At 40.9% G+C, this 115,343-nt stretch carries 107 protein-coding genes, 3 tRNA genes, 3 rRNA genes, 1 other RNA gene, 2 pseudogenes and 2 other annotated features (1 of these 118 running past the window's edge); of the genes and pseudogenes, 70 read left to right on the forward strand and 46 right to left on the reverse strand.

What is annotated here, in order from left to right; genetic code table 11:
* Positions 1–328: 328 nt before the first annotated feature.
* Entirely contained in the window at positions 329–688 is a 360-nt protein-coding gene (locus ACZ5OK_RS17330; RefSeq protein WP_343843228.1) for a hypothetical protein, read from the forward strand.
* 135 nt (positions 689–823) lie between these two features.
* Here ACZ5OK_RS17330 and ACZ5OK_RS17335 read toward each other — a convergent pair whose 3' ends face one another.
* The 18 genes from ACZ5OK_RS17335 to ACZ5OK_RS17420 form a co-directional block, all read right to left on the reverse strand.
* Entirely contained in the window at positions 824–1,840 is a 1,017-nt protein-coding gene (locus ACZ5OK_RS17335) for an oxidoreductase (RefSeq protein WP_343843230.1), read from the reverse strand.
* 151 nt (positions 1,841–1,991) lie between these two features.
* The gene (locus ACZ5OK_RS17340) at positions 1,992–2,903 is read right to left on the reverse strand and encodes a PTS system mannose/fructose/sorbose family transporter subunit IID (RefSeq protein WP_343843233.1); all 912 of its coding nucleotides are present in this window, start codon (positions 2,901–2,903) and stop codon (positions 1,992–1,994) included.
* Between the two features lie 18 nt (positions 2,904–2,921).
* Positions 2,922–3,728, reverse strand: a complete 807-nt coding sequence (locus tag ACZ5OK_RS17345; RefSeq protein ID WP_343843236.1) for a PTS mannose/fructose/sorbose transporter subunit IIC — start codon at positions 3,726–3,728, stop codon at positions 2,922–2,924.
* Between the two features lie 35 nt (positions 3,729–3,763).
* Positions 3,764–4,735, reverse strand: coding sequence for a mannose/fructose/sorbose PTS transporter subunit IIA (locus ACZ5OK_RS17350; protein ID WP_343843238.1), 972 nt, complete (start codon positions 4,733–4,735; stop codon positions 3,764–3,766).
* Positions 4,736–5,212: 477 nt separating this feature from the next.
* A complete protein-coding gene (locus tag ACZ5OK_RS17355) occupies positions 5,213–5,587 on the reverse strand; it encodes a DUF956 family protein (RefSeq protein WP_343843240.1) in 375 nt (124 codons plus the stop codon).
* A gap of 76 nt (positions 5,588–5,663) precedes the next feature.
* On the reverse strand, positions 5,664–6,143 hold the full coding sequence (gene rlmH / locus ACZ5OK_RS17360; RefSeq protein ID WP_343843242.1) for a 23S rRNA (pseudouridine(1915)-N(3))-methyltransferase RlmH: 480 nt from the start codon (positions 6,141–6,143) through the stop codon (positions 5,664–5,666).
* Positions 6,144–6,592: 449 nt separating this feature from the next.
* A complete protein-coding gene (locus ACZ5OK_RS17365; RefSeq protein ID WP_343843244.1) occupies positions 6,593–7,807 on the reverse strand; it encodes a S1C family serine protease in 1,215 nt (404 codons plus the stop codon).
* 114 nt (positions 7,808–7,921) lie between these two features.
* The gene (locus ACZ5OK_RS17370; RefSeq protein WP_343843247.1) at positions 7,922–8,719 is read right to left on the reverse strand and encodes an MBL fold metallo-hydrolase; all 798 of its coding nucleotides are present in this window, start codon (positions 8,717–8,719) and stop codon (positions 7,922–7,924) included.
* On the reverse strand, positions 8,716–9,564 hold the full coding sequence (locus tag ACZ5OK_RS17375) for a two-component system regulatory protein YycI (RefSeq protein ID WP_343843250.1): 849 nt from the start codon (positions 9,562–9,564) through the stop codon (positions 8,716–8,718). The genes ACZ5OK_RS17370 and ACZ5OK_RS17375 overlap by 4 nt, the downstream gene beginning before the upstream one ends.
* Positions 9,561–10,892, reverse strand: coding sequence for a YycH family regulatory protein (locus tag ACZ5OK_RS17380; RefSeq protein WP_343843252.1), 1,332 nt, complete (start codon positions 10,890–10,892; stop codon positions 9,561–9,563). The genes ACZ5OK_RS17375 and ACZ5OK_RS17380 overlap by 4 nt, the downstream gene beginning before the upstream one ends.
* Positions 10,892–12,727, reverse strand: a complete 1,836-nt coding sequence (gene walK, locus ACZ5OK_RS17385) for a cell wall metabolism sensor histidine kinase WalK (protein WP_343843255.1) — start codon at positions 12,725–12,727, stop codon at positions 10,892–10,894. Before walK ends, ACZ5OK_RS17380 begins: the two co-directional genes overlap by 1 nt.
* A gap of 6 nt (positions 12,728–12,733) precedes the next feature.
* Positions 12,734–13,441, reverse strand: a complete 708-nt coding sequence (yycF, locus tag ACZ5OK_RS17390; RefSeq protein ID WP_343843258.1) for a response regulator YycF — start codon at positions 13,439–13,441, stop codon at positions 12,734–12,736.
* A 341-nt stretch (positions 13,442–13,782) separates the two neighbouring features.
* On the reverse strand, positions 13,783–15,306 hold the full coding sequence (locus ACZ5OK_RS17395) for a peptidoglycan DD-metalloendopeptidase family protein (RefSeq protein WP_343843261.1): 1,524 nt from the start codon (positions 15,304–15,306) through the stop codon (positions 13,783–13,785).
* A 305-nt stretch (positions 15,307–15,611) separates the two neighbouring features.
* Positions 15,612–15,684 (reverse strand) — tRNA-Phe (locus ACZ5OK_RS17400).
* Positions 15,685–15,749: 65 nt separating this feature from the next.
* Positions 15,750–16,409 (reverse strand): hypothetical protein, encoded by a 660-nt coding sequence (locus ACZ5OK_RS17405; RefSeq protein ID WP_343843265.1) that lies wholly within the window; start codon positions 16,407–16,409, stop codon positions 15,750–15,752.
* A gap of 90 nt (positions 16,410–16,499) precedes the next feature.
* Positions 16,500–16,769: a hypothetical protein gene (locus ACZ5OK_RS17410; RefSeq protein WP_464758238.1), complete on the reverse strand. Its 270-nt coding sequence runs from the start codon at positions 16,767–16,769 to the stop codon at positions 16,500–16,502.
* Positions 16,770–16,887: 118 nt separating this feature from the next.
* Positions 16,888–18,177: an adenylosuccinate synthase gene (locus tag ACZ5OK_RS17415; RefSeq protein ID WP_343843271.1), complete on the reverse strand. Its 1,290-nt coding sequence runs from the start codon at positions 18,175–18,177 to the stop codon at positions 16,888–16,890.
* Between the two features lie 138 nt (positions 18,178–18,315).
* Complete coding sequence (locus ACZ5OK_RS17420) at positions 18,316–18,792, reverse strand: DUF2975 domain-containing protein (RefSeq protein WP_343843274.1); 477 nt, start codon at positions 18,790–18,792, stop codon at positions 18,316–18,318.
* A gap of 182 nt (positions 18,793–18,974) precedes the next feature.
* Here ACZ5OK_RS17420 and ACZ5OK_RS17425 point away from each other — a divergent pair, with 182 nt between their 5' ends.
* Entirely contained in the window at positions 18,975–19,325 is a 351-nt protein-coding gene (locus tag ACZ5OK_RS17425) for a hypothetical protein (protein ID WP_343843277.1), read from the forward strand.
* A 107-nt stretch (positions 19,326–19,432) separates the two neighbouring features.
* The gene (locus tag ACZ5OK_RS17430) at positions 19,433–19,888 is read left to right on the forward strand and encodes a hypothetical protein (RefSeq protein ID WP_343843280.1); all 456 of its coding nucleotides are present in this window, start codon (positions 19,433–19,435) and stop codon (positions 19,886–19,888) included.
* 239 nt (positions 19,889–20,127) lie between these two features.
* Here ACZ5OK_RS17430 and dnaB read toward each other — a convergent pair whose 3' ends face one another.
* The 10 genes and pseudogenes from dnaB to ACZ5OK_RS17480 all read right to left on the reverse strand — a co-directional run bounded on the left by dnaB (position 20,128) and on the right by ACZ5OK_RS17480 (position 29,243).
* Entirely contained in the window at positions 20,128–21,495 is a 1,368-nt protein-coding gene (gene dnaB, locus ACZ5OK_RS17435; RefSeq protein ID WP_044164563.1) for a replicative DNA helicase, read from the reverse strand.
* A gap of 30 nt (positions 21,496–21,525) precedes the next feature.
* Positions 21,526–21,972: a 50S ribosomal protein L9 gene (gene rplI / locus ACZ5OK_RS17440; protein ID WP_044164560.1), complete on the reverse strand. Its 447-nt coding sequence runs from the start codon at positions 21,970–21,972 to the stop codon at positions 21,526–21,528.
* Positions 21,969–23,949 (reverse strand): annotated as a pseudogene (locus ACZ5OK_RS17445) (DHH family phosphoesterase). The gene rplI and the pseudogene ACZ5OK_RS17445 overlap by 4 nt, the downstream one beginning before the upstream one ends.
* A 25-nt stretch (positions 23,950–23,974) precedes the next feature.
* Positions 23,975–24,919, reverse strand: coding sequence for a YybS family protein (locus ACZ5OK_RS17450; RefSeq protein ID WP_343843289.1), 945 nt, complete (start codon positions 24,917–24,919; stop codon positions 23,975–23,977).
* Positions 24,920–25,252: 333 nt separating this feature from the next.
* Entirely contained in the window at positions 25,253–25,477 is a 225-nt protein-coding gene (gene rpsR, locus ACZ5OK_RS17455) for a 30S ribosomal protein S18 (protein ID WP_093132635.1), read from the reverse strand.
* 24 nt (positions 25,478–25,501) lie between these two features.
* Positions 25,502–25,963 (reverse strand): single-stranded DNA-binding protein, encoded by a 462-nt coding sequence (gene ssb, locus ACZ5OK_RS17460; protein ID WP_343843295.1) that lies wholly within the window; start codon positions 25,961–25,963, stop codon positions 25,502–25,504.
* 12 nt (positions 25,964–25,975) lie between these two features.
* Positions 25,976–26,266 carry a 30S ribosomal protein S6 gene (rpsF, locus tag ACZ5OK_RS17465; RefSeq protein WP_343843298.1) on the reverse strand — a complete coding sequence of 97 codons (291 nt, stop codon included), beginning with the start codon at positions 26,264–26,266 and terminating at the stop codon, positions 25,976–25,978.
* Positions 26,267–26,596: 330 nt separating this feature from the next.
* Complete coding sequence (gene ychF, locus ACZ5OK_RS17470; protein WP_343843300.1) at positions 26,597–27,697, reverse strand: redox-regulated ATPase YchF; 1,101 nt, start codon at positions 27,695–27,697, stop codon at positions 26,597–26,599.
* Positions 27,698–27,905: 208 nt separating this feature from the next.
* Positions 27,906–28,106, reverse strand: a complete 201-nt coding sequence (locus tag ACZ5OK_RS17475; RefSeq protein WP_343843303.1) for a DUF951 domain-containing protein — start codon at positions 28,104–28,106, stop codon at positions 27,906–27,908.
* A gap of 108 nt (positions 28,107–28,214) precedes the next feature.
* Positions 28,215–29,243 (reverse strand): YkvI family membrane protein, encoded by a 1,029-nt coding sequence (locus ACZ5OK_RS17480; RefSeq protein WP_343843305.1) that lies wholly within the window; start codon positions 29,241–29,243, stop codon positions 28,215–28,217.
* 111 nt (positions 29,244–29,354) lie between these two features.
* On the opposite strand from ACZ5OK_RS17480, the gene yyaC reads away from it, so the two are divergent.
* A complete protein-coding gene (yyaC, locus tag ACZ5OK_RS17485; protein WP_343843307.1) occupies positions 29,355–29,945 on the forward strand; it encodes a spore protease YyaC in 591 nt (196 codons plus the stop codon).
* 152 nt (positions 29,946–30,097) lie between these two features.
* On the opposite strand, the gene ACZ5OK_RS17490 is transcribed toward yyaC, so the two are convergent.
* From ACZ5OK_RS17490 to rpmH, 11 genes are all read right to left on the reverse strand, one after another.
* The gene (locus ACZ5OK_RS17490) at positions 30,098–30,805 is read right to left on the reverse strand and encodes a DUF554 domain-containing protein (RefSeq protein ID WP_343843309.1); all 708 of its coding nucleotides are present in this window, start codon (positions 30,803–30,805) and stop codon (positions 30,098–30,100) included.
* Between the two features lie 151 nt (positions 30,806–30,956).
* Positions 30,957–31,811: a ParB/RepB/Spo0J family partition protein gene (locus ACZ5OK_RS17495; protein WP_343843312.1), complete on the reverse strand. Its 855-nt coding sequence runs from the start codon at positions 31,809–31,811 to the stop codon at positions 30,957–30,959.
* Positions 31,792–32,565: a ParA family protein gene (locus tag ACZ5OK_RS17500; RefSeq protein ID WP_044164538.1), complete on the reverse strand. Its 774-nt coding sequence runs from the start codon at positions 32,563–32,565 to the stop codon at positions 31,792–31,794. The genes ACZ5OK_RS17495 and ACZ5OK_RS17500 overlap by 20 nt, the downstream gene beginning before the upstream one ends.
* 154 nt (positions 32,566–32,719) lie before the next feature.
* The gene (noc, locus tag ACZ5OK_RS17505; RefSeq protein WP_343843316.1) at positions 32,720–33,574 is read right to left on the reverse strand and encodes a nucleoid occlusion protein; all 855 of its coding nucleotides are present in this window, start codon (positions 33,572–33,574) and stop codon (positions 32,720–32,722) included.
* Positions 33,575–33,900: 326 nt separating this feature from the next.
* Complete coding sequence (gene rsmG, locus ACZ5OK_RS17510; RefSeq protein WP_343843321.1) at positions 33,901–34,617, reverse strand: 16S rRNA (guanine(527)-N(7))-methyltransferase RsmG; 717 nt, start codon at positions 34,615–34,617, stop codon at positions 33,901–33,903.
* A gap of 14 nt (positions 34,618–34,631) precedes the next feature.
* Complete coding sequence (mnmG, locus tag ACZ5OK_RS17515) at positions 34,632–36,518, reverse strand: tRNA uridine-5-carboxymethylaminomethyl(34) synthesis enzyme MnmG (protein WP_343843323.1); 1,887 nt, start codon at positions 36,516–36,518, stop codon at positions 34,632–34,634.
* Between the two features lie 23 nt (positions 36,519–36,541).
* Positions 36,542–37,918 carry a tRNA uridine-5-carboxymethylaminomethyl(34) synthesis GTPase MnmE gene (mnmE, locus tag ACZ5OK_RS17520; RefSeq protein WP_343843325.1) on the reverse strand — a complete coding sequence of 459 codons (1,377 nt, stop codon included), beginning with the start codon at positions 37,916–37,918 and terminating at the stop codon, positions 36,542–36,544.
* A 287-nt stretch (positions 37,919–38,205) separates the two neighbouring features.
* A complete protein-coding gene (gene jag / locus ACZ5OK_RS17525; RefSeq protein WP_343843327.1) occupies positions 38,206–38,823 on the reverse strand; it encodes an RNA-binding cell elongation regulator Jag/EloR in 618 nt (205 codons plus the stop codon).
* On the reverse strand, positions 38,820–39,593 hold the full coding sequence (spoIIIJ, locus tag ACZ5OK_RS17530) for a YidC family membrane integrase SpoIIIJ (RefSeq protein WP_343843330.1): 774 nt from the start codon (positions 39,591–39,593) through the stop codon (positions 38,820–38,822). Before spoIIIJ ends, jag begins: the two co-directional genes overlap by 4 nt.
* Before the next feature lie 103 nt (positions 39,594–39,696).
* A complete protein-coding gene (rnpA, locus tag ACZ5OK_RS17535) occupies positions 39,697–40,038 on the reverse strand; it encodes a ribonuclease P protein component (RefSeq protein WP_343843333.1) in 342 nt (113 codons plus the stop codon).
* 201 nt (positions 40,039–40,239) lie between these two features.
* A complete protein-coding gene (gene rpmH, locus ACZ5OK_RS17540; protein WP_044164521.1) occupies positions 40,240–40,374 on the reverse strand; it encodes a 50S ribosomal protein L34 in 135 nt (44 codons plus the stop codon).
* 825 nt (positions 40,375–41,199) lie between these two features.
* Here rpmH and dnaA point away from each other — a divergent pair.
* The 8 genes from dnaA to ACZ5OK_RS17580 all read left to right on the forward strand — a co-directional run bounded on the left by dnaA (position 41,200) and on the right by ACZ5OK_RS17580 (position 51,601).
* A complete protein-coding gene (gene dnaA, locus ACZ5OK_RS17545) occupies positions 41,200–42,549 on the forward strand; it encodes a chromosomal replication initiator protein DnaA (protein WP_343843337.1) in 1,350 nt (449 codons plus the stop codon).
* Positions 42,550–42,725: 176 nt separating this feature from the next.
* Positions 42,726–43,871, forward strand: coding sequence for a DNA polymerase III subunit beta (dnaN, locus tag ACZ5OK_RS17550; RefSeq protein WP_343843340.1), 1,146 nt, complete (start codon positions 42,726–42,728; stop codon positions 43,869–43,871).
* A 125-nt stretch (positions 43,872–43,996) separates the two neighbouring features.
* Positions 43,997–44,215, forward strand: a complete 219-nt coding sequence (yaaA, locus tag ACZ5OK_RS17555; RefSeq protein WP_343843343.1) for a S4 domain-containing protein YaaA — start codon at positions 43,997–43,999, stop codon at positions 44,213–44,215.
* Between the two features lie 28 nt (positions 44,216–44,243).
* Complete coding sequence (gene recF / locus ACZ5OK_RS17560; protein WP_343843346.1) at positions 44,244–45,362, forward strand: DNA replication/repair protein RecF; 1,119 nt, start codon at positions 44,244–44,246, stop codon at positions 45,360–45,362.
* Positions 45,363–45,370: 8 nt separating this feature from the next.
* Positions 45,371–45,655, forward strand: a complete 285-nt coding sequence (gene remB / locus ACZ5OK_RS17565; RefSeq protein WP_343843420.1) for an extracellular matrix regulator RemB — start codon at positions 45,371–45,373, stop codon at positions 45,653–45,655.
* A 66-nt stretch (positions 45,656–45,721) separates the two neighbouring features.
* Positions 45,722–47,638 carry a DNA topoisomerase (ATP-hydrolyzing) subunit B gene (gene gyrB, locus ACZ5OK_RS17570; RefSeq protein ID WP_343843422.1) on the forward strand — a complete coding sequence of 639 codons (1,917 nt, stop codon included), beginning with the start codon at positions 45,722–45,724 and terminating at the stop codon, positions 47,636–47,638.
* Between the two features lie 327 nt (positions 47,639–47,965).
* Complete coding sequence (gene gyrA / locus ACZ5OK_RS17575) at positions 47,966–50,491, forward strand: DNA gyrase subunit A (protein ID WP_343843349.1); 2,526 nt, start codon at positions 47,966–47,968, stop codon at positions 50,489–50,491.
* Between the two features lie 33 nt (positions 50,492–50,524).
* Positions 50,525–51,601, forward strand: a complete 1,077-nt coding sequence (locus ACZ5OK_RS17580) for an HD-GYP domain-containing protein (protein WP_343843351.1) — start codon at positions 50,525–50,527, stop codon at positions 51,599–51,601.
* A gap of 17 nt (positions 51,602–51,618) precedes the next feature.
* On the opposite strand, the gene ACZ5OK_RS17585 is transcribed toward ACZ5OK_RS17580, so the two are convergent.
* Complete coding sequence (locus ACZ5OK_RS17585; RefSeq protein ID WP_343843353.1) at positions 51,619–52,575, reverse strand: YaaC family protein; 957 nt, start codon at positions 52,573–52,575, stop codon at positions 51,619–51,621.
* Between the two features lie 112 nt (positions 52,576–52,687).
* Here ACZ5OK_RS17585 and guaB point away from each other — a divergent pair, with 112 nt between their 5' ends.
* The 6 genes from guaB (at position 52,688) to ACZ5OK_RS17615 (ending at position 59,183) form a co-directional block, all read left to right on the forward strand.
* Positions 52,688–54,154, forward strand: coding sequence for an IMP dehydrogenase (gene guaB / locus ACZ5OK_RS17590; protein WP_343843355.1), 1,467 nt, complete (start codon positions 52,688–52,690; stop codon positions 54,152–54,154).
* Between the two features lie 115 nt (positions 54,155–54,269).
* Positions 54,270–55,607 (forward strand): D-alanyl-D-alanine carboxypeptidase family protein, encoded by a 1,338-nt coding sequence (locus ACZ5OK_RS17595; RefSeq protein ID WP_343843357.1) that lies wholly within the window; start codon positions 54,270–54,272, stop codon positions 55,605–55,607.
* Between the two features lie 80 nt (positions 55,608–55,687).
* Positions 55,688–56,572: a pyridoxal 5'-phosphate synthase lyase subunit PdxS gene (gene pdxS, locus ACZ5OK_RS17600; RefSeq protein WP_343843359.1), complete on the forward strand. Its 885-nt coding sequence runs from the start codon at positions 55,688–55,690 to the stop codon at positions 56,570–56,572.
* Positions 56,573–56,593: 21 nt separating this feature from the next.
* Positions 56,594–57,190 carry a pyridoxal 5'-phosphate synthase glutaminase subunit PdxT gene (gene pdxT, locus ACZ5OK_RS17605; protein WP_343843361.1) on the forward strand — a complete coding sequence of 199 codons (597 nt, stop codon included), beginning with the start codon at positions 56,594–56,596 and terminating at the stop codon, positions 57,188–57,190.
* A gap of 40 nt (positions 57,191–57,230) precedes the next feature.
* Positions 57,231–57,454: a binding site (T-box leader), on the forward strand.
* A 135-nt stretch (positions 57,455–57,589) separates the two neighbouring features.
* On the forward strand, positions 57,590–58,873 hold the full coding sequence (gene serS / locus ACZ5OK_RS17610) for a serine--tRNA ligase (protein WP_343843364.1): 1,284 nt from the start codon (positions 57,590–57,592) through the stop codon (positions 58,871–58,873).
* Between the two features lie 217 nt (positions 58,874–59,090).
* Positions 59,091–59,183: transfer RNA gene (locus ACZ5OK_RS17615), tRNA-Ser, on the forward strand.
* A gap of 146 nt (positions 59,184–59,329) precedes the next feature.
* Here the strand turns inward: ACZ5OK_RS17615 and ACZ5OK_RS17620 are convergent.
* Positions 59,330–60,034, reverse strand: a complete 705-nt coding sequence (locus ACZ5OK_RS17620) for a deoxynucleoside kinase (protein WP_343843367.1) — start codon at positions 60,032–60,034, stop codon at positions 59,330–59,332.
* Entirely contained in the window at positions 60,031–60,672 is a 642-nt protein-coding gene (locus ACZ5OK_RS17625; RefSeq protein ID WP_343843370.1) for a deoxynucleoside kinase, read from the reverse strand. Before ACZ5OK_RS17625 ends, ACZ5OK_RS17620 begins: the two co-directional genes overlap by 4 nt.
* Positions 60,673–60,903: 231 nt before the next feature.
* Positions 60,904–61,158: a binding site (T-box leader), on the forward strand.
* Positions 61,159–61,240: 82 nt separating this feature from the next.
* On the opposite strand from ACZ5OK_RS17625, the gene proC reads away from it, so the two are divergent.
* From proC to ACZ5OK_RS17675, 10 genes are all read left to right on the forward strand, one after another.
* Complete coding sequence (gene proC, locus ACZ5OK_RS17630; RefSeq protein ID WP_343843372.1) at positions 61,241–62,065, forward strand: pyrroline-5-carboxylate reductase; 825 nt, start codon at positions 61,241–61,243, stop codon at positions 62,063–62,065.
* Between the two features lie 206 nt (positions 62,066–62,271).
* Positions 62,272–62,344: transfer RNA gene (locus ACZ5OK_RS17635), tRNA-Arg, on the forward strand.
* A 133-nt stretch (positions 62,345–62,477) separates the two neighbouring features.
* Complete coding sequence (locus tag ACZ5OK_RS17640) at positions 62,478–63,260, forward strand: HAD family hydrolase (RefSeq protein WP_343843374.1); 783 nt, start codon at positions 62,478–62,480, stop codon at positions 63,258–63,260.
* 177 nt (positions 63,261–63,437) lie between these two features.
* Positions 63,438–64,790, forward strand: a complete 1,353-nt coding sequence (locus ACZ5OK_RS17645; protein WP_343843377.1) for a spore germination protein — start codon at positions 63,438–63,440, stop codon at positions 64,788–64,790.
* A 15-nt stretch (positions 64,791–64,805) separates the two neighbouring features.
* Positions 64,806–65,900, forward strand: a complete 1,095-nt coding sequence (locus ACZ5OK_RS17650) for a GerAB/ArcD/ProY family transporter (protein ID WP_343843380.1) — start codon at positions 64,806–64,808, stop codon at positions 65,898–65,900.
* Positions 65,897–66,997: a Ger(x)C family spore germination protein gene (locus ACZ5OK_RS17655; protein WP_343843383.1), complete on the forward strand. Its 1,101-nt coding sequence runs from the start codon at positions 65,897–65,899 to the stop codon at positions 66,995–66,997. Before ACZ5OK_RS17650 ends, ACZ5OK_RS17655 begins: the two co-directional genes overlap by 4 nt.
* A 110-nt stretch (positions 66,998–67,107) precedes the next feature.
* A complete protein-coding gene (locus ACZ5OK_RS17660; protein WP_343843386.1) occupies positions 67,108–67,569 on the forward strand; it encodes a hypothetical protein in 462 nt (153 codons plus the stop codon).
* 299 nt (positions 67,570–67,868) lie between these two features.
* The gene (gene acsA, locus ACZ5OK_RS17665) at positions 67,869–69,581 is read left to right on the forward strand and encodes an acetate--CoA ligase (RefSeq protein WP_343843389.1); all 1,713 of its coding nucleotides are present in this window, start codon (positions 67,869–67,871) and stop codon (positions 69,579–69,581) included.
* A 304-nt stretch (positions 69,582–69,885) separates the two neighbouring features.
* Positions 69,886–71,175 (forward strand): purine/pyrimidine permease, encoded by a 1,290-nt coding sequence (locus ACZ5OK_RS17670; RefSeq protein ID WP_343843391.1) that lies wholly within the window; start codon positions 69,886–69,888, stop codon positions 71,173–71,175.
* A 43-nt stretch (positions 71,176–71,218) separates the two neighbouring features.
* Positions 71,219–71,989 (forward strand): DUF3891 family protein, encoded by a 771-nt coding sequence (locus ACZ5OK_RS17675; RefSeq protein WP_343843394.1) that lies wholly within the window; start codon positions 71,219–71,221, stop codon positions 71,987–71,989.
* Positions 71,990–72,032: 43 nt separating this feature from the next.
* Here ACZ5OK_RS17675 and ACZ5OK_RS17680 read toward each other — a convergent pair whose 3' ends face one another.
* Positions 72,033–73,316 carry a glycoside hydrolase family 18 protein gene (locus ACZ5OK_RS17680; RefSeq protein WP_343843397.1) on the reverse strand — a complete coding sequence of 428 codons (1,284 nt, stop codon included), beginning with the start codon at positions 73,314–73,316 and terminating at the stop codon, positions 72,033–72,035.
* Between the two features lie 145 nt (positions 73,317–73,461).
* On the opposite strand from ACZ5OK_RS17680, the gene tadA reads away from it, so the two are divergent.
* From tadA to rrf, 10 genes are all read left to right on the forward strand, one after another.
* The gene (gene tadA, locus ACZ5OK_RS17685; protein WP_343843400.1) at positions 73,462–73,926 is read left to right on the forward strand and encodes a tRNA adenosine(34) deaminase TadA; all 465 of its coding nucleotides are present in this window, start codon (positions 73,462–73,464) and stop codon (positions 73,924–73,926) included.
* Positions 73,927–74,092: 166 nt separating this feature from the next.
* Positions 74,093–74,358: signal recognition particle sRNA large type (ffs, locus tag ACZ5OK_RS17690), an RNA gene on the forward strand.
* Between the two features lie 196 nt (positions 74,359–74,554).
* Positions 74,555–76,258 carry a DNA polymerase III subunit gamma/tau gene (dnaX, locus tag ACZ5OK_RS17695; RefSeq protein WP_343843403.1) on the forward strand — a complete coding sequence of 568 codons (1,704 nt, stop codon included), beginning with the start codon at positions 74,555–74,557 and terminating at the stop codon, positions 76,256–76,258.
* A gap of 12 nt (positions 76,259–76,270) precedes the next feature.
* Complete coding sequence (locus ACZ5OK_RS17700; protein WP_343843405.1) at positions 76,271–76,591, forward strand: YbaB/EbfC family nucleoid-associated protein; 321 nt, start codon at positions 76,271–76,273, stop codon at positions 76,589–76,591.
* An 11-nt stretch (positions 76,592–76,602) separates the two neighbouring features.
* Positions 76,603–77,199, forward strand: a complete 597-nt coding sequence (gene recR, locus ACZ5OK_RS17705) for a recombination mediator RecR (RefSeq protein ID WP_343843408.1) — start codon at positions 76,603–76,605, stop codon at positions 77,197–77,199.
* Positions 77,200–77,210: 11 nt separating this feature from the next.
* Complete coding sequence (locus ACZ5OK_RS17710) at positions 77,211–77,426, forward strand: YaaL family protein (RefSeq protein WP_343843411.1); 216 nt, start codon at positions 77,211–77,213, stop codon at positions 77,424–77,426.
* A gap of 60 nt (positions 77,427–77,486) precedes the next feature.
* Complete coding sequence (locus tag ACZ5OK_RS17715; protein ID WP_464758239.1) at positions 77,487–77,756, forward strand: pro-sigmaK processing inhibitor BofA family protein; 270 nt, start codon at positions 77,487–77,489, stop codon at positions 77,754–77,756.
* Between the two features lie 340 nt (positions 77,757–78,096).
* Positions 78,097–79,660 (forward strand): 16S ribosomal RNA (locus ACZ5OK_RS17720).
* A 157-nt stretch (positions 79,661–79,817) separates the two neighbouring features.
* Positions 79,818–82,747, forward strand: a 23S ribosomal RNA gene (locus tag ACZ5OK_RS17725).
* Positions 82,748–82,943: 196 nt separating this feature from the next.
* Positions 82,944–83,059 (forward strand): 5S ribosomal RNA (gene rrf / locus ACZ5OK_RS17730).
* Together the 16S, 23S and 5S rRNA genes form the textbook arrangement of a ribosomal RNA operon.
* A gap of 340 nt (positions 83,060–83,399) precedes the next feature.
* Here the strand turns inward: rrf and ACZ5OK_RS17735 are convergent.
* Positions 83,400–83,594 (reverse strand): sigma factor G inhibitor Gin, encoded by a 195-nt coding sequence (locus ACZ5OK_RS17735; RefSeq protein WP_343843875.1) that lies wholly within the window; start codon positions 83,592–83,594, stop codon positions 83,400–83,402.
* A gap of 257 nt (positions 83,595–83,851) precedes the next feature.
* On the opposite strand from ACZ5OK_RS17735, the gene ACZ5OK_RS17740 reads away from it, so the two are divergent.
* The 9 genes from ACZ5OK_RS17740 (at position 83,852) to rsmI (ending at position 91,105) form a co-directional block, all read left to right on the forward strand.
* Entirely contained in the window at positions 83,852–85,294 is a 1,443-nt protein-coding gene (locus ACZ5OK_RS17740) for an aminotransferase class I/II-fold pyridoxal phosphate-dependent enzyme (RefSeq protein WP_343843878.1), read from the forward strand.
* 20 nt (positions 85,295–85,314) lie between these two features.
* Positions 85,315–85,941 (forward strand): dTMP kinase, encoded by a 627-nt coding sequence (gene tmk / locus ACZ5OK_RS17745; protein WP_343843881.1) that lies wholly within the window; start codon positions 85,315–85,317, stop codon positions 85,939–85,941.
* A gap of 265 nt (positions 85,942–86,206) precedes the next feature.
* Positions 86,207–86,536, forward strand: coding sequence for a cyclic-di-AMP receptor (locus ACZ5OK_RS17750; RefSeq protein WP_044153537.1), 330 nt, complete (start codon positions 86,207–86,209; stop codon positions 86,534–86,536).
* An 18-nt stretch (positions 86,537–86,554) separates the two neighbouring features.
* The gene (locus tag ACZ5OK_RS17755) at positions 86,555–87,001 is read left to right on the forward strand and encodes a YaaR family protein (RefSeq protein ID WP_343843885.1); all 447 of its coding nucleotides are present in this window, start codon (positions 86,555–86,557) and stop codon (positions 86,999–87,001) included.
* A gap of 16 nt (positions 87,002–87,017) precedes the next feature.
* Positions 87,018–88,004: a DNA polymerase III subunit delta' gene (holB, locus tag ACZ5OK_RS17760; RefSeq protein WP_343843887.1), complete on the forward strand. Its 987-nt coding sequence runs from the start codon at positions 87,018–87,020 to the stop codon at positions 88,002–88,004.
* Positions 88,005–88,008: 4 nt separating this feature from the next.
* Positions 88,009–88,824: a PSP1 domain-containing protein gene (locus tag ACZ5OK_RS17765; RefSeq protein WP_343843889.1), complete on the forward strand. Its 816-nt coding sequence runs from the start codon at positions 88,009–88,011 to the stop codon at positions 88,822–88,824.
* A 29-nt stretch (positions 88,825–88,853) separates the two neighbouring features.
* Complete coding sequence (gene yabA / locus ACZ5OK_RS17770; protein WP_343843892.1) at positions 88,854–89,222, forward strand: DNA replication initiation control protein YabA; 369 nt, start codon at positions 88,854–88,856, stop codon at positions 89,220–89,222.
* 246 nt (positions 89,223–89,468) lie between these two features.
* Positions 89,469–90,209 (forward strand): tRNA1(Val) (adenine(37)-N6)-methyltransferase, encoded by a 741-nt coding sequence (locus ACZ5OK_RS17775; RefSeq protein WP_343843895.1) that lies wholly within the window; start codon positions 89,469–89,471, stop codon positions 90,207–90,209.
* A 20-nt stretch (positions 90,210–90,229) separates the two neighbouring features.
* A complete protein-coding gene (gene rsmI, locus ACZ5OK_RS17780; RefSeq protein WP_343843898.1) occupies positions 90,230–91,105 on the forward strand; it encodes a 16S rRNA (cytidine(1402)-2'-O)-methyltransferase in 876 nt (291 codons plus the stop codon).
* 53 nt (positions 91,106–91,158) lie between these two features.
* Here the strand turns inward: rsmI and ACZ5OK_RS17785 are convergent, their stop codons facing one another.
* On the reverse strand, positions 91,159–91,437 hold the full coding sequence (locus ACZ5OK_RS17785; RefSeq protein WP_044153545.1) for an AbrB/MazE/SpoVT family DNA-binding domain-containing protein: 279 nt from the start codon (positions 91,435–91,437) through the stop codon (positions 91,159–91,161).
* A 620-nt stretch (positions 91,438–92,057) separates the two neighbouring features.
* Between ACZ5OK_RS17785 and metG the strand changes: the two genes are divergently transcribed.
* The 7 genes from metG to veg all read left to right on the forward strand — a co-directional run bounded on the left by metG (position 92,058) and on the right by veg (position 99,383).
* Positions 92,058–94,019, forward strand: coding sequence for a methionine--tRNA ligase (metG, locus tag ACZ5OK_RS17790; RefSeq protein WP_343843900.1), 1,962 nt, complete (start codon positions 92,058–92,060; stop codon positions 94,017–94,019).
* A gap of 77 nt (positions 94,020–94,096) precedes the next feature.
* Positions 94,097–94,867, forward strand: coding sequence for a TatD family hydrolase (locus ACZ5OK_RS17795; protein WP_343843902.1), 771 nt, complete (start codon positions 94,097–94,099; stop codon positions 94,865–94,867).
* A 203-nt stretch (positions 94,868–95,070) separates the two neighbouring features.
* Complete coding sequence (locus tag ACZ5OK_RS17800) at positions 95,071–96,273, forward strand: ubiquitin-like domain-containing protein (protein WP_343843905.1); 1,203 nt, start codon at positions 95,071–95,073, stop codon at positions 96,271–96,273.
* 89 nt (positions 96,274–96,362) lie between these two features.
* Positions 96,363–96,911 carry a ribonuclease M5 gene (gene rnmV, locus ACZ5OK_RS17805; protein WP_343843908.1) on the forward strand — a complete coding sequence of 183 codons (549 nt, stop codon included), beginning with the start codon at positions 96,363–96,365 and terminating at the stop codon, positions 96,909–96,911.
* Positions 96,912–97,790, forward strand: coding sequence for a 16S rRNA (adenine(1518)-N(6)/adenine(1519)-N(6))-dimethyltransferase RsmA (rsmA, locus tag ACZ5OK_RS17810; protein ID WP_343843910.1), 879 nt, complete (start codon positions 96,912–96,914; stop codon positions 97,788–97,790).
* Between the two features lie 240 nt (positions 97,791–98,030).
* A complete protein-coding gene (gene yabG, locus ACZ5OK_RS17815) occupies positions 98,031–98,915 on the forward strand; it encodes a sporulation peptidase YabG (RefSeq protein ID WP_343843913.1) in 885 nt (294 codons plus the stop codon).
* Between the two features lie 213 nt (positions 98,916–99,128).
* On the forward strand, positions 99,129–99,383 hold the full coding sequence (gene veg / locus ACZ5OK_RS17820) for a biofilm formation stimulator Veg (RefSeq protein WP_044153556.1): 255 nt from the start codon (positions 99,129–99,131) through the stop codon (positions 99,381–99,383).
* 92 nt (positions 99,384–99,475) lie between these two features.
* On the opposite strand, the gene ACZ5OK_RS17825 is transcribed toward veg, so the two are convergent.
* Positions 99,476–99,664: a small, acid-soluble spore protein, alpha/beta type gene (locus ACZ5OK_RS17825; RefSeq protein ID WP_343843916.1), complete on the reverse strand. Its 189-nt coding sequence runs from the start codon at positions 99,662–99,664 to the stop codon at positions 99,476–99,478.
* 281 nt (positions 99,665–99,945) lie between these two features.
* Here ACZ5OK_RS17825 and ispE point away from each other — a divergent pair, with 281 nt between their 5' ends.
* From ispE to ACZ5OK_RS17905, 16 genes and pseudogenes are all read left to right on the forward strand, one after another.
* Positions 99,946–100,794 carry a 4-(cytidine 5'-diphospho)-2-C-methyl-D-erythritol kinase gene (gene ispE / locus ACZ5OK_RS17830; RefSeq protein WP_343843918.1) on the forward strand — a complete coding sequence of 283 codons (849 nt, stop codon included), beginning with the start codon at positions 99,946–99,948 and terminating at the stop codon, positions 100,792–100,794.
* 68 nt (positions 100,795–100,862) lie between these two features.
* Positions 100,863–101,678, forward strand: a complete 816-nt coding sequence (gene purR / locus ACZ5OK_RS17835; protein ID WP_343843920.1) for a pur operon repressor — start codon at positions 100,863–100,865, stop codon at positions 101,676–101,678.
* Positions 101,679–101,818: 140 nt separating this feature from the next.
* The gene (gene spoVG, locus ACZ5OK_RS17840; protein ID WP_044153562.1) at positions 101,819–102,106 is read left to right on the forward strand and encodes a septation regulator SpoVG; all 288 of its coding nucleotides are present in this window, start codon (positions 101,819–101,821) and stop codon (positions 102,104–102,106) included.
* A 202-nt stretch (positions 102,107–102,308) separates the two neighbouring features.
* Entirely contained in the window at positions 102,309–103,688 is a 1,380-nt protein-coding gene (glmU, locus tag ACZ5OK_RS17845; protein ID WP_343843924.1) for a bifunctional UDP-N-acetylglucosamine diphosphorylase/glucosamine-1-phosphate N-acetyltransferase GlmU, read from the forward strand.
* Between the two features lie 18 nt (positions 103,689–103,706).
* Positions 103,707–104,660 carry a ribose-phosphate diphosphokinase gene (locus ACZ5OK_RS17850; protein ID WP_343843927.1) on the forward strand — a complete coding sequence of 318 codons (954 nt, stop codon included), beginning with the start codon at positions 103,707–103,709 and terminating at the stop codon, positions 104,658–104,660.
* Positions 104,661–104,909: 249 nt separating this feature from the next.
* Positions 104,910–105,551, forward strand: a complete 642-nt coding sequence (locus tag ACZ5OK_RS17855) for a 50S ribosomal protein L25/general stress protein Ctc (protein WP_343843929.1) — start codon at positions 104,910–104,912, stop codon at positions 105,549–105,551.
* A 100-nt stretch (positions 105,552–105,651) separates the two neighbouring features.
* Entirely contained in the window at positions 105,652–106,212 is a 561-nt protein-coding gene (pth, locus tag ACZ5OK_RS17860) for an aminoacyl-tRNA hydrolase (RefSeq protein ID WP_343843931.1), read from the forward strand.
* Positions 106,213–106,284: 72 nt separating this feature from the next.
* A complete protein-coding gene (locus ACZ5OK_RS17865; RefSeq protein WP_343843934.1) occupies positions 106,285–106,515 on the forward strand; it encodes an anti-sigma-F factor Fin family protein in 231 nt (76 codons plus the stop codon).
* A gap of 78 nt (positions 106,516–106,593) precedes the next feature.
* On the forward strand, positions 106,594–110,142 hold the full coding sequence (mfd, locus tag ACZ5OK_RS17870; RefSeq protein WP_343843937.1) for a transcription-repair coupling factor: 3,549 nt from the start codon (positions 106,594–106,596) through the stop codon (positions 110,140–110,142).
* A gap of 363 nt (positions 110,143–110,505) precedes the next feature.
* A complete protein-coding gene (gene spoVT / locus ACZ5OK_RS17875; protein WP_343843940.1) occupies positions 110,506–111,036 on the forward strand; it encodes a stage V sporulation protein T in 531 nt (176 codons plus the stop codon).
* Positions 111,037–111,162: 126 nt separating this feature from the next.
* The gene (locus tag ACZ5OK_RS17880) at positions 111,163–112,749 is read left to right on the forward strand and encodes a putative polysaccharide biosynthesis protein (RefSeq protein ID WP_343843943.1); all 1,587 of its coding nucleotides are present in this window, start codon (positions 111,163–111,165) and stop codon (positions 112,747–112,749) included.
* Entirely contained in the window at positions 112,746–114,218 is a 1,473-nt protein-coding gene (gene yabN, locus ACZ5OK_RS17885) for a bifunctional methyltransferase/pyrophosphohydrolase YabN (RefSeq protein ID WP_343843946.1), read from the forward strand. The genes ACZ5OK_RS17880 and yabN overlap by 4 nt, the downstream gene beginning before the upstream one ends.
* Before the next feature lie 5 nt (positions 114,219–114,223).
* Positions 114,224–114,487 carry an RNA-binding S4 domain-containing protein gene (locus ACZ5OK_RS17890; RefSeq protein ID WP_343843949.1) on the forward strand — a complete coding sequence of 88 codons (264 nt, stop codon included), beginning with the start codon at positions 114,224–114,226 and terminating at the stop codon, positions 114,485–114,487.
* A 177-nt stretch (positions 114,488–114,664) separates the two neighbouring features.
* Positions 114,665–114,967: a sporulation protein YabP gene (gene yabP / locus ACZ5OK_RS17895; RefSeq protein ID WP_044153579.1), complete on the forward strand. Its 303-nt coding sequence runs from the start codon at positions 114,665–114,667 to the stop codon at positions 114,965–114,967.
* A pseudogene (yabQ, locus tag ACZ5OK_RS17900) lies at positions 114,964–115,215 on the forward strand (spore cortex biosynthesis protein YabQ); the annotation flags it as partial. The gene yabP and the pseudogene yabQ, both read left to right, overlap by 4 nt.
* Positions 115,216–115,229: 14 nt before the next feature.
* Positions 115,230–115,343: the 5' portion of a hypothetical protein gene (locus ACZ5OK_RS17905; RefSeq protein ID WP_343843952.1), read on the forward strand. Its footprint extends 162 nt past the window's final position; only the first 114 of its 276 coding nucleotides appear in the window; it begins with the start codon at positions 115,230–115,232; the stop codon falls past the right edge of the window.

Consider the following 115,343-nt stretch of genomic DNA (forward strand, 5'->3'; position numbering starts at 1 on the left):
ATGTTATTTTTCATCTTCTGCTACTGTTATTTAATCCTTTTTTGTTCCAATAGCTCAATGATTAGTCACGCTTTCTCTACTGTGGAATAATTTACCTTATATTCTAACATATATATCTAAATTTATAAGATTCATTTACTCCTGAACGCCTGACAAATACTTCCTGCATACCATCACAGCAGCCCATTATCCACCGTAATACAATTGAAATCAAACTGTATAATCCATACGGCCATTTTCATGATATCTTTGTACAAGTACACCTCGTACCAGTTAGTCATCATATCGTTATTCGTTGATTATAAATCTAAAATGTGGAGGCTATTTTATGGGCGTACATCAGGAAAATAAAAAAGAGGCACACGAGGTCAGAAGTCCATTAAAAAGTGAAATGATAGAGTATACGCAACTATTAGAAGAAATGAAGATAAAAATAAGTGACTTACCCAGATCCTCACCCAAAAATGCTGATACACGGCAAGAGGCAATATATATGGCAAAGATGATTTCTGAGAATAAAAATCTCTCAACCTTTGTAAATGAAAAGAAGAAGCTGACACGAAAGGAACTTAAACAATTTCCCGTTGAACACCATAAATTGCTGAAGAAATATAAAACGTATATTATGGCCTGGTGGATTATTTACGCCAAGGATTTTACCCACATCAAAAGTTATATAAACCTCTAACGAAGACAATACATACAAACACAGTATTGTCTTCGTTTTTATATGGGTGTTTTACCCTTCATCATCTACCAGTGCAAAAAATACCCGGCACCACAATAGGACGATTGTCCATTGGAGGTACCGGGTACATAAGGATTACTTTAAGTTTTTAACTCCTGTTTCCAGCATTTCAATCAGGAGAATGGTCTGTTCATCTGTAATGGTTTTATCTTTTCCGTTTACGATAGCTTCATATAAATCATCATATACTCTGCCATAGTCACCATTTACGGATTTTACTTTTTCTTCGTGGATAGTTTCCTCTTCATCCATATACGTCAGTACACCATAATGATTTAAGGTATCTACACCAAAGTCCTTGTTATCAGGCATATAAAACATCTTCAAATGTTCTTCCTGACGATCGACGGTTTCTTTTATAAAAGAACCCTTCTTCCCATGAACGACGAAGCTTGGTCTTTGTTTAAGTCTGAAATAACTGGATTTTACAGATACTTTAAGCTTCCCATAATACAAATCCAAGTCGAAATAGTCATTCATTCTTCCTTCACCTAATAATTGCCTTACATCGTAATGTACATGGTCCGGCTTGCCAAAATAGCTGATGACCTGGTCTAATGTATGACAGGCATGCTCATATAAAAAGGACCTGACAGGATCAAAGGAATGAACAGACTCAGGTACTTCCGGACGAAAATAATCAAAGTGCATTTCCACTTCCAATAAGTCCCCTAATTTTCCTTCTTCAATCACCTTTTGGACGGTTAAAAAGTCACTATCAAAACGTCTATTTTGATAGCCCTGAACAATTAATCCTTTCTCTTTTGCCAAAGCAAATATTTCTTTTGCCTCTTCTGATGTTTCCATAAAAGGCTTTTCAACCAGACAGTTTTTGTTATGTTCCAGTACTAATTTTGCGTATTCATAATGACTGTCAAGCTTGGTGCAAATGACGATGAGTTGAATGTCCTTGTCATTTAATAATTCATCCAAATCTGACGTGTACTTTACTCCTTCAATTGGATCCCAGCGATCATGATCAGGGTTTCGCCGGTAAATGGTTTTCACGTTTATGTTCTCTCTTTGCTGGACGAATGGCAAATGATATCGATTTGTACTTTTTCCATTTCCAATATAACCGATTGTTAGCATGGCAGCCTCCTTATATATATGTAGTCTGTTTGATTGAATGATAAGAAAAGCACCTCCTTAGTTGATTGGCTTTATGATACAAGGAGGCGCTTCTCTATTTGTTTACCTTAATTGTCTATCTTTTAAAAAAGCTGTGATAATGTTCTATTTATTACATAATGCCTAGTACGTGGAAGACAACACCTAATACGAACAAGCCTAGAATCATAGCAATTGGAGACACTTTCTTCCGTAGTAACCACATACAGAGAAGGGTTAATGCCAATCCGCCTAAACCAGGAATTAAGCTATCCAGGTTGTCCTGTAAAGTAGTTACATTCGTATCCGTTAATGACCGGCCGTTGTCATACTGCTGCAGTGCCGTTTTCACTCCTTCTGTCCCGGCAGGTAAGCTGCTCCAATCAATATAGGCACCTTCATTTAACTCAACCTCTGATACAGTTGGCGTGAACGTGACAGACACCCAGCGGTTAACTAAGGCCCCGAGTATGAACATACCGAGCAATGACGCTCCCTTAGTAATATCTTTAAGCATTCCGCCGGATAAGTCTTCTGTAATTTTAGAACCAGCTTTATAACCAAGTTCCTGTGAATACCACATGAAGCCCATACGAATAAGGTTCCATAATACGAAATAAAGAATAGGTCCAAGGATGTTTCCGCTCATAGCAAGAGAAGCCGCTAATGCACCGAGGATTGGTTTAAGGGTAAACCAGAACATTGGGTCCCCGATACCTGCTAATGGCCCCATCATACCGACTTTTACCCCTTGAATAGCCGTGTTGTCAACCGGAGCACCATTTGCACGTTCTTCTTCAAGAGCTAACGTTACACCTAAAACAGGTGAAGCTACATATGGATGTGTATTAAAGAACTCTAAGTGACGTTGAAGGGCGGCAGAGCGATCTTCCTTTGTTTTATATAATCTTTTGATCGCAGGGATCATTGAGAATGCCCAGCCACCGTTTTGCATACGTTCATAGTTCCAGGAACCTTGAATGAACGTTGAACGCCACCAAATAGAAATACGATCTCTTTTTGTTAATTTCATTTCTTGATCCATTTTATGTTCTCCTCCTTCTTAGTAAGAATCTATAATGTCGCCAATCGGGTCACCTGTGTTTCCGTTCCCACCATTACCTGACCCGCCTTGCTTGGAAAGAGCTAAATAAATAAGTGCCAGCGATACACCGATAATACCTAGTCCCATCAAAGTAATTTCTGTAATGGTCGCTAATACGAAACCGATAGCAAAGAATGGCCATACTTCTTTTGTAGCCATCATGTTAATAACCATTGCATAACCAACAGCTACGACCATTCCTCCGCCGATCGCCAAACCGTCTGTCAGCCAGGATGGCATAGATTCAAGCAGGTTTCTTACCGGACTTGCACCAATAGCGATAATTAATGCAGCTGGGATGGCAATACGTAAACCTTGCATAATAATAGCGATGATATGCCAAAATTCAATGGTTCTGATTTTACCTTCTTTTGCTGCAGCATCCATTAAATGGGCCAATCCAGTTGCAATCGTACGAACGATGATGGTTAATAACAAACCTGCAACCGCAAGTGGAACAGCAATCGCAATTGCAGACGAAACACCGGCTTCACCTTGTCCACTTAAAACTAATATGATTGCAGAGGCAACTGATGCTAACGCTGCATCCGGTGCTACGGCTGCTCCGATATTTGCCCAGCCTAAAGCGATCATTTGCAGGGTACCACCTAAGATAAGGGATGGCCCTAAGTTTCCTGTTACTAAGCCGATTAATGTACAAGCAATAATTGGCTGGTGAAAATGAAATTCATCCAAGATCCCTTCCACACCAGCTAAAAATGCTATGATAATAACTAATATGATTTGAATAATCGTCAAATCCATGATGATTAATCCTCCTTTTTCTCTGATAAATAGGATTAGTTCTGTTTATTTAATTCTTCTTGCGCCCTCTTGATAATATCGTCCATATCTCCTTTTTGATCGGCTGGAACTTTACGCACATCAAAATCCACACCCAATTCTTTTAACTTGGCGAACGTATCAATGTCATCCTGGTTAAAGGCCAACACCTTATTCGGCTGAACTTTACCCGTGGAGTGTGACATTGAGCCAACGTTGATGGTCTCCAGTGGAACTCCACCTTCAACCGCTCTGAGTACATCCTGTGGATTTTCAAAAAGTAGTAAGGCGCGTTGACCGCCAAAGTGCTGATCATCCTTAGCAAGTTCAACCATTTTATGGATGGGAACCACGTGTGCCTTCACATTTGAAGGAGCGGCCTGTTGAATTAATTTTTTACGAAGCTCATCCTGCGCCACCTCATCAGATACCACGATGATACGTGTCGGGTTTGTAGCTTTTGTCCAGCTTGTCGCTACTTGTCCATGAAGCAAACGAGAATCGATACGTGCTAAAACGTATTCAAATTTACCAGGAGCACCTGCACTTCCCTGTTGAGCCGCCGGTGTTGCAGATGATTCTGCCGGTTCCAATTCTTCAGGACTTACTTTAACTGCGTCTTTGGCTGTATCCAAAATACTTGCTGCAATTTCATGTGCTGTGTTCATAGAGAAACGCGATGCAAAAGCTTCAATTAACATCGGTAAGTTCAAACCAGCAACAATGGCCCACTGGTCTTTGTGTTCCTCAATCAAGCTGCTGGCCTGATTAAAAGGAGTCCCACCCCAAAGATCGACTAAGAATAATACCTCATCCTGGTTGTCGAAAGAGGCAACTGCTTTTTCCATTTTTGCCTTAACGTCATCTGGTCCTTCACTTGGCATCAATGTAACAGCCTTTACATTTTCTTGTTCTCCAAAGATCATCCCTGCAGATTGCAAGATACCCTCGGCAAATTCACCGTGACTGGCAATGATAATTCCTACCATTTTTTAACCTCCTTTTATAATAATTACTGCTTAAATAAAGATGGAAAACTCCTAAAAGTTCACTTTATTTAAAGCGCTCACAATTTCACAAAAATAAAAACATGAGGAAGGTTGATTAAATGAAGGTATGGTGTAAACTCTTCTGAAGTCGTTTCTACCACAACCTTTTCTCATGCCTAATCTAATCAATAACATGTGTTTCATATTTTACTATTTTAATATTGCTTTGCAAGCGCTGTAAATATAGTGTTATATACCATCCATATTAACTTTAAGTGAGTATCCGTTAGTATTATAGCACATTATTCGTTATTGTGAAGGAAAAAATTATTGGTATTTATCTACAATTAAGTGACATCGTCCGTTATCGTTTTACATATATGCTCTATCAGAATAACATTTCTGAACCTTTAGTATAATTAAATAAATAGAGCATCAACAAAAAAAGACAAGATCCATCTTGTCTTATATGCAAAACTATTCCTTTTTAAATTTACTCTTCAGACCGCGTTTAATGACATCAAAGAAGCTTAAGGATCGGACCATACGATTCGGTTCAACATATTCACGAATCGCTCGAAAAACTTTTTTTGGATCTTTAGAAGAGAAAGTAAACGTTCCATTCCGCTTCGTCTGGATAGCATAACGCGGAATCCATTTCCCTTTGAACAGGACTGAAGCAATGACATAATCAACTTCCTCCCAGGGAATCTGTATATATTTACGAGGATCACGTTTATTGTAGAATTCAAATCCCTTGTCTCCAATCATGATCTTCCCATAGTCTGAAATCCTTATATGTGAGGTTGCATCAATAACTAAATCGACTTTTGTATTGATTGATTGGACCATCTAACCTACCTCATTTCATTCTTTACTACTTTTTATTATACACGTTTTATTATTTTAAGCATACCTCAGATTGCCTCTATTTATGATAAGGCTCATTCCTGAGAATCTTAAAAGCCCGATACACCTGCTCCAGCAATATCAATCGCATCAGCTGATGTGGAAACGTCATTTTTGAAAAAGAAAGCGCCATATCACTCCGCTCCATTACTTCCTCACTCAATCCCAGCGATCCACCAATAACAAAGGCGATTTTACTTTTTCCATACGTCGTAAGTTCATCGATCTTTTGGGAGAGCTGTTCAGAGGTCAGCTGTTTTCCCTTAATTTCTAAAGTAAATACATATGTATCTGTGGATATCTTGTTTAAAATTCGCTGGCCTTCCTTTCGTTTTACTTCCTCCTCTTCTGCAGCACTCAGATTTTCCGGTGCTTTTTCATCCGGCAGCTCTACAATTTCTATATTTGTATAAGGACCCAGTCGCTTCGTGTATTCTGCAATTCCCTGTTTTAAGTACTTTTCTTTTAGCTTTCCCACTGTAATCAGGCTGATTTTCATGTTTTCCATTAACTCCTTTTTAAACCGTATCCGTTATCCTAGCATAAAGCGAAACTTCCATCCGTGGGGTATTTTCGCCAGTTCTTGGATGATAAATTTTATCCACCAGCTTGTCCACATCCCCTGTGCAAAATCCAACTGTACACAGGATTTTAACAGAAAACACAAGTTATGCACAATCTTATCCACATATGCACATGCGTTTGCCTGTTATTTTGTGTGCGAATATATGTTTCCTACAAAATATGCTCGGTTTTCAACAAGTTATGCACATTTTGTTGATAAGTTCGTTAAAACTGTGCATAACTGCTCTTTGTTGTTTGGTTTGTCGGGTTATCATCAGGCATTTCGATGTTGCTGGGCTAAAATCTCCAAGCCACCTGTTCTTAAAGTTTTGCTTCAAACGATACCTAAACAAAAAGCAGGGATATCCACATCCCTGCTTTTTGTTAGAAGTCCTGCGCAGATAAGGTCATGGTTGTCGTTTGCTTCTTACCATTACGGTAGAAGGTGATTTCCATTTTCTCACCTGGCTGTTTCTCCTGATAAATATGTTTTCGTAAATCGATGACATTGGTGACCTGTTGTCCATCCAAGGCTACGATGACATCATATTCCTGTAATCCGGCCTGTTCGGCTGGAGACATCGGTTCAATTCCTCCAACAACAGCTCCACCACTTACGTCATTTGGCAGCTGTAATTCAGATTGCCAGTAATAGCTTGGAATCTCTGATAAAGAACGGATGGTGACACCCATATATGGACGGGTGATTTTTCCGTCATCCTCGAGATCCTCAATAATTGGCTTGGCAGAGTCAATCGGGATGGCAAAACCGATTCCTTCTACAGCTGACTGGGCAATTTTCATCGAATTAATGCCGATCAGCTGTCCATCCATATTAATGAGTGCGCCGCCTGAGTTTCCTGGATTAATGGCCGCATCGGTCTGAATAACCTCAGCATTCCAGTCAGGAGTTCCATCCCCGTTAAAATCCTGAGGGACAATACGTTCTTTCCCACTGATAATCCCCTGGGTAACAGAACCGGAAAATTCAAGCCCCAGTGGGTTTCCTATCGCTAAAACGGGTTCACCAACCTTCAAGTTTTCTGAGTGACCCAGCTCAATCGGATGATCATCGACCTTTTCGGCATCAACCCTAAGAACAGCCAAATCATTATATAAGTCACTTCCCAGTAATTGAGCACTGATTCGTTCACCATCAGCCAGGGAAACTTCCACTTCACTCGATCCCTGAACCACGTGGTGATTGGTCACGACATAGGCATATTCGTTGGTCTTTTTATAAATTACACCTGAGCCTGTTCCTGATTCGGTCCCCTGTTCCATCCAGAATTCAGAACCGCTGATATTCACAACCCCTACAACGGCATTCGATACATTCTGAACAATGTCCGTAACCCTCGTCTGAATGTCCACATTTACCGATTGGGTGAGTCCTGAATCCTCTCCATTATCTCCCTGTGTCAGTTCCTGATTGGCTTCATCAATATCATAAGGCAATAAATTCGCATTGATAAGAGTTGGTAATGCAAGAACAACGAGCAAAGCACCAATGATAAATCCCACTCCGGTTGGGATCAGCCAATTTCTCTTCTCTTTTTTCGGCCTTCGATTTAAAGCATGATCATCATAGTACCCCATTCTTCTCACCTGGCCTTTCGAAAGTCAATCTCTCATTATGAATACGTATGAAGAAAAGGAAGGGATGCATACATTTTCTATTTTCTTCTTCTTTTTAAAAATTAAACCTAACACCTAACCCACCTGGTAAACGGGTGTAGGATTTTTAGGATCCGTATCATGCAGTTCAATGGTTTTTCCTACCTCAAAGCCACGTTCCTTTAAAATCTGTGAAACCGACATTCTGGCTAAATCCTTCATATTATTATCCTGACTTAAGTGTGCCAAATAAACACGCTTCGTACGATTACCAAGAATATCTGTTAAAGCCAGAGCAGAATCTTCATTGGAAACATGTCCCTCGTCCCCTAAAATTCTGCGTTTAATATTCCATGGATATCTTCCCATTCTGAGCATTTCTATATCATGATTGGCTTCAAAAATATAGGCATCCGCATCTTCAACCGTTTTTTTGATTCGTTCTGATACGTAGCCTGTATCGGTTACCAGAGCCACCTTTTTTCCATTATGATGAAAGACGAAAAACATGGGCTCTGCAGCATCATGTGAAACGCCAAAGGTCTGAACATCCAAATCTCCGAAAACTTTGGTCGACTCCAAATCAAATGTGAACTTCTGATCCAGTTTTATATCACCAATTTTCCCTTCCATAGCCTTCCACGTCTTTTCATTTGCATAAATGGGCAACCGGTACCTCCTCGCCATAATCCCAAGTCCGTGGATATGGTCCCGATGCTCATGGGTCACCAGAATACCATCAAGCTCTTCAGGATTTGTTTGAATGTCCGCAAATAATCGTTCCATCTGCTTTCCGCTTAAACCTGCATCGACTAATAATTTCTGCTGATCTGTTCCAATATAAAAAGCATTCCCCGTACTGCCGGATGCCAATACGCTAAATTCTAACGTCAATCCTCGTCACTCCCTGTATCTCTCTGTCTAATCGTTTCCACGTTGTTTTTTACTTCCTCAATAAACTCTTCCTCATCTCTGGAAATACTCTGTGCATCAATGGCATTTACGAAATAGGTTTTTTCCTTGTTAATCGTGATTTCCCATGTCGGTACAAATACCTGAATACCATTATCAAGAGGCACTAATGTATGGAAGCCTAATTGCATGTTTGAAATTCTATCTCCGGTATAAAGATGGTTATTCCTGATTAGGCTCCTGAGCGTCTCAATGGGCTGACTCATTTCTTTTTCTTCCCCAAGTTCAATATTGGTCAGCCTTGTCTGCGCATAATATTCGACTTCATGGTCCTTATTTAAAAACACCATCAGCATACCCGCTTTGTTAAAATAGACGGTCTGGTCATTGTAAGACTGGAAGAAAAGCATAATATTATGTTCTTCATTCCAGTTCCAAAAGGTATATTCATCTCCAAATAAAACCATCTGATCCAAAAACATACTTAAGTCATTCCTGGTTGCCTCTTCTGGAACGGATATTGGATTCTCAAATGTGGATACAATCATATCCCCTTCATTGACAACTTCCTGATTATTTAATGACTCCACATCCTTCTCGGTAAACTGATAGCGACCCGCAGATATATAGGCGGCACTTTCTGCTTCGGAAGGTACATTTTCATAACCAATATTCATTCTGGATAATTCGTCCTCAATAGACGATATTTCCTGGTTTGGAAGCGCCTGTGGTTCACTGTTTTTTTTATTTAAATACTGTGTAACTAAAAAAGTGTCCAGTACAAGGAAACATATAATAAAAATGGATTTAATTTGTCCCCATTTCATGACCGGCTTCCCCCTTGTACATTCAGCATATCTCCATTTTCAGGAACAGGCATCCACCTTCCGTTTGATTTCATAAACCATGCAGGCTCCAGGGTTATGATATCAGATGAATACCCTTCCTCCTCATTACTCATGGTATAAACCATTTGAATATCCTCAATCGTCTTTTTCGGAACTGTTAGGGGTCCTTCTGCTTCTTCTAACAAATAGATGATATCCTCACCTGAACGAAGCGTAACCGTCTCACTGCCTAATGGGGTTGAAAGCCTCATTAAAGGCCTGATATAGGTGTTTAATTCCCTGTTGATCCACCTTTGCTCAATATGACCGAGTTTGCTCACAACCGGATAACCATTAAAAAGCATATCAAATGTAACCGTGGAATGTTCACTGTTAATTTCTGCATTTGTCAGCATATAATCCTGCGTCCATCCATCATGGTTGTTAATAAATAAATTGGCTTCTGTTATGAGCTCCTCTCTGGAAAAGCCTGCCCCTGCTTGCGATTGTTCCTCACTTTTTGGATTTACAAAACGCATGTATTTCTGATTCGGAAACACCTGGTATTCCTCCAGCATACGACTTCCATCAATATACCTGCCGCCGCTGGTTTCACGGACGTAACTGGTGACTGGAAACAGGTTGTTAATTAAGGGTGCAACGGCTATGGAGCTGGTTGTATACGTTTGTTTGGATAACACCGTTTCATTTTCCGGTAAATAAATCACCCGGTCATTCAGTTCATAGGCCACAAGCTCACTCAGGGCATCCTCTGACTGTGTATGATTTACCAGGGCTGTATACGACTCAGGATTCTGGACCTCTGCATTAAAGGTCTGTTCATGCTGTGTGGATCGAAATGAAAGAGTAATACTGTCTGAATCATGATTAGGAATTAAAACCAATTGATTAAAGGCCCAGTCCGGAAGGGAAGCATTCCTGTTCTCCTCAGGAAATTGCATCAGATTAGGTAACAGATTCAATGGAATTTCTACAGGATAAATCATTTCTACATAAGATGCCCCCGGATCTTGTGCGTTTGCCACCTGATTAGATAAGCTAACGTTCCATTCCTGTATGTCCTGATAAAAGTTGAGCTGATCCGTCCTGTTTTTCAGCTGATAGGACTGGTTCTGCTGATGAAATACCATCTGGGAAGGCAGGATAACCTCGTTTAACTCCGCATCCTTTCCATTTATGGAAATTTGTTTGGTGGTCGCCTCATTAATTTCTTCGTAGTTTGAATAATTCCATATACTCAGGGTTAAAACCATGCTCACGACCACCAGAATGGCCAGGATTCCTGATTTAATACTCTCTAAATTCATTATGCATCACCCCGTTTCTGATGCATTACAGGTAAAGTAATGGTAATGGATGTTCCTTGGCCTTCCTTACTATTAGCCCATATTTTTCCATCATGGGCTTCAATCATTTCCCTGGCAATAGCGAGTCCCAAGCCGGTACCTCCCAGTTTTCGTGATCTCGCCTTATCCACTCGATAAAAGCGATCAAATATACGGTCGACTTGATCAGATGGGATTCCGACACCCTGATCTGTCACCGTAACGTTCAGCATTTTGCCTTTGACATCCACTTTACAGGTGATGGTTCCCCCATCAGGAGAATACTTAATCGCATTGGAAAGAACATTATATAAAACCTGGGTCATTTTATCTTTATCAATCCATACCCAATGCGGCTTGTCCGGTAACTGACGCTCGAAGGATAAGTCCTGCTCATACTTGTTCATTTCAAACCGGTCGATAATGCTATGGAAGAAATCTGTAAAATCCACTCTTTCTTTTCGCAAGTAGTTTTCTTCATTATCAAGCTTGGATAACTGTAACAGATCATTTACCAGGCGAATCATCCGCTCCGTTTCATTTTGTGTGACCCCTAAAAATTTAGGAGCAATATCAGGGTTCTTCCAGGTATCCCCGTCCGTTAGTGCCTCTAAATAGCTGCGCATCGTTGTCAGAGGGGTTCGTAATTCATGAGATACATTGGCTACAAATTCTCTTCTTTCCTGCTCAATCCGCTCTTCCTCTGTGACATCATTTAATACCGTAATAAAGCCGCTGACCCTTTCATGTTCATCATAAATGCCTGAAAAGGTAGCTTTAATCAGTAATTCTTTATGATCATTACTAAAATCAATCAGAACCGGCTCACGACTCGTTATATCCGAAACAGCCGTGAACTCCTCCTCTATCCCGAGAAGAGACAGGATGTTTTGCCCTTCAATTTTTCCAAAGCTTTGGCCGATAAACTCTTCTGCACGCTCATTCATTAAAATAATTTTTCCTTCACTATTACTGGCAATAACCCCTTCATTCATGTTTGATAAAACAGAGGTCAGCTTCCGACGTTCATCCTCTGTTACAGCATAGGATTCTTTCAATCGTTCGGTCATATGATTAAAGGAATTCGCCAGCTGTCCAATCTCATCCATGGCGTAAACATTTACCTTTTTGGTGAAGTTTCCACCGGCAACTACATTGGCCTGTTTTCTCATCTCAGAAATCGGTCTGGTAATCGTACGTGAGACGAGAATTCCGATCACAACAGTAATGGACAAAGCAATTAAAGTTCCGTTCATAAAGATTTTGGTAATGTTTTCGAGCTGATTAAAGACCTCTTCCATACTCGCTTCAACAAATACAGCCCCTACAATTTCATCGGATTGATTAAAGACGGGAATAGTATTGACTAACGTTCGAGTGCCCGTTTCCGGATCATAGGTTTTTCGATACGGCAGCTGGGTCTGAAAGGAAAACAGCCTTTGGACATCCTCGCGTGTTGTAATCTTCCCGATAATATTCTCATTAAACTGGCTGGTGGTACCGATAATGCGCATCTCGCTGTCAATGACCTGCAGCTCTGTAATATCCTGAGAATCAAATTCCGATAAAATCGTCTGAACCTCCTGCTGAAGGGTGGGATCTCCTTCTGTTCTCTCTTTTGTAAAAGCCTCCTCCAGGCTGTAAGTCAGTAATTGGATTCGGTTCTCAATTGAGCTTTTAAAATTTGACTCCATGTTCCTTTCGAGCTCTGTATCGAAATAAACCCCAATGAGTTCAATGGTAATCAGCAATAGAAATATATAAACGAGAATGATTTTGAACCCAACGGATTGAAAAAAGCTTACTTTGTTTTTCATAACACATTACTCCTGGTCAGGATTACGTAAATAATAGCCCACACCTCTGCGTGTAACGATCCACATCGGACTGCTTGGGTTTTCCTCTATCTTCTCCCGCAATCTTCGGACAGTCACATCTACTGTACGCACATCACCATAGTAGTCATAGCCCCAGACGGTCTCCAGTAAATGCTCCCGTGTCATGACCTGTCCAATATGACGGGCCAGATAATAAAGCAATTCAAATTCACGGTGGGTCAGCTCAATCTCTTCTCCATCTCTGGTGACTGTATAGGCATCCGGATGAATGACCAGCTTGCCGATTTGAATATTCTGGTGATCACCGGGACGCTGATCCTCTCCCCCCTGTTTGTGTCGGCGGAGGTTGGCTTTGACTCTGGCAATTAATTCCCGGTTGCTAAAGGGCTTCGTCACGTAATCGTCAGCCCCAAGTTCAAGACCGAGGACCTTATCAATTTCTGAATCCTTTGCTGTCAGCATGATAATCGGCATGTTAAGGGTCTTTCGAAGCTCACGGCAAACTTCCATTCCGTCCTTATTGGGAAGCATGATATCAAGTAAAACGAGATCCGGATTCTCCTCCTGTGTAACCTTAATGGCTTCATCACCATCATACGCACAGACTACTGTATACCCTTCTTTCTCAAGATTAAATTGCAGGATATCTGCAATGGGCTTCTCATCATCAACAACCACAATTTTCTGACTCAAGCTTTTCACATCCTTTTTTCAATTTTAAACGATCCAATCTACTTCTATTTTACATTCTATCGTAAATTCTATAAAAAGTCTTTCTGCACAAAAAAACAAACAAATTGCTTTTTTTATAAAGTGAAACTTCCATCAGTGGGGGTTTTCTCCATTCCCCACTGATGGTTAGTTGAACTTATCAGGTCTTTACTGGCCGTTTATCCCCCACTTCGTCTTGTTGGGGTACCCTCAAAACTTGAAGTGGGGGTATTACGGCCAGTTCATACGTGATAATTTCGCGGATAACAAGAAAACTAGCAGAGTAATTGTTTTTATAAATTACTCTGCTAGTTCCTTATTTCTTAATAAAATGACATCGGATTTACATAGGAACCATTTTTCAGGATTTCAAAATGTAAGTGAACACCTGTTGAGTAACCTGTAGTTCCCATGACCCCTATTGCCTGCCCTTTCTTAACGGATTGACCACTGCTGACCCGAATCGATGCTAAATGATTGTAGGTCGTTTTGTATCCATTTCCATGGTTAATGACAACCCGATTTCCGTAGCCATTACTCTGATAGCCTGCAGTGGTCACAACGCCACCATCTGCAGCATAAAGGGTACGGTTGCTTACACCGGAAATATCAATACCACTATGGTAACCCCCGCCTCGAGGGCCCATATAACTGGTAACAATTCCGCCTGCAGCTGGCCATTGAAACTGACCTGACCCTTTACGTGCGGGTCCCGATGCTGATTGGTTAGACGTAGAAGTCTTTGTTCCTTTTAAGACAATCTTATCTACAGGCTCTTTTAAAATTTCTTCATTAATTTTTATTCTCTTTGTAACTTTCCCGTCCTGTTTCACAACTTTATATTGAATTTCTTTTTTCCCTTTTTCACCTTGCTGCTTTACCTTTCTGTCGCCTGCATATAAGGAGGAGGTTTCCTCGTATTCTGTATCATAATCGATGTCTTTTTGTTCGATCTTTTCTTCTACGGTTACAACCTGCACTATAGGCTCCTGTTTTTCAACCTTTACCTCCTGTCCAATTTGCAGAATCTCATCCTCTTCTAAATCAGGATTCAAATCAAGAATTTCATCCATGGACAAGTCGTAATCATTCGCAACGCTTCTTAAAAAATCGCCTTTCTCAATAACATGAACTTTTTCGCTGCTCTTATCCTGTTCCAACAGCTTTAACCCCTGTTCAATCGTTAATAATTCGTTGGGATTGGCCGTTTCTTCTTCAATATGTATTGCCTCTGTTAAAGACAAATCCATCATTACTGACTCACCCGCAGAAAGGGTGCCCTGCTGTTTGTCAGTATTCTTTTTCTGTTTGTCATTACTGGACTTTGTCTTTTCATCTTTTTCGTTCTCCAGCTCTATGTTTAGCAGATTGTTTTCTTTGGCCTGCTTCAGCTGCTCTTCTGAAAGATATTTGGACTGGAATTCTTTCATCAGCTTCTTTACCATTTCTTTTGTTTTGAAATAGCCGATTTCTTCCTCACCTACGACCAGCTTTTGTGCCTTCACATTGAAGGTGATTTTATTCTTCAGCTTGTTAAGTACCTTCTCATTATTAAAAGAAGGCTGAAAGGCAAATTCCGATATGTATGTAATCTCTTCATTCACAGCAAGATTCAGATCATCATCGTAATTCTTCTCTGCCTGTTCGACCTGTTCCTTTAAAAAGGACTCCACGATTTCTTTATCTCCTACCGAACCAAGATGTTCACCTGAGACATATACATGATAGATCTTTGGGAAGGAATCCGTCTCGGCCTGTACTGTGCTTACTGATAACAGCAATGCCATACAGACAAGAAAAATCACCTTGCCATTCAAATGCATCAATCGCTTCTTTTTATATTTCATCGCTACTGTATCCTCCTATAGAGATGGTTTCAATCTGCTATGGTGGTTTTTTTCTACTATTCACAATTATAATACTAATCTACCATAAATCTACTAATAATATAAATAGAATTAGTAGAAATGTAATATACTTGTATAATAGTTGTTAAATTTATACAGTAGTGTGAGAGTATTTGACTTTATTAGCAATCATTCGCAGAAAAGTTTTTTGTTTCGACATGGGAATGTAACAGGTTTATTACAGCTATAAAATAAAAAATCCACCTATTAGCTAAGGGTCTAATAGGTGGATCTATTCGCTATGATGGCTCGGGACGGAATCGAACCGCCGACACACGGATTTTCAGTCCGTTGCTCTACCGACTGAGCTACCGAGCCCTTTATCTGACAACAATGATCATAATATATCATAGATTTAATCAGCAACGCAATCCTTTTTTCCATCACAGCTTCCTAAGTTGATTTCCATGTTTTAAAATAATGTTTACATGACCAGCTGTACCACTTGTCACATGATTATCTATTTCTGAAACATCAATATTTGCTTTTATTTTCACTACTTTATAATTGTTCACTTTAATGGTTTCAGTGTATGGATCACTTTGGCCCAGTAATGAAACCATCTTTGCTTCTTCCTCAAATGGATACTGATCATAGAAATCAATATGAAACGAAACGTCCTTACCACTCAAATTCTCAAATGGAAATTCACACACAGCCTGCATGGTATCGGCGGTTATCATTTCAAAACTGCACTCACTCGCTTCCTGATCGTAGGAAATGGCGTAGATTCCGTCTGCTAATGTTTTTTGATAGGTATCAGCAAGAGCATTGGGCAGAAAGATACCAGCTATGATAGCCATAAGGACAAAACGTGACTGGTACTTTTTTAAGGATTTATAGAACATAAACAGGCTGATGATCAGTAAGAGCAGTGACGTAAGCCCAACATATTGTAAACCATTTACTGTCGCCACTGGAATATTCAATATCGATACGATTTCCTCCCCAAATGGATGTCTATGAGGAAATGGAAAGTTTAAAATCATTGAAGCTATAAACGGTATAAAGGCCATATAGAACAATCTTTTGTTTTCCAGCATGTTTATACCTCCCGAAAAGCCTTAGGGTACTTGCTCATAAGAAAAGGAACCACCTATATATATGGAGCCCTGCCCTAAATAGTAATCCATCTAATTGGACCATAACTCTTTAGCACACTGATAAGCGACTTTTAAAAACAGCACAACTGCAATAACCAGTAAAATTCCCTTAAATAAAAAATCATATAGATATTGTATATAGTCGCCGACAAATGGGAATTCGAAAAGTAGAGGTAAATCCAGACGTGCTATTTTATGAATTCCTAACACCAATAATAAACTAATAATCAGCTTGATTAAACAGGTTTTTAATTGATTCAAAGCCTGTATTCCCTCCTTAGACTTCCTCTTCCAAAACAAAAAGCATATCAATTTATACTACCTATTGATATGCTCATCGCTGATGACTAATTATATCATTTTCTATTTCTCCTGATAAGCCTTGGAAGCCATCTGTTTTCCTGCCTTACAGACCCTGCTATTCACTGTAGATATCCTTCTGAACGATCGTTTGTGCACGATCAGGGCCTACGGAAAAGATGGCAATGGGGATTCCTGTCAATTCGGAAATTCTCTCCATGTAATTTTGAGTGTTTACGGGTAAATCGTCAAAAGAACGAACACCTGTGATGTCTTCCTTCCAACCCGGCAGTTCTTCGTATACAGGGCTGCACTCAGATAGTACACTCAAGCTTGCAGGGTATTCATCAATCTGTTTGCCCTGATACTCATAGGCTGTACATATTTTCACCGTGTCCAAACCAGTCAGAACATCTAATGAATTTAAGGATAGATCCGTAATTCCACTTACTCTTTTTGCATGGCGAACCACCACGGTATCAAACCATCCTACCCTTCTTGGACGGCCTGTGGTTGTTCCATATTCCCGTCCTGTTTCTCTAATTTGATTGCCGATCTCATCATGAAGCTCTGTCGGGAACGGACCATCACCTACGCGGGTCGTGTAAGCTTTTGAAACGCCCATCACACGATTTATCTTAGAAGGGCCAATCCCGGCTCCAACAGTTACGCCGCCTGCAGAAGGGTTGGATGATGTCACGAATGGATATGTACCCTGATCAATGTCCAGCATCACGCCTTGTGCACCTTCAAATAAAATATCCTTTCCTTCATCTGCCGCTTCATTTAAAATTACGGAAGTATCGCATACATATGGAGCAATCTCCTGCCCATAGGCAAAGTACTCTTCAAAAATTTTCTCGGCATCAACCGGCTCTGCATCATAAATTTTTTCAAACAGAAGATTTTTTTCTTCCACATTGGCCTGCAGCTTAGACCAGAAAATATCTTTATCTAATAAATCAGCAATACGAATTCCAGTACGTGCGATTTTATCTGAATAGGCCGGACCAATTCCTTTTTTCGTTGTGCCAATTTTATTATCGCCCTTGCTCTGCTCCTGAAGCTCATCCAGCTTGATATGATAAGGTAAAATAACGTGCGCCCGATTGCTGATCCGTAATTGATCCAGGGAAATGGAGCGTTCCTTTAAATAGTTCATTTCCTCAATCAGTGCTTTAGGATTAATCACCAGGCCATTCCCCATTACACAGGTCTTATCCTCATAAAAGATCCCGGACGGAATTAAATGCAGCTTATATGTATCCCCATTAAATACGATGGTATGGCCGGCATTATTTCCTCCCTGATAGCGGGCAACTAATTCAGCCTGCTTTGATAAAAAGTCTGTAATCTTCCCTTTTCCTTCATCTCCCCATTGGGTTCCTACGACTACTGCTGTTGTCATTTAACACACCCCCAAAAATATAACCACTCTAATATCCAAGCTAATTCTACCAATGTTATGGAATCATCGTCAAGCAAAATCCGAACATTATTGATATAATAGTACATTTTATTCGAGATATTATGTATTGCTCTCACCTCAGACTGTTAAATCATTTTCCGTTTTTAAGTCCAAGGCATTTTTAAGTAACTTCTGAAGTACTCCGGCGAAAATCGCAATCACTACAGAGGTAAAAATGATGATAAGTCCAATGATAGCTATTCCAGGGTGAAGAGCGCTTTGGGTTATAAGAAATAACGTACCTGCTGCATACAAAATACTGATCGTTACTGCACAATATTTTATATACATCAAAGCCGCTGCAGACCTATCCGAAAAGGCATAGTTCTGATCAATGAACTTTAAAAGCTGTAAAGTCTGATAAAGCCCCATAAAAAACGGGATAACGGTTCCATACAATCCGATTAAAACAGGATACTGCAAATATGCAAATTCCGGATACATTTCCGCTGTGTAGCTCGCTAATCGGGGTAACGCGAATACACACAAAACAAGCACGGTAACCCCAATGAAGAAAATGGCCACTTTTAAAAATAATGTTGCTCCTTGTTTCATGGTAAGCACCTCTCTTTTATTATCCTATCCCAATCTTATTATATAATATATCGTTTTACAATAAATTATTATTTTATTTTAATATTATTATATTGTTTTAAGAAGCCTCCTATGTTTTAATAAATAAAAGATAAAACATCTCAGCTTGGAAGTCCGGGATTCTAAATGAGAGGAGAACATTTATGCCATTTACCGGTTTGGTACTGCTATTTGTCCTGTTTCTTGCTGTTCTTTTTATCATTATAGGTGCTGCTGTATACCGTCAACAAAGGGATACTCTGAAAAAAACCTCTTTACTGGTGTTATGCACGATATTCCTGCAACTGACCCTGTTTCTATTGTTCTTCACTGGAGCATTAGCCAGTTTTAATTCTGTGTTAGAGGAAATACTCTGGTGGTTGATTGTTTTAGGTGGCCTTGCGTTCGGGATAAGAGAATGTAAAACGAATATAATTGCAGCATTATTATCCATCTTTTTAAGTGTTTTACTAACCATTCTCATGCTTTTGATGCTGTTTGTTACATCTATGTAGCTATTAAAACTTCTTAAACTGATTAGACAGGTTTGTTAGGATAGAACTAATAGAAATGAAAACGGAGGGGTAGTATTAAAAAGATCTATTTTTTAATTTTGGTCCCAGTGTTTTTATTAACGGGCTGCAGCTCCCAAACGATGGAGGAAGTCTTTCACGAGGAAATGAACGATCATGATATTGAGAATTATTCAATGTTTTATTTACATAAGGACAAAGCTGCTGAAAAAGGAATCGTACTCTATCAGACGCCTCCTAAAAAAAATACCTCACTGGTTTATTTTAAAGCTAATGTTTCAAAGGGTGCGGGAGACAAGTGGGAATGGGCGGCATCCGCAAGCTGCAATCAAAAATGGGGTCAGACAACAATTACAGACGGTGGCCCTTACATTTACTGTGGAACAGTCGGCAGCAAATATGAAAAAGTTCTGGTTGATGGCGAAGAGGCCCAAATGGTTCTCTTGGATGAAGCGCAAATCTGGTACCATTTAACCGGGAACAAGAATGCGGAAGGAAAAGCCATTTTAGTTGATGGCTCTGAGGAGTGGTTTCACAAAGATTAGCTTTGCATCTTTAAAAGATAACATGAGGCTGAAGGACAATGGGGGTGCCATTTCCCCGGTTTTTAGCCTTCATTCCGTTTATGAAGGCCATTTATATAAAATCTCAAGCCCTTTTATCCACAATTCACACCCGCCATCCATCTTTCACATCCATTATCTTAATTATCCACAGCAGGCCTTATCACTCCTAGTTCTCTATGAAACCAAAAAAAGAAACCTATCATAACTGAAATAGGTTTCTAAGCTGGCGGGATGTCCTCTTCGCCATACCTCTGATCTAAGTTTACGAATTTGTTGTATTCTTTTACAAAGGCTAATTCAACTGTGCCAACAGGTCCATTTCTCTGCTTGGCAATAATAATCTCAATGATATTCTCTTTCTCTGAGTCTTCCCGATTATAATAGTCATCACGATACAGGAAGCCGATAACGTCCGCGTCCTGCTCAATACTTCCGGATTCACGAATGTCGGACATAATTGGACGCTTGTCCTGTCTTTGTTCAACCCCACGGGAAAGCTGAGATAAGGCAATAACAGGAACATTCAATTCTCTGGCAAGGGCTTTTAGCTGTCTCGAAATCTCTGAAACTTCCTGCTGACGGTTTTCACCACTGCGCGTGCCAGAGCCCTGAATAAGCTGTAAATAGTCAATTAAAATCATACCAAGACCGCCATCCTGTTTTAAACGGCGGCATTTGGAACGTATTTCATTAACTTTTACGCCAGGAGTATCATCAATATAAATTCCTGCATTTGATAGACTTCCCATCGCCATCGTTAGCTTACCCCAGTCTTCAGCTGTGAGATTTCCTGTTCTGAGTCTCTGTGCATCAATATTCCCTTCTGCACAAAGCATACGCATCACCAGCTGTTCAGCCCCCATCTCCAGACTGAATATGGCTACATTTTCGTCAGTTTGAACGGAAACATTCTGAGCAATGTTTAAGGCAAATGCAGTCTTTCCCACAGATGGACGGGCCGCAACAATAATTAAATCATTTTTCTGGAAGCCGGACGTAATCTGGTCCAGGTCTTTAAAGCCTGTAGCAACACCTGTAACTTCTGCATCATGGTGATGAAGCTGTTCAATATTATCATAGACTTCAATTAAAACATCTTTTATATTTTTAAATTTTCCGGAGTTCTTTTGATTGGAAACTTCTAAGATGCTTTTTTCAGCATCATTTAAAACATTTGTTACTTCTTCTTCCTCGGAAAAACTTGTTTGTACAATATTCGTAGCTGCTGAAATTAATCGTCTTAGTGTGGATTTTTCCTCAACAATTCTCGCATAGTACTCAATGTTTGCAGCTGTAGGAACTGAATTGGCCAAATCACTTAAATAAGATACACCACCAATGTCATCCAGCAGCTTTTGATCCTGAAGAAGGGTTGTGATGGTTACAAGGTCAATCGGCTCTCCACGATCTGAGAGCTGAAGCATCATTTCATAGATTTTCTGATGACTTGCCCGATAGAAATCTTCCGGAACTAAAATTTCCGAAGCTGTAACAACCGCTTGTGGTTCTAAAAAAATGGCACCAATAACTGCTTGCTCTGCTTCTATATTATGAGGTGGAGTACGATCATTCCATATCTCGTTCAAAACAAGTTTCCCCTTTCAGCTGAGGAAAAATTATTTTTCCCCAACATGTACTTTGATGGTTCCTGTAACCTCCTGATGAAGCTTGACTGGAACATTGGTATATCCTAATGCACGAATTGGCTCATCAAGTTCAATTTTACGTTTATCAACTTTAATATTATGGGTTTTGTTTAGTTCATCGGCAATTTGCTTGCTGGTAATTGAACCAAACAACCGACCTGCATCTCCTGCTTTTGCCTTTAATTCCACAGTAAGATTGGCAAGGGTTTCTTTAAGCTTTTTTGCTTCTTCTAATTCTTCCTGTTCCTGCTTCTTCTGCTTGTTCTTCTTCGCTTCCAGTGCTTTTAAGTTCGCATTGGTTGCTTCCACGGCAAGGTTGTTTTTTAAAAGATAATTACGTGCATAGCCCTCAGCTACATCCTTTACTTCGCCTTTTTTTCCTTTGCCTTTTACGTCTTTATTGAAAATAACCTTCACTTGTCTTCTCTCCCTTCCAGATATTCATCTATGATTTCCTTCAACTGTTCTTCAGCATCATAAACAGTTGTATCACTTATTTGGGTGGCAGCATTGGTTAAATGGCCTCCCCCATTCATTTGTTCCATAATGATCTCGAACATTGATATCACCTAAGGAACGGGCACTTATTCCAATTTTATCATCATCCCGCTCAGAAATAACGAAAGATGCTTTAATTCCACTCATCGTCAGTAGGGTATCCGCTGCCTGTGCAATCAGAATCGGACCGTACGTCTGGCCTTCTTCTGCTCTTACAATGGCAATTCCCTTTTGATAAACCTCTGCACGTTCAATCAGCTGACTACGCCTTACGTACACATCTAAATCTTCTTCAAGCAGCTTCTGCACTAAGACCGTATCTGCTCCCTTTAATCGTAAATAGGAAGCCGCATCAAACGTTCGCGAGCCGGTTCTCAATGTGAAATATTTAGTATCGACAATAATGCCGGCTAATAGCGACGTTGCCTCATTAATGTTCAGTTTTAATGTGCTTGGCTGATACTCCAGCAATTCTGTAACTAGCTCAGCTGTAGAGGAGGCATAAGGTTCCATGTAAACGAGCGTAGGATCATCAATAAATTCCTCTGCTCTTCTGTGATGGTCAATCACGACGACATGGTCCGTTTTGGTCAGCAGCCTTTCATCCATCACCATAGATGGCTTATGTGTATCCACAACGACCAGTAAGGTGTTTTTGGTAACAATATCTAATGAATCGTCTGGAGATATAAACCACTTCGAAAGGGATTCATCCTCCTGCACCATATCCATCAGGCGTTCAACCCCCGTATTTACACCATCAGGGTCAAAGATCACAAATCCATCCTTGTCATTGGCCTGAGCAACCTTTAAAATACCAATCCCTGCACCAATAGAGTCCATATCAGGGCTCTTATGCCCCATTACCATGACTTTATCACTTTCTTTGACTAATTCCTTTAAAGCGTGAGAAATGACACGTGCACGGACTCTGGTTCGTTTCTCCATAGGATTGGTCTTTCCGCCAAAGAATTTCACTTTCCCTGTTTCATCTTTAATCGCTACCTGGTCGCCCCCACGGCCTAAAGCTAAATCTAAGCTGGACTGGGCTAATTCTCCAATTTCACGGAGGCTCGATTCATTGCCAATGCCCACACCAATACTTAATGTGAGGGGAACATTTTTATCTGAAATAAGCTCACGTACTTCATCAAGCACTTCAAACTTTTCTTTTTCCAGTTTATTTAATATTTCCAGGTTCATCACTGCCAGGAAGCGTTCCTGGGAAGTCCTTTTTAAATAAATATCATTTTTTCTCGACCATTCATTCAGGATAGAAGTCATCTTGGAGTTCAAATGACTTTTTGTTGTATCATCCATGGCCTGTGTAACTTCCTCATAGTTATCTAAAAAGATAATTCCCAAAACAGTCTGTTCATTTTTATATAAAGTTTCAATTTCGACCTGTTCGGTTTTATCAAAGAAATAAATCAGACGCTCTTCTCTTTTAATCAAAGCCTGGTACGTACGATCTTTATGCTGGAACCAGACTTCTGTTTTATCCTCTTTAATACTGGAAATAAAGTCATCATAAATGGCATTTAAATCTAGACCCACCAGTGTGTCCTCTTCCTCTGTAAACAGATTCACAAAGGGATTTGCCCATTCAATTTCGTAATCCTCACTAAACAGCAAAATCCCGATTGGCATCTCATGAAGAGCCTCTTCGCCAACCTTTTTGACACGATAGGACAATGTTGAAATATATTTTTCCGTATCGTTTTCAATCTGTTTGTCTGTGCTGACACTATTATAAATGGTAATGAGCAAAATCAAGGCCATTGCTGCTCCAATCATCCAGTTGAAGTAGGCAATCACACCTATTAAAACAATGGTGAGTCCATACAGGGCCCGTGTATGATAATTTACGGCCCCTTTCTTATAGAGTTTAGACATAGATTCGTCATCTCCTAACCCTGTATTACTTTTTGTTAGGGTTTAAACGGTCTCGCAGATTAAATCCTAAATCAATTATACCTAAAATCCTTAGAAGATAAAGGAAGATCGGCATAATTACTGCCGCAATAATGGCAACTACCGCTAATGTTTTTGTCATCTTTTTTACATGTATATAATAAAAAATAAATGACAGTCCCTGCAACACAAAAAGAAACCCGATTAATGTCGCAACATTAACACCCGCCTGATTTAAAAGCTCCCCTTGTTCCGGGAAGATCCAGGTTAGAATCAAGGCGAACAGATAATACCATATGACGGCTATTGGTAACCGGAATTCACGAAATGGAGGAAATGACAGCTTACCGTGATCACTATAAAGCCTATTAATGATTTTATAACTTATCCATATGGTTAGAAAGGCGAAAATAATTCCAATGAAGGCAAAAAGCGTTGGCATCAGGTAAAATATCTGATTGATTTGTTCACGCATTGCTTCCATTAGTTCATCCTGCGTATAACCGAGCTCCTCCATCACTTGTTCACTGGTATTCATGGTGGAATTGATCATGGAATTTAACTCATCCATTAAATGAATGTCCATCATCCACTGCCCTAATGCAAATACAATCAAAAAGCCCAAAGCAAACGCCACTGAGCCAATTGCCCAATTTTCATAGGTTGATTTTCGGGCATGAAGACCGGCACCGATTGTAATACCCCCAAGAGCCGCAAATATGGTTAATGGCATAGAAAATACAGTAGCAAATACACTCGAAATGAGCAATGTAACCATAAACATGATTAAACCAGGTTTCAAACCATTTTTATATACATATAAAATAAAAGGAACAGGGGTAAGAAAAATGGTAATATAAGAAACCAGTGGAACAAAGACTGTAATTAACAACAGAATAATATATATCCCGGAAAAAAGAGCCCCTTCAGTAACAACATTTGATTTCTTCATCTCTTTTGCACCTCATTAAGTAAACTTAATCCATCTGTTTATCAGTGTACCAATAGTCATACATGAGTGAAAATAAAATCCCTCTATAGGATATCCATCATAACACAATTTCACTATTTAGAAGAGGAATATTCATAATGATTGCCAATCATGAACATCATTTAATTGAATGAACTATTTTTCCATAGTGCACTGCTGGATGACCAGTCTATCCCTGTTTTTAAATGGCCTGCAAAGCACATCATTCAGGAAACAGCCTCAGACAAATATTCCCTTCTAAGTAGAAAAAGGCATAATGGGGAAGTAAAAAATCCTCCATTATGCCTTTTCGTTTTACTCACTAACGTATGGTAACAGTGCCATTTGGCGGGCACGTTTAATTGCTTTTGTTAATTTACGCTGATATTTAGCAGATGTTCCTGTTACACGACGAGGTAGAATTTTACCACGTTCGGAAATAAATTTCTTAAGAAGGTCTACATCTTTATAGTCAATGTGTGTAATTCCATTGGCTGTAAAGTAACAAACCTTTTTACGCTTACGTCCACGACGAGCCATTGCTAAATCCCTCCTTTTTCAGTTTTAGAATGGTAAATCATCATCGGATAAATCAATCGGTTCACCATTATCTGCAAACGGATCTTCTTCACGACGATTATTATTATCTTGTGGAGGATTCTGATCTGCACGAAAGCCTGATGAACCTCTGTCACCTTGTGAGGATCCCCTTGTTTCTAAGAACTGAACACTTTCCGCTACAACTTCCGTAACAAAGACTCTTCTGCCTTCCTGGTTGTCAAAGCTGCGTGTCTGAATACGACCGTCTACACCAATCATACTTCCCTTTTTCATATAATTTGCAAGGTTTTCTGCCGCACGTCTCCATACGACACAATTAATGAAATCAGCTTCCCGATTTCCCTGCTGGTTTGAAAAAGGACGGTTACAAGCTACGGTAAAGTTCGCAACTGCTACTCCGTTTGGTGTATAACGTAAGTCAGGATCCTTTGTTAATCTTCCTACAAGAACGACACGATTCATCATCAGAATCACTCCTTATTGATCTTCTTCACGAATAGCCATATGGCGAATGATATCATCAGTAAACTTAGCCTGACGATCAAATTCTTCAACGGCTGAAGCATCGCTCGCAAAGTTCACAACAACGTAATATCCTTCACGATAGTCGTTGATTTCATATGCCAAACGACGCTTGCCCATTTCATCAACTTTTTCAATCTCCGCACCATTATTGGTTAAGACACTGTTAAAACGCTCAACAATGCTTTTTTGAGTTTCCTCATCAACATCTGGGCGGATGATATACATAATTTCATATTTTGTCATCCGTCTTCACCTCCTTTTGGACTAAACGGCTCTGAATACAGAGCAAGGAGTAATTTGTCTAATTACTCACATCGATGTATTATACCACAAAAAAACAAAGTGGACAATAGATCGAAAAGCGAAGGCGACCGATTAGGTTCGACGGCATAAGCAAAATCTCCGGAGTGGCCGCTTTTGGCCATGGAGGGGATTTTGCTTATGACCGCTTGGACCTGGGAGCCGTAGCTGGACATTAGAAAAGCGAAGGCGACCGGTTAGGTTCGACGGCATAAGTATCAAGTTAAAATGCGCATCTGACCAACCAGCATGTCCACCATAATGAGCCTTCCATTAAACATTAAATCTGAATAAAATAACGTCTCCGTCCTGAACGACATATTCCTTACCTTCTGAACGGACTTTTCCACGCTCTTTAGCTGCAGCCATGGACCCGGCCTCCATAAGATCATCGTAAGAAACCGTTTCTGCCCGTATAAAACCACGTTCAAAATCACTGTGAATGACTCCGGCAGCTTGTGGAGCCTTCATTCCCTTTTTAAAGGTCCACGCTCTTACTTCCTGTTCACCTGCTGTAAAGAAGGTAGCAAGGCCCAACATATCATAAGATGCTTTAATTAATTGGTCCAGACCTGATTCTTCAATACCAAGCTCCTCTAAAAACATCTCTTTTTCTTCACCATCAAGTTCAGCAATTTCTGCTTCAACTTTGGCACAGACCGTAATGACATTTGAACCCTCTTTCTCAGCGTACTCCTTCACAGCCTTTAAATTTTCATTAGCATCAGGGTTTTGGATTTCATCTTCTCCAACGTTAGCTACATACAATACTGGCTTAATGGTTAGAAGATGATACTGCTGAACGGTTTTCATTTCCTCTTCTGAAAAATCAATAGCTCTGGCAGGCTTATCAGCTTCAAGCGCCTCTTTCAATTTCGTTAATACATCATATTCAGCCAAAGCTTGTTTATCTTTCTGCCTCGCCATTTTTTCCACTCGTGTAAGTCTTTTCGTAACAGTTTCCAGGTCAGCCAGAATTAATTCCAGATTAATGGTTTCAATATCATCAACTGAATTTACCTGGCCGGATACGTGTGTGATATTATCATCACTGAAACAACGGACAACATGACAAATGGCATCCACCTGACGAATATGAGATAAAAACTGGTTTCCCAGCCCCTCTCCTTTACTTGCCCCTTTAACAATTCCGGCTATATCCGTAAATTCAAATGCTGTAGGAATGGTTTTCTTGGGATTAACCATATCTGTCAGCTTTTGAAGACGATGATCCGGCACTTCAACTATTCCAACATTCGGATCAATCGTAGCAAACGGATAATTGGCCGCCTCTGCTCCAGCTTGTGTGATCGCATTAAATAATGTGGATTTTCCCACGTTCGGTAGTCCGACGATTCCTGCAGTTAAAGACATTTATCTTTCCACTCCTTTTATTCCTTCCCTCTCAACGTTGCTATTCTCATTATAGATAGTCATCGTTTAAAAAACAAATCAATAAAAGAGCAAAAACAATCTCAATAAGCCATTGTTTTTGCCCTATTCCTGAGAAAAAATTTAATTTTCATTAGGTTTCTATCCAAAAGAAATCAATTTTATAATGTTTCACGTGAAACAATAGAAATTAATCTTCTGCCTTGGAAATAATTTTTTTGAGCTTTTTCTCAAATTTTTTTCTGGGTATCAGTACACTATGATTACAACCTTCACATTTTATTCGTATATCCATGCCCATACGAATAATTCTCCATTCGTTTGTTCCACAAGGGTGAGGCTTTTTCATTTCAACAACATCATTCATTCCAAATTGTTTGCTTTGGTCCATCACCTATCACTCCTTGATTAATCTCGCCTACACTAGCTTACTATATTTTTGTTATAAATGGAATTGCTGTGCTTCGATCAGTACCACCATTTATACAGAATCATATCGTTAATATCTTAAATCATCTTTATATCGGTTGGCAATAGGATACAACAAAATTGCCGACAGGATATATAGATTCAATAAGCCGTATAAAGGGTATAGATATTCAATTAAAGTAGCGAAACCAAATGATGTAAAAGGAATCATAATAACGACTGTAACCAGTGCTAACAGCCATAGAGGCACCTGAATTTTTTCCTGAATTCGCGTAATTAACCCCAGAACTCCGGATAATGCCGTGGTAAACAAGGCAATCCAAAGTAAAAATGAAATAAAAATAAACATCTTATAGGGATATTGCTTTAAAATGGCAAACAAAGGGATTTCATAGAGAAGAATCTCCTCAGATATATGTATTAAACTGTTGTTATAAATGAAAGATATAATCCCTAAAACAGCTGCACTTCCTACACTGGCAATCCATATCTCCCCTTTTTTCTTTACGTGCTTACCTACAGCGCCAAGCACAGCAATTAATGGCAGGATATTCAGTGCAGTAAAAGGAAAGGCTGACACCCAATTCGTCTGTTCATGAATATGGGACAGTAACGATAAATCCTCCTGCCAAGTAAATAAAACAAGTACATATAAAAGCCCGCCGATCAGCAAGGGTAAAATAATACTATTTAAGGATAGGATTCCATTTATATTCCAGACAAAGGCCAAAACCAGTGGAATGCACAGTGCGGCGATTCCAAACCAGTATGAATGACGAAAGGCCTGCCAGGTTGCCCCACTTCCTGCCATCATAATAATGGTTGTCGTAAATAAATAAAATAGAATGAGAAAGTCATATAAAGATGTTAAATGCTTCCCCACAATGATTCGAAGCACAGGAACATAATGTGTGGACTGCTGATCATAGCTTATGGATAAAATCACATAACAGCAGACACCAAACATAATGGCGAATAAAAGAATAGCTAGTCCACTTTCATGGCCGAAAAACTGCCACAATTCTCTTCCTGATGCATATCCTGCACCGACCATTGTACCAATAATTAAGAACATCCATTTAAATCCTGCTTTTAGCATATCATAGCCCCCATTTTTCTTGCCCGTAATGGTTTATTTTTACTTTGATTCACGTATAGAATTTAAACGTTTTCCGTATACTAATACTATTATGATGATGGAGGAGCAGCTATGAATCTAAAGGACATCCTTTTTCCAAAAAAGCAGGAAAAAAGGTTTTACTATGCGGAAAAAACAGCGACATTAAAAATAGCCAAAACCTTAAAAGAATGGATTCCTAAACAAGAAAAAGACATTGTTGTGGTATGTATTGGGACAGATCGGTCTACTGGGGACTCTCTCGGCCCTATGGTCGGTACTTTACTCAAGGACCAATCATTAAACCTGAACAATCTTTACATATATGGAACATTGGACCAGCCTGTTCATGCAAAGAATTTAGAGGAGCAGCTGGAGGTTATTTCTGAAAAGCATCCTGATGCCAACATTCTTGCCATCGATGCCTGTCTAGGAAAGCAATCCTCCATTGGCTCGATTATCATCGGTTCCGGCCCTATGAAACCTGGTGCAGCAGTTCAGAAGCACTTACCTGAGATTGGCGACTTATATATAAGTGCAGTCGTTAATATTAGCGGCTATATGGAGTATTTTGTTCTGCAAAATACCCGTCTATCAATCGTCATGAATATGGCTAAGGAAATTGCCCATGCCCTGCGACTACTTGATCATTTGGTATCCAAGGAAAAAAAGGCAACAAAATAAGCATGTGTACACCTATCTCTGTACACATGCTTATTTATTCAAATCTATTTTTATCACGCATTAACTGGCCGTAATACCCCCACATTCAAGTCTTGAGTTACCCCAATAAGACTAAGAGAGGGATGGATACCCCCACTGATGGAAGTATCACTTTATGTAACAGCAAGATATCCGGCTAATATAAAACCTACTGTTAATATACTAGGTAATAGATTAGCAACCCTGATATTGGTTAGATTTAATAGATTAAGGCCGATAGCTAAAATAAGGAGTCCTCCTGTAGCTGTCATATCCTCAATGAATGTATTTAAAAAGGAATCCGGGAGCCACATTTCGATTTGGGTGGCAAAAAGAGCAATGGAGCCCTGATAAAGCACAACAGGAATAATTGAAAATATAACACCAAAACCTAATGTTGTTGTTAAAACAAGAGCTACAAAGCCATCAATCATTGCTTTTGTAAACAGTATTTCATGGTCATTTCTCAAGCCACTATCCAGCGCTCCAATGACAGACATTGCCCCGATAACAAAAATCAACGAAGCCGTTATAAAACCTTGGGCAATCATGGACTGACCCGATTGCTTTTGAAACTTTGATTCTATCCATTCCCCTAAACGGTTCAGCTTATCGTCCAGCTGTAAAAGTTCTCCGATAATCGCACCTGTCAGCAGACTTAACAGAATCACAATCACCCGATCAGATGTAAAACTCATGCTTAACCCAATCATGACGACCGTCAGGCCAATACCACTCATGATTGTTTCTTTCATTTTTTCAGGTATTTTACTTAAAAACAAACCAATAAATGTACCTACGAATATTCCCAGTCCATTTACAAGTGTCCCTAACAACGCCATTTACTTCCCTCATTTCAGGTTATACAATCCCCAATGTTTCACGTGAAACATTGGGATAAATGATATTTAAAAATCTCTTTCTAAAAAGGCAAGGATAATATGAGATGACAAAAAGCTGGTTGAAAACAGTTCTTCAACCAGCTTTTGAAACTTATTCATCGTCCCCATTTAACAAATCCATGATTCGATTTAAATCATCCTGATTGAAAAATTCAATTTCAATCTTTCCTTTTCGTTTGCTTTTCTGAATGGTCACATTTGTGCCAAATCGTTCGCGTAATTCTGTTTCCTTTGCCTGCAGAAAGATATCCTTTTTCTCCTTCTTAGGCTTCGGCTTGATTTTTTTATTGTTTAAGTTCGAAATTAAAAGCTCTAACTGACGAACATTCAACTTATCCTTCCGAACTTTCTCCACTACTAATGGAAGCTTCTCTTCATCCTTTAATCCTAATAGAGCTCTGCCGTGTCCCATCGAAAGCTCACGGTTATTAATCAGCGCAATTACACTCTCGGGCAGTGATAAAAGACGTACAAGGTTGGCTATATGTGAGCGGCTTTTCCCCAATCGTTGTGCTAAAACTTCCTGCGTAACGCCTAATTCATTGATAAGCCTGTCATAAGCCTGAGCTTCTTCAATTGGTGTTAAGTCTTCTCTTTGTAAATTCTCCAATAAGGCTAATTCCATCATCTGGTCATCGCTTAAATCACGAACAACAGCCGGGATGGTTTCTAAACCAGCCTCTTTAGCAGCACGAAAACGCCTCTCTCCAACTACAATCTCATAGCCTTTAATACTTTCCCGTAAAATGATTGGCTGTAATATACCGTGTTGAATAATCGATTCTTTAAGCTCCTCTATCGCATCCGCCTGGAATGTCTTACGAGGCTGATAAGGATTTGGACGACATTGATTAATCGGAATTTCTTTAACAGACTCATCTTTGGCATCAACTTCATCTACATCGGGGAAAAAAGTACTTAAACCTTTACCCAACCCTCGCGCCATTCGCCATCACTTCCTTCGCTAATTCATTATAAACTTCAGCACCTCGTGATTTTGGATCATACGTGGTAATTGGTTCTCCATAGCTGGGAGCTTCGCCAAGTCTGACATTCCGAGGAATAATCGCTTGAAAGACCTTATCCTGAAAATACTTTTTCACTTCTTCTATAACTTGAATACCCAGGTTTGTCCGGGCATCAAGCATGGTAAGTAATACGCCCTCAATCATTAATGATTTATTCAGTTGTTTCTGCACAAGACGAACCGTGTTAAGCAGCTGACTTAACCCTTCCAAAGCATAATATTCACATTGAACAGGAATTAATACTGTGTCAGATGCTGTTAAAGCGTTAATGGTAAGAAGGCCTAATGATGGAGGACAATCAATTATGATATAGTCAAACTGATCTTTAATCGGATCCAAAGCTTTCTTTAAACGAACCTCACGGGAAATCGTTGGAACTAATTCCACCTCTGCCCCTGCTAACTGTATCGTTGCCGGAATGGAATACAGATTTTCAACCGATGTTGGAACACAAACCTCCTGGGCATCCAGGTCCTCTATCAGTACATTATATATACACTGGTCCATGTCTGCCTTATCGATTCCTACCCCACTCGTGGCATTCCCTTGCGGATCTGTGTCTACTAAAAGCACTTTGTTCCCTGCTTCTGTTAAGGATGCACTTAGATTCACAGAAGTGGTTGTTTTTCCAACCCCTCCTTTTTGGTTCGCTATTGAAATGACTTTGCCCATGGTGTCACCTACCTCTATTTCATTCTCTTTTATTTAACAAAGATTTTTCATCTATGTTTAAAAACCCCATCAATAAAAGGAACGTGCAGCGAAAACAGAACACTGTCGTTACTCGGACTACACGTTACACAATAGATGGGATACTTCTATTCTATCATTTCTTTTTTGGTATTTTAATTGTTAATTGGTAGTAATCATCTAATTCTTCTTCATCTGTTTCCAGTTCGATCCCTGTGTCATTCACCATATGGATGGATTGCCGAAGTGTATTCATGGCAATCCTGACATCCTTACTGATCCCCTTCACACGAGGTTTGGGCTTCTTTTTTGGTTTAGGATTTTTTAATTGTTCAATACGAGCTTCTGTCTGTTTAACATTTAAGTCTTTCTCCAAAATTTCTTTTAGCAGTTTTTCCTGCAGCTCAGGTTCTTCCAAAGCAATCAATGCCCGGGCATGGCGCTCTGTAATTTGTTTATTTAAAACAGCCTCCTGTACAGGTTCTGGAAGCTTCAACAATCTGAGTTTATTAGCAATCGTTGACTGGCTTTTCCCTAAACGTTGAGCGAGCGCCTCCTGTGTCAAACCGTGCATTTCAAGCAGCTGACCATAGGCAATAGCCTCTTCAATCACTGTCAGTTCTTCCCTCTGCAGGTTCTCAATAAGAGCTACGGAAGCTGTTTCAGTGTCTGTCATATCTTTTACAATGGCAGGTATTTGCTCCCAATTGAGATGTTGCGCGGCCCTCCAACGTCTTTCACCAGCTATCAGTTCATATTTAACCCTGTCTTCATCTGTTTTTCTAATAACAATTGGCTGTATCATGCCATGCGTATGAATGGTCTGCGCCAATTCCTCTATACGCTCCTGGCTGAACGTTGATCTCGGTTGATACTGGTTCGGTTGAATTTCACTTACTGGTATCTGGACAACTTCTTCCTGATGACTTTGGTCTTTTTTGCCCGTATCCTGTTTTTCACCCACTCCAAAGAAACGATTTAATGGATGCATCCCCTTACATCACCTCTTTCGTAACAGTACCTTACTACTATTTCTTGGATGATTGCTGAATTTCCTGCCAATGTTTCACGTGAAACATTCACTCAAAATCTATTTAATTTTCCTATTCTGCGCCAGCTTATGTATAAAAACAGGTAGATATCGTATTAGAACAAAAAAATAAAATAATACCTCAAAAATACGAAATAACAGATAGCTGATGTCGCTTTGCAATTCTATTAAAATAGCAAAAACGCAGCCCTTTAACGGGAGCGTCCAGTTGCAATAATAATTATATTTTATCATATAATAGATAGAAATACAGAAAATCGGCGAAATTAAGTGATTGGATTTTTATTAGGAGTTCCTGGTTTTCGCGGAAAACGTTTTGGTGTCTGGGTTACTTTGTCTATTTCAGCAATGTAACGTTTGCTATCTTCCTCTGGCAATTGAAAGTCATAAATACGCTTCCATTCCCCGCCCAGCTGCTGGACAGCTTTTTCAGCCTCTTTTTCCTCTTCCTGAAATTGGGCCCCTTTCATAGCCAAAAAGGTGCCTCCAACTTTCACAAGTGGCAGGCATAATTCACTAAGGACAGACATTCTGGCTACCGCACGGGCAGTTACCACATCAAATTGCTCACGAAACGCTTTATTCTTACCAAATGTTTCAGCTCGATCATGATAAAAGGCTACATGCTCTAAATCTAATTGATCTGCTAACTCATTTAAAAATGTCACTCGTTTTTTTAATGAATCAACAATGGTGATCTGCAGCTGAGGGAAGGCAATTTTAAGGGGCAGGGACGGGAAACCCGCTCCTGCACCTACATCACATACCTTTAAAGGCTTGTTAAAATCATAATAAAAGGCAGCAGAAAGTGAATCAAAGAAGTGTTTTAAATACACTCCTTCCTCATCAGTGATGGATGTTAAGTTCATTTTGTTATTCCATCCCACTAACATTTGATAGTATTGATCAAATTGCTTCAGCTGCTTTTGATTCAGTTCAATTCCTCTTTCATTCAGACTCTGCTGGAAGGTTTGTTTATCCATATCCAATACTCCTCTTATTCATTTGAAACGCGGGCGATATTTCCCTGCTCTATATAAACCAGAAGAACCGAAACATCGGAAGGATTAACACCGGAAATTCTGGAAGCCTGCCCCACGGATAATGGACGGACTTTTTTCAATTTTTCTCTGGCTTCTGTTGCAATTCCCTGAATGGCATCATAATCAATATCAACAGGAATCGTCTTATTATCCATCTTTCTCATTCTTTCAACTTTCTGGTTTGATTTTTCAATATATCCTTCATATTTGATCTGAATGGCAACCTGTTCTTCTACATCCAGCGGTAATTCTTCTTCTGGCTCACTTAAATTTTTAATTATTGAGTATGTGATTTCCGGCCGTTTTAAGAGATCTGCTGCACTGACCGCTTCTTTTAGTTCACTTGCTCCTGCGTCTCTTAACACCTGCTGGACAGCGGATTCTGGCTTAATAATCTTTTTCCGCAGCCGCTTCTTCTCTAATTCAACCAAACGTTTTTTCTCAACAAATTTCTGATAACGTTCGTTAGAGACCAGTCCCATCTGATAACCGATTTCAGTCAGTCTCATATCTGCATTATCATGTCTTAATAGCAAACGATACTCTGCGCGTGAGGTGAGCAGACGATACGGTTCATTCGTTCCTTTTGTCACGAGGTCATCGATGAGAACACCGATATAGGCCTGAGAACGATCTAAAATGAGGGTTTCTTTATCCAAAGCCTTGGCAGCAGCATTTATACCAGCCATAATTCCTTGCCCTGCTGCTTCTTCATAGCCTGATGTTCCGTTAATTTGACCTGCAGTGAATAAGTTTTCGATTTTCTTTGTTTCTAATGTTGGCCATAGCTGCGTAGGCACTATGGAGTCATATTCAATTGCATAGCCTGCCCGCATAATTTCAGCATTTTCCAGGCCTGGGATGGTTTCAAGCATTTTCTTTTGTACGTCTTCAGGGAGTGATGTAGATAATCCCTGAACGTATACTTCATCCGTATTTCTTCCTTCAGGTTCCAGGAAAATCTGATGTCTTGGCTTATCATGGAAACGGACGATTTTATCCTCAATAGATGGACAATAACGGGGTCCTGTACCTTTTACTGCACCTGAATACATGGCAGATCTGCCCAGATTTTCATCAATAATACGGTGTGTGAATTCTCCTGTATATGTTAACCAGCAAGGCAATTGATCGGTAATAAAGTCCGTTGTTTCATAGGAGAATGATCTTGGCTCTTCATCTCCAGGCTGAATTTCCGTTTTGGAATAATCAATGGAATGACTATTTACACGTGGTGGAGTTCCTGTTTTAAACCGAACCAGATCAAATCCGAGTTCATCCAGCTGTTCGGATAAAGTGATGGTCGGTCTTTGGTTGTTCGGACCACTTTCATAGGAAATATCACCAATAAGAACTTTACCTCTCATAAATGTACCTGTGGTTACGATAACGGTTTTGGCATAATAAACAGCCTGGGTTTCCGTAATGACCCCTTTACACACCCCATCTTCCACTAATAAACGTTCGACCATTCCTTGTCTTAACGTTAAATTCTCCTGATTTTCCAGTGTCTTTTTCATTTCTGACTGATAGAGTACTTTATCAGCCTGAGCCCGTAAAGCCCTTACAGCTGGGCCTTTACTTGTATTAAGAAGTCTCATTTGAATATGAGTTTTATCAATATTTTTACCCATCTGACCGCCAAGTGCATCGATTTCCCGTACAACCACTCCCTTGGCAGGGCCACCAATAGATGGATTACAAGGCATAAACGCAATTAAATCCAAATTTAATGTTAACATGAGTGTTTTGGCCCCTCTTTTCGCTGAAGCAAGACCTGCCTCTACTCCAGCATGGCCAGCACCAATGACGATAACATCATATTGCCCGGCATCATACATGATCAACCGCTCCTTACTTTCTCTTATTTTCCTAAACAGAACTGTGAAAATAATTGGTCAATTAAGCTCTCTTGAACAGTATCCCCAACTATTTCTCCTAATATCTCCCACGTTCTCGTTACATCGATTTGAACCATATCAATTGGCATACCTGCTTCCATACCTTCCATAGCTTCTTTTAGGGTTCTCTTTGCATCCTTTAATAACTGAACATGTCTGGCATTGGATACATATGTCATGTCAGCGTTATTTAAGTCCCCTTCAAAGAAAAGATCCGCTATTTCAGACTCCAGCTGGTCAATTCCCTGTTCATGAAGAATAGAAGTTTCAATAATAGAAGCAGTTTCAGCTGTTTCTCTTACTTTATCCAAATCTAATTTTTGCGGAAGATCTGTTTTATTCACAATGACCAGCACATCCATACCGCTGGCTGCTTCGAAAAGCCGTCTATCCTCTTCCGTAAATTCATCGCCATAATTTAAAACGAGTAAAACGAGATCCGCCTCTTTTAACACCTGGCGGGAACGTTCCACACCAATTTTTTCAACAATATCTTCAGTATCCCGAATTCCTGCTGTATCCACCAGTCGTAATGGAATTCCTCTCACATTTACATATTCTTCAATAACATCCCTTGTGGTTCCTGGTACCTCGGTAACAATGGCCTTATTTTCCTGGGCAAGGGCATTTAATAAGGAAGATTTCCCTACATTTGGCCGACCAATAATCGCCGTTGCAATGCCCTCCCGTAAAATCTTGCCCTGCTTAGCTGTCTCAATCAGCTTTTCGATTTGATCATAAACCTTTTGCGATTTTTCAATCAGTAATTGGTTGGTCATTTCTTCAACATCATCATACTCAGGATAATCGATATTGACCTCGACGTGAGCTACAGTCTCAAGAAGCTCCTGTCTAAGAGTGTGAATCAGTTTGGATAAACGGCCGTCCATCTGTTTCAAAGCAATATTCATGGCCTTATCGGTTTTTGCACGAATTAAATCCATAACGGCTTCAGCCTGAGATAAATCAATCCGTCCATTTAAAAAGGCCCTTTTCGTGAATTCACCAGGTTCAGCAAGTCTTGCCCCATTCGTCAGAACCAGCTCCAAAACGCGATTAACTGAAACCATTCCCCCATGGCAATTGATCTCAACAATGTCTTCACGTGTAAATGTCTTCGGTGCCCTCATCACCGTCACCATAGATTCTTCAACAAGCTCATTGGTTTCAGGGTCAATAAGCTTGCCATAATTAATGGTATGGGAGGATACTTCATGAAGATCTTTTCCTTGAAAAACTTTGCTGGCTATGGAAACAGCTTCATCACCACTTAGTCGAACAATCGAAATGGCTCCTTCACCCACAGGAGTTGAAATAGCCGCTATTGTTTCTGTATCCATCCTTCCACCCCCCTCGTTTTATGGTTTTTTATCTCAAATAATACTCATCTTTTTTATTCACTAACTTATTAGGTTATCATAAACAATCCGATATGAAAAAGCATATGACTCCGTATGACGAGTTGTTCAGTTATTCCTATTTTACACAAACCCTTTTACTCCCATACAAGCCCAAACAAAACACCTTCTTTTATAGTGAAAATCGCTTATAAAAGAAGGTGTTTTAAAACTTATCATATAATATTAGAGTTAAAAGCTGGTAAAAAGAGAAATTTCACTGTTACGGATTATTCCGGTTTAATGACAACACGTCTATTAGGTTCAGCTCCATCGGAATACGTAGAGATATTCTGATTATGCTGTAAGGCTGTGTGAATTACCTTACGTTCATAGGATGGCATGGGTTCCAGATAAACTTCCTTTTGAAGACGGACGGATTTTTTCGCCAGACGTTCGGCCAGCTGTTTTAAAGTTTCACTCCGTCTTTCCCGGTATCCTTCAGCATCTACAATCACAGCTTTATAACGGTCTGTGTCCCGATTTACAGCAAGCTGCGTCAAATATTGTAAGGCATTCAGGGTTTGACCCCTTTTTCCAATTAACCTGGCAATTTTCTCTCCGGTAAGATTGTAGTGAATTTCCTTTTCGGTTTCCTCTATATCTACATCCACCGGATTTCCCATTTGCTTAGCAATCTCACGTAAATATTCATCCCCGGACTGGGATTGGTCCGGTATTTCCGTAACTTTTACGATTGCAGGTTTGGATCCAAAGACACCAAAAACCCCTTTTTTCCCCTCATCAATAACCTCTACGTTCACTTGATCCTCCGATGCATCCAGTTGACCTAATGCCGTTTGAATAGCCTCTTTAACCGTTTGGCCTGTAACAGTTACTTGTTTCACTTTTTCGCTCCCCCATTATTGTTTTCTTTCTTGTATGGACGATGAATTAACAAGGTTTGTCCAACCATAAAGATGTTTCCGACTACCCAATATAGTGCAAGGGCTGATGGGAAGAATGCAGCAATAACACCAATCATAAGCGGCATAACGTAAAGCATCATTTGCATTTGCGGATTTTGAGCCGCTGTTGCATTACTTGCCATCATAAGTTTTTGCTGTAAGAACGTTGCTCCGGCTGCTACCAGCGGTAAAATGTAATATGGATCCGGACTACCTAGTTCAAACCATAGAAAAGTACCTTCTTTTAATACTTCTGAACGGTAAATCGCATGGTAGAAGGCAATTAAAATTGGCATCTGTACAAAAATCGGCAGACAGCCTGCCATAGGATTGACACCATGCTGTTGGAACAGATTCATGGTTTCCTGCTGCAGTTTCTGCTGTGTAGAAGCATCTTTGGAGCTGTATTTCTCTCTTAATTTCTGTAACTCCGGCTGAATTTCCTGCATAGCCTTTGAAGATTTTAATTGTTTTACGTTTAATGGGACTAAAATTAAACGAATTAGAATCGTTACAATGATTATCCCGATTCCGTGACTACCACCAAAGAAGTCAGAGACATATACAATTAATTGGTGTAATGGCCAAACAAAATACTTAGCCCACCAACCTCCTGTATCTTCAGTTATCGGTGTATTGACATCCATACAGCCTGACAGGAAAACAACCATTCCCAGTAAAGCTGTAATCAACAATATCTTTTTTCTCAAGCACCCTTCCTCCTTAAATACAAACACTCATTTTGCATCCTATGTATTACAAACTTCATTCTATCATTGTTACCTGTCTCATTCTATATAAAAATTAGCCTATTCACTTTATAAACAATTTTGATTTTCGAAATACATGGGATAGGCTTTTTTTCACTTGGAAAAAGTTCAGTTCCCGGGCAGGATATCTGGCTATAATCACATAATCATACTGCTGCTTGATTTCATGATCCAGTTCTAACAGAGCTTGTCTTATATAACGTTTGACCTGATTTCTTAAAACAGCATTTCCAAGTCGCTTTCCAACAGACAGCCCTACCCTGAAATGCTGCTGCTCTGGTTTATGATAATAATAAAGAACAAATTGACGATTTGCAAAGGATTTTCCTTTTTTAAAAACCGTTTGAAACTCTTTATTCTTTTTAATTCGATAAGCCTTTTTCATCCCCTATTCACTCCAACAAAACAAAGACATCATTGCTAGTATTTCCAATTGAACAAATGTAAATAACTTTACGGACTACAATATTTTTCCTTATTTAAGGGATGCTGGTTCCAACTGCATCTGATCCTGTTAAATCGTTATAAAAATCAAATACAATATCTATTTTAAACTGAAAAAAAGACCACTGATGGATTCAGTGGCCTATGCGGATAAATTCTTTCTTCCCTTACGACGACGACGAGCTAAAACTTTACGGCCATTTTTAGAGCTCATGCGTGCTCTAAAACCGTGAACTTTGTTACGTTTACGTTTTTTAGGTTGGTACGTACGTTTCATTATATATACACCTCCTGAGGAAAGTTGTATTCAGTTATAGAAGATTACCGGTCAGCAATCCAGAAACACCTTTCCATACCTGAAGCAGGCATCAAAGGCGTAAGACAATCCAGTTCATTATATATAATGTACGTATAAGATGTCAATAGTAAGAATAGTCATGACTGTCGATCAGAACTCTATTTAATAGACTCCTGCAGGTTTTCACTGTTCGGTATTTTTTCTCCCCATCATTCAAAGCGAACTTTAAGATAAATTTTATCCTCCTGATATTATCTTTAGTTATTACATTCATCCACATTCTTATTGAAGCACCTTTTCTTTAGAAATAATCCCCATGTGAATAACTCTGAAATACAGCCTGTACAACTTATCCACACGCTTTGTCGAATAAATTTATTCGCAAAATTTCTATCCACAGCAAAAATCGACATTTTATACACAAAATCTAGTGCTGTGCATAATTTTTTTCTACAACCCGTTGAATTTGTGGATAACTGAGTAAATCGCATTGAAACTAAGGGTTTTATTTGGTATCATATTTGTGTTTAACTAGTTTATATATGAATTTGTATTTAATCTTTTCCACAGCTGTGGATAATGTGTGGACATTTATTCACAGATATGTTTACAGGGTTATGCACAAAAATGTGGATAATGTCGATAATTGTCTTATCTTATGGTGAATTCGCGTATCTGTTATCCACAACCTGAAATTGCTTTTTTTCGCTATCATTACCTGTCTTTTTACTGTCCTAATCCTTATTTTATTTCTGTAATGTTTATTTATGACTATTTTCTCCTCAGGGAAAAGAGGTGATCGTTTTGGAGAATATTGAAGAATTGTGGAAGAAAACACTGGAAACGATTGAAGGTAAAATCAGTAAACCCAGTTTTGATACATGGCTGAAGTCCACCGAAGCAAAATCCATTGAAAAAGACACGATTGTAATTGCAGCTCCCAATGAATTTGCACGTGATTGGCTGGAAAACAGTTATTCAACGCTGATTTCCAATACTCTTCATGAAGTAACTGGCAGCAAACTGAACCCTAAGTTTGTTATTCCCGAAAAGGAAAAAGCTGAAGAGGATACAAAAAAGCCGGTTAAACCAGCTCCGAATATTTCTGGTTCCTCCAATCAATCGACAAAAACTATGTTAAATTCAAAATATACCTTTGATACCTTTGTTATAGGATCGGGAAATCGCTTCGCACATGCGGCTTCCTTGGCAGTAGCCGAGGCTCCGGCGAAAGCTTACAATCCTCTGTTTATTTATGGGGGAGTCGGGCTGGGGAAAACACACCTGATGCATGCGATTGGGCATTATGTGATTGAACATAATCCCCAGGCAAAAGTCCTTTACCTTTCATCAGAAAAATTTACGAATGAATTTATTAATTCTATTCGTGATAACAAAGCGGTTGATTTCCGAAATAAGTACAGAAATGTCGATGTTCTATTAATTGATGATATTCAGTTTTTAGCCGGCAAGGAGTCAACTCAGGAGGAATTTTTCCATACATTTAATTCTTTGCATGAGGATAATAAGCAAATTGTGATTTCAAGTGACCGTCCACCTAAGGAAATACCGACTTTGGAGGATCGTCTGCGTTCACGATTTGAATGGGGATTAATTACGGATATTACCCCTCCGGATTTGGAAACAAGAATCGCTATTTTACGTAAAAAGGCGAAAGCAGAAGGATTGGACATCCCGAATGAGGTTATGCTTTATATTGCCAATCAAATCGATACCAATATTCGTGAACTTGAGGGTGCACTGATTCGTGTCGTAGCTTATTCATCATTAATTAACCAGGATATAGATGCTTCCATAGCAGCTGATGCCTTAAAAGACATTATCCCAAGCTCGAAGCCAAAAAAAATCACGATTCAGACCATTCAGGAAACCGTTGGCGAGCATTACAATGTTAAACTGGAAGACTTTGCGGCCAAAAAGCGGACAAAATCCATCGCATTCCCCCGCCAAATTGCCATGTATCTGGCCCGGGAGATGACCGATTATTCTCTGCCTAAAATCGGCGAGGAGTTTGGAGGTCGCGACCATACAACAGTTATTCACGCTCATGAAAAAGTAGCGAAAATGATTGCAGATGACCAGCAGCTTCATAAGGATATCGATGAACTTAAGGAAAAAATGAAACAAGGCTAGCAGTGAATAATGTGAATAAGTGGTACACACCTATACACAGTCTATCCACATGTGGATAGACTTTATTTGCTCGATCATTTCCGGGTTATCCACAAATTCACAAGCACTATTATTATTACTTCTGTATTTTTATAAAAAATAATAATATATATGTCTCTTAGGAGGAATTTAAAAAAATGAAGTTTAACATCCAGCGTAATCAATTAATGGAAAGTGTCCAGGATGTCATGAAAGCTATTTCTTCTAAAACAGCGATTCCTATTTTAAGTGGAATGAAAATGGAAGTAACAGAAGAAGGCGTTACACTTACAGGAAGTGATTCTGATATTTCAATAGAATCCTTTATTCCTAAAGAGGAAGATGGAATTGTTTATATTGAGGGGATTGAACCAGGAAGTATTGTCCTTCAGGCTAAATACTTTCCCGATATTGTAAAAAAACTACCTGATCAGACGGTAGAGATTACTTCTGATGATCAGTTTAATGTAACCATCAAATCCGGACATGCGGAATTTAATTTAAATGGACAGGATGCTCAGGAATATCCACAGCTTCCAAAATTACAGGCTCAAAACAGCTTCCAGATATCTGTGGATTTGTTAAAGGATTTAATCCGACAAACCGTTTTTGCGGTATCTACATCTGAAACAAGACCGATTTTAACGGGAGTCAATATGTCTATCAAAGAAGAAAAGCTCCACTTTGTAGCTACTGATAGTCATAGATTAGCTTCCAGAAACATCCCTGTTCAGGAAACCGAAGAAACCAATTTCGGTTCTAATATTGTTATTCCAGGAAAAAGTCTGAATGAACTTAACAAAATTCTTGATGATACTCAGGAAAAAGTTGAAATAAGTGTAACGGATAATCAGATTCTGTTCCGCACTAAGCATTTATATTTTCTATCCCGACTACTGGATGGCAATTATCCCGAAACTTCAAGACTTATCCCGGAACAGAGCAAAACGAATGTCGTCATAGACTCTAAAGACCTGTTACATGCCATTGATCGTGCCAGTTTATTAGCAAAAGAGAGCCGAAATAATGTTGTAAGACTTATTACCAAGGAAAATAATATTCTTGAAATTTCCAGTAATTCACCAGAGGTAGGTAAGGTGCAGGATGAAGTTCAGGCTGATTCTATTGAGGGAGAGGAATTAAAAATTTCCTTTAGTGCAAAATATATGATGGATGCACTGAAAGTCATTAATTCTGAGAAGGTAATGATTTCCTTCACTGGAGCTATGCGGCCATTTATTATTAAACCAACAGAAGAGGCAGATGAAATCTTACAGTTGATCTTACCAGTAAGGACTTATTAATTTAATTAAAGCAACTAAATTTCTAAAGAGAATTTTAAAATGAAGCAAGGGCAATCCCCTTGCTTTTATGTTATCATTAAATAATAGGAATGCATTAAAATGCACGGAGGATAAGGTGATAGGACATGAGTGAACCAATTGAAATTTCTACAGATAAAATTGCATTAGGTCAATTTCTGAAGCTTGCCAATGTTATTGAGTCTGGTGGAATGGCCAAATGGTTTTTACATGAATTTAACGTCTATGTGAACGGTGAACAAGAAACGAGAAGAGGAAAAAAATTACAACCGGGTGATGTTGTGGAAGTTGAAGGAATAGGATCATTTGAAGTGACAGTAGAATGACAGTCCTTTTGCGAAAAGGGAGATTTACATGTATATCCAGGATCTATCTCTAACAAATTATCGTAATTATGAACAGATACAGGTTCAATTTGATCATAAGATAAATGTCATTATTGGTGAGAATGCACAGGGAAAAACAAACTTAATGGAATCTATCTATGTTTTAGCACTTACAAAATCCCATCGGACTCCCCGAGATAAAGAATTGATTAAATGGGACTCAACTTATGCTAAAATAAAAGGGAGTATTGTTAAACGAAATCACTCTCTTCCACTTGAAATTGTCTTTTCAAAAAAGGGGAAAAAAGCTAAATTAAATCATATCGAACAGTCCAAATTAAGCAACTATATCAGCGCATTTAATGTCGTTATGTTTGCCCCGGAGGATTTGAACTTAGTTAAGGGAAGCCCTCAGGAACGTCGTCGTTTTATAGATATGGAAATTGGACAAATTCAGCCTGTCTATGTATATCATCTGAATCAATTTCAAAAGGTTCTGAAACAGCGGAATGCTTTATTAAAAGACTATCAGAGGCAACAAAATATGGACCGGACCATGCTGCGTGTTTTAACTGAGCAATTAATTGAACATGCAGCGATTATTGTTGAGAGGAGATTTGAATTTCTTAAGCTTCTCAGAGAATGGGCTGAGCCGATCCATACGGGGATCAGTCATGAATTAGAAAAACTGGAAATGACGTATGATGTCAGTGTCGATGTATCAGAAGGTATGGATTTGTCAAAAATAGTAAAGACCTATCAAACCCACTTTCAGGATATAGAAACAAGAGAAATTGAAAGGGGTACATCTCTAATAGGCCCTCATCGTGACGACCTCTTATTTTATGTGAATGGAAAGGAAGTTCAAAGGTTTGGATCTCAGGGACAGCAAAGAACGACTGCATTATCACTCAAACTAGCCGAAATTGAACTTATTCATAATGAAGTGGGAGAATATCCTGTTCTTTTACTCGATGATGTTTTAAGTGAACTGGATAATCAACGACAGTCGCATTTATTAAATACGATTCAAGGTAAAGTGCAAACCTTTGTGTCGACCACCAGTGTGGACGGAATTGCGCATAAAACACTACAGAATGCCGAAATATTTCAAGTTCAACAAGGCACAGTTTTTAAAGAAGGGTGAGGTTGAGTGTGTTTATACATATTGGGGAAGAACATGTTATACAATCCGAAGATGTTGTCGCCATTATTGATCGTGATTTAGTTAAATCCTCAACGATTATCGATGAAATGATTCAAAACCAGAAAAGAAGAAACATCGTAATTGATACATCCCATGACCAGGCAAAGTCCATTGTGATAACTACGGAATTTATCTATTTCAGTACTTTATCCGTTGCAACTTTACGTAAACGTTCAAGCTTGAACTTTACTTTAGATAAACTGGAAGATTATTCAGAGGACTATGAGGAATAGACTCAGTAATGGAAACGTGTCAAAGAAAGTAAGAATATTGGAAATGAAGGTGTGAACCTGATGGCTATGGATGAAAACTTAAATCAACAAGCATATGATGAGAACCAGATACAAGTTTTGGAAGGACTTGAAGCAGTCAGAAAACGCCCGGGGATGTATATCGGGTCAACGAATGAAAAAGGTCTTCATCATTTAGTTTGGGAAATCGTGGATAACAGTATTGATGAAGCTCTGGCTGGATACTGTGATCATATTCAGATCAAAATTGAAGAGGACAATAGTATAACGGTTATTGATAATGGACGAGGGATTCCGGTTGGTATACATGAAAAACAGGGTCGCCCGGCTGTTGAGGTTATTTTGACGGTCCTTCACGCGGGAGGAAAATTTGGCGGTGGCGGCTACAAGGTTTCAGGAGGATTGCATGGGGTAGGAGCATCGGTAGTAAATGCGTTATCCTCTGAATTAGAGGTGTTTGTGCATCTTGACGGAAAGGTTTATTACCAGAAATATCATCGTGGCATTCCTCATGAAGATTTAAAAGTGATAGGAGATACAGATATTACGGGTACTCGTATCCACTTCACTCCTGACTCCTCTATTTTCACTGAAACGACAGAATTTGAATACGACACCCTGGTCCAGCGTGTTCGTGAGCTTGCCTTTTTAAATAAAGGAGTCGCCATTTCGATTGAGGATAAAAGAGAGGAACGCGAAGAAGAAACGTTTCACTATGAGGGAGGAATTTCCTCATATGTAGAGTACTTGAATCGCAATCGCGAAGGTCTACATGAACCATTTTACACAGAGAGCGAAATGGATAATATATCCGTGGAAATTGCACTCCAGTATAACGATGGTTTCGCTAGTAATATATACTCCTTTGCCAATAATATTCATACCTATGAAGGCGGGACTCATGAATCTGGTTTTAAAACGGCACTGACCAGAGTCATTAACGATTATGCGAGAAAAAACCAGATGTTCAAAGAAAATGATCCGAATTTAACAGGAGATGATGTAAGGGAAGGTTTAACGGCCATTGTCTCCATTAAGCACGAGGATCCGCAATTTGAGGGACAAACCAAAACAAAGCTTGGAAATAGTGAGGTGCGAACGGTTACGGACTCTCTCTTTAATGAGAACTTCTCAACGTTTTTATTTGAAAACCCGGATATTGCCAAAAAAATTGTTGAGAAGGGAATCATGGCTTCACGGGCCCGTAGTGCGGCGAAAAAGGCACGTGAGCTGACGAGAAGAAAGAGCGCTCTTGAGGTTTCAAACCTTCCAGGTAAGTTAGCCGATTGTTCCTCCAAAGAGGCTTCCATCAGTGAATTATATATCGTTGAGGGGGACTCTGCCGGTGGTTCGGCTAAACAGGGGCGTGACCGTCATTTTCAGGCTATTCTTGCTTTACGCGGTAAAATTTTAAATGTGGAAAAAGCCCGTTTGGACAAAATTTTATCCAACAATGAAGTGCGTTCTATGATTACTGCGCTTGGAACAGGCATTGGAGAGGAATTTGATATTGAGAAAGCCCGCTATCATAAGGTTGTTATTATGACCGATGCCGATGTTGACGGTGCGCACATCCGGACACTCTTACTTACCTTCTTCTACCGCTATATGCGCCCATTAATCGAACATGGCTATGTTTATATTGCACAGCCACCTTTATATAAAATACAGCAGGGAAAGACAGTCTATTATGCTTACAATGACCAGGAGATGGAGAAACGGTTAAGTGAGCTGTCTGGTAATCCGAAACCAAGCCTGCAGCGTTATAAGGGTCTTGGTGAGATGAACCCGCCCCAGCTATGGGAAACAACGATGAATCCGGAAAACCGAACATTGCTGCAGGTAAATCTTGAGGATGCGATGGGGGCCGACGAGACGTTCGAAATTTTAATGGGCGATAAAGTAGAACCGCGACGAGACTTCATTAAGGAAAATGCCCGTTATGTAAAAAATCTTGATATCTAAGGACATAGGCAAAACCCATTCCGTGGCCTGAGGTGTGGCCCTTTATGGGTTTGTCCTATGCTTTACGTCATCCAGCTGCGGCTCCTAGGTATGCGCGGATATAAGTCAAAGCCATTCCGTGGCTATCGCCACTACATGTCTTCGTCTTATCCCGCGATACCTGACCAGTCGCCTACGCTTTTCTAACCATGTCTAGCTACAGGGCCTAGCCCCTAAGCAGATATAAGCCAAATTCATTACGTGGCAAAAACTGCCACTCCATGAATTCGTCTTATCCAGCCTGGGCTAAGCAAGGCCCTTCCGCTTTTCTAATAAGGAGGTTGTTTTATGGTGGATCAGGATCGTCCACAGGTTCAGGAAATAAATTTGAATCAGGAAATGCGTACGTCATTTTTGGATTACGCAATGAGTGTTATTGTTGCGCGTGCGCTCCCTGATGTTCGTGACGGAATGAAACCCGTACATAGAAGAATATTATATGCCATGCATGATTTAGGTATGCATGCAGACAAAGCTTATAAAAAATCTGCCCGTATTGTCGGGGAAGTTATCGGTAAGTACCATCCCCATGGTGACTCGGCTGTATACGATGCAATGGTACGTATGGCACAGGATTTTAACTATCGTTATCCTCTAGTTGATGGACATGGAAATTTCGGTTCTGTTGATGGAGATTCAGCTGCTGCCATGCGTTACACAGAAGCTCGTATGTCCAAGATTTCCATGGAGATTTTAAGGGATATCAATAAAGATACCATTGATTATATAGATAACTATGATGGGACAGAAAGAGAACCGGCAGTCCTGCCTGCCCGTTTTCCTAATTTACTGGTGAATGGTGCAGCAGGTATTGCAGTCGGAATGGCCACCAATATCCCTCCTCATCAACTGGGAGAGGTTATTGATGCGGTCTTAGCTGTCAGTAAAAATCCGGATATCACCATCAGTGAACTCATGGAAAACTATATTTATGGACCGGATTTCCCTACTGGCGGACAGATTCTTGGACGCAGAGGAATCCGTCAGGCCTTTGAAACGGGAAAAGGATCCATTACGGTCCGTGCAAAATCAGAAATCACAGAAATGAACAATGGAAAATCATCCATTATTGTTACCGAGATTCCTTTCCAGGTAAACAAGGCAAAATTAATCGAAAAAATTGCTGAGCTGGTTCGGGATAAGAAAATTGATGGAATTACAGACCTTCGTGATGAATCCGACCGTGATGGTATGCGGATTGTGATTGAAATGCGCAGGGATGTAAATCCAAATGTCGTCCTTAATAATTTATACAAGCAGACAGCTCTTCAAACCACTTTCGGAATCAATACGCTGGCTCTGGTTGATGGAGAGCCAAAGGTTTTAAATCTAAAACAGACGTTAACCCATTACTTAGATCATCAGAAAGTGGTCATTAAAAGAAGAACGGCTTATGAACTGAGAAAGGCTGAAGCAAGGGCTCATATTCTGCAGGGTCTGCGTATTGCCTTAGATCACCTTGATGAAGTTATTTCTCTTATTCGCAATTCCAAAACGACTGATATTGCCAGGGAAGAGCTAATCAGCCGGTTTGAATTGTCCGAAAAGCAGGCACAGGCGATTTTGGATATGCGACTCCAGCGTCTGACAGGTCTGGAGCGTGAAAAGATTGAGAATGAATATAGTGACTTAATGAAGCTTATTGGAGAGTTAAAGGCAATTTTGGCTGATGAAGAGAAAGTACTGGAAATTATTCGAGAAGAATTAACCGAGATTAAAGAGCGTTTTAACGATGAAAGAAAGACAGAAATTATGACAGGTGGATCCGACTTTATTGAGGATGAGGATCTGATTCCTGAAGAGACCATTGTTGTTACGCTCACACATAAAGGGTATATTAAGCGTCTTCCAGCTTCCACCTATCGTACACAGAGACGAGGAGGACGTGGTGTTCAGGGAATGGGAACGAATGAGGATGACTTTGTGGAGCATCTTCTATCTACGTCCACACATGACACCATTCTGTTCTTCTCAAATAAAGGGAAGGTTTATAAAACGAAGGGCTATGAAATTCCTGCCTTTGGTCGAACAGCTAAAGGAATTCCATTAGTTAATGTGCTGGAGGTTGAAAAAGGCGAATGGATCAATGCCATGATCGCCATCAGTGAGTTCTCTGAGGATTGGTATTTATTCTTCACCACTGAACACGGAATTTCCAAACGCACCGCCCTATCCCAGTTTGCCAATATCCGCAGAGGTGGTCTCAGAGCTATTAATCTGAGAGAAGATGATGAACTGATTTCCGTGCGACTTACAGATGGAAATAAGCTAATTATGATTGGGACCAGGCAGGGGTACTTAATCCGTTTTGATGAACAGGATGTACGTTCCATGGGACGAACGGCTGCTGGTGTAAAAGGTATTACCTTAAGAGATGAAGAGGATAAGGTTGTGTCCATGGAAATTCTCGATGAAACCACTCAGGTTCTGACGGTTACAAATAAAGGTTATGGTAAGCGAACAAAAGCTGATGAATATCGAACGACGAACCGTGGCGGAAAAGGAATTCTGACCTGTCATTTAACAGAAAAAAACGGACATGTAGTAGCGGTTAAAGCTGTGACCGGGGATGAGGACCTCATTTTGATTACGGAAAGCGGAATGCTTATCCGAATGCCTGTAGAAAGCATTTCCGAGACAGGGCGTAATACTCAAGGGGTTAAACTCATTCGCCTTGAAGAAGGAGAGGAAGTTTCAACCGTAGCAAGGATTGCCCAGGAAGATGGAGAAGATGAAGATGATCAGGAACATGATGAGTCCGGTGAAGCAGACACGGAACAGGATTCTGATCAGGACGGGGAATCAACAGAATAAATCAAAACTCAAGGGTTTGGAGGTGAAGAGAAGTTGCTAGTTCATCCCAGTCAGCTTAAACCCGGATGTATCGTAGAGCGGGAAGTAAAAGGACATACAGCAAATCCAATAATATCAAAGGAAACAGTGGTCGGACCTGTTCATATACAGGTATTGGAGCACTTCGGGGTTGAGAATATAGAGGTTTCCTCATACCTTGTCAACGGAGAAAAATTTACTCCGGAAGAAAAAGGAGATCAGCAAAGAAAAATTGAACAGCAAACGGACCCCTTTGCCGTTAAATATGCACAAAGTGTTGAGAAAACAAAGGAAATGTTTTTTAAATGGCAGGCAGGAAACCCGGTAGATCTTCCCAAAGTCAGAGAATTTCTTATCCCGCTTATCCTGCAGGCCGAAAATGACTCAGGGATTATCTTTTCTCTTCATCACCATGTGGATAAAGAAAATTATTTTTTCCATCACTTTGTGGCAAAAGCATTAATTTCAGCGTTTATTGCCAAACGGATGAATTTGCCACAGGGAGACCGGATACAGACAGGTTTAGCTGCTTATTTATGTGATTGCGGAATGGCACAGATTCCGAAACAAGTTTTAAATAAATCCGAGCGCTTGTCAGCTGAGGAATTTAACGAGGTCAAGCAGCACCCGATTTATTCTTACCGGTTAGCAGAAGATATGACAGCCCTGAAACAGGAAACAAAAACATCTATTTTGCAGCATCACGAAAGAATGGATGGCAGTGGGTATCCGTTTAGGTTAAGCCATCAGAAAATCCATTTGTATGCAAGAATTATTGCGGTAAGCGACATTTTCCATGCAATGGTTTGTGAAAGACCTTATAAGCCTAAGCAATCCCCTTTTAAGGCTGTAGAAGAAATTCAAAAACAAATGATTGGGAAACTGGATCTTGAAGTGGTTCAGATTTTAGTGGCAGGACTGGCGAATTTTTCGAGTGGAACGAGGATCAGACTGTCTGATCAGCGGTCTGGAGAAATCGTATTTATAGAGGAAAAAAATCCGACCAGGCCCATGGTACGGATGGATAATGATGGCGAAATTATTGTTCTGAAGGATCATCCACATTTGCATATAGAAGAAATACTGGCATAACCATGAGGCAATCCCCATTATGTTTGGTTGAACAGATAATAACCAAGCATTATGGGGATTTTTTTGGCTGTAATACTTAAAAAGTGAAGGATATAGGGATAATCATTGTTACTGAACGAGTGCAACAGCTCTCCCCACCACTCTGTCTCATAGCGGCAGATCATACTTAAATTGTAGAGCAGCAGAAAGTGAGTCATGACCTCATGAAAAGGATAAAAAAAAGTGCGATTTTTACAAAGGTAGAGGCAGGAACCTTCAGCATCCATGGAAAAAAGATTACTTTCAAAAGGAAGCAGTATTCTATCTGAAGTGATATACAGATAATCCTGATCCGAATGCCAATCCTTGACTGGAAAATGGTAATGACTCAGTTTATCAGCGAACCTGTTTTCAGATAAGTGCCAGTCATTCACTATATCCAGAGGAATAAGCAGCCTTTTTTCTCCAGGATTGCCCACTTTAATGACTGGTTTTTCTTTATGCTGAATATCATATAATTCGCTCATTTCCGGAACTCTTTTCAGCAGCTGTTCCATCGAAAATTTATCAACTGTAAATTGATGAATGGAAAACAGGTGACTGGTGAGGTAAGGAAAGAGCCCTTTTTGCTGAATTTTCACCTCATCCTGCAAAAACCGGTACGACTGTTTTTTCCGCTTTCTTGCCGATACTCCGTGGGCAAGGAGACTTGTATTTTCGGGATAGTAAGGCCTTTTGGTCATCAAACAGGTTTTAATAAGCTGTGTCAGGCCATAAAAAAGCAGCATGGGCTGTATGGATACAGGAGCTTTTTTTGCCTGGTTTAAATAAGTTTCCGCATGCTCCAGGTAATAAACAAAACGATCCGCATTCTGAAAGCTTAGCTTCTCATAATCACTGAAATTTTCTCTCCGGTAGCATTCACTTAAAAAGCTTTGAACATAAGGAATCGATTTAAGCTGATGATAAAATGCAGACAGGTTTTTATCCTTCATAAAAATCTCCTTATATATCCTTGAAATGTTAAAAAAACTGGCGTATTCTATAAAATATTTACAAGAGTATTGTTGCCATTTCACAGCAAATTCATAATAAGGGGGCTAAAACATGCGGGAGGATAAGTTTGCCAAGGAAGGTCTGACGTTTGATGATGTATTATTGATGCCGGCTGAATCAGAGGTACTGCCGAGGGATGTAAGTGTCCGTACAGAATTATCCGGTCAGTTAACGTTAAATATTCCACTTATAAGTGCAGGAATGGACACCGTTACGGAAGCAGATATGGCAATTGCCATGGCTAGACAGGGTGGTTTGGGAATCATTCATAAAAATATGTCCATTGAGGAACAGGCGGAGCAGGTGGATCTCGTTAAGCGTTCGGTCAATGGCGTTATCAATCATCCGTTTTTCCTGACACCCGGACATCAGGTGTATGATGCCGAGCATTTAATGGGAAAATACAGAATTTCCGGAGTACCTATTGTGAATGATGAAGAGGATCAGAAGCTGGTCGGTATGATTACCAATCGTGATCTTCGTTTTATTCAGGATTACTCTATACCAATTTCCGATGTTATGACACATGAGCATTTAATTACTGCACCTGTAGGAACAACCGTTAAGGAAGCAGAGTATATCCTGGAAAAGCACAAAATTGAAAAACTGCCGCTGGTTGATGGAGAAAATCGTTTAAAAGGGTTAATAACCATCAAAGATATTGAAAAGGTCATTGAATACCCGAATGCAGCTAAGGATGAGCAGGGACGTTTAGTAGTTGGTGCAGCAGTAGGTGTGACTGCGGATACAATGGTTCGTTTAAAGCAGCTGGTTGAAGCTGGAGTCGATGTCATTGTTGTAGATACCGCTCATGGTCATTCCAAAAGTGTGATTGAACAGGTGAAAACCATTCGGAGGGAATACCCTGAGTTGGACTTGATTGCTGGCAATGTGGCCACACCAGAAGGAACAAAAGCTTTGATTGATGCCGGCGCCAATATTATTAAAGTAGGTATCGGTCCGGGATCCATTTGTACGACCAGAGTGGTTTCAGGAATAGGTGTACCTCAGATTACAGCTGTATTTGACTGTGCAGAGGAAGCTGCTAAGCATGGAGTCTCTATTATCGCGGATGGAGGCATTAAATATTCAGGAGAAGTTGTAAAAGCCATCGCTGCAGGCGGACATGCAGTTATGCTGGGCAGCATGTTTGCCGGTGTTAAGGAAAGTCCCGGTGAAACGGAAATCTATCAGGGACGACAATTTAAAGTTTATAGAGGAATGGGTTCAGTAGGAGCAATGAAGGAAGGATCCAAAGACCGTTATTTCCAAAGTGAGTCTGAAACCAAAAAGCTTGTACCAGAAGGAATAGAAGGACGTGTCCCTTACAAAGGACCTTTGGAAGATACCGTGCATCAGTTAATCGGCGGCTTGCGGTCGGGAATGGGCTACTGCGGAACCAAGGATATTGAGGCCTTGCGGGAGGATGGAAAATTTATTCGTATAACAAATGCAGGTTTACGGGAGAGCCACCCTCATGATGTACAAATAACAAAGGAAGCCCCGAACTATTCGTAATAGTAGAATTGACCTAATCTGTAAAACATAGATAGTGACTATTCACTGTCTATGTTTTTTTATACCGGTATGATAAAATTGCAAAGGATAGATTAAAATGGTGGAGGTTAGTTTAATGAAAAAGTCAGTAAAAGCTTTGGGAATGGTGATGACTGCCATTCTTATAACAATGGTTGCAATCATTCCAGCACCGATTTCAACCCATGCACAACCCAACAATATTGAAGCAAAATCAGCTATTTTAGTGGATGCAGAAACAGGCCAGATTTTATACGAAAAAGAAGCCGATTTAGCTTTGCCTCCAGCCAGTATGACCAAAATGATGACGGAATACCTGGTACTAGAGGCCATAGAAAATGGAGATATTAGCTGGGATACAACGACAACGATTTCTGATTATGCCTATTGGCTTTCTTCAGATAATGCATTTTCAGGAATTGGTTTGCGTCAAAATAAAGAATATACCGTAGAAGAGCTTTACACAGCGATGGCGGTTAACTCAGATAATGCGACAACCGTTGCACTGGCCGAATTGGTCGCAGGTTCTGAAGGTGAATTTGTAAAAATGATGAATCAGAAGGCTCAGGAGATGGGATTACCAGAAGCTGAGTTTGTGAATTCTACAGGTTTAGGGAATAGTGATTTAGGAGAATATTACCCGGAAGGCACGAGCGCTGATGCAGATAACTATTTATCAGCCAGATCAGCAGCCTTACTGGCCTATCATTTAATTAATGACTACCCTCAAGCCCTTGATTATTCAAGTATTACAGAGGCTAAATTAGATAAAGAATCGTTCACAAACTGGAACTGGATGCTGCCTGGAATGCCGGGACAGCTTGCTCCATTTGGCTATGAAGGCCTGGATGGAATGAAGACGGGATGGACAGATGAAGCAGGCTACTGCTTTACAGGTACTGCTGAACGGAATAACCGCCGACTGATTTCTGTCGTTATGCGAACAGATTCTGAGGAAGCACGATTTGAAGAAACAAGAAAGCTGCTTGACTATGGGTTTAACCAGACAAAGACAGCAGAAATTTACCCTGCTGATTATCAAAAGAAAGACGATTCAACACTCGAGGTCAATAAAGGGAAGGAACAATCGGTGGAAATTGCTACGGATCAGGCGATTCGTGGGGTTGTCCCTTCCGGCGAAGAAAAACCTTATGAAATTGAATTTACCCTTGATAAATCCAAACTTAATGAAGATGGCGAATTAACAGCCCCTCTTAAGAAGGGAGAAGCTGTTGGAACCGCACAAATAAAGTATACAGGTGAAGAGCTTTTTGGATATATAACTGAAGACATCGGCCAAGATGCCAATGTTCAACTGGTTACTCAGGATTCTGTGGAGAAAGCCAACTGGTTTACTCTCACTTTCCGAGCCATTGGTGACTTTTTCTCAGATGTATTTGGCGGAATTGCTGATTGGTTCAAAGGTTTATTTTAAAACAAATTGGATTACTAGGGATTTTCCGTTAAAATAGAACTAAGAAGAAAGTATTCATTATATTCAGGGGGGAAAACACCATGTCCAAAACAGGTACTGATCGTGTGAAACGGGGAATGGCGGAAATGCAAAAGGGCGGCGTCATCATGGATGTCGTTAACGCCGAACAGGCTAAAATCGCTGAAGAAGCGGGAGCCGTTGCGGTAATGGCCCTTGAACGTGTACCAGCTGATATTCGTGCAGCTGGTGGAGTGGCAAGAATGGCTGATCCAACAATCGTCGAAGAAGTTATGAATGCTGTTTCCATTCCGGTTATGGCAAAGGCACGAATTGGCCATATTGTTGAAGCAAGAGTGCTTGAAGCTCTGGGCGTTGACTATATTGATGAAAGTGAAGTGCTGACGCCTGCTGATGAAGTCTATCATATCCATAAAAAAGATTATACAGTTCCGTTTGTATGTGGCTGCCGTGATATTGGAGAGGCTGTGCGTCGTATTGGCGAAGGAGCTTCCATGCTGCGGACTAAAGGAGAGCCTGGTACAGGTAATATTGTGGAAGCGGTTCGTCATATGCGTAAGGTTCAGTCCCAGATCCGTGAAATTTCCGGTTTATCAGAGGACGAGCTCATGGTTTATGCAAAAGAAACAGGGTCTCCTTATGAAATTCTTAAGGAAATTAAAACAGAGGGCCGTTTACCTGTTGTAAATTTTGCAGCTGGCGGTATTGCTACACCTGCTGACGCTGCTCTTATGATGCAGCTGGGAGCAGATGGTGTATTCGTAGGCTCCGGTATCTTTAAATCCGATAATCCGGAGAAATTTGCCCGTTCAATCGTGGAAGCTACCACTCATTACGAAGACTATGAATTAATTGGACAGCTTTCAAAGGATCTTGGTACAGCGATGAAGGGAAGAGAAATGTCTACGCTGACAGAAGCCGATCGCATGCAGGATCGCAGTGAGTAACTAGTAAAGGAGTCATCCATCATGGTAAAAATAGGTGTACTGGGATTACAAGGCGCTGTACAGGAGCATGTCCGTTCAATAGAGGCCTGTGGTGCTGAAGCAGCTGTTATTAAGCGTGTGGATCAGTTAAAAGAGCTGGATGGCCTTATTTTGCCCGGCGGTGAAAGCACAACCATGAGGCGTCTCATAGATAAATATCATTTCTTTGATGCGCTGCGCAGCTTTGGTGAATCAGGAAAACCGATGTTTGGGACGTGTGCAGGAATGATTTTGCTGGCTGGCGATATCGCTGGACAGGAGGATGCTCATTTACAGCTTATGGATATGAAGGTCGCCCGTAATGCTTTTGGACGGCAAAGAGAAAGCTTTGAGGCGGAAATTGAACTAAGAGGGATAGCAGACTCGTTTAATGCTGTGTTTATTCGGGCACCCTATATTCTGGAGACAGGAGAAAATGCGGAAGCTCTTGCAACCTATGATGGTAAAATTGTGGCGGCCAGGCAGGATCACTATTTAACTTGTGCTTTTCATCCTGAGCTAACCGATGATCATCGTCTTACAGAGCATTTTGTCGGGATGGTTAAGGAAGCAACAGAAAAACTTGCATCTTTATCCTAAACAAGGTATATTATAAAGCAACTGGAATATCGATATATTTGCAAAAGCGATGAGAGGAACAAGTAGCAATAGGGCTTATCTCAGAGAACCGGTGGCCGCTGTGAACCGGTATAAGCCTGTTGTGAATCCATCCTCGAGCAGGTATACGGAAACTTTAAGTAAGTATACCCGGTGAAACACCGTTATCAGAAACCAAGCTGGAGGGTCGTATGCCCTCAACTAGGGTGGTATCGCGGGAAACGTAAACAAACTCTCGTCCCTTAATGTTAAGGGATGGGAGTTTTTTGTTGTGCAGGATAGGATCATAAGTTTTCCCGGATTAAAGGATAAGGTTTATGAGATTTTGTGTTTTTCAATATGCGCAGTTATAAGAAATAGAAAATGAAGGAGGAAGTTATCATGTTAGACTTAAAATATTTACGAGATCATTATGATGAAGTAAAAGAAAAACTTGCTCATCGCGGAGAGGATTTAACCGATCTGGATAAATTCGGTGAATGGGATGAAAAGCGCAGAGAATTAATCCGTGAGAGTGAAGAACTAAAGGCGAAGCGAAATGATGTTTCTAAACAGATTTCCGAACTAAAGAAAGAGAAAAAAGACGCAGAACCCATGATTAAGGAAATGCGAGAAGTGGGAGGCAAAATTAAAGAGCTGGATCAGGAACTGAAAGATGTGGAAGAAAACCTGGACACTCTGCTAATGTCGATTCCAAATATTCCGCATGAAAGTGTACCCATCGGTGAGGATGAGGATGATAATGTTGAGGTCCGTACCTGGGGAGAGGTTCCTCAATTCGGATTTGAGGCAAAACCGCATTGGGATTTGGCTGTTGATTTAAATATGATCGATTTTGAACGGGCAGCAAAGATTACAGGCAGCCGTTTTGCCTTTTATAAAGGATTAGGGGCCAGACTGGAACGTGCGTTAATTAACTTTATGATGAACCTCCATGTGGATGAGCACGGCTATTTGGAAGCTATGCCTCCATATATGGTCAATCGGGACAGTTTATTAGGAACAGGACAACTGCCAAAATTTGAAGAGGATTTATTTAAAATAGCTGATTGGGATGGTTATTACTTAATTCCAACAGCAGAAGTGCCCGTAACGAATTATCACCGGGATGAAATCTTAAGTGAAGAGGACCTGCCAAAGAAGTTTGCCGCTTATAGTGCCAATTTCCGTTCAGAAGCAGGCTCAGCCGGTCGTGATACCAGAGGGTTAATCCGTAGGCATCAGTTTAATAAAATTGAGCTGGTTCATCTTGCTAAACCAGAGGAATCCTATGAGGTGCTGGAAGAGTTAACCGGGCATGCAGAGAAGGTACTTCAGTTATTAAAGCTTCCATACCGCGTGATGAACATGTGTACCGGCGACTTAGGTTTCACAGCTGCGAAAAAGTACGACATTGAAGTATGGATGCCAAGCTCTGATACGTACCGTGAAATTTCTTCCTGCTCGAATTTTGAGGATTTTCAGGCCCGCCGCGCTAGAATACGTTTCCGCCGTGGACAAAAGGGTAAGCCGGAATTTGTTCATACATTAAACGGATCCGGATTGGCAGTTGGCCGTACGATGGCAGCCATTATCGAGAATTATCAGCAGGAGGATGGCTCCATCTTAATCCCTGAGCCATTACGTCCTTATATGGGCAACCGTGAATATATTAAAGCGGAATAAAAGAAATCTGTACAGGTAAAGCAAGTATTCTGCAAGCAGCCCTATGGATGAAATGGTTCATGGGGCTTATGATTTGGGCTATTAGAGCATTCTTTCGGGAGTTGGAGTATAGACTCTTCCCTTTTACAAAACCCTCATAAATTGTATGAAAAATAAAACTTCTCTTTCCCCCTTGCAGAATAAAAAAGGGTATGATATATTATCATAGTGTCATTAAGGAGGAGTACCCAAGTCCGGCTGAAGGGATCGGTCTTGAAAACCGACAGGGGTGTCAAAGCCCGCGGGGGTTCGAATCCCTCCTCCTCCGCCATAAAATCAGCGTATAAATATTGGAGATATAACGGAAACAAGGAAATCGTTACTTTGGGTAACGATTTTTTTTTATTATATAATTGTAAAAAAATCCGCTTAATCTTTTAGATAAGCGGATTAATTAACGTATATAACGTATATAGATTATTCGACAAAATTCGGGTGGTGACAGGCACCACTACCAGTGTATTTACGGGAATGCTGGATGAAATGTCCGATTCGCTCCAAGATCGGCTCAATGGACGTTTGATCATTAATAATATCGTAATCAGCAATGTTAATTCGCATCACCGGGCAGGCATTGAAGTCATTAATCCAGGCCTGATAACGGTCGTACATTTCCTTCCAATAATCCACAGGGGTCTGCTGTTCCATAGGACGACCACGTTTTTGAATTCGATCCAAAATATGATCAAAGGATCCCTCTAAATAAATGAGCAGATCCGGATGAGGAAAGTATGGGGTCATCACCATAGAATCAAATAAACTTTTATAGGTCTGATAGTCTGTTTCCGACATCGTGCCTTTTTCATAATGCATCTTGGCAAAAATTCCGGTATCTTCATAAATGGAGCGGTCCTGAACAAATCCGCCGCCATATTCAAAGATCTTTTTTTGTTCCTTAAAGCGCTCGGCTAAGAAGTAAATTTGTAAGTGAAAGCTCCAGCGTTCAAAGTCATCATAAAACTTATCCAAATAGGGATTGGCATCGACCTTTTCAAAGGACGTTTTAAAGTTTAAAGCATTGGCTAATGCATTTGTCATCGTTGACTTTCCGACCCCTACCGTTCCTGCGATGGTGATGACTGAATCGTTAGGGATATTCAGGCGATGATTTCCGTTCGTCATAACACGGCTTCCCCCTCTTTTAATGACTTTTCCACCTTTTTCAGGACGTATTCCAAGTCTTCCTGTCTATTTACAAAATCCAGCTCATCACCATTAAAGCGGACCACTGGAATTTCCGGGTTTTCCGTTTCAAACTGATTCATAAATACTTCATAATCATGAGATAACTGTTCTAAATAAGATGCTTGTATATTTTGTTCCAAAGAACGCCCCCGTTTACGGATTCGCTCTAAAAAAGTATCTAAGCTTGCATGTAAATATATCATAATATTAGGCCTTGGCATATCATCAGTTAAAATATGGAAAATCTGATTGTATTTATCATACTGGTGGTCTTTAAGTGTACGTTTTGCAAAAATCATATTCTTGGAAATATGATAATCGGATACAACAGGCTTGCCCTGCTTCAAGTATTTTCGATCAATATCCTCCAGCTGCTTATACCGATTGCACAGGAAGAACATCTCGGTTTGAAAGCTCCACTCCTCAATGTTATCGTAAAATTTCCCGAGAAATGGATTCTCCTCTACAATTTCCTTTAATAAGTGAAATTGAAAATGGGCATTGATCTTTTTTGCCAAAGAGGTTTTTCCGACTCCAATTGGACCTTCAACAGCAATAAAAGGTATTTGTCCCATGGTTTCGCTCCCTTCAACTACATCGCTCAGTGTCCATGTTTCTACAAAAATAGACAGATTATATTTTATCATAGATACACCGGTCGTGACATAAGAATAAAAATGCAATTTATGCAGGATTTTAAATCGATATTTGTGCTGCTGCAGGAAGGGGAGAACAGGCCATTTCCGCTTTTTGTTCTTGACATTTTCACACATTCCTTGCATAATACTATAAAATATACTGAATAATGATAAGCTGTGAACAGGCCAGTAGATAATGGCTCGGGTGAAAAGAGATTGGAATTCACCGGCTGAAAGATTCCATCACCTGGAGATTATCGAAACCTACCTGGGAGCTATCAGGGCGATAAACCTTGATCGCAAGCCTAGCGTTACAGGCTGGAGAGGACATCTTTAAAACGGAAATCTTTGTCTAAACGTTTCCCTTTTTTTCAGATGTCAATTCAAGGTGGTACCGCGGAGTCAGCCCATTCCGTCCTTAACGTAAGGATGGAGTGGGTTTTTTAAATGATGGAATGTTGAACTTTGTTTGTTTTGGATATAAACAATTTTAGGAGGAAAAAAGATGGTTAATAAAATTGCTTTTGTAGGTGCAGGTGCCATGGCCGAGTCGATACTATCCGGAATTCTGAATAAGCAGGTCATTCGTCCGGAGCAGGTTTATGTGACCAATAAAGAGGATCAGGAACGCTTAAAACATATGAAATCGACCTATGGGGTAAAAACTTTAAGCGAAAAAAGGGAAGTTGTGGCAGATGCGGATATGGTCATCCTTGCTATGAAACCAAAGGATGTTACGGATGCCATTGAATCGATAAGAGAATTCGTTTCAGAGGATCAGATGGTTGTATCTGTATTAGCCGGAATTTCAACTTCTTATATAGAATCAGAATTAGGGAAAGAGGTTTCGGTGATTCGTGCCATGCCGAACACATCAGCATCCATTGGTTTTTCTGCGACAGCCATTGCAGCCGGAACCTATGCAAATGCTGCTCAAATGGATATGGTTCAGGAGCTGTTTCAAACCATAGGTACGACGACGGTTGTAGATGAGGATGACTTGCATGTAGTCACAGGTTTATCCGGAAGCGGTCCGGCGTACATTTATTATTTAGTAGAGGCGATGGAAGCAGCCGCAAAGGAATCAGGCCTGAAAGAGGATATTTCAAAGGAGTTAATTGTGCAAACTCTAGTAGGAGCAGCTGAAATGCTGAAAAATACGGAATCAAGTCCTGAAGAGCTCCGTCAAAATATCACCAGCCCAGGCGGAACCACGCAGGCAGGACTCGAAACCCTGAAAAAATACAAGTATCAGGAAGCCTTGATGGAATGTGTGAAAAATGCAAAAGAGCGTTCAATAGAGCTGGGAAGACCTTATCAGCGGGTTTAGAGGTTATGTCAGGGCCTGGGCAGAAGTAAGTATGGAGCAGTAAAAGTCTCATGCGCGAGTACAACTGCTTATGCTCCAGGCCCACACCAAAGGGAGATGATTCAGACTGTCATCAGAATGTTTTTAAGTGGACCCTGCTTTTTAGATCAATCCTATCCCTTTTCAATTGGAGTATTATTTTGTATAATAAATAATGTTTTCACTTTGGCTCCGTAGCTCAGGGGATAGAGCGTCGGTTTCCTAAACCGTGCGTCGCAGGTTCGAATCCTGCCGGGGCCGTTTAATAGAGAAAGTTTTTAAAGAAAGCCTGGTACATCTGTACTGGGCTTCTTTTTTGTTATATATAATAGATTTTCTTGTAAATCTCCTGTAAGATTCAAATTAGAGACAGAAATTCAGGAGGTAAGCAACTATGATCAAACTAATCGTCAGTGATTTAGACGGGACACTGCTAAGCTATCATAAAGGACTTCTCGAACGGGATAAGGAAGCCATTCTGCATGCTGTCGGCAATGGTACTGAATTTAGTGTCGCCAGTGGACGGATGGATGTGGAAATTAAAGAAGTGATGGGAATGATTGGTGCAACCGGTCACCGCATCAGTCAAAATGGCTCCTTTGTCTACTCAAAGGATGAGGAACGGATTTACGGTCAGGTGTTTTCCAAGAACGATGTGTTAGCCCTTTATCAATTTTTGAATTCCATATATGCTCCTTTGACGATTTTTTCAGAGAATCAGGGATTTGTAAATGATGCAACCCGGCTAAAATCTGTAGATATGAGTCGCTTATTTTTCCCGATTGAACTGGATACAAACCTTACAGATCGTATTCAAAAAGGCCTTGAGGTGTCAAAAATATCGGTAAACAGTGACCATACAGAATGGTTGAAGCGAATTCAGGCAAAGATTGAAGAACAATTTTCATTTATTGCGGATTCGTTTATTTCCGATCCGGAGTGTCTGGATATTATGCCAAAAGCGATTAATAAGGGAAAAGGTGTAAAAGCCATTATGGATGCTTATCACTTACTTCCTGAGGAAATTATGTGCATTGGCGACTCCTATAACGACATTTCCATGTTTCAATTAACACCTCATAGCTATGTGATGAGTCAGGCCGATGAAGAAGTGAAAGCCTATGCTGCACATGAGGTCACTTATGTATATGAAGCATTGGAAGCACTGCATAAGTAAATAGATGAAAAAGCTGATTGCACAACGCACCTATTCGGTGGGGACCTGCAATCAGCTTTTTTTATTGTGATGGTTTAGTGCTTTAAAGTGGTGCGGGACAGTCCCGAGGTATAATCTTTATTTCCCGGCAGAAACTATAAACTGCGATGAGTTATTGAGTCAAAGGGGTTTATATACATGTTTTCGTTTAAGAAAAGTGAAGTGGAGCGGGTTAAGCCGGTACTTGAAAAGCAGTTTAAAGCAACGGAGGATGCTCAGTTCAGAACGTTGTCGCTGGAAAATGACCAGGAGATTGAACTGGTGTATATTCAGACAGTCATTGACAATGCCAACATTCATGAACAATTTTTTAAGCCCTTTTTTGAAATAAATGATGTAACAAGATATGAGTCCTATTTAAAATCACTGCCGAATTTCAAGGAATTTAAAGATGAACAGGATACGGTTAAAGAAATGCTTCATGGCTCTGTCGTGATTTTTATTAAGGATCAAGTATATATCGTTGGATTCATTCATCAGGAAAACTCACAGGTGCTGGATGCGAGTGTGGAAACGACGATTTTAGGACCGCAGAAGGCCTTAAGTGAAAATATTTATACCAATCTTAACCTTATTCGGCACCGCTACCATAAAAAAAGCTTAAGGGTTGAAAAGGCACCTGATATTGGCAGTAAGTCAAATATTCAGGTTTGTATTCTTTATGACGAAAAAGAGGCAGAGCCAAAAATAGTGGATCAGGTAAAGAAAAGACTGGATCAAGCGAACCGACCGATTGTACAGTCTGCCGGAGAATTGCACAGAGCACTGACCAATAGGAAAAGGCGCATGTTCCCTACACTACTGGTAACCGAGAGACCTGATCGGATCGCTTATAATTTATCGCAGGGAAAGGTCATTATTATGATTGAAGGAATCCCGTTTGTTTTGATTGGTCCCACGGTCTTTTATGATTTCATGAGTTCAATGGAGGATTTTTATCAGCCTTATTGGGTGTCTAAATTTCTCATTATATTGCGATATGTCGGTTTATTTATCAGTCTCTTTCTTCCATCTGCATACGTAGGCATTATTTCGTATAACCCCGAAGTACTGCGGATTCAACTCGCTTTTTCCATCGCTGGCAGTCGTATGCCGGTTCCGTACCCTTCATACCTCGAAGTGTTATTTATGTTAATTATGATGGAAATGCTTGTAGAGGCATCGATTCGTCTTCCTAAAACGATCGGTCCTACCGCAACTACGGTTGGTGGTTTAATTTTAGGACAGGCGGCAACCGACGCCGGACTGGTTTCAAACATCATGATTATCATTGTGGCCGCCGTTGCTATATCCAATTTCATTATTCCGATTAATGAAATGAGCTTTGCGATGAGAGTTATGAAATATCTCCTGTTACTGATTACGACTTTATCAGGATTGATTGGTCTTGTGCTGGGAACGGTTGGTCTTATTTATTACCTTGTTTATTTAGACAGCTTCGGAAAGCCCTATTTAAAACTGTTTACGAGTCGTCAAAAGCAACATATATAGGGAAGAAGGGATTCGGTGAGTCGCTACTTTTACTATTTAGTTATTCTGAATATGCTTGCGAATGTTGTAGCCCTGGTGCCCAGGATTTTAATTGAAGAACGGGTCAATGGTGTGGTGACTTCTTTAATGATTGCCATTATTATTACCCTGATTTATTGTCTTGTCTATACAAATTCCATGCTTAAATTCCCCGGTCAGGGGCAGCCTGAAATCATTAAAAAATATACGCCAAAATGGTTTGCATCCGGTTATTTATTTTTTATTGGAATTTTGTATTTCCTCGGGACTTGGTTTGTTCTTTTATCCTTTATTGATATTACCAAGAGATTTATTAATCCGGAAATGCCTGCATTGTATATATCGGTTCTCTTTTTGTCCATTATTTGCCTGGGGGCTCTGATGAAGACAGAAAAAACCTTATATGCGCTTGAAATTATTATGATTATTAGCCTCCCGCTCATTACTGGGATCTTTTTAAAAGCATTTTTGAATGAACACATAAGCTGGGATGCCATCCGGATTGTTTTTACACATACGATTGAACCCCCTTCCAATACTAGTATTGGAGCTGGTGCTTATTCATTGGTGGGCTTTTATTTTATATCTATTTATAATCGAGTGCTGAAAAATAGAGTAGAAGGAATGGGAGTTTGGCGAATTGTGCTGATTGGAATTGCCGGAACCATTAATATCTTCACCTCCCTTTTAGTCCCAATTGGCATGAATGGCATTGATGGAGCAGAGAATTATATTTATCCCTGGTTTTCAACGGCTGATGCCTTAAGAATGGAATTTGGCTTTATTGAAAGGGTACTCTATATTTTTCTTTTACTTTATATAGGCATTTCCATGATAAGTGCAACCATTACCTGTCACATTGCAATGGAGCATGTCAGAAGTGTCCTTCCGGAGATAAAATGGAAGGAAGTAAAAATTGTGCCGGTCATGATGGCTATCCTTTTTTCGCTGGCTACCATTCTGGGTTACTTTTTTCTTAGTCAAGTTCAGGTTTATGAACTGGCAAAAATGTTTTTTTCTCTATTATTGTTTGCGGGCGCATTTTCGTGTGCGGTCTTGTTCTATGCAGTGAGGAGGTCTAAGCAGAAATGAAGAACCTCTGCAGGCTTAGTGGCTTATTTGTTTTTGTTATGGTTCTTTTAACAGGCTGCGGTTTCAAAGATATTGATAAGCGCGCATTTGTGGTCGGAATTGGTATAGATAAAACTGAACAGAATCAGGAGGGCTATGAAGTTACTTTAAAGGTGGCGTTTCCCAGTTCAGGATCAGAAGAATTAGGGGATCAATTTGAGCTTTTAAGTTCAAAAGGAAGTACGATTGCTGAGGCGATACAATTGATTAAGGCCAAGGTGAGTAATGAGCTTGATTTTGGTCACATGAAGGTTATTGTGCTGGGGGAAAAGGTTTTAAGTAAGGATATCGGCAAAACTATGGATTGGTTTACCAGAAGACGGGATATTCAGCAGATTGCACTCATCACCATCGGAAAGCCGGATGCAAAAACAATCTTAAGTATCGAACCAAAAGGAGAACGTCTGCCCTCAAATAAGCTGTTTATGTTTTTTGACGAAGCCGGGACTGAATCTCCCTATGTCACTACGAAGTTTCTCTATAACCTGCGCCGCGATTTGGAGGAAAGAGGAATCGATGGCTATCTCCCGATTGTACAGGCAGAGAAGGATAACTTTTCGATAACCACAATGTCCGTTTTTAAACAAGGCGTTGATCCTCTTCACCTAACTAAAAAGGAGACGAAGCTGTTTAATATGCTGAAAAAGGGCTATGACAAGGAAAGTATAAAGGTGAATGCCAAAGATGAATTTTTTATGCTGGCTGTCGATTCATTAAATACCGAATATCAGATTAAACAAAAGCAAAACCAAAAGATTTCCATAGAGGTTATCGTAGACATATCTGGTGTTATTGAGGAGAGTAAGGTTGAGCTTAAGGAAGGAAAACTGGACAAATACAATAAACTTGCAGAAAAAGTGTTAACAAAGGATATAAATAAGTTGCTGGCAAAATTTCAGGAAACGAAAATGGATCCGGTTGGGTTTGGTTTAAGGTATCGTGCCACTCGGTCCGGCACTGAAAATGAAAAATGGAAGGCGTGGAAGTCGTTATATCCAGAAGCAGGAATCAACGTTCGGGTAAATGCGGATATTACAGGAACAGGAATTATTGAATAAAAATAGGCGCCTGTAAACACTCATGATCTACGTATTGCATCTACTAATAAAGGCCGGCTATAACTGTTTTTCTGGAAAGGTGTGATACGATTCTGGAACAGTTATTAAGTATGGAGTTTACAGGTGTTGTTGCATTAACCTTCCTTTTATATGCAATCCGAAGGGCAAGTAAAATCAGTAACCGGAATATTCCACTTGCAGGTATCGTTCTGGGTATTGGATTTGCTGCATTTGAAGCAAAAGGGTTCAGCTTTGATATTTTTATGAAAGGCTTGCAATACGCATTGTACGCAGTTGGAATGGTTGCCGGATACAAATATTCACGAGAAAAACCCAGCCAAAAGAATACTTCTCTATTAACAGGCTTAAAAAAGGGTATAAAGCTATTCTCCAATAAAAAGAATGCTAACATTGATCGTGATCGTGGGAAGAAAGGAAGCAGCAGCATCCCCCCTCAAGATATGCAAAGTACCGAAAGCACTCAGGATAATAAAAGTAACGAAAAACAGGTGAACAGCAGCAAGCCTGCAAAAAATGAGGATTTACCCGTAAGCGGAGAGGCAGATATTTAATCTGTCTCTCATTTTTTTGTCTCAGGTAAGTAAATATCCGCTTCTATGACGGTGTCTGCAATCAGGCAATCGGATGGCCTATAAAAACATGGGTACATCCAAAGCTAAGAATGGACAAAAGAGAGGACATTTTTCCTATATAAAACCTGTCTATAAAATAGGACTTTAAATATTTGGAATTTTTCGATAGAATAGAAAGGACAAAGGGGAATTTTTTTAATAAATAGTTTAGGTATTGCATAGGTTTGTAGTAATTGTAAAAGCAATATGAAAACGATTTCAAAGGGGTGGAGAAACGTATGAATATGAATCCAATACCTGCCAGAGAAGGAAATCATAATTTACAGGATTATGAGAAGGTGTATAACAGCTTTGACTGGAGCGAAATGAAGAGGTATTTTTCCTGGAATTCAACCGGAAAAGTCAATATGGCCTATGAAGCCGTTGACCGTCATGCGGAGAATCCTGATAAAAAGGATCAGGCAGCATTATTATATTCTGCACCTGATCGTGAAGAGTCCTTAACTTTTGATGAGTTGAAGAAAAAGAGTAATCAATTCGCGAATGTATTAAGGAAGCATCAGATTGAAAAAGGCGATCGTGTATTTCTTTTCATGCCGAGAAGCCCTGAGTTCTATATGAGTTTTTTAGGTATTTTAAAGGTTGGTGCCATTGCCGGCCCTTTATTTGAAGCATTTATGGAACAGGCTGTGCATGATCGCCTGGAGGATAGTGAAGCAAAGATGTTAATTACAACTCCTGAATTACTGGGCCGTGTTCCACAGGATAAACTTCCTCATTTGAAACAGATTGTGTTAGTGGGCGGCATGGAGGATGGAAGTCAGTATATCAGCTTTGAAGAGGAAATGAAGAATGCCTCTGAATCCTTTGATATTGAATGGGTAGATTTGGAAGATGGAATGGTCATCCACTATACATCAGGATCTACAGGTAAACCAAAGGGTGTTTACCATGTGCATAATGCAATGATTCAGCACCTGGCTACAGGACAATGGGTACTGGATTTAAAAGAGGATGATGTCTATTGGTGCACAGCTGATCCAGGCTGGGTAACCGGAACAAGCTATGGAGTATTTGCCCCGTGGCTAAATGGGGTAACCAATGTTGTGCGTGGGGGACGATTCAGCCCTGAAGACTGGTATGGCACAATAGAAAAATATAAAGTCACTGTATGGTATTCCGCACCAACGGCCTTCCGTAAATTCCTGAGTGCCGGCAGTGAGGTGGCGAATAAGTTTGACCTATCCTCCTTACGTCATATCCTGAGTGTCGGTGAACCATTGAATCCTGAAGTTATCCACTGGGGAATGGATGCCTTTAATAAGCGGATTCATGATAACTGGTGGATGACTGAAACAGGAGCCCAATTAATTAGTAATTATCCTGTTATGGATATCAAACCGGGCTCTATGGGTAAGCCGATCCCTGGTGTTGAGGCTGCGATTATTGACAACGAAGGTAATAAACTTCCGCCTAACCAGATGGGGAACCTGGCCATTAAAAAGGGATGGCCTTCGATGATGCGTCAGATCTGGAAGCGTCCTGAAAAATATGAAAGCTACTTCATCGGTGACTGGTATGTGTCCGGTGACAGTGCTTATATGGATGAAGATGGCTACTTCTGGTTCCAGGGACGTCTTGATGATGTGATTAATACATCCGGTGAGCGTGTAGGACCATTTGAAGTAGAAAGTAAATTAATCGAGCATCCTGCTGTTGCCGAGGCGGGAGTTATTGGTAAGCCGGATCCGGAGCGCGGTGAAATTATTAAGGCATTTGTAACGCTTCGTGAGGGTCATCAGGAATCCGATGATTTACTTGAGGATATTCGCAAATTTGTTAAAACCGGTTTAAGTGCCCATGCTGCTCCAAGAGAAATTGAAATCCGGGATACCATTCCGAAAACTCGAAGCGGTAAAATTATGCGTCGCCTGCTAAAATCCTGGGAGCTTGGGCTTCCTACAGGAGATACATCAACGTTAGAGGAATAAGAATAGGAAAGATAGGGGTCAAAGGCTGATCCCTATCTTTTATTTTTCAAGCCGTTCCAGTCTTTCTTCAATTTGATCCAGTCTATCATGAATAGGCTTTAAAGCTTCCTTCAGAATAGTTTTCAGGTTTTCCCTGCGCGTATCTTCCATGAAAACCCTCCTTAATTTCTATATCATGATTATAAGAGATTTTCATATCTTATAGAGTCGGGCATTTTAACATCTTTATGACATCTCTCCATTTCCTATCGTTCTAAACTTTAGTATGATGGAAATAGAATTTTCTGCACAAGGAGTGGCCTTCATGAATTCAGTAAAAGACTTACAAAACTCCACACTTGAAACTTTGCAATGGTTTATTTTTTTGTTAGCAAGCTCTATTGCACTGCCCATAGTAATAGGATCTGTCTATGATATGTCCCTGCACGAGGTGTCCGGTTTAATGCAACGGACATTTTTTGTGGTAGGGATTGCCTGTTTTCTTCAGGGTTTGATTGGACATCGATTACCGATTGTGGACGGACCGGCAGGAATATGGATCAGCACATTTACCGTTTATGCGGCTACTGCGGTTGAAAGTGGCAGAAGTTTAGGAGAGACGCTGCAGGTCCTTCAGACAGCTATGATTTTAACCGGTCTCTTTTTAGTGATTTTTGGCCTGTTTCACTTATCGCAAAAAATGCTATCTATTTTTACACCACTTGTTACAGGGTCCTTTTTATTTATGTTAACCATTCAGTTAAGCGGCACCTTTTTACAGGGAATGATGGGGATAGGCGAAAAAGGCTCCGTAGCCCAATTGGATGCTACCCTTATTTCCTTTTTCGTGTTTTTCTTTGTTTTGTTATTTTCCATTCTCGGGAAGGGCCCCTTAAAGAACTACGCGATTTTAATTGGCATCGGTCTTGGGTGGGTGATTTATGCCATTGTTCATGGACAGGCCTCTGCGGATACATCGTTACCTGTTATTCAAATTCCGGAAGCTTTCGCCTGGGGCCTGCCGGTTTGGGATATAAGTATGATTCCTATTGCATTTATTACAGCCATCATTTTGTTATCGAATATAGTCGCCTCACTGGGAGCCGCTAATCAGACAATGAAGGGAAAGAATTCTTTCACACCGGAGGAGATGAATAAGGGGAGCTATACGCTGGGAATTAATCAGGGATTGTCTGCTTTATTTTCCAGTGTAGCTGTTGTAACACTGGCATCTTCGTCAGGATTTATGGAATTAACCGGTCAAAGAAGAAAACGTCCATTTATGTATGCAGCCATTTTACTCATGCTTATTGCTTTCTTCCCGCCAATTGTTGCCTTTTTATCCAAAATTCCATCACCTGTTGCCAATGCTGCATTATTGGCTACCTTTGTTCAGCTTATGGGAATAGGACTGTGGAATATTGTGAGTGAGAAGCTGGACCAGAGAAGGCTCACCATTTTAGGGATTACTTTTTTAACCGGAATTGGGCTTATGTTTATCCCGGCCAGTGCCTTTGTTGGGTTACCGGGATTTGCACAAAATCTGGTCAGTAATGGATTGCTGATGGGAACCGTTATGATTATTTTATTGGAACAGCTTTGGAAGGATAAGTAATAGAATAACGGTATAAAAGGATGGCTGAAAGGAGGGTTATCTGATGATTGTTGTATTTACCGGGGAAAGTATCCGGATGGTGGAACAGCATGAGCATGGAAAAGTTTCCGGGGAAATGGCCAAATACATTCATCCAGATTTATTTCCTGAATCTCAGTTAAGGTCTAATGTGGAATTTGCCATTACCTATCATGATTATGCATGGAAAGAAATTGATCAGCATCCACGCTTGAATGATGAAACCGATGCTCCTTACTCTTTTACAGATTATCCGCTAACAGCTAAGTTGGCCAGCTATGAAAAGGGAATTGATTTTGTTCAGAATCATTCAGCATATGCCGGGCTTTTGTGCAGCCTGCATTATTCGTCGTTTTTTTCATCGGAATCGACAAATCCGGTCATAAAATCATTTATTTCCCGGGAAATGGACAGACGCCAGCAAATGAAAAGTCGAAATTCAGCCTTTCAAAATGAGGAAATATTGGATTGTCACTTTAAATGGCTTCAGTTTTGTGATGACTTATCTCTTTATTTATGTATGAATGAACCAGGGGCGGCTAAAGAAGAGGAGGTGTCCTGGTTTCAAAATGGATTCAGACAAACCTTTCCGTTTGCACCAGGAGGGATGCAAGCTAACTGGAAGGATCCATATACGATTGGTGTAGCGCCCTTTCCTTTTAAGGAGGCGTTCCAGGTGAGGGTACCTTTTAAAGGTTTCAATACAAAGGATTTTCAGGAAAATGGCCTGGCAGACATCTACCAGAATACAGAATTCTCGATGTTTACTTTTACCATCGAATCTGAAGGAGATTAATGAAAATGCTGTCTCAAACAGAAATGAGACAGCAATTGGTTAATTATCTTTCCTTCACAACATTAAATTGATGATCCAGTAATATCCAGTTTTGCGGAAAGGCGAGGCCAAGCTTCCAATAGCTCACTCCTCTAAGATTCAGTTCTTTTACCAGATCAAATTTAGCCTGGATTGACCGGGCATCTTCAAACCAGACCTCATGGCGATTTCCATCCTGATCATAATAAAAGTAAAAGGGTGCCTGTGCTTCCTGGTCAAATTGGATTTCTGTATTGTTTTCCCGGGCCCGCTGAATGGCGGCCTGTGGACTTAATGCCTCAGCAAATTCTCCGCCGGGTTCATATGGAAGGGTCCAGTCATATCCATATAAATTTTGCCCAAGAAATATTTTTTCAGAAGGCATAACGGACAAGGCAAAATTAACAACATCCCTTACAGGCCCAATAGGGGAAACAGCCATTGGCGGGCCGCCGCTGTATCCCCATTCATAGGTCATAAGTACAACGAAGTCGACAATTTCACCATGAGCAGCGTAATCGTGAGCTGTATACCAGGCTCCTTCCTGCTCTGCTGATGTCTTTGGTGCTAAAGCCGTTGACAGCATTAATCCTGCCTCTGATAGCCTTTGTTTTGCTTTTCGTAAAAAGTTGTTATAATTTTCTCTGGTTTCAGGAGGCAAAAATTCAAAATCAAAATGGATATCTCCAAATCCAACCTGATTCGCTGTTTCTATAACATTGGTTAAAAACTGATCCTGAAAATTTTCATCGGTAACAATAATACGTCCGAGCTCGTCACTGAATGATCCTTCTTCAATGTTTGTCACGACCATCATTAAGAGAGCGTTGTTATTAGCTGCAATTTGCGGGAATTGATTTAAAGGTGGGGGAACTAATGAACCGTCACGATTCACCTTGTAATTAAAAGGAGCTAAGTACGTTAAATACTGGGCCTTAGTTCTTGCAGACTGCTCTAACGTTTGACTCACTTCACCTCCTGTAGGTTCAACGTAGGCATTGAACTGCTTGCTCACCTTTTCCGGCTGAGGAATAGTAAGGGTCTGACCGATTTGCAAGGAATCATTTAGTGAAATTTGATTTGCTTCAGCTAACTGCTGATACGGAACATTAAATTTTTGACCAATAACATAGAGTGATTCGCCGGGTTGTACGGTATACTGGTTAACAGGAACAACAAGTGCTTGCCCAACAACTAATTGACTGGGCTGATCAAGCTGATTTAAGGCGATAAGCTCATCTGTGGAGACCTGATATCTTTGTGCAATATCATATAGCGATTCACCAGCCTTTACTACATAAATAACCAATAAAGGCTCCTCCTTCCATAGATATTCTTTTACATATTTATGGGATAAAACACTAAGTATTCTATGGCCATGCATAATAATGGTGAAAAAAATTCAGGAAAATATCATTTAATACTAAAAATACAGGAAAAAGAAGGGGTCATTCATGGATCATGAAAAATATATGAGAATTGCGCTTAATGAAGCGGCTAAAGCTGAGCAAGCGGATGAGGTGCCGATTGGGGCTGTTATTGTTAAGGATGATCAGATCATTGCAAGGGCCGGTAATTTAAGAGAAACTTCACAGATGGCAAAAGGACATGCGGAATTCTTAGCCATCGAAAAGGCCAATCAGGTTTTAAACAGTTGGAGATTGGATGACTGTTTATTATATGTTACATTGGAACCCTGCCCCATGTGTGCAGGAGCAATCCTGCAATCAAGAATACCAACCGTTGTATTTGGAGCCTATGATCCAAAGGCGGGCAGCTGTGGTTCCTTGGTGAATCTGGTCCAGGATTCAAGGTTTAATCATCAGGCGGAAGTGATTCCTGAAGTGCTTCAAGAGGAGTGCTCCCTTATTTTAAAGCAATTCTTTAAGGGTTTAAGGGAAAGGAAAAGACAGGATTGAAAAAAATGGAATGGCGAAATCATTGCAAAATCCATTAAAACCCGATATACTTGTTTATGCACATTAAGAAAGCGAGGCGCAATTGGACGAAGCAATCCAAGCCAACTGCCGAGCTGGCCATGGACTGGTCGCAGTAATGTGCAGATATTCATTGTTAGCAGATTAGCCGTGCTAGGTGGGGAGGTAGCGGTGCCTTGTTACTCGCAATCCGCTATAGCGAGGCTGAACCCCTATCCGAGGTGAGCATTTTTGAGGTCTGCCGTAAGTAAGTGGTGTTGACGCTTTGGTCCCGCGCAACAGGAACCCGTGAACCCTGTCAGATCCGGAAGGAAGCAGCAGTAAGCGGTCATTCTTGTGTGCCGCGGGGTTGCCTGAGCCGAGCCACGAGCTTACGTAACGCTCAGGAATGTTTCATCGACGGTAGGTGCACGGCGCTACATAGACATTAAACTCATCCTTTTTAAGGGTGAGTTTTTTAATTGTCCGGAAAAGTATGGAGATCAACTGGATGAACAGGCTAATAAAATAAATGCGCATAATAGGCAGATAAAAATTCACGATAATGTTTTTGAATGCAACATGTCTATAGGTTATAATGAGAAAAGAAACCACAAAGGAGAACGTGGCCATGAGTTATCAGGCATTGTACAGGGTATGGCGGCCCACCACATTTGAAGATGTAGTGGGACAATCACATATAACCAGAACACTCCAAAACGCAATTTTTAAGGAGAAATTTTCACATGCTTATTTATTTTCCGGCCCAAGAGGAACAGGGAAAACAAGTGCTGCGAAAATTTTTGCGAAAGCAGTAAACTGTGAACGTTCTCCTGTTAAAGAGCCCTGCAACGAATGTTCAGCGTGCCGGGGAATACAGGATGGTACGATTTCTGATGTGATTGAAATTGATGCTGCCTCAAATAATGGTGTTGATGATATTCGGGACATTCGGGATAAAGTGAAGTATGCACCCAGCTCAATCAAGTATAAGGTGTATATTGTGGATGAGGTTCATATGCTTTCCACGGGAGCTTTTAATGCACTACTGAAAACGTTGGAGGAGCCTCCCCAGCATGTGATTTTTATTTTAGCCACAACAGAGCCTCATAAAATTCCCTTAACCATTATATCAAGATGCCAACGCTTTGATTTTAAGCGGATTTCTCAATCTTCCATCGTAAATCGTCTTAAGGATATTATGGCCTCAGAACAGATTGAAGTTGATGATGAAGCACTTCAAACCGTAGCTTTAGCTGCTGAAGGTGGAATGAGAGATGCCTTAAGCCTACTCGATCAGGCCATTTCCTATAGTGAAGAAAACCATGTGTCCGTTGAAGATGTACTGGCTGTTACCGGATCGGTTTCCCAAAATAAACTGGGCGAAGTGATGGAGTCTCTTCATAATCAGGATGTGAAGCATGCCTTAGAGCTGATCGATGAGTTTTTAGAAGAAGGAAAAGATTCAGGAAGGCTCATTTTTGATCTTATCTATTATTTGCGTGATGTTTTGTTATATCAGTCATCAAATCAAATGAGTGATTTTCTTGAGAGAGCGATTCCTGACGAGCGGTTTACGACTCTCACCCAGGATCTTGACTCAGAATGGATTCAATCCGCTATCCGTCGATTAAATGAATGTCAGCAGGAAATGCGGTGGACCAATAGTCCGAAAGTATTTATTGAAATTGCCATGCTAAACATCGCCAATACATCCTCTTCTCAGAATCCAAAACAAACAGAGGTTTCTCCGCAAGTGGTGCAAAAGCTTGAGCAGCTTGAAAAGGAATTGAATACGATAAAACAGTCGGGGGGTTCACCTCAGTCTGAAAAACCCAAGGCAAGTGAAGGGCGTTCGCAAAGACGTCCAAGCTCGGGGCGGAAATATCGTATTCCATATGACCGAATTAGAAATGTATTAAATGATGCTTCCAAGGCTGAATTAAAAAATATTATGAATCACTGGGCAACATTTATGGATTCATTAAAACAGGACAGCCCGCCGGCTTATGCAAAGCTGATTAATAGTAAACCAAGAGCTGCATCCAATGATTCTCTGGTTTTATCCTTTAAATATGAAATCCATTGTTCACTTATGCTGGAAAATCAGGAGACCATCGAAGCACAATTATCGAATTTTCTTGGAAAACAAGTGGCCATTATTCCGATTCCTGAAGCCGATTGGCAGGAATTAAGAGAAGAATATGTAAAGAAACAGCGCGATCAGGATGATGATGGAGGAGAAAAAACGGAGGAGCAAGCTGAAGAAGATCCTCTCGTTTCAGAAGCGAGAAAATTGGTTGGCGATGATTTATTAGAAATACAAGATAACTAAGGAGGAATTTTGATGAAAGGCGGAATGGGAAACATGAACAATATGATGAAACAGATGCAGAAAATGCAGAAGAAGATGATGCAGGCACAGGAGGAGCTTCATGAGAAAAGCTTTGAGGCAAGTTCTGGTGGTGGAATGGTTAAGGTTGTAGCCAATGGTAAAAAAGAGATTACAGATATTGATATAAACGAAGAGGCCGTTGATCCGGATGATGTGGAAATGCTGCAGGATCTAGTGCTGGCTGCTGTTAATGATGTCATTAAGCAGATCGAGGATGAGACGAATTCAACCATGGGACAATTCACGAAAGGTATGAATATCCCAGGATTCTAGGGGGATTTTTAATGTACTATCCAGAACCAATTTCAAAGCTTATTGATAGCTTTACTAAATTGCCAGGAATAGGGCCAAAAACTGCGGTTCGCCTGGCTTTTTTCGTTTTAGATATGAATGAAGATGACGTATTGGATTTTGCTAAATCGCTGGTGAATGCTAAGCGTGAACTTACCCATTGCTCTACCTGTGGTCACATTACAGATCAGGACCCATGTCCAATTTGTCAGGATAAAGAGAGAGATGGATCGGTCATTTGTGTGGTGCAGGACCCGAAAGATGTGATTGCAATGGAAAAAATGAAGGATTTCACCGGCAAGTATCACGTTCTGCACGGAGCTATATCCCCAATGGATGGCATTGGCCCTGAGGATATCAATGTTGCTTCACTTATTAACCGACTAAAGGATGAAGAGGTTAAAGAGCTTATCTTGGCAACCAATCCAAATATTGAAGGGGAAGCAACAGCCATGTATATTTCCAAACTGGTAAAACCGGCTGGAATTAAAACGACACGTATTGCCCACGGACTTCCTGTAGGTGGAGACCTGGAATATGCGGATGAAGTGACACTTTCCAAAGCCTTAGAAGGCAGAAGGGAACTATGAGGTGAATTGCCATGTTTGGTAAAGGGAAAATAAAAAAGAAGGATATAGATGAGGAACTGATTCACAGGATACATCAACTGAAAAAGGAAAAGGATCGAATGAATGCCCTTATGAAAAACAGTGTTGATTTGAATGATGGTATTTTTGCAGACCAGGCTTGTACAGAGGGAAAATATTTTTTCCTTTTGCGGGAGGCCAGACAACGAAAAATAAGAGGCATTCATTAGTTCTATTTCTCCTTCGCTGTCATAGATATATAAGTAGAAGGACAAGCGAAAGGGGAATAAATGATGAATTCATATATGGTGATCGGCCTTATACTGGCAGTCATTATTTTAATTTTAGCTAAAGGCTTACCGGTACAGGCTCTTAAGTTTGTTTCGCAGGGCATGGTTAAAATACTTATTGGTGCATTAGTATTGTTTTTTATAAATGTGTTTGGCGCAAACTTTGGACTCCATATTCCTATTAACTTATTTACTACTGCTATTTCCGGATTTTTAGGAGTTTCAGGGGTAGCTGCTTTATTCGCCATACACTTTATCCTGCTGCCATAAATTACCGTGTCGAAATCCGGGCCATCTTATTGCATTTATTATATACACATGGTATATTTAAAAAGCCGTTGAAAGAGACGGCTTAAATTAATTATTAAAACTTAAAATTTCCTGTTGAAATTAGTTATTCAGCATGATATATTATTAATTGTCGCTTTGAGGAGCGAACAAAACAAATTAAAAAAGTTATTGACTTTGAGTTGATAGCTTGATATAATAATTAAGTCGCTTTGAGAGCGACGTCGTTCGAACCTTGAAAACTGAACAAAACAACCAGTACGTCAATTCGCTATTTAAATAGCGTTTTGAATATGAGCATTATGGATTTTAACATCCAAACTTATTGGAGAGTTTGATCCTGGCTCAGGACGAACGCTGGCGGCGTGCCTAATACATGCAAGTCGAGCGCGTGAAATAAGTTGATTCCTTCGGGATGAAACTTGTGGAACGAGCGGCGGACGGGTGAGTAACACGTGGGCAACCTGCCTGTAAGATCGGGATAACTCCGGGAAACCGGGGCTAATACCGGATAACACCTCCGACCGCATGGTCGGAAGTTGAAAGACGGCTTTTATGCTGTCACTTACAGATGGGCCCGCGGCGCATTAGCTAGTTGGTGAGGTAAGAGCTCACCAAGGCAACGATGCGTAGCCGACCTGAGAGGGTGATCGGCCACACTGGGACTGAGACACGGCCCAGACTCCTACGGGAGGCAGCAGTAGGGAATCTTCCGCAATGGACGAAAGTCTGACGGAGCAACGCCGCGTGAGTGATGAAGGTCTTCGGATCGTAAAGCTCTGTTGTCAGGGAAGAACAAGTACAAGAGGAACTGCTTGTACCTTGACGGTACCTGACCAGAAAGCCACGGCTAACTACGTGCCAGCAGCCGCGGTAATACGTAGGTGGCAAGCGTTGTCCGGAATTATTGGGCGTAAAGCGCGCGCAGGCGGTTTCTTAAGTCTGATGTGAAAGCCCACGGCTTAACCGTGGAGGGTCATTGGAAACTGGGAGGCTTGAGTGCAGGAGAGGAGAGTGGAATTCCACGTGTAGCGGTGAAATGCGTAGATATGTGGAGGAACACCAGTGGCGAAGGCGACTCTCTGGCCTGTAACTGACGCTGAGGCGCGAAAGCGTGGGGAGCGAACAGGATTAGATACCCTGGTAGTCCACGCCGTAAACGTTGAGTGCTAGGTGTTAGGGGGTTTCCGCCCCTTAGTGCTGAAGTTAACGCATTAAGCACTCCGCCTGGGGAGTACGGCCGCAAGGCTGAAACTCAAAGGAATTGACGGGGGCCCGCACAAGCGGTGGAGCATGTGGTTTAATTCGAAGCAACGCGAAGAACCTTACCAGGTCTTGACATCCTCTGCTACCTCTAGAGATAGAGGGTTCCCTTCGGGGACAGAGTGACAGGTGGTGCATGGTTGTCGTCAGCTCGTGTCGTGAGATGTTGGGTTAAGTCCCGCAACGAGCGCAACCCTTGACCTTAGTTGCCAGCATTAAGTTGGGCACTCTAGGGTGACTGCCGGTGACAAACCGGAGGAAGGTGGGGATGACGTCAAATCATCATGCCCCTTATGACCTGGGCTACACACGTGCTACAATGGATGGTACAAAGGGCAGCGAAGCCGCGAGGTGAAGCTAATCCCATAAAACCATTCTCAGTTCGGATTGCAGGCTGCAACTCGCCTGTATGAAGCCGGAATCGCTAGTAATCGCGGATCAGCATGCCGCGGTGAATACGTTCCCGGGCCTTGTACACACCGCCCGTCACACCACGAGAGTTGGCAACACCCGAAGTCGGTGGGGTAACCTTTTGGAGCCAGCCGCCTAAGGTGGGGCCAATGATTGGGGTGAAGTCGTAACAAGGTAGCCGTATCGGAAGGTGCGGCTGGATCACCTCCTTTCTAAGGAAGATAAGGTCACTTCGTGACCAAAAAAGAGCGTACTCGGTTGTTTTGTTTAGTTTTGAAGGATCGAAGGATTCTTCAAATAGCACCTTGAAAACTAGATAAGAAAGCAATCAAGAGCAGACAACGGACAATATTGTCCGTGTGCGTTATAAGTTAAGTGAATAAGAGCGCACGGTGAATGCCTTGGCACTAGGAGCCGATGAAGGACGGGACAAACACCGATATGCTTCGGGGAGCTGTAAGTAAGCTTTGATCCGGAGATTTCCGAATGGGGAAACCCGCTGTCCGTAATGGGGCAGTATCCTTATCTGAATCCATAGGGTAAGGAAGGTAACCCGGGGAACTGAAACATCTCAGTACCCGGAGGAAGAGAAAGCAAACGCGATTTCCTAAGTAGCGGCGAGCGAACGGGAAACAGCCCAAACCAGAAGGCTTGCCTTCTGGGGTTGTAGGACACTCCATACGGAGTTACCAAGAAATCAGGTAGATGAAACGGTCTGGAAAGACCTGCCGAAGAAGGTAACAGCCCTGTAATTCAAACCTGGTTTCCTCCGGAGTGGATCCTGAGTACGGCGGAACACGTGAAATTCCGTCGGAATCCGGGAGGACCATCTCCCAAGGCTAAATACTCCCTAGTGACCGATAGCGAACCAGTACCGTGAGGGAAAGGTGAAAAGCACCCCGGGAGGGGAGTGAAAGAGAACCTGAAACCGTGTGCTTACAAGTAGTTGGAGCCCGTTAATGGGTGACAGCGTGCCTTTTGTAGAATGAACCGGCGAGTTTCGATCTCATGCAAGGTTAAGCAGAAGATGTGGAGCCGCAGCGAAAGCGAGTCTGAACAGGGCGTATGAGTATGAGGTCGCAGACCCGAAACCGTGTGACCTACCCATGTCCAGGGTGAAGGTAAGGTAACACTTACTGGAGGCCCGAACCCACGTACGTTGAAAAGTGCGGGGATGAGGTGTGGGTAGCGGTGAAATGCCAATCGAACACGGAGATAGCTGGTTCTCTCCGAAATAGCTTTAGGGCTAGCCTCAAGAATCGAGTTTTGGAGGTAGAGCACTGATTGGACTAGGGGCCCTCATCGGGTTACCGAATTCAGTCAAACTCCGAATGCCAACAACTTGAGCTTGGGAGTCAGACTATGGGTGATAAGGTTCATAGTCGAGAGGGAAACAGCCCAGACCGCCAGCTAAGGTCCCTAAGTATACGTTAAGTGGAAAAGGATGTGGAGTTGCTTAGACAACCAGGATGTTGGCTTAGAAGCAGCCATCATTTAAAGAGTGCGTAATAGCTCACTGGTCGAGTGACTCTGCGCCGAAAATATACCGGGGCTAAACGTATCACCGAAGCTGCGGATTGTACCGTTGGTACAATGGTAGGAGAGCGTTCTAAGCGCAGCGAAGTCCGATCGGAAGAACGGGTGGAGCGCTTAGAAGTGAGAATGCCGGTATGAGTAGCGAAAGACAAGTGAGAATCTTGTCCACCGAAAGCCTAAGGTTTCCTGAGGAAGGCTCGTCCGCTCAGGGTTAGTCGGGACCTAAGCCGAGGCCGAAAGGCGTAGGCGATGGAAAACAGGTTGACATTCCTGTACCACCTTTCATCCGTTTGAGCAATGGGGTGACGCAGGAGGATAGGGGAGCGTGCTGATGGATATGCACGTCCAAGCAGTGAGAGTGATGAGCAGGCAAATCCGTTCATCGTAAGCTCGGGCTGTGATGGGGAGGGAAATAGAGTACCGAAGTTCCTGATTTCACACTGCCAAGAAAAGCCTCTCGTGAGGATGAGGGTGCCCGTACCGCAAACCGACACAGGTAGGCGAGGAGAGAATCCTAAGGTGAGCGGGATAACTCTCGTTAAGGAACTCGGCAAAATGACCCCGTAACTTCGGGAGAAGGGGTGCTCGTTCAGGCTTCGGTCTGGATGAGCCGCAGTGAAAAGGCCCAAGCGACTGTTTATCAAAAACACAGGTCTCTGCGAAGCCGAAAGGCGAAGTATAGGGGCTGACACCTGCCCGGTGCTGGAAGGTTAAGAGGATGAGTTAGCCCTTTGGGCGAAGCTCTGAATCGAAGCCCCAGTAAACGGCGGCCGTAACTATAACGGTCCTAAGGTAGCGAAATTCCTTGTCGGGTAAGTTCCGACCCGCACGAAAGGTGCAACGACTTGGGCACTGTCTCAACGAGAGACCCGGTGAAATTATACTATGCGTGAAGATGCGCATTACCCGCGACAGGACGGAAAGACCCCGTGGAGCTTTACTGTAGCCTGATATTGAATGTTGGTACAGCTTGTACAGGATAGGTGGGAGCCATCGAAACCGGAGCGCTAGCTTCGGTGGAGGCGCCGGTGGGATACCACCCTGGCTGTACGGACATTCTAACCCAGAACCGTGATCCGGTTCGGAGACAGTGTCAGGTGGGCAGTTTGACTGGGGCGGTCGCCTCCTAAAGAGTAACGGAGGCGCCCAAAGGTTCCCTCAGAATGGTTGGAAATCATTCGCAGAGTGTAAAGGCAGAAGGGAGCTTGACTGCGAGACCTACAAGTCGAGCAGGGACGAAAGTCGGGCTTAGTGATCCGGCGGTACCGAATGGAAGGGCCGTCGCTCAACGGATAAAAGCTACCCCGGGGATAACAGGCTTATCTCCCCCAAGAGTCCACATCGACGGGGAGGTTTGGCACCTCGATGTCGGCTCATCGCATCCTGGGGCTGTAGTCGGTCCCAAGGGTTGGGCTGTTCGCCCATTAAAGCGGTACGCGAGCTGGGTTCAGAACGTCGTGAGACAGTTCGGTCCCTATCCGTCGTGGGCGTTGGAAATTTGAGAGGAGCTGTCCTTAGTACGAGAGGACCGGGATGGACACACCGCTGGTGTACCAGTTGTTCCGCCAGGAGCACGGCTGGGTAGCTACGTGTGGAAGGGATAAGTGCTGAAAGCATCTAAGCATGAAGCCCCCCTCAAGATGAGATTTCCCATCATTTTAAATGAGTAAGATTCCTCAGAGACGATGAGGTAGATAGGTCCGAGGTGGAAGCGTGGTGACACGTGCAGCTGACGGATACTAATCAATCGAGGACTTAACTTATACGAAAAGCGGAGGCAAGCGCATGCAAGTCGAAGCTGGACAAAAAACGCAGACGGATTTATAAACCACTGCCTGCTCACATGATTGCTTTTCTTATCTGGTTTTGAGGGTGCTAGTCACCTGAAATGAATAATGATAAGGAAGTTCTGCTAAAAGCGCTCATTTGTATGAACAACGCAGAACGACCAAGCCAAAGTCCAGTGGCGATGGCGGAGACGTCACACCTGTTCCCATTCCGAACACAGTAGTTAAGCTCTCCAGCGCCGATGGTAGTTGGGGTTCTTCCCCTGCGAGAGTAGGACGCTGCTGGGCAAACCAAAAGACCTTGGAATCTAAAATGATTCAAGGTCTTTTTTTATGTTTAGTGAAACTCTTTTCTCATAAAAAGTACTCCCTTTAAGCAGCAGTTCAATCTGTTGACTTAGGGGGAGCTTTTCATTAATTGTATTATTTCCTGTTTTTTATTATTTTCTAACGGAATAATTGCTCTCTTTCTTTACAATTTATCACGCATTAACTAGCCGTAATTCCCCACTTCAAGTCTTGAGGGTACCCCACCAAGAGTAAGTGGGGGATAAACGGCCGGTAAATTCCTGATAAGTTCAACTAACCATCAGTGGGGGATGGAGAATCCCCCCATTGATCACTTTATCTATGAAAACTGTGTTAATTGATTAATAACCTTCAGCTTATCGACAAAGTGCTGATAGTTTTCATCACCTGGTTCAGTCTGGATCATTTCCTGCTCGCAGTCTGAGCAGATAAATGCCGTATATACTTTAATACCTTTGGTTTTCTCCTGATTACAAACGTTGCATAGTTTTTTAGTTATGGTTTGTTCACTCATCTTCCCCACCTCCATTTTCTATCATTTCCTAATCTAATAGTTTCTATACATGTTTATTATTTTTACTATCCTATTCATTGTTTTGTGCATTGGGATCGGTCAGGTATATAGTTGACGAAATAAATACAATGAAAATATCGGCCTGGTGATTGAGAGGTTTCATAACGGCCTCCATTTCACAACTTAAATTTTCCATGCTAGTATTAGTATCGTACAATCGAAATTAGGTATATCATCATTAAGGAGTATTTATTTATATGAGTGATTCCCAAAGTCAGTTACCCTTATTTCAAGTATTATTGAAGCACGCAGGTTTAGATGCATCCTCGTTTCATGTTCCTGGTCATAAAAACGGAATGATTTTTTCGAATGAGGGATATGATGTATTTAAGTCGATACTGCCTTATGATTTAACAGAGATTACGGGATTGGATGATTTGCATCACCCGGAATCTGCCATTAAGGAAGCCCAGGAGTTAACGGCTCAATTGTACGGGGTTGAATCAACCTTTTTCTTAGTCGGAGGAACAACAGCGGGGAATCTGGCTATGATTTTATCTGTGTGTGAGCCAGAGGATTGTATTATTGTGCAGCGTAATTGTCATAAATCTATTATGAACGCTATTGAGCTGGCTGGGGCTAAGCCTGTCTTTATTTCCCCGGTTTATGAGGAACAAACCGGACGTTACAGCCGAATAAATGCATCTACTGTTTATGAAGCCTTAGCTGCCTATCCCCATGCAAAGGCACTGGTTCTGACTTATCCTGATTATTTTGGCCATACATACAATATTCAGCCTATGATCGAAGCTGCTCATCAATATCAATTACCTGTTCTCGTAGATGAAGCACATGGAGCTCATTTTATTTTAGGCGATCCATTTCCGCCTTCTTCCGTTTCATTAGGTGCCGATATTGTTGTACATTCCGCTCATAAAATGCTTCCGGCCATGACTATGTCCTCCTTTTTGCATTTTCAGTCAGCACTGGTATCAAAGGATAAAATCAGACACTATTTGCAAATGGTACAATCCAGCAGTCCTTCCTATCCACTGATGGCCTCGCTTGATTTAGCAAGGCATTTTTTGGCCCATATAGATGAAGCGCAGATTAAACAGATGATTGCCCATGCTCACCAAATCAGGAGTATGTTGGATGAATCCCCGCTTTGGGATGTAGTACCTGTTTATAACCAGGTGGATGATCCATTAAAGATCACTTTGCAAATTCACCCAGATTTGGAGGCGCAGAAAGTACTGCATACGTTTGAACAGCATATGGTTTATCCGGAATTAGCAACAACAAGCCAGCTCCTTCTTATTTCAGGATTGGGCATGAATGAAAGAGATCTACAAAGAATACCTCATGTTGTAAATAACTTCGATCATCAATTAAAAAGGGTGAAGGGACATGGTAAAATAGAAGTAACAGCTGTTCAACCTCCTGAAATAAGCGAGTTTCCTTATTCATTAAGGAATTTACAGGAAATGGATAATATGTGGGTTGCCTGGGAGCATGCGATTGGAAAGCCTGCAGGAGAAATGATTATTCCATATCCCCCAGGTATTCCCCTGCTTATTAAGGGAGAACGAATAGAACGCTGGCACAAGGAAGTTATTATGCCCCGTTTAAAGGCAGGACAGCATATACAATCTGAAAGTAATGATTTACAAAAAGGTTTACGAACTTTTGTTGAATAACTACAGAGGAGAATGAACAAGTGAAAGGACTATTTATTACTTTTGAAGGTGGAGAGGGAGCAGGTAAAACCTCTATTATTGAAGAAATAAACGAAAAGCTACTTGAAAAAGGCTATCAAACCATTAAGACCAGAGAACCTGGCGGGATAAAGATTTCGGAAAAAATACGTGACGTTATTCTGGACCGCTCCCATACGGAAATGGATGCACGCACGGAAGCCCTCCTTTATGCGGCTGCCAGAAGACAACATCTGGCAGAAAAGGTGATTCCAAAGCTGGAACAAGGGTTTATTATATTGTGTGACCGTTTCATTGACAGCAGTCTGGTTTATCAGGGCTACGCAAGAGGATTAGGGATTGAGGATGTCTATGATATTAACCGGTTTGCCATTCAGGATTGTATGCCGGATGTAACCTTTCTCTTAGATATACCGCCTGAAAAAGGGATGGAACGAATACAGGGAAATGCTGAAAGAGAACAGAACCGGCTGGATTTAGAGGATCTGTCCTTTCATAAAAAGGTATATGAGGGCTACCAGTTGATCGCTGACCGCTTTCCTGAACGAATTAGACGTATTGATGCGGGACAACCTTTTAAACAGGTTTTGGAAGCCTCATTAAAGGAATTAGATGCATATTTAAGATAATCAACATTTTACGAATCGTTCATATGGTATAATATAGGCCTTCTATTTTAGGCCTATAACCATTGCGATTTTACTTCTTTAACTCTTCTATTCACTCTGCAAGTCCTGATTTTCCCAGTAAATCACTCCAGAATCATTGTATATTGTAAAGCTTGTTTATAGGAAAATATGATAAAATAGATGTAACAACCTGAGCGGTAGGTATTTGTGGTTATTTCATATTTTAAAGGGTTCACGGCCCGGAAAGGACAAGGAGGGAAAAACCATGAAATTATTACTTGCTGTTGTGCAGGATAAGGACGTCAACCGTTTAACCGACGCTCTGTCAGAAGAGAACTTTCAGACAACGAAGCTTTCTTCAACAGGTGGGTTTTTACGGGAGGGAAATACCACATTAATCATCGGTGTGGATGATGATCGTGTGGATCCTGCACTTGATATTATCAGAAAGAATTGCAGTCACAGGGAGCAAATGGTAGCACCGATTTCACCAATGGGCGGAAATGCAGATTCTTATATTCCTAAACCTGTTAAAATTGAAGTCGGCGGAGCAACGGTATTTGTCCTGCCTGTTGATGCATTTTATCAATTTTAAATTGAGAATGAGGAGGGCGTGGGTTTGAAGATAGGCCAGGAGATTCGTTCGCAGTTAGATCCTTCACAAAAAAATCCACCATTAAAATCGGTACAAGGGAACAGCTTTCATTCCGCTATTCGTACAGAACAGCAGCAGATGAGGGAAACAGAGCTGACACGTCTGCTGGAGCAAATAACGGCTCAAGGGGATAAAGTAGCTCGTTTTCGTTCCTTTAAAGACTTATCCAAATTTAAGGGGTTAGTCAAACAATTTGTAAAAGAGACTGTTCAATACGGTTTAGATTTAAAGCAGACGAGGAATTTCTCGATGAACGGACAAAGCCGGAAGTTGACGACGGTGGATACGATTGATGAAAAATTGGTTGAATTAACAGACTCTGTTTTTGACCAGGAAAAAAAATCGATGGACATTTTAGAGCAAATAGGTGAAATCAAAGGATTATTAGTGAATTTATATACGTAGAAAGTAGTGACGGATTGTGAAGACATGGAGTGAGTTTGAAGCTGTTCAGCCAATTGTCTCTCAAATGCTGAAAAACAGTATTAAGAAGGGGAGAATTTCCCACGCCTATTTATTCCAGGGACCCAAAGGCACGGGTAAAAAGGAAGCAGGCTTATTATTAGCCAAAAGCTACTTTTGTCAGTATAAAGAGGATTATAAACCGTGTGATGAGTGTCGCGATTGCAGGCGGATTGATTCTGGAAATCATCCGGATGTCCATATGATTGTCCCTGATGGTCAATCGATTAAAAAGGAGCAAATTGCTCATCTGCAAAAGGAATTCACCTATACAGGTCTGGAATCCAATCAAAAGGTATATATTCTGCAATCGGCTGATACAATGACGACGAATGCTGCAAACCAATTATTAAAGTTCCTGGAAGAGCCTAAACGAAGCACATTAGCCATTCTCTTGACGGAAAATGGACAATCTATTCTTAACACGATTCGTTCCAGGTGCCAGATTATGTCGTTTAAATCCTTAAATACAGATCAGTTGGAAAAGCAGTTGGCAGCCAGTGGTATGAGTGAATCCTTTCGAAAATTAACGGCATCGTTAACGAATGATTTAGAGGAAGCTCAGATGATGGCTGAAGATGATTGGTTTGCTAAAGGCCGAAGTATAGTGATAAAATTAATAAAGGTACTATTAGAAGAAAAAGATGAAGCGTTTCTTTTTCTTCATCAACAATGGTTGCCCCATTTTCAGGATAAGGAACAGAACCAATTGGGCTTGGATTTATTACTCATTTGGTATCGTGATTTTGTTTCCTATACGATAGAAAGAGAAGAAGCCATTATATATACAGACGAAAAGAAGAAGTTTGAAAATTTCTCCTTTTCTTTATCTCGTCATCAGGCTACGCAAGCGTTAAAGCAAATATCTGAAGCCAAAAATAAACTTAAGGCAAATGTAAATCCTGCACTTGTCATGGAGGAATTAGTGCTTCAATTACAGAGGTGATCAAATGGTTGAAGTTATCGGAGTACGGTTCAAACAGGCGGGAAAAATCTATTACTTCGACCCAAATGGTCTGCCATTAACGACAGATAATTATGTTATTGTTGAAACGGCGCGTGGCATTGAATTTGGGAAAGTAGTGATTGCACCCAGACAGGTTGATGAGGAGGATGTTGTCCTTCCTTTAAAGAGAGTGATTCGTGTTGCTGATGATAAGGATAAAGTAACCGTTTTAGAAAATAAAGATAAGTCACAGGAAGCCTATGAGGTCTGCAACGAAAAAATTGCTCATCATGATTTGGATATGAAGCTTGTAGATGCAGAATATACCTTTGATCGAAATAAGGTTATTTTTTACTTTACAGCCGATGGACGTGTCGATTTCCGCAATTTGGTTAAGGACCTGGCAGCTATATTTAAAACACGAATTGAGTTACGGCAGATTGGTGTTCGTGATGAGGCTAAATTACTGGGTGGTATCGGCCCTTGCGGAAGAATGCTTTGCTGTTCAACATTTTTAGGAGATTTTGAACCCGTATCAATAAAAATGGCAAAAGATCAAAACCTATCCTTGAATCCAGCTAAAATTTCAGGTTTATGTGGTCGTTTAATGTGCTGTTTAAAGTATGAAAATGACGATTACGAACAGGCAAAGAAGGAATTGCCGGATATCGGTGAACCTATAGATACACCTCATGGCCCAGGAAAAGTCGTAGGACTAAACATATTAGATCGTGTTGTTCAAATTGAAATTGAAGATGGTACACGAGTGATTGAATATACATTGAAAGAGCTGATCAACGAAGGAGTTGTATCTACGTAAGCCACAAAGTAATGGGGTGGGGAACCAGCGTGAATAAAAAGGAATTATTTGATCGATTTACGTATTTGGAAAAACAAATTGGTGAACTACATGAACAGTTTGGTGAATTAAAAGGAAACTTGGTTCAACTCATTGAGGAAAATCATCATCTTTCAGTAGAAAACCATCACTTACGCAAAAGGTTGGAATCAGAGCAGGACCAAAACGTAGAACAGAAAGATAAGGAAAAAGGAGTACCTGATGACGAAGAAACAGCCCAAAGTGCTGTAGGGGAAGGCTATGATAACCTGGCCCGTATATATGAAGAAGGCTTCCACATTTGCAACGTGCATTTCGGAAGTCCACGAGGAGAAGAGGATTGTTTATTTTGCCTCTTATTTTTAAATAAACAGGCTTAAGAACATAGGCGGAAGTGCCCGTGTGTGTCCAGCTGCGGCTCCACAGTCGTTTATGGAAGGAAGTCCTGCTGGTTTCCGGTCGCTGGAGCTGGTCGTGGCTTCTCCGATTTTTTATCCACAATGGCTCAATTTTACCATTTGCTATATAATAAAAAAAGCTGAGGCAGCTGCCTCAGCTTTTCTGTACCCTTTGTCGGAACGCCGGCAAGGGATGGTATTACATAAGAGAGGTTCGTGGTAAGCGTGATGCTTAAGGATGATGAACGACTGGATTACTTATTATCAGAAGAGGATATGCGCATCATTCAAAGCCCGACTATTTTTGCCTTTTCATTAGATGCGGTTTTATTATCGAAATTTGCATATGTACCGATTAAAAAGGGAAATATCCTGGATTTATGCACCGGAAATGGGGTTATTCCTTTGTTGCTCTCCCGGCGTTCAAAAGCAAAGATTACAGGTGTGGAAATTCAGAATCGGCTGCATGATATGGCGATGCGTAATGTAGAGCTGAACAAGCTGAATGAACAAATTCAGATGGTGAAAGGTGATTTGCGTGATATGCCTGAAACGTTGGGGCATGGAACGTATGATGTTGTAACATGCAATCCCCCTTATTTTCAAACGCAAACCAAAGAGGGGCGAAATCTCAATGATTATCAGGCGATTGCCAGGCATGAGATTTACGGGAATTTAGAGGATGTAGTGAAATCCTGCAGCAAGCTCGTTCGTCCCGGGGGTAAGGTTACCCTGGTCCATCGCCCGGGTCGTTTAGTGGATTTAATCACTTATTTTCGGAAATACCGCCTGGAACCCAAACGAATTCAGCTGGTTTATCCTAAATTCGGAAGGGAAGCGAACACCCTTTTAATAGAAGGAACTCGGGATGGGAAAGCTGATATCAGGATTTTACCTCCTTTGTATGTATACAATGAGGAGAACGAATATACAGAGGAATTACAGGAAATTTTGTATGGCAATAGATAGACAGGAAAGGCAGGAAAACCATGCAAATTCAAAAAAGCTATGAAAACCATGAGGAAGGTGTCCTTTATATTGTTCCAACTCCGATTGGAAACCTGGAGGATATTACATTTCGTGCATTACGAACATTGAAGGAAGTGGATATTATTGCTGCTGAGGATACCAGACAGACCCAAAAGCTGCTGAATCATTTTGAAATATCCACGCCGACGATGAGCTATCACGAGCATAATAAGGAAAGCGCTGGTCACAAAATTGTCGGATTTATGGAAGCCAATAAACAGGTAGCGTTAGTGAGTGATGCAGGTATGCCTGTGATTTCCGACCCTGGCTTTGAAATTATAGCTGAAGCCAATCGGATGGGAAGGGTTATTGTATTACCAGGTGCCAATGCTGCTCTCTGTGCTTTAATAGGCTCAGGATTACCGGCCGAACAGTTTTATTTTTATGGGTTTTTGCCACGGAAAAAGAAAGAGTTAAAAGCAGTTCTGGATGATTTGAAATACATAAAGGCAACCCTTGTTTTTTATGAGTCTCCCCATCGTATAAAAGAAACGGTAAAAGGATTGGAAAGCAGTTTGGGATCTGACCGCAGAATGGTTCTGGCAAGGGAACTTACGAAGCGTTATGAGGAATATATCAGGGGGACGAGCCAGGAGGTTTTACAGTGGTTAGGCAGTGAGGAAGCACAAATACGGGGAGAATTTTGTGTTGTAGTGGAAGGTTCCGATGAAGACAGACTGGAAGAGGACAAGTGGTGGGAAGGCCTCTCTATCATCGATCATGTGAATGCATATACCCAAAATCAGAATATGACAAATAAGGATGCGATAAAGCAGACGGCAAAGGACAGGGGGATGCAGAAAAGAGAGGTTTATCAAATCTTTCATCAATCATAAAAAGGGTTGCCATGAACTGGCAACCCTTTTTCCCATTCCAAACCAATTGAAGACTATGCGTCAACTTTATCTTTAAGTTCGCTTAATAATTGTTCAGCAGCCTGTTTGCTTAGGGTTAACTTCCCATCAGCAAAAGATATATTATCATCAGATACTTCCCCTGTCAGCAGGCAAGTATTTGATGGCGCGTATTTTTTCAAGACGATTTGATCATCATCTACGTAAATTTCTAAAGAATCCTTTTCGTGGATATCCAGTGTGCGACGCAATTCAATTGGAATAACCACACGGCCCAACTCATCTACTTTACGTACGATTCCTGTGGACTTCATGTACATTTCCCCTCTCGATCATTTTTTATGTGTTTTATTTCTCTTTCGCCAACTTTCGACATAAAGTTTATCACTGGCTGACAATGTCTGTCAATTGATTTGTCTGGCATTTATTGCTTGAATAAAACATTTATTTACATGTCTTTTATTACCCTGTGAAAGGAAAGTTAAACCTCATAATTTAAAAATTTTATCAGAATAACCTTACTTCATAAAAAGGCTTCAGATTGAAGTTTCACTTTACCACGTTTAACTGACTGTAATCTCCATGGAAAAGGGAGGGATAACAGTCAGTAAGAACCTGATAAGTTCAACTAACAATCTGAAGTTTATAAAAAGGCTTCAGATTGAAGTTTCACTTTATCACGTATAACTGACTGTAATCTCCCTGGAGAAGAGAGGGGATAACAGTCAGTAAGAACCTGATAAGTTCAACTAACAATCTGAAGTTTATAAAAGGCTTCAGATTGAAGTTTCACTTTATGTATAGTAGTCTGTTAGGTATGGAAATCATGAGGTTAAAGCGTTAAAATGGTAAAGTATAAAGGTAACCGTAATAGGCTATACAAGTGATGGATTCATTTTTTCGAATGATTCGATAAGCTAAGGAGGTAAAGGAAGTGCCTGAGGAAAAAAATACGTTTTATCTTACAACGCCGATTTATTATCCCAGTGGAAATTTACATATTGGGCATGCGTATACGACTGTAGCCGGGGATGCGATGGCTCGTTATAAACGCTTACGTGGCTATGATGTCATGTATTTGACAGGAACGGATGAACACGGGCAGAAAATTCAGCGCAAGGCACAGGAAGAAGGGGTTTCCCCTATTGAGTATGTGGATGACATTGTAGGCGGAATTCAGTCTCTGTGGGATAAGCTGGATATTTCCCATGATGATTTTATTCGTACAACACAGGACCGGCATAAACGGATTGTTGAAAAAATCTTTAAACAGTTGCTGGATCAGGGTGATATTTACCTGGATCAATATGAGGGCTATTATTGTACTCCTTGTGAATCCTTCTTTACTGAACGTCAACTGGATAATGGAAACTGCCCTGACTGTGGACGTCCGGTTGAATTAGTGAAAGAGGAATCCTACTTCTTTAAAATGAGCAAATATGTGGATCGGTTATTACAGTTTTATGAGGATAACCCTCAATTTATACAACCGGAAACACGTAAGAACGAAATGATTAATAATTTCATAAAACCTGGTCTGGAGGATTTAGCTGTTTCCAGAACCACTTTTGATTGGGGAATTGAAGTTCCTGGTGATCCGAAGCACGTCATCTATGTCTGGATTGATGCGTTAACGAACTATATTACCGCTCTGGGCTATGGAACCGATGATGACGAACGCTATCAGAAGTATTGGCCAGCGGATGTTCATTTAGTAGGAAAGGAGATTGTCCGTTTCCACACGATTTATTGGCCAATCATGTTAATGGCCTTAGACCTTCCTCTTCCTAAGAAGGTTTTTGCCCACGGATGGTTACTGATGAAAGACGGTAAAATGTCCAAATCAAAAGGGAATGTAGTTGACCCGGTAGATTTAATTGATCGTTATGGATTAGACTCGCTTCGCTATTATTTATTACGAGAGGTTCCATTTGGCTCTGATGGTGTCTTTACGCCTGAAGGGTTTGTAGAAAGATCCAATTTTGATTTGGCTAATGATTTAGGTAACCTGCTAAATCGTACCGTGGCTATGATTGACAAATATTTTGACGGGGAAATTCCTGCTTTAAAAAATGGTGAGGAAGATGTGGATCAGGAGCTCGAACAGTTTGCCATTGAGACGAAAAATAAAGTTGAGGACTCCATGGAAAATATGCAATTCTCAATTGCCCTGGCTGATTTATGGAAGTTCGTCAGCCGAACCAACAAGTATATTGATGAAACCACTCCATGGATTTTAGCCAAGGACGAATCCAAAAAGGAACGCCTTGGGAATGTGATGGCTCATTTGACAGAATCCATTCGTCATATCGCGATTATGCTTCAGCCATTCTTAACAAGTACGCCGGACAAGATTTTTAACCAGGTTGGTATTAAGGATGAAGCATTGAGATCCTGGGATAGTCTTTCTCAATTCGGTATGATTCAGGCTGGAACCAAAGTTCAAAAGGATCAGCCTATTTTCCCTCGTCTGGATGCGGAGACAGAGGTACAGGCGATAAGGGATATGATGACAGGTTCTGCACAGCCTGAAGAGAGTGAGAATGAGGAAAAAGAAGAAGAGAAGCAGGAAGAGGTTACCATTGATGACTTTATGAAGATTGACTTACGGGTTGCGGAAGTCACTGAGGCTAAAAAAATGAAAAAGGCTGATAAATTGCTCCGTATTCAGTTGGATTTAGGCACAGAAAAACGTCAGGTGGTCTCTGGAATTGCTCAGCATTACTCTCCTGAAGATTTGAAAGGGAAGAAGGTTATCTGTGTAACGAACCTCAAGCCTGTAAAACTCCGCGGAGAACTTTCTCAGGGGATGATCCTGGCCGGAGAGGATGATCAGGGAAACCTGTCCTTAGCCAGTGTAGATCAGACGCTTCCAAATGGAGCAAAAGTAAAATAACTGAAAAAGGTTAGGTGCCTGGCACTTAGCCTTTTTTTACTAACGGCAAGTATGATTTCTATAAGGAAGGTGAGACGATGTTATTTGATACACATGTCCATTTAAATGTAGAGCAGTTTGAAGAAGATCGTGAAGAAGTTATGAAACGTGCAAGAGATGCCGGTGTCGAATATATGGTCATTGTCGGCTTTGACCGGGAAACCATTCCAAAAGCTATTGAAATTGCTGAGCGAAATGATACGATTTACGCTGCGGTGGGCTGGCATCCTGTTGATGCCATAGATATGACAGATGAGGACCTGAATTGGATTGAGGAGCTTTCCTCTCACCCTAAAGTGGTCGCCCTGGGTGAAATGGGGCTTGACTATCATTGGGATAAATCCCCTCATGATGTGCAAAAGGAAGTCTTTAGAAAGCAGATTTCTCTTGCTAAAAAGGTGAATATGCCTATCATCATTCATAATCGTGAAGCTACTGAGGATATAGTTGAAATCCTTGAAGAGGAAAATGCAAAGGAAATTGGCGGCATCATGCATTGCTTCAACTCTACACCTGAGCTCGCCCAGCGCTGTCTGGATATAAACTTTCATATCTCATTAGGAGGAATTGTGACGTTTAAAAATGCCAAGGAACCAAAGGAAGTAGCGAAAATGGTTCCACTAGACCGTCTGCTGATTGAGACTGATTGTCCGTTTTTAGCCCCTCATCCGTACAGAGGAAAGCGGAATGAACCTGCCTATGTGAAACTGGTAGCCGAAAAAATCGCTGAATTAAAAGAGTTATCCTATGATGAGATTGCAACTATAACAACAAAAAATGCCAAGGAATTTTTTAGGATAGAAGATTAAGAGAATGTTACAAAACCTCCTTTGTTTATTACATTTCCATTAAAAAAGGGCCAAAGGTGTTTAAAAATCATAGAAAAACCAATAATATTTAAGGAGTCAAGCACAGGTTTGGCTCCTTTTCATTTTCTGGCCGGACATTTAATGTTTGACAAGTTGTATGTGGTTATATCAGACACTGCGTACAAAAGGAGGCAAAAGCAGATATGCGAAACCTATTAAGTCGTGCATCATCTTTTGTGAAAAATTACAGGAAGATGGTCATGATGGTAGCCAGTACGATTGTGCTCGTTGCCTCACTGGGGATTCTAATCTATGAAACAACGAAAAAAGATGTTGTTCTGGTAATCAATGGTGAAGAGCAATCAGTTCGTACACACGCTGATACTGTAGAAGAGCTATTAAGCAGCAGAGACATAAAAGTAGATAACTATGATGAAATACATCCGGAAACAAGTGAAACCATCGAGCAGGGAATGAAAGTAGCCTATACAAAAGCAAAACAGGTTACTGTAAAAGTAGACGATCAATCTAATCAATATTATACGACTGCACAGACCATTGGTGAGTTTTTAAAGGAAAAAAAGATTACATTTAACTCCCATGATCAGCTTTCCGTTGAAAAATCGGATGAGGTCAAAGAAGGACTGGAGATTAAGGTTGATAAAGCCTTCCAGATTACCTTAAATGACGGCGGAGAGAAGAAAAAGGTCTGGACAACAGCAGATACGGTAGAAGAGTTTCTCAAGCAGGAAGAGATTAAACTGGATGACAACGATAAATTAAAGCAGAAAAAGGATCAGTTAATTGCCAAAAGTGATTCTATTGATATAACGAGAGTTGAAGTTGTAGAAGACGTCGTAAAAGAAAACGTAGAGTATGGTACTACAACCAGAAGTGATGACTCCATGACCAAAGGCCAGCGAAAGGTCATACAGGAGGGTCAGGAAGGTCTTGTCACCAAGCGTTATGAAGTGACACTTGAAAATGGTGAAGAAGTGGATCGGGAACTTATTGATAAACAAGTAGAAAAAGAGAGTCAGGATCAAATTGTAGCTATGGGAACGAAGCCAGCAGGTCCGACTCCGACCGTTTCCCGTGGTGATAATGGTGAGGTTGTTGAGGAGTATATGATGACTGCCACTGTCTATACAGAAAAATGTAACGGCTGCAGTGGTATCACCAGCACAGGTATTGATCTGCGTAATGCACCAAATAAAAAGGTTGTCGCTGTAGATCCAAATGTTATCCCACTAGGCTCTAAAGTATGGGTTGAAGGCTATGGATATGCTGTAGCCGGAGATACAGGCGGAGCCATTAAAGGAAGCCGTATTGATTTATTTAAACATTCCAGTAAATATAATGGCGGTTATGGACACCGTAAAGTAAAGGTGAAGGTATATAAGTAAGACAGAGGATGACCCCTCTGTCTTTTCTTTTGCTTATAAAAGCTTTATTCTAAAAGGATAGAGACTGGAAGTACAGGAGGATAACAGACGTGTACATCAGGGAAATCATTATAGTAGAAGGTAAAGATGATACAACAGCTGTAAGAAGAGCCGTCAATGCAGATACTATTGAAACAAATGGTTCTGCCATCAATCAATCAACCTTAAATCAAATCAGGCATGCTCAGGAAAAACGTGGGGTCATTGTGTTCACCGATCCGGATTATCCTGGACAGCGTATTCGCAGTATTATAGAGGAAAACGTGCCTGGCTGTAAGCATGCATTTTTGCCACGAAAAGAGGCAATAAGTTCAAAAGGTCTCGGTATTGAACATGCTTCTCCGGATGCTATTCGCGAGGCTTTAAGCAATGTATATGAGTTAACCGAGAAACCAGACAATATTTTTACGAAGGCAGACCTGCTTGAATTCGGACTTGTTGGAAATCCAAAAGCGAGTGATAGGAGAAGGAAGTTAGGAGACAAACTAAGAATAGGATTTACCAATGCCAAGCAGCTGGAAAAGCGTCTCAATATGTTTCAAGTCTCAAGATCTGATTTTACATCAGCTATGGAAGAGATATTGCAGGGGGAACAATAAATGGAACACCAAAAGCCAATTGCCACTCCTTCAAGAACGAAGGAGATTTTGAATAAATATGGATTTTCATTTAAAAAAAGCCTGGGTCAAAACTTTATGATTGATTCCAATATTTTAGAAAAACTGGTGACGAATGCCGGAGTGACTGGAGCTGCAGGAGTTATTGAAATAGGACCGGGGATTGGTGCTTTAACAGAGCAACTCGCTAAGCAGGCCAAGGAAGTGCTGGCATTTGAAATTGACCAGCGATTACTTCCGGTCTTAGAGGATACACTTTCTCCCTATTCTAACGTATCCGTTATTCATCAGGATATTTTAAAGACAGATGTCACGCACTTTATTAAGGAGCGGTTTCCTGATCAGGAAGTTAAGGTCGTCGCCAACTTACCGTATTACATTACGACACCGATATTAATGAAACTGCTGATGGATCAATTGCCAATCACGGATATTACGGTGCTTATTCAGAAAGAGGTAGCTGAACGGATGTCAGCACAGCCCAATACGAAGGAGTATGGCTCATTATCTATAGCGGTTCAGTATTATACGGAAGCAAGGGTCGTTATGAATGTTCCTAAATCAGCGTTTATGCCACAGCCTAATGTGGACTCATCCGTTTTGCAGCTCAAGATGCGTAAAGAGGCACCGGTTTACGTGGAAAATGAATCCTTCTTCTTTGACCTTGTACAAGCCTCCTTTGGGCAGCGAAGAAAAACATTAATGAATAATCTCAGTCGGCATTTTAAAGGTCAAATGTCAAAGGATGAAATTTCAGCAATATTGGATAAGGTTCAGATTGACGGGCGGAGACGGGGGGAGTCACTGTCCATTGAAGAATTTGCGAGCCTGGCCAATGGGCTTTATACGTATGTGAATTAAAATATATCTAAGGAAGTAATGGATAGCAGAGGATTGTTCTGAATTTCAGGGCAATCCTTTTTTAAAAGATTTCTTATAGATATTTATATTTTGCATTGGCTCTGAGGGCATGTTTTTTGAAGTGTATATCCACTCCTGCCTCAAAACACCTTTCTGCAATCCCTGGATAACTGTCACACCTTAATTCTCCTTAAAATAAGCTATTGTAGGAGTTCGTGTTTATTTCGAGGAGGATTCGTTATGAAGTGGCAAAAGGGAGACATTGTAACAAGAATATCTTATCAGCATGATCTGTTGTTCCGTGTTCAATCCGTGGAAAACGAGCTTGTGAAGCTTTATGGAGAAGAATATCGTCTGGAGGCTGACGCAGCACCTGATGACCTGGTGATGGTCGAACGGGAGGAATTAACCAGAAGAAAAAAGGCCGAGAAGGAAAAAGAGGATTATTCCTTCCGTCTGTTTAGACAGGATTACCAACTGATGCGCAAAAAAAGGGAGCATGAGACGACGAGCGGATATAACCAAGAAATCAGACACTTCCAGATACCTCCTAGAATTTTACACATAGATGGTGATCCAATCTTTCTGAAAAAATGTATTAACCTGTATCAGCGGCTTGGACTACAGGTGCATGGGGTTCATGTTTATGAAAAGGAAATGCCTGATCAAATCCAGTCCCTATTGAAAAAAATCCAGCCGGATATGATTGTGATCACCGGCCATGATTCCTTTTCAAAAAATAAGGGAGATAAGAACGATTTAAGAGCTTATCGCCATTCAAGATATTTTGCGGACACGGTTCGGAAAGCCCGGGAGTATATGCCTAACCTGGATCAACTCGTTATTTTTGCCGGTGCATGTCAATCCCATTTTGAATCGTTAATCCGGGCAGGAGCTAATTTTGCGAGCTCTCCATCCAGGATTAATATTCATGCTCTGGACCCGGTTTATATTGCAGCCAAAATCGGTTTTACTTCCTTTATGGATCATATTCAGGTCTGGGATGTTCTCCGGAATACACTAACCGGTGAAAAAGGTATTGGCGGCGTGGAAACGAAAGGATTATTTCGAACAGGTATGCCATATTCGGACGACGGTGAGGATGAAGAGATCCGCCCTTATTAGCCTGGATTCGTGAAATGTTATAAAAAGTCAGGAAATGTACAGCAAAGTCGAATAATTGTATTTTTTATGCATTTTTATGCCTGTTTTCGGAAAAATAAGAAGGAATAGTCCATTATGCGTTGACATAGACAACAAGTAGCTGATATAATGTAAGATTTTCTTTGACTAAACGCGTTGTTTGTGTTATTATTAATAACAGTGAGGTGGAGTGAATTGCCAAAAACATTAGCGGAAATTAAGCAATTATTGGATGGACGTATTGGGAAAAGGCTAACCTTAAAGGCAAATGGTGGCCGTAGAAAAACCATTAAACGCAGTGGCATTTTAGCTGAAACATATCCGGCTGTTTTCATCGTTGAACTGGATCAGGACGAAAATTCTTTTGAGCGGGTATCTTACAGCTATGCTGATGTGTTAACCGAAACTGTAGAATTATCATTTGTGGATGACCTTAGTAAAATGGCTTGAGGAAGCAGTAAACCGTGGTTTACTGCTTTTTTACTTATCAGCTGTTCTCTATATGACCTGCTAGGGAGTACATACAGAAACAAGGACAGGTACTAAGACCTGTCCTTGTTTTCGTTGGTTAGCTGACCCTCTGCCATTTGAATGGCCCTTTTCACCATGTTTCCGGCATCTCTGGCACGAATACCGCCCCAGCCTTCTTTCTGCACCGTGTCGTAAAAACCTAAATCCTTAGCGATCTCTTCTTTAAACTGGTCTGACATAATCCCTCTTCGTCTGCCCAAGGTTCCCAGCCCCTTTCGAAGATCAAAAGTTTTTACGACATTCTTATTATCCCACTGAATTTAAGAATAATAAGAGTAAATGATTGGATACCTTCTTCCATTTAATGGGTTTATTACGTATTAACTGGCCGTAATATCCTGATAAGTTCAACGAACCATCAGTGGGGGATGGAGAAAACCCCCCACTGATGGAAGTTTCCCTTTATCGTCAAGCTTTCTCAAGTTATGTTACAATTTAAAGACTGATAATTGAATACGTGAGAAAGTGCAGGTGAGAGCGTATGATTGTGGAAAAGGCTCCCGCTAAAATTAACTTAACCCTTGATGTTTTACATAAACGAGATGACGGTTACCATGAAGTGGAAATGATTATGACGACTGTAGATTTATACGATCAGATACAAATAATGGAGGTAGAAGCAGATACGATCCAAGTACAATCCGAAATGCGATTTGTTCCTGATGATCATCGTAACTTAGCTTATCAGGCTGCCGAAAAAATAAAGGGAAAGTTTAATATTACAAAAGGTGTAAAGATCTGGATTTATAAGCAAATACCGGTGGCAGCAGGACTGGCTGGTGGCAGCAGTGATGCCGCTGCGGTATTACGAGGCTTAAATCAATTGTGGGATTTAAATTTAACGCAGCAGGAACTGGCTGAAATCGGGACAGAAATCGGCTCTGATGTGGCTTTCTGTGTTTATGGAGGTACAGCTCTTGCAAAAGGAAGAGGGGAACAAATCAAACCTCTGCCTGCACCCCCGAAATGCTGGGTGATCTTAGCCAAGCCTGCAATTGGTATTTCGACGGGTACCATTTACGGAAATTTAACAGAAAACCATATCAATCAGGTACAAACAGACAGTATGATCCAGGCCATTACGGATCAGGACTATCAGACGGTCTGCCAAGAATTAGCGAATGTATTAGAAGTCGTTACCATGGAAAATTATCCGGAAGTAAAACGGATGAAGTATCAAATGCTAAAGTCAGGTGCCGACAATGTACTGATGAGCGGAAGCGGCCCTACCATTTTTGGTCTTACACAGAAAGAATCCCGGGCAGAACGGGTGTATAACAGTTTAAGAGGCTTTTGTGAAGAAGTTTATATCGTCCGTATGTTAGGGTAATGACTTGAATAAATCCGTATAAAGATGTAATATTCAGATATAATAGTTCGGTTTATGAGGTGTGAGCCATGAAAAGAAGTGAAAGACTCGTTGCAATGACTAATTATTTAATCAATCATCCGAGAAGACTTGTTTCATTGCCGTTTTTTTCGGAGCAATATGATGCAGCAAAGTCTTCCATAAGCGAGGATTTGGATATTGTCGATCAAATGTTTAAGGCCCAGGGAATTGGTAAGCTTGAAACGGTTGCCGGTGCTGCCGGAGGAGTAAAATATATCCCTTTATATTCAAATGAGAACAGTGAACAGTTTATCAATGAACTGTGTAATCGTCTGGAGGACCCGGCCCGTATTCTTCCAGGTGGTTATTTATTTATGAGTGATCTGCTTGGGGATCCTGAACTGATGCGCAACTTAGGGAAGATATTTGCTACTGCCTTTGCGGATAAAGAAATCGATTATATTGTCACTGTTGCAACAAAAGGTATTCCGTTAGCCTATGCAACAGCCAATATTCTGAATGTGCCAGTTATTATTGTTAGACGGGATCCTAAAGTGACGGAGGGATCTACCGTAAGTATTAATTATGTTTCTGGTTCATCAAGAAAAATACAAACGATGGTGTTATCCAAGCGAAGCCTGCCGGAAGGATCAAATGTGTGTATTATTGATGATTTTATGAAGGCCGGGGGCACCATTACGGGTATGCAAAGTCTTTTAAAAGAATTCAATGCAAATGTACAAGGGATAGGTGTTTTGGCCGAAGCAGAGGATGAGGAAGAAGAACGGGTCGTAAATGACTATATTTCTTTAATAAAAATACAGGACGTGGACATAAAGGGTAATAAAATTGAGGCCTTAAAAGGAAATTACTTTGACCTTTAAAGAGGAGCACAGTTTCATATATGAAGCTGTGTTTTTTTAGATTTGCAAAATTTATAAAAAAATTTTAAAAATTGGAAGGAATTTTTGCCCATTTGTGGAATATTGCATATAAGTTCTAAGGGAAAAGGTGGTGAGACATAATGGAAGTAACTGACGTAAGATTACGCCGCGTCAACACAGATGGAAGAATGCGGGCAATTGCATCAATTACCTTGGATCAAGAGTTCGTTGTGCACGATATTCGTGTCATTGACGGTAACAATGGCTTGTTTGTAGCGATGCCAAGTAAGCGTACTCCTGATGGTGAATTTCGGGACATAGCACATCCTATTAATTCTAATACTCGTGGCAAAATTCAGGACGCTGTTTTGGCAGAATATGATCGTGCAGGAGAAGAAGTTGAATATGAAGAAGCTGGTGCCTCTTAAATGAAGCGAAGCGAAGTCTAATCTTAAGGGATTAGGCTTCTTTTTTTGCTCCTCCCCGCTTTTATTTATCAAGCTACGGCTCTATACGCTCCCCTTGTATTTTTAGTTCATGTTTGCTTTATAATTTGCTATAATATGAGGGAGTCAATACATACTAAATTTTAGATATAAGATTACAGGAATTGTGGATGGAGGGTACTGAATGTCACAACGATTTGCAGTGGTTTTAGCTGCTGGGCAGGGTACAAGAATGAAGTCCTCTTTATATAAAGTGCTTCACCCCGTGTGCGGGAAGGCGATGGTTCAGCATGTAACCGATCAGCTGAATGAATTAAAGCTTAGCCAATTGATAACTGTGGTTGGATTTGGCGCGGAAAAGGTCAAAGATGAGCTGGGGGATGCCACGGAATTTGTGATACAGGAGGAACAGCTTGGTACGGGGCATGCTGTGATGCAGGCTGAGGAATTGCTAAGTGACAAGGAAGGCACCACACTTGTTGTCTGTGGGGATACTCCTTTACTTACAGCGGAAACGTTAGAAGCATTTGTTTCCCATCATGAAAAGGAAGAGGCCAAGGTTTCTGTACTTACAGCTGGAGCCGACGACCCTGCAGGCTATGGTCGTGTAGTACGGAATGAAGCCAATGAGGTAGAAAAGATTGTTGAACACAAAGATGCATCACCAGAAGAACTTGCCATAAAGGAAATTAACACAGGTACATACTGTTTTGATAATCAGGCTCTTTTTAACGCCCTCAAGGATGTTTCCAATGATAATGCACAAGGGGAATATTACCTGCCTGATGTGATTGAAATTTTAAAATCACAGGGTGAAAAAATTGCTGCCTACCAGACCGATAACTTTGCGGAAACAATGGGTGTTAATGACCGTGTAGCCTTATCCCGTGCGGAAAAGCATATGCGAATTCGGATAAATGAAGGTCATATGCGTAATGGAGTCACATTGATTGATCCTGAACATACCTATATTGGTCCGGATGTAAAAATTGAACAGGATGTCACCATCGAACCCGGCTGTAACATTGATGGTTCTACAGTAATTAGAACGGAAGCATTTATTGGAGCCAACACCGAAATTAAAAACTGTGAAATTGGATCTGGAACAACGATTAAGCAAAGTGTAGCCCATGATAGTAAAATTGGAGAATATGTTAAAATTGGACCATATGCACATATAAGACCATCATCTGATATTAAAAACAACGTGAAAATCGGCAACTTTGTAGAAGTAAAAAAGTCCGTGTTTGAAGAAGGAAGTAAAGCTTCACATCTGAGTTATGTCGGGGATGCTGAGGTAGGCAAAGAGGTTAATATTGGCTGTGGCACGATAACAGTAAATTATGATGGGGAAAATAAACATAAGACCATTATTGAAGACGGGGCGTTTATTGGATGTAACTCCAACCTTGTCGCGCCGGTTACGATTGAAAAGGGTGCCTATGTAGCAGCAGGTTCCACCATTACCAAGAATGTGCCTGAAGAATCCTTATCTATTGCCCGCTCCCGTCAGACGAATAAGGAAGGCTACGTGGAAAGACTTAAAAATATTAGAAAAAAGTAATTGGAGGTCCAAATAAAGATGCCTAACACATACAAAGACCCATTCTTAAAGGTTTTCACCCTGAATTCCAATCCGGATCTTGCTCAGGAGATCGCGGAGAATATAGGTACAGAATTGGGAAAGTGTTCTGTAAAAACATTTAGTGACGGTGAAATACAGATTAATATTGAGGAAAGCATCAGAGGCTGTGATGTGTATGTGATTCAATCCACCTCTGATCCGGTAAATGACCACCTGATGGAGCTGCTCATCATGATTGATGCTTTAAAACGAGCATCTGCAAAGACGATCAATGTTGTCATCCCGTATTATGGCTATGCAAGACAGGACCGAAAAGCCCGTTCAAGAGAACCGATTACCTCAAAGCTTGTGGCGAACTTATTAATGACTGCAGGAGCAACACGCCTTATTACCCTTGATTTACATGCTCCCCAGATTCAAGGCTTTTTCGATGTTCCGGTTGACCAATTACTGGGTGTAACCATTTTATCAGAGTACTTTAGTAAAAAAGGTATCGATGACCCTGTGATTGTATCTCCTGACCATGGAGGCGTAACACGGGCCCGCAAAATGGCTGATCTGCTAAAGGCACCCATCGCCATTATTGATAAACGCAGACCGAAGCCAAACGTTTCCGAGGTTATGAATATTGTTGGTAATATTGAAGGAAAGACCGCTATTTTAGTGGATGATATTGTTGATACGGCGGGCACGATTACCCTGGCTGCAAATGCCTTAGTTGAAAATGGTGCCAAAGAAGTATATGCTTGTGGTACGCATCCTGTTCTTTCCGGTCCAGCAATTGAACGTGTTCAGAATTCCAAGATTAAGGAATTAGTGGTAACCAACTCGATTCCACTTCCTGAAAGCAAAAAAATAGACAAGGTTACCCAATTGTCTGTTGGACCATTAATCAGTGAGGCCATTACCCGTGTCCATGAACTTAGATCTGTAAGTGACTTGTTTGAATAAAAAATACGGAGACGACCAGCTGGAAAAGAGAAGCGTAGATGATTTGTGGCAGGAAAGCAGATTTGCTTTTTACGGCGGAAAAAGCAGCAAATGTCCCGATAAGAGCTTTTTAGAAAGTCAGTATTCAAGAATCAACACCAAAGAATAAACATAATTTTTTCATTGTTTCATGAAGAACCATAGAGGTTTATCAAAGAAAGGAAAAGGAAAAAATAAAATCAGTGTAAAAATTTGGAGGTTGATGAAGTTATGACAGCAACTATTAAAGCTAATGAAAGAAAGGATCTACGTCGATCAAATAATAGGGAATTACGCCAAAATGGATTTATTCCAGCGGTTGTATATGGTAAGGAAAAAGAACCTATAACTGTTTCGGTAAATAACCTGGAATTGATTAAAACCGTTCGTGAAGAGGGTCGTAACTCCGTATTTTCTCTGGAGGTTCAGGGGAATAAGCCTTTAGATGTCATGTTATATGACTATCAGTCTGATGCGCTCAAAGGTGAAATTATTCATGTTGACTTTTACCTGGTAGACAAGTCTTCAGTTGTAGATGTAGAAGTATCTATTAACTTAGAAGGAGATTCAGAAGGTGTAAGAGATGGAGGCGTACTGCAGCAGACCCTGCATGAGCTTCATGTTCGTGCCAGACCTAATGAAATTCCTGAAGTGATTAATGTAGATATTTCTGAACTGAAAATTGGAGAAGGAATTGTTGTTGGGGACTTAAAAGGCAGCAAGGACTATGAAATTCTGAGTGACGATGAAACGACAATCGTAACGGTTCTGCCTCCTCAAAATGCAAATACTGATGAGGAAGGCGCCGATGAGGAAGAGCCGGCAGAGCCAGAAGTCATTAATGAGAAAAGCAATGATGATGAAGAAGAATAAATACGTAATATAGTAAAAAAGGGGCCAAATTCCTAATTTGGCCTTTTTTACACTTTAAGAAGATCGTACACCAATTATGGGATTGAAAGAGGGAAAAGCAATGAAATGTATTGTGGGACTGGGTAATCCGGGCTCTAAATTTGAAAACACCCGACATAATATTGGATTTCAGGTGATTGATTATCTGGCAGAGAGAAATCACTGGTCCTTAAACAGAGAAAAATATAATGCTTTATATACGATAGAACATTTGAACGGTGAAAAAGTGCTTATTTTAAAGCCGCTTACATATATGAATTTATCAGGGGAAGCTGTCCGCCCGTTTATGGACTTTTATGACCTGGATATTGAGGATTTGCTGGTTGTTTATGATGATCTGGATTTGCCCGCAGGAAGGATTCGTCTGCGGCAAAAGGGTGGACATGGTGGACACAATGGCATACGCAATATTATTGACCAGACGACACTAAAAAATTTTAAACGCATACGTATAGGCATTGGGCGACCAGAAACGAATGTACCGATTATTGATTATGTATTAGGCAAATTTACAGAGGAACAGAAGCCAAAAGTTGAGGATAGTGTGAAAAGTGCAGCAGAAGCCTGTGAAATGTGGCTGGAAAAACCATTTTTAGAAGTCATGAATCATTTCAATTCTTAATATATTTGACTGTATAAGATCCCGCTGCCACGGGCAAACTTTTAATAAGTTTGTACCGAGGGAGGGTTGGTAATGGCTGTTATTTACCGTTGCCGCCATTGCGGAGATAAAATTGGAGAACTTCAGCAACCATATGTTCATGAGGAAGATCTAGGTCTTCATATTCTTTCCAATGAAGAGCGGAATGAAATGATTGATTACACAAAGGATGGTCATATGGAGGTTAAGGCCATCTGTGACCATTGTGAGGATGCATTAAACAATCATCCAGACTATCATGAACTTGACAGCTTTATTCAATAGCAGCACGATGGAATGAAAAAACAAGCTTTGGTGTTGGTCCACCAAAGCATTTTTGTACGTCTTAAGGGGGAGTAAGGTTTGCAGGGTTTAAAAAACTACCTTCAGGAACAAAATGATATACAAACCATTATTTCAGGCTTTTCATCAGGAATGAAAGAGCAGCTCGTGTCAGGTCTGTCCGGGGCAGCTCGCAGTGTTTTTATTTCCTTGCTTAATGAATCACTGGATAAGCCGGTCTTAGTTCTGACCCACCACTTAAGTCAGGCTCAGGCACTTTATGAGGATTTATTAGATTTAAGTCATGAGGAAGATGTTTACCTGTATCCGGTTAATGAACTTATGGCATCAGAAATTGCTGTTGCCAGTCCTGAGCTATTAAGCCAGCGGATGGAATCGTTAAACCAATGGATTCACAAGCGAAAAGGAGTGTTTATTGCTCCTATAGCTGCTTGCAAACGAATACTGCCTCCTATAAAAAGCTGGGAACAGTCACAGCTTTCCTTCCAAGTTGGTGAGACCATTTCTATTAATGATTATACACAATCCCTGGTTGAAATGGGTTATCGCAGGGAGGATATGATTTCGGCTAAGGGTGAATTCAGTATTCGCGGGGGCATTATTGATTTGTTTCCGCTGACAAGTGAATACCCGGTCAGAATTGAACTCTTTGATGATGAAGTCGACTCTATTCGTTATTTTGACTCGAATTCTCAGCGCTCTTTTAATGAAAAACTGTCATCCATTACAGTTGGACCAGCTGAGGAGGTCCTGCTGACGGACGAGGAGCGACTGACGGGTGCACAAAGACTGGAACAGGCCCTGAGTCAGTCCTTAAAGAAAATGAAGGACGATAACGCTAAGAAGGAATTAGTGGAAAATATTGATTATGATATTGAACGGCTAAAAAATGGCGAAACCTTTCAGGAGATTTATAAGTATAGTTCCTTATTTTATGATCAGGCCGCTAGTTTGATAGATTACCTTCCGCAAAATGGACTGGTTGTCATTGATGAAATGAGTCGAGTGGAAGAAACAGCCACCAGACTGGATCAGGAGGAAGCAGACTGGTATGCAAATTTGCTGGAGCAGAATAAAATGGTGCGTGACCTCAGCGTCTCTTTTTCCTGGAACGATATTCAGGAAAAATTAACAGGGTATTCCAAGCTGTATATGTCGGTCTTTTTACGTCATATTGCCAATACAAATCCGGAAAATTTAATTAATATTTCCTGCCGTGCTATGCAGGAATTTCACGGGCAAATGAACCTGCTGAAAAGTGAACTGAACAGATGGGATAAAGCGGGCTTTTCTGTGTTTATTGTGGCTCCTACCAAAAACAGGGTAGAGAAGGTGCAGTCTGTTCTGGAAGATTACGGGATGGAGGCCAGAGTTGCTGATCAGGGAATTGAGTTTCCTTTAAAAACACCAACCATTGTAGAAGGACAGATAAGTGGAGGTTTTGAACTTCCACTCTTTCGTGTTGCCGTAATCACTGAACAGGAGCTATTTAAAAAACAAACGAAACGCCCGAAAAGAAGGCAGAAGATTTCCAATGCAGAGCGGATCAAAAGCTATCAGGAACTAAAAATCGGGGATTATGTCGTTCATGCCAATCATGGTATTGGCAAATATGTAGGGATTGAAACACTGGAGCTAAATGGACTTCATAAAGATTATTTACTTATAAAATATTCTGGTGATGACAAGCTTTATGTACCCATTGACCAGATTGATCTCGTTCAGAAATATGTGGGTTCTGGTGAAGGAAAGGAACCTAAGCTGTATAAGCTGGGCGGAAGTGAATGGAAAAAGGTTAAAAATCGGGTCCAATCCTCAGTTGAAGATATTGCCGATGATTTAATCAAACTTTATGCCGAACGGGAACGGACGAAGGGCTTTGCATTCTCTGAAGATAATGACATGCAAAGAGAATTTGAAGCGGCTTTTCCTTATGAAGAAACAGAGGATCAGCTCCGTTGTATTGAGGAAATCAAACAGGATATGATGAAGTCGCGACCGATGGACCGTCTGCTTTGCGGGGATGTTGGCTACGGGAAGACAGAGGTTGCGATCCGTGCGGTATTTAAAGCCATTCTGGATGAAAAACAGGTAGCGATCCTTGTTCCAACAACCGTCCTGGCTCAGCAGCATTTTGAAACCTTCCAGGAGCGGTTCCAGGATTATGGCATTAACATAGGACTTTTAAGTCGTTTTCGTTCAAGAAAGCAGCAAAAGGAAACGATAGACGGTCTGAAAAAGGGTCTGGTGGATGTTGTCATCGGAACTCATCGGATTTTATCCAAGGATATTCAATACAAGGACCTCGGTTTGTTAATTGTGGATGAAGAACAGCGCTTCGGGGTGAAGCACAAGGAAAAGATTAAGCAGTTTAAAACCAATATTGATGTTTTAACGTTAACAGCAACACCAATCCCGCGTACCCTACATATGTCCATGCTTGGTGTCAGGGATTTATCTGTCATTGAAACACCGCCTGAAAATCGGTTCCCTATTCAAACGTATGTGATTGAATATAATCCACAGTTTGTTCGGGAGGTTATAGAGAGGGAGCTTTCCCGCGGAGGTCAGGTTTTCTTTCTTTATAATCGTGTGGAAAACATCGAACGAATGGCTGCCGAAATTGATGTGTTAGTAGAGGATGCCCGGGTGACGTTTGCCCACGGGCGTATGAATGAAAATCAGCTGGAAAATGTGATGTTTGACTTTTTAGAGGGGCATTCGGATGTTCTGGTCAGTACAACGATTATTGAGACAGGTGTGGATATTCCGAATGTAAATACTCTGATTGTTTACGATGCAGATAAAATGGGACTGAGTCAGCTCTATCAGTTACGGGGGCGCGTGGGTAGATCGAATCGGATTGCGTATGCGTACTTCACTCATCAGCAGAATAAAGTGCTGACAGAGGTGGCCGAAAAACGACTGCAGGCGATAAAAGAATTTACCGAGCTTGGTTCCGGATTTAAGATTGCGATGCGTGACTTATCCATTCGTGGAACAGGAAATCTGTTAGGTGCAGAACAGCACGGATTTATCGATTCTGTAGGTTTTGATATGTATTCCAAGATGCTTAAGGATGCTATCGATGCGAAAAAAGAAGGAAAAACCTATGAAGAAGCCAAGCCATTTGACGTAGAGATCAATGTCAACCTCGATGCTTATATACCACCTTCTTATATAGAAGACGAAAAACAGAAAATTGATATGTATAAGCGTTTTGGGGCTGTTGAAAAAATGGATGAGATTCTGGATCTTCAGGATGAATTGATGGATCGCTTCGGTGAATACCCGAAAGAAGTGGAAAACCTCCTGCAAGTTACCAAGCTTCGTATTATGGCCAGACAGGAGCGTATTGAATCCATAACCGAGAAGAAGTTAAATGTTGAGCTTCTTATGGATGGGGAAGAAAGTCAGCAGGTAGATGGATCGAAGCTGTTTGAACTAGCCAATGAATATGGCCGGTTAATTCAGCTTGGAACAGAAAACAATAAACTGAAAATGGTATTTAAATTCAGCCGGGATCATGCTTACAAACGCTACGATGTGATTTCCGAGTTTCTGACAAAGCTGCCTCGTGTGAAACAGCAGGAGGTCGCTTCTTCCTAAATATACATGGATGTTTGGGTAAACGTGGGTATACGGTTAGTTTGAAGGCCATTAAAGCTCATGAATTCCTGCTTAAGGCCTTCACACACCTTCCACCATGCCTGACCAGTCGCCTCCGCTTTTCTGTCCAGCTGCGGCTCCTAGGTCTGCGCGGATATAAGCCAAAGCCATTCCGTGGCTAATGCCACTTCATGTCTTTGTCTTACCCCGCCAGACCTGACCAGTCGCCTCCGCTTTTCTGCCTTAATTTTTACCAACTTGTGTATAGTTTGCCCTTGTTGTTAAATACTAACTTTACGAAACGGTGCAAGAGAAAGTCACCATACGTAATCACATCCAAGAAAGCGAGGATTGAGTGAGTAAATGAAAGCAACAGGTATTGTTCGACGCATCGATGATTTGGGAAGAGTTGTTGTACCAAAGGAGATTAGAAGAACGTTGCGTATTCGGGAAGGCGATCCTCTTGAAATTTTTGTTGACCGTGAAGGAGAAGTCATTCTTAAGAAATATTCTCCTATAAATGAATTAGGTGATTTTGCGAAAGAGTATGCAGAGGCTTTATTTGACACATTGGGACATGCCGTTTTTATATCCGACCGGGATGAATTTATTGCTGTAGCGGGAGGCTCGAAAAAAGAGTACTTAAACAAAAAAATTGGATCTCATATAGAAAAGATTATGGAAGATCGTAATGTCGTTTCAGAAAGTAATGAACAAAGCATTGAATTTCTTGAAGGACAGGAAGAAACCATTTCTTCGTACGTGATGGCTCCAATCATAGCTAATGGGGACCCCGTAGGCTGTGTTGTATTAACCTCAGAGGAGGCGTTAGGAGAAGCTGAGAAGAAAGCGGCTGAGACGGCAGCAGGCTTTTTAGCAAGACAAATGGATTAATCAGTTTATTAGAGGGCTGGCTCATCATTGGGTTAGTCCTCTTTCGATGTTTTCCCCGTATTGTAACGAAAGATGGCTCCTGTGCTATAATGATGCCATACATAGAGAAGAGGAAAGGCGAACGTTATGAGTCATAGACAGGTGTTTAAGGGAGCATTGCTATTAACGGCAGCAGGAATATTAGGAAAGCTTTTAAGTGCAGGATATCGTGTTCCGCTTCAAAACTTAACAGGAGATACGGGGTTTTATATTTATCAGCAGGTGTATCCCTTTATCACCATTGCGTGGATGATGTCTGTTTATGGTTATCCTGCAGCCATCTCAACGTTCAACCTGGAAACTAGGCAGGAAAAGCATTCGGGAAGTCACATTACGTTATATATCCCGATTTTTATATTTTTGTTTTTCCTTAATGGAATCGTATTTCTGTTTTTATATTTCGGTGCTCATCGAATGGCGGGGTGGATGGGTGATCCCCATTTAGAGGTACCCATTCAGTTTGCTTCGTTGCTTTTTTTGCTCATCCCCTTTACCTCGTTCTTACGGGGAAGTTTCCAAAGTGCAGAGGATATGCGCCCTTCAGCTGTTTCTCAAACGGGTGAGCAGCTTGTACGGATCGGGCTCATTTTATGGTTTACGTATACTTTTCTTCAGCAAGGGAAATCTCTTTACGATATAGGAAGCCGGGCAGCATTATCTTCTTCTATTGCGGCTTGTGCAGCAGTACTCATATTGGTTCTATCGCTTCTGTTTTTCTACAGGCGACACCAGATTCATTTTTCCATGAAGATGATCTCCATCAGAAGAATGATAAAAGTTCTTTTTGAAACAAGTATGATTGCGGGATTAAATTATATGCTGCTCATCCTGTTACAGCTTGTGGATGTGTTTACGATTATACCTGGATTACAGGAGTATGGACTGACCTTAAATGAGGCGAAAGCGGAAAAAGGGATCTATGATCGGGGACAGCCCTTAGTTCAATTAGGAGTGGTGTTTGGATCCTCCTTATCCTTGGCGCTGATACCAGCTATTTCAAAAATGAAAGCCAGGGGTGCCGTAAAATTAGAGGAGCAATCGGTAAAAAGAGCCATAAAATTTACATTGCTTTTTGCAACCGCAGCAACCATAGGAATCATTTTAATTTTTCCATCGACTAATATTCTGTTATTTAAAACAAATGTGGGTACAGAGGCGCTGAGAATCTTTATGGTTATGATTTTATTGGTATCGATCACGCTGACACTGTCGACATTTTTGCAGGGGCTCGGTTTTGTGAAAAGACAGGCACTCTTGTTTGGACTAGCCGTCGTAATGAAAGGGATACTAAATGTCCTATTGATTCCTGCTTTCGGTATTCAGGGAGCGGCAACGGCTTCAGTTGTGAGTGTGCTGATTTTGGCGGCAGCCTTTGCTTTGCTGTTTAAACGATATACAAGCCTTTCCTATCGCCGGATTTTACCCTGGAAATCCTTTGTTTTCTCTTTAAGTATAATGGTAATCATCGTCCTCATGATGAAGCTGTTATTCTTAAATGGTGAAGTGAACCATCGAATGGATGTTTTAGGATATATTATGGCGAGCAGCAGTCTGGGGGCCCTATCGTACTTTGGAGCCCTCATTTGGAGTGGAGGGTTTACCCTGAGGGAATTACGGCTCTTCCCGTATGGAAAGCAATTAACCGAGTGGGTTGTCAGGAGGAGAAGACCATGAAAAAAAAGATTACGATTTTAGGATTAGGTGCAGGAGATATCAATCAGATTCCGCTGGGGGTCTATCGTCAATTGGTTTCCTCTGAGTCAGTTGTCCATACACGGACGATGGATCATCCTGTTATAAAGTCACTGGAAGCGGATGGGGCACAGTTTCAATCCTTTGATGACGTATATGAAAAGCATGATTCATTTGAGCCTGTTTATCAGGAAATTGTTCAGAATCTATTACAGGCAGCAGAGAGTTCTCCGGTCATTTATACCACACCGGGACACCCGATGCTGGCGGAAAGAGCCGTTCAAATTTTACTGGACAAGGCTGAACAGGATCCGGCTGTGCAGATCCACATAGGACAGGGTCAAAGCTATCTCGACGCGTTATTTGCCAGTCTGCGAATCGATCCTGTCGAAGGGTTTCAATTTCTGGATGCAACATCATTTAAACGCTTGGAAGTACAATTTGACCAGCACGTTGTATTTACCCAGGTATATGATCAAATGATTGCCTCGGAAGTAAAGTTAACGTTAATGGAGGATTTGCCGGACGATTATCCTGTTACCGTTGTACATGCAGCAGGGAGCGAGGAGGAGTGGATCAAAGAGGTTCCTCTGTTTGAATTGGATCGTTCCGTGCCTTTAAGTAATTTAATCAGCGTTTATGTACCCCCGGCTCCTCCAGAATTGCGTCATCACCAATTCAACCGTCTTCGTGAGGTCATTGCGATTTTAAGAGGGCCTGATGGATGTCCGTGGGATCGCAAACAAACCCATGAATCCCTGCGTCCGTATTTACTTGAAGAGGCCTATGAGGTGATTGAGGCCATTGATGAACAGGATGATGAAAAGCTTACCGATGAATTAGGGGATGTTCTCCTTCAGGTTATGCTTCATGGGAAAATTGGTGAAGATGAGGGGTATTTCAGTGTAGATGATATAATCCAGCATATTACCGATAAAATGGTTCGCAGGCATCCGCATGTTTTCGGGAATGTAAACCTGAATACCTCTGATGAAGTAGTTAAGACCTGGGATGAAATAAAAAGGGATGAAAAAGGCGGATTTGAGGAAGAATCGATTGTCGATGATATTGAGAAGTCACTTCCGGCATTACTGACTGCTTATGAACTGCAAAAGAAGACCGCTAAAATTGGTTTTGACTGGGAGGACTTTCAACCTGTTTTGGATAAAATTATGGAGGAAATAAAGGAATTTAAGCAGTCCTTAGCGAAACAAACAACTACCGAAATGGAAAAGGAACTGGGAGATATCCTGTTTTCCATCGTTAATCTGGCCAGACATTATAAAATAAATCCTGAAATTGCCCTGCAGCAAAGTAATCAAACCTTTAAGCGCCGTTTCCAATTTATCGAAAAGCGGACAAAGGAACAGGGGAAAACCCTGGATGATATGACTTTAGAGGAAATGGATCAACTCTGGAATGAAGCAAAGTCTAACGAAAAAGAGAGGTAAAGTCTATGCGATTAGATAAATTTTTAAAAATTTCACGTTTAATTAAAAGAAGAACATTAGCTAAGGAAGTAGCTGAACAGGGAAGAATTCAATTAAACGGACAGCCTGCTAAAGCATCAACCAAACTATCCGCAGGGGATGAGTTAACCATACGCTTTGGTCAGAAGCTGCTGACCGTAAAAGTAAACGATCTCCGTGAAACTGTAAAGAAAGATGAAGCTCAGAGTCTTTATACAGTTGTAAAGGAAGAGCCCGTTCATCAGGACTAGTTTTTTCACGCCTTAACGGGCCGTAATCCCCCCATCGATGTTTCACTTAATATCTATTAAAAGCTTATATTTGAGGGAACAACCCGTGCGAATACGGCCATTTAAAAAATATAAACTTTTAAGTTCTATACTTGTCCTTTCTATCATAGATTTTTAATGATAAGGAGGGGCGAGTATATGAATTATGAAAACCAATTTTATCCGAGCACAAGAGAACCACAGGAACATCATGTAAAGGTACTGAACCGAAGAGAGCTTGAAATTACAGGAGTTAAAGAAGTAGATAGCTTTGATAATGAAGAATTTTTACTTCAAACCTCGTTTGGCTACCTGGTTGTACGCGGCGAAAACCTGCATATGAAGAATTTAAATTTGGACGAGACTTTAGTATCCATTAAGGGGCGGGTATATGAATTATCATATATAGACGACCAGCAGGGAGATAAAGCTAAAGGTCTCTTTAGCAAGCTATTTAAATGAGTTTATCCCTGCAGTTTATAACCATGCTTGTGATGGCCGGTAGCGGAATTTACCTTGGGATGGCTGCAGATACCTTTCACAGATTCAATGATCGAAAAAAGCGAAAGCCTTGGATTCATTATTGTAATGAGATTCTGTTCTGGATTTTGCAGGGTTTAATTATATTTTATATCTTATACTTAACGAATTATGGACAAATTCGCTTTTATATCTGGTTAGCCCTTATTTTTGGTTTTGCGTTTTATCAAGCGCTTCTAAGGGTATGGTATTTAAAGGTTTTGGAGCATCTCATTCAGTTTTCCGTTACCACCTGGCAAGTATTGCGGAGGCTCATTCAACGTTTGGTGATCGCCCCGCTTTCCTGGATGCTAAAGGT

Source organism: Salinibacillus aidingensis, from assembly GCF_055393355.1.

What these genes read in the sequence shown, in the direction of transcription:
- ACZ5OK_RS17480 (WP_343843305.1), bottom strand. Translation starts at nt 29,243, where the DNA reads ATGCTAAAAGCAGGATTTAAATGGATGTTCTTAATTATTGGTACAATG.
- yabN (WP_343843946.1), top strand. Translation starts at nt 112,746, where the DNA reads ATGAAAAAAAAGATTACGATTTTAGGATTAGGTGCAGGAGATATCAAT.
- ACZ5OK_RS17350 (WP_343843238.1), bottom strand. Translation starts at nt 4,735, where the DNA reads ATGGTAGGAATTATCATTGCCAGTCACGGTGAATTTGCCGAGGGTATC.
- noc (WP_343843316.1), bottom strand. Translation starts at nt 33,574, where the DNA reads ATGCATCCATTAAATCGTTTCTTTGGAGTGGGTGAAAAACAGGATACG.
- ACZ5OK_RS17850 (WP_343843927.1), top strand. Translation starts at nt 103,707, where the DNA reads ATGCCTAACACATACAAAGACCCATTCTTAAAGGTTTTCACCCTGAAT.
- ACZ5OK_RS17675 (WP_343843394.1), top strand. Translation starts at nt 71,219, where the DNA reads ATGATTGTTGTATTTACCGGGGAAAGTATCCGGATGGTGGAACAGCAT.
- ACZ5OK_RS17645 (WP_343843377.1), top strand. Translation starts at nt 63,438, where the DNA reads ATGTTTTCGTTTAAGAAAAGTGAAGTGGAGCGGGTTAAGCCGGTACTT.
- dnaN (WP_343843340.1), top strand. Translation starts at nt 42,726, where the DNA reads ATGAAGTTTAACATCCAGCGTAATCAATTAATGGAAAGTGTCCAGGAT.
- ACZ5OK_RS17595 (WP_343843357.1), top strand. Translation starts at nt 54,270, where the DNA reads ATGAAAAAGTCAGTAAAAGCTTTGGGAATGGTGATGACTGCCATTCTT.
- ychF (WP_343843300.1), bottom strand. Translation starts at nt 27,697, where the DNA reads ATGTCTTTAACTGCAGGAATCGTCGGACTACCGAACGTGGGAAAATCC.
- ACZ5OK_RS17735 (WP_343843875.1), bottom strand. Translation starts at nt 83,594, where the DNA reads ATGAGTGAACAAACCATAACTAAAAAACTATGCAACGTTTGTAATCAG.
- tadA (WP_343843400.1), top strand. Translation starts at nt 73,462, where the DNA reads ATGGATCATGAAAAATATATGAGAATTGCGCTTAATGAAGCGGCTAAA.
- ACZ5OK_RS17425 (WP_343843277.1), top strand. Translation starts at nt 18,975, where the DNA reads ATGCCATTTACCGGTTTGGTACTGCTATTTGTCCTGTTTCTTGCTGTT.
- ACZ5OK_RS17795 (WP_343843902.1), top strand. Translation starts at nt 94,097, where the DNA reads ATGTTATTTGATACACATGTCCATTTAAATGTAGAGCAGTTTGAAGAA.
- ACZ5OK_RS17800 (WP_343843905.1), top strand. Translation starts at nt 95,071, where the DNA reads ATGCGAAACCTATTAAGTCGTGCATCATCTTTTGTGAAAAATTACAGG.
- ACZ5OK_RS17890 (WP_343843949.1), top strand. Translation starts at nt 114,224, where the DNA reads ATGCGATTAGATAAATTTTTAAAAATTTCACGTTTAATTAAAAGAAGA.
- gyrA (WP_343843349.1), top strand. Translation starts at nt 47,966, where the DNA reads ATGGTGGATCAGGATCGTCCACAGGTTCAGGAAATAAATTTGAATCAG.
- gyrB (WP_343843422.1), top strand. Translation starts at nt 45,722, where the DNA reads ATGGATGAAAACTTAAATCAACAAGCATATGATGAGAACCAGATACAA.
- rnpA (WP_343843333.1), bottom strand. Translation starts at nt 40,038, where the DNA reads ATGAAAAAGGCTTATCGAATTAAAAAGAATAAAGAGTTTCAAACGGTT.
- dnaX (WP_343843403.1), top strand. Translation starts at nt 74,555, where the DNA reads ATGAGTTATCAGGCATTGTACAGGGTATGGCGGCCCACCACATTTGAA.
- ACZ5OK_RS17500 (WP_044164538.1), bottom strand. Translation starts at nt 32,565, where the DNA reads ATGGGCAAAGTCATTTCAATAGCGAACCAAAAAGGAGGGGTTGGAAAA.
- recF (WP_343843346.1), top strand. Translation starts at nt 44,244, where the DNA reads ATGTATATCCAGGATCTATCTCTAACAAATTATCGTAATTATGAACAG.
- ACZ5OK_RS17585 (WP_343843353.1), bottom strand. Translation starts at nt 52,575, where the DNA reads ATGAAGGATAAAAACCTGTCTGCATTTTATCATCAGCTTAAATCGATT.
- ACZ5OK_RS17490 (WP_343843309.1), bottom strand. Translation starts at nt 30,805, where the DNA reads ATGGCGTTGTTAGGGACACTTGTAAATGGACTGGGAATATTCGTAGGT.
- ACZ5OK_RS17375 (WP_343843250.1), bottom strand. Translation starts at nt 9,564, where the DNA reads ATGAAATGGGGACAAATTAAATCCATTTTTATTATATGTTTCCTTGTA.
- pdxS (WP_343843359.1), top strand. Translation starts at nt 55,688, where the DNA reads ATGTCCAAAACAGGTACTGATCGTGTGAAACGGGGAATGGCGGAAATG.
- ACZ5OK_RS17330 (WP_343843228.1), top strand. Translation starts at nt 329, where the DNA reads ATGGGCGTACATCAGGAAAATAAAAAAGAGGCACACGAGGTCAGAAGT.
- yyaC (WP_343843307.1), top strand. Translation starts at nt 29,355, where the DNA reads ATGAATCTAAAGGACATCCTTTTTCCAAAAAAGCAGGAAAAAAGGTTT.
- ACZ5OK_RS17640 (WP_343843374.1), top strand. Translation starts at nt 62,478, where the DNA reads ATGATCAAACTAATCGTCAGTGATTTAGACGGGACACTGCTAAGCTAT.
- mnmE (WP_343843325.1), bottom strand. Translation starts at nt 37,918, where the DNA reads ATGGATACAGAAACAATAGCGGCTATTTCAACTCCTGTGGGTGAAGGA.
- recR (WP_343843408.1), top strand. Translation starts at nt 76,603, where the DNA reads ATGTACTATCCAGAACCAATTTCAAAGCTTATTGATAGCTTTACTAAA.
- acsA (WP_343843389.1), top strand. Translation starts at nt 67,869, where the DNA reads ATGAATATGAATCCAATACCTGCCAGAGAAGGAAATCATAATTTACAG.
- ACZ5OK_RS17750 (WP_044153537.1), top strand. Translation starts at nt 86,207, where the DNA reads ATGAAATTATTACTTGCTGTTGTGCAGGATAAGGACGTCAACCGTTTA.
- ACZ5OK_RS17450 (WP_343843289.1), bottom strand. Translation starts at nt 24,919, where the DNA reads ATGAAGAAATCAAATGTTGTTACTGAAGGGGCTCTTTTTTCCGGGATA.
- spoVG (WP_044153562.1), top strand. Translation starts at nt 101,819, where the DNA reads ATGGAAGTAACTGACGTAAGATTACGCCGCGTCAACACAGATGGAAGA.
- ssb (WP_343843295.1), bottom strand. Translation starts at nt 25,963, where the DNA reads ATGATGAATCGTGTCGTTCTTGTAGGAAGATTAACAAAGGATCCTGAC.
- ACZ5OK_RS17765 (WP_343843889.1), top strand. Translation starts at nt 88,009, where the DNA reads ATGGTTGAAGTTATCGGAGTACGGTTCAAACAGGCGGGAAAAATCTAT.
- ACZ5OK_RS17670 (WP_343843391.1), top strand. Translation starts at nt 69,886, where the DNA reads ATGAATTCAGTAAAAGACTTACAAAACTCCACACTTGAAACTTTGCAA.
- glmU (WP_343843924.1), top strand. Translation starts at nt 102,309, where the DNA reads ATGTCACAACGATTTGCAGTGGTTTTAGCTGCTGGGCAGGGTACAAGA.
- ACZ5OK_RS17355 (WP_343843240.1), bottom strand. Translation starts at nt 5,587, where the DNA reads ATGGTCCAATCAATCAATACAAAAGTCGATTTAGTTATTGATGCAACC.
- guaB (WP_343843355.1), top strand. Translation starts at nt 52,688, where the DNA reads ATGCGGGAGGATAAGTTTGCCAAGGAAGGTCTGACGTTTGATGATGTA.
- pdxT (WP_343843361.1), top strand. Translation starts at nt 56,594, where the DNA reads ATGGTAAAAATAGGTGTACTGGGATTACAAGGCGCTGTACAGGAGCAT.
- serS (WP_343843364.1), top strand. Translation starts at nt 57,590, where the DNA reads ATGTTAGACTTAAAATATTTACGAGATCATTATGATGAAGTAAAAGAA.
- ACZ5OK_RS17365 (WP_343843244.1), bottom strand. Translation starts at nt 7,807, where the DNA reads ATGGGGTACTATGATGATCATGCTTTAAATCGAAGGCCGAAAAAAGAG.
- rpsR (WP_093132635.1), bottom strand. Translation starts at nt 25,477, where the DNA reads ATGGCTCGTCGTGGACGTAAGCGTAAAAAGGTTTGTTACTTTACAGCC.
- ACZ5OK_RS17405 (WP_343843265.1), bottom strand. Translation starts at nt 16,409, where the DNA reads ATGCTGGAAAACAAAAGATTGTTCTATATGGCCTTTATACCGTTTATA.
- ACZ5OK_RS17855 (WP_343843929.1), top strand. Translation starts at nt 104,910, where the DNA reads ATGACAGCAACTATTAAAGCTAATGAAAGAAAGGATCTACGTCGATCA.
- proC (WP_343843372.1), top strand. Translation starts at nt 61,241, where the DNA reads ATGGTTAATAAAATTGCTTTTGTAGGTGCAGGTGCCATGGCCGAGTCG.
- ACZ5OK_RS17620 (WP_343843367.1), bottom strand. Translation starts at nt 60,034, where the DNA reads ATGACGAACGGAAATCATCGCCTGAATATCCCTAACGATTCAGTCATC.
- walK (WP_343843255.1), bottom strand. Translation starts at nt 12,727, where the DNA reads ATGAAAAACAAAGTAAGCTTTTTTCAATCCGTTGGGTTCAAAATCATT.
- rlmH (WP_343843242.1), bottom strand. Translation starts at nt 6,143, where the DNA reads ATGAAAATCAGCCTGATTACAGTGGGAAAGCTAAAAGAAAAGTACTTA.
- ACZ5OK_RS17710 (WP_343843411.1), top strand. Translation starts at nt 77,211, where the DNA reads ATGTTTGGTAAAGGGAAAATAAAAAAGAAGGATATAGATGAGGAACTG.
- ACZ5OK_RS17380 (WP_343843252.1), bottom strand. Translation starts at nt 10,892, where the DNA reads ATGAATTTAGAGAGTATTAAATCAGGAATCCTGGCCATTCTGGTGGTC.
- ACZ5OK_RS17775 (WP_343843895.1), top strand. Translation starts at nt 89,469, where the DNA reads ATGCTTAAGGATGATGAACGACTGGATTACTTATTATCAGAAGAGGAT.
- ACZ5OK_RS17880 (WP_343843943.1), top strand. Translation starts at nt 111,163, where the DNA reads ATGAGTCATAGACAGGTGTTTAAGGGAGCATTGCTATTAACGGCAGCA.
- ACZ5OK_RS17495 (WP_343843312.1), bottom strand. Translation starts at nt 31,811, where the DNA reads ATGGCGCGAGGGTTGGGTAAAGGTTTAAGTACTTTTTTCCCCGATGTA.
- ACZ5OK_RS17625 (WP_343843370.1), bottom strand. Translation starts at nt 60,672, where the DNA reads ATGGGACAAATACCTTTTATTGCTGTTGAAGGTCCAATTGGAGTCGGA.
- yaaA (WP_343843343.1), top strand. Translation starts at nt 43,997, where the DNA reads ATGAGTGAACCAATTGAAATTTCTACAGATAAAATTGCATTAGGTCAA.
- ACZ5OK_RS17660 (WP_343843386.1), top strand. Translation starts at nt 67,108, where the DNA reads ATGGAGTTTACAGGTGTTGTTGCATTAACCTTCCTTTTATATGCAATC.
- ACZ5OK_RS17655 (WP_343843383.1), top strand. Translation starts at nt 65,897, where the DNA reads ATGAAGAACCTCTGCAGGCTTAGTGGCTTATTTGTTTTTGTTATGGTT.
- yabP (WP_044153579.1), top strand. Translation starts at nt 114,665, where the DNA reads ATGAATTATGAAAACCAATTTTATCCGAGCACAAGAGAACCACAGGAA.
- rpmH (WP_044164521.1), bottom strand. Translation starts at nt 40,374, where the DNA reads ATGAAACGTACGTACCAACCTAAAAAACGTAAACGTAACAAAGTTCAC.
- purR (WP_343843920.1), top strand. Translation starts at nt 100,863, where the DNA reads ATGAAAAGAAGTGAAAGACTCGTTGCAATGACTAATTATTTAATCAAT.
- rsmI (WP_343843898.1), top strand. Translation starts at nt 90,230, where the DNA reads ATGCAAATTCAAAAAAGCTATGAAAACCATGAGGAAGGTGTCCTTTAT.
- yabG (WP_343843913.1), top strand. Translation starts at nt 98,031, where the DNA reads ATGAAGTGGCAAAAGGGAGACATTGTAACAAGAATATCTTATCAGCAT.
- ispE (WP_343843918.1), top strand. Translation starts at nt 99,946, where the DNA reads ATGATTGTGGAAAAGGCTCCCGCTAAAATTAACTTAACCCTTGATGTT.
- ACZ5OK_RS17865 (WP_343843934.1), top strand. Translation starts at nt 106,285, where the DNA reads ATGGCTGTTATTTACCGTTGCCGCCATTGCGGAGATAAAATTGGAGAA.
- mnmG (WP_343843323.1), bottom strand. Translation starts at nt 36,518, where the DNA reads ATGTATGATGCCGGGCAATATGATGTTATCGTCATTGGTGCTGGCCAT.
- ACZ5OK_RS17740 (WP_343843878.1), top strand. Translation starts at nt 83,852, where the DNA reads ATGAGTGATTCCCAAAGTCAGTTACCCTTATTTCAAGTATTATTGAAG.
- spoVT (WP_343843940.1), top strand. Translation starts at nt 110,506, where the DNA reads ATGAAAGCAACAGGTATTGTTCGACGCATCGATGATTTGGGAAGAGTT.
- pth (WP_343843931.1), top strand. Translation starts at nt 105,652, where the DNA reads ATGAAATGTATTGTGGGACTGGGTAATCCGGGCTCTAAATTTGAAAAC.
- ACZ5OK_RS17475 (WP_343843303.1), bottom strand. Translation starts at nt 28,106, where the DNA reads ATGGACCAAAGCAAACAATTTGGAATGAATGATGTTGTTGAAATGAAA.
- ACZ5OK_RS17335 (WP_343843230.1), bottom strand. Translation starts at nt 1,840, where the DNA reads ATGCTAACAATCGGTTATATTGGAAATGGAAAAAGTACAAATCGATAT.
- ACZ5OK_RS17785 (WP_044153545.1), bottom strand. Translation starts at nt 91,437, where the DNA reads ATGAAGTCCACAGGAATCGTACGTAAAGTAGATGAGTTGGGCCGTGTG.
- ACZ5OK_RS17700 (WP_343843405.1), top strand. Translation starts at nt 76,271, where the DNA reads ATGAAAGGCGGAATGGGAAACATGAACAATATGATGAAACAGATGCAG.
- ACZ5OK_RS17715 (WP_464758239.1), top strand. Translation starts at nt 77,487, where the DNA reads ATGATGAATTCATATATGGTGATCGGCCTTATACTGGCAGTCATTATT.
- rsmG (WP_343843321.1), bottom strand. Translation starts at nt 34,617, where the DNA reads ATGGATAAACAAACCTTCCAGCAGAGTCTGAATGAAAGAGGAATTGAA.
- ACZ5OK_RS17395 (WP_343843261.1), bottom strand. Translation starts at nt 15,306, where the DNA reads ATGAAATATAAAAAGAAGCGATTGATGCATTTGAATGGCAAGGTGATT.
- ACZ5OK_RS17420 (WP_343843274.1), bottom strand. Translation starts at nt 18,792, where the DNA reads ATGAAACAAGGAGCAACATTATTTTTAAAAGTGGCCATTTTCTTCATT.
- ACZ5OK_RS17345 (WP_343843236.1), bottom strand. Translation starts at nt 3,728, where the DNA reads ATGGATTTGACGATTATTCAAATCATATTAGTTATTATCATAGCATTT.
- rsmA (WP_343843910.1), top strand. Translation starts at nt 96,912, where the DNA reads ATGGAACACCAAAAGCCAATTGCCACTCCTTCAAGAACGAAGGAGATT.
- ACZ5OK_RS17415 (WP_343843271.1), bottom strand. Translation starts at nt 18,177, where the DNA reads ATGACAACAGCAGTAGTCGTAGGAACCCAATGGGGAGATGAAGGAAAA.
- rpsF (WP_343843298.1), bottom strand. Translation starts at nt 26,266, where the DNA reads ATGACAAAATATGAAATTATGTATATCATCCGCCCAGATGTTGATGAG.
- ACZ5OK_RS17340 (WP_343843233.1), bottom strand. Translation starts at nt 2,903, where the DNA reads ATGGATCAAGAAATGAAATTAACAAAAAGAGATCGTATTTCTATTTGG.